The organism is Nonomuraea sp. B12E4, assembly GCF_039871825.1.
Lineage (GTDB): Bacteria > Actinomycetota > Actinomycetes > Streptosporangiales > Streptosporangiaceae > Nonomuraea.
Map to the genome: position 1 here is coordinate 53608 of NZ_JBDPME010000021.1, position 113778 is coordinate 167385.

General features: G+C 69.5%; 110 protein-coding genes, 1 tRNA gene, 8 pseudogenes and 1 riboswitch (2 of these 120 cut by a window edge). Of the genes and pseudogenes, 50 read left to right on the top strand and 69 right to left on the bottom strand.

Annotated elements, in window-relative coordinates:
* Positions 1–86: the beginning of an HAD family hydrolase gene (locus tag ABGB18_RS35065; protein ID WP_347699957.1), read on the bottom strand. 685 nt of this gene lie to the left of the window's left edge; 86 of the gene's 771 nt are visible here — the first part of the coding sequence; it begins with the start codon at positions 84–86; its stop codon lies off the left edge, out of view.
* A gap of 250 nt (positions 87–336) precedes the next feature.
* Between ABGB18_RS35065 and ABGB18_RS35070 the strand changes: the two genes are divergently transcribed.
* Both ABGB18_RS35070 and ABGB18_RS35075 read left to right on the top strand, forming a co-directional pair.
* Positions 337–540, top strand: a complete 204-nt coding sequence (locus ABGB18_RS35070; protein WP_043619750.1) for a cold-shock protein — start codon at positions 337–339, stop codon at positions 538–540.
* 111 nt (positions 541–651) lie between these two features.
* Positions 652–1611, top strand: a complete 960-nt coding sequence (locus ABGB18_RS35075; RefSeq protein WP_347699958.1) for a hypothetical protein — start codon at positions 652–654, stop codon at positions 1609–1611.
* A 134-nt stretch (positions 1612–1745) separates the two neighbouring features.
* On the opposite strand, the gene serS is transcribed toward ABGB18_RS35075, so the two are convergent.
* The 4 genes from serS to ABGB18_RS35095 all read right to left on the bottom strand — a co-directional run bounded on the left by serS (position 1746) and on the right by ABGB18_RS35095 (position 5831).
* The gene (gene serS, locus ABGB18_RS35080) at positions 1746–3008 is read right to left on the bottom strand and encodes a serine--tRNA ligase (protein WP_347699959.1); all 1263 of its coding nucleotides are present in this window, start codon (positions 3006–3008) and stop codon (positions 1746–1748) included.
* A gap of 103 nt (positions 3009–3111) precedes the next feature.
* A complete protein-coding gene (pheA, locus tag ABGB18_RS35085; protein WP_347699960.1) occupies positions 3112–4032 on the bottom strand; it encodes a prephenate dehydratase in 921 nt (306 codons plus the stop codon).
* Positions 4033–4198: 166 nt separating this feature from the next.
* Positions 4199–4624, bottom strand: coding sequence for a DUF4446 family protein (locus ABGB18_RS35090; protein ID WP_347699961.1), 426 nt, complete (start codon positions 4622–4624; stop codon positions 4199–4201).
* A gap of 22 nt (positions 4625–4646) precedes the next feature.
* On the bottom strand, positions 4647–5831 hold the full coding sequence (locus tag ABGB18_RS35095; protein WP_347699962.1) for a glycosyltransferase 87 family protein: 1185 nt from the start codon (positions 5829–5831) through the stop codon (positions 4647–4649).
* Between the two features lie 293 nt (positions 5832–6124).
* On the opposite strand from ABGB18_RS35095, the gene ABGB18_RS35100 reads away from it, so the two are divergent.
* On the top strand, positions 6125–8479 hold the full coding sequence (locus ABGB18_RS35100) for a hypothetical protein (protein ID WP_347699963.1): 2355 nt from the start codon (positions 6125–6127) through the stop codon (positions 8477–8479).
* 355 nt (positions 8480–8834) lie between these two features.
* Here ABGB18_RS35100 and mptB read toward each other — a convergent pair.
* The 3 genes and pseudogenes from mptB to ABGB18_RS35115 all read right to left on the bottom strand — a co-directional run.
* Positions 8835–9836: pseudogene (gene mptB, locus ABGB18_RS35105) on the bottom strand (polyprenol phosphomannose-dependent alpha 1,6 mannosyltransferase MptB); the annotation flags it as partial.
* Positions 9837–10142: 306 nt separating this feature from the next.
* Entirely contained in the window at positions 10143–10874 is a 732-nt protein-coding gene (locus ABGB18_RS35110; RefSeq protein ID WP_347699964.1) for a glycosyltransferase, read from the bottom strand.
* Positions 10875–10960: 86 nt separating this feature from the next.
* Entirely contained in the window at positions 10961–11308 is a 348-nt protein-coding gene (locus ABGB18_RS35115; RefSeq protein WP_347699965.1) for an STAS domain-containing protein, read from the bottom strand.
* Between the two features lie 310 nt (positions 11309–11618).
* On the opposite strand from ABGB18_RS35115, the gene ABGB18_RS35120 reads away from it, so the two are divergent.
* Complete coding sequence (locus ABGB18_RS35120; protein WP_347699966.1) at positions 11619–11906, top strand: hypothetical protein; 288 nt, start codon at positions 11619–11621, stop codon at positions 11904–11906.
* A 130-nt stretch (positions 11907–12036) separates the two neighbouring features.
* Here the strand turns inward: ABGB18_RS35120 and ABGB18_RS35125 are convergent, their stop codons facing one another.
* Together ABGB18_RS35125 and ABGB18_RS35130 are read right to left on the bottom strand one after the other, a co-directional pair.
* Positions 12037–13167, bottom strand: a complete 1131-nt coding sequence (locus tag ABGB18_RS35125; protein ID WP_347699967.1) for a HAMP domain-containing sensor histidine kinase — start codon at positions 13165–13167, stop codon at positions 12037–12039.
* Positions 13167–13865: a response regulator transcription factor gene (locus tag ABGB18_RS35130; protein ID WP_347699968.1), complete on the bottom strand. Its 699-nt coding sequence runs from the start codon at positions 13863–13865 to the stop codon at positions 13167–13169. The genes ABGB18_RS35125 and ABGB18_RS35130 overlap by 1 nt, the downstream gene beginning before the upstream one ends.
* A gap of 94 nt (positions 13866–13959) precedes the next feature.
* On the opposite strand from ABGB18_RS35130, the gene ABGB18_RS35135 reads away from it, so the two are divergent.
* The 3 genes from ABGB18_RS35135 to yidC all read left to right on the top strand — a co-directional run bounded on the left by ABGB18_RS35135 (position 13960) and on the right by yidC (position 15091).
* Positions 13960–14130 carry a hypothetical protein gene (locus tag ABGB18_RS35135; RefSeq protein ID WP_347699969.1) on the top strand — a complete coding sequence of 57 codons (171 nt, stop codon included), beginning with the start codon at positions 13960–13962 and terminating at the stop codon, positions 14128–14130.
* Positions 14127–14327 carry a DUF6412 domain-containing protein gene (locus tag ABGB18_RS35140; RefSeq protein WP_347699970.1) on the top strand — a complete coding sequence of 67 codons (201 nt, stop codon included), beginning with the start codon at positions 14127–14129 and terminating at the stop codon, positions 14325–14327. The genes ABGB18_RS35135 and ABGB18_RS35140 overlap by 4 nt, the downstream gene beginning before the upstream one ends.
* Before the next feature lie 110 nt (positions 14328–14437).
* Complete coding sequence (gene yidC, locus ABGB18_RS35145; RefSeq protein WP_347699971.1) at positions 14438–15091, top strand: membrane protein insertase YidC; 654 nt, start codon at positions 14438–14440, stop codon at positions 15089–15091.
* 6 nt (positions 15092–15097) lie between these two features.
* On the opposite strand, the gene ABGB18_RS35150 is transcribed toward yidC, so the two are convergent.
* Together ABGB18_RS35150 and ABGB18_RS35155 are read right to left on the bottom strand one after the other, a co-directional pair.
* The gene (locus tag ABGB18_RS35150; protein ID WP_347699972.1) at positions 15098–15529 is read right to left on the bottom strand and encodes an ATP-binding protein; all 432 of its coding nucleotides are present in this window, start codon (positions 15527–15529) and stop codon (positions 15098–15100) included.
* 142 nt (positions 15530–15671) lie between these two features.
* Positions 15672–17540: a PAS domain S-box protein gene (locus ABGB18_RS35155; RefSeq protein ID WP_347699973.1), complete on the bottom strand. Its 1869-nt coding sequence runs from the start codon at positions 17538–17540 to the stop codon at positions 15672–15674.
* Positions 17541–17720: 180 nt separating this feature from the next.
* Here ABGB18_RS35155 and ABGB18_RS35160 point away from each other — a divergent pair, with 180 nt between their 5' ends.
* Complete coding sequence (locus ABGB18_RS35160; RefSeq protein ID WP_347699974.1) at positions 17721–18287, top strand: methylated-DNA--[protein]-cysteine S-methyltransferase; 567 nt, start codon at positions 17721–17723, stop codon at positions 18285–18287.
* Here ABGB18_RS35160 and ABGB18_RS35165 read toward each other — a convergent pair.
* From ABGB18_RS35165 to ABGB18_RS35180, 4 genes are all read right to left on the bottom strand, one after another.
* Positions 18279–19655: a cytosine permease gene (locus ABGB18_RS35165; protein ID WP_347699975.1), complete on the bottom strand. Its 1377-nt coding sequence runs from the start codon at positions 19653–19655 to the stop codon at positions 18279–18281. The genes ABGB18_RS35160 and ABGB18_RS35165 overlap by 9 nt on opposite strands.
* Positions 19646–19759: riboswitch (TPP riboswitch) on the bottom strand. It overlaps the preceding gene by 10 nt.
* Positions 19760–19832: 73 nt before the next feature.
* Positions 19833–20156 carry a rhodanese-like domain-containing protein gene (locus ABGB18_RS35170; protein WP_347699976.1) on the bottom strand — a complete coding sequence of 108 codons (324 nt, stop codon included), beginning with the start codon at positions 20154–20156 and terminating at the stop codon, positions 19833–19835.
* 38 nt (positions 20157–20194) lie between these two features.
* A complete protein-coding gene (locus ABGB18_RS35175) occupies positions 20195–21073 on the bottom strand; it encodes a DNA-formamidopyrimidine glycosylase family protein (RefSeq protein WP_347699977.1) in 879 nt (292 codons plus the stop codon).
* Between the two features lie 66 nt (positions 21074–21139).
* Positions 21140–21745 carry a transcriptional regulator gene (locus ABGB18_RS35180; protein ID WP_347699978.1) on the bottom strand — a complete coding sequence of 202 codons (606 nt, stop codon included), beginning with the start codon at positions 21743–21745 and terminating at the stop codon, positions 21140–21142.
* Between the two features lie 29 nt (positions 21746–21774).
* Between ABGB18_RS35180 and ABGB18_RS35185 the strand changes: the two genes are divergently transcribed.
* The gene (locus tag ABGB18_RS35185) at positions 21775–22113 is read left to right on the top strand and encodes a GPP34 family phosphoprotein (RefSeq protein ID WP_347699979.1); all 339 of its coding nucleotides are present in this window, start codon (positions 21775–21777) and stop codon (positions 22111–22113) included.
* Here ABGB18_RS35185 and ABGB18_RS35190 read toward each other — a convergent pair.
* Positions 22067–23323 (bottom strand): LCP family protein, encoded by a 1257-nt coding sequence (locus ABGB18_RS35190; RefSeq protein WP_347699980.1) that lies wholly within the window; start codon positions 23321–23323, stop codon positions 22067–22069. The genes ABGB18_RS35185 and ABGB18_RS35190 overlap by 47 nt on opposite strands.
* 244 nt (positions 23324–23567) lie before the next feature.
* Here ABGB18_RS35190 and ABGB18_RS35195 point away from each other — a divergent pair, with 244 nt between their 5' ends.
* On the top strand, positions 23568–24914 hold the full coding sequence (locus tag ABGB18_RS35195; protein ID WP_347699981.1) for a hemolysin family protein: 1347 nt from the start codon (positions 23568–23570) through the stop codon (positions 24912–24914).
* Positions 24911–25918: a hemolysin family protein gene (locus ABGB18_RS35200; protein WP_347699982.1), complete on the top strand. Its 1008-nt coding sequence runs from the start codon at positions 24911–24913 to the stop codon at positions 25916–25918. The genes ABGB18_RS35195 and ABGB18_RS35200 overlap by 4 nt, the downstream gene beginning before the upstream one ends.
* 445 nt (positions 25919–26363) lie before the next feature.
* On the opposite strand, the gene ABGB18_RS35205 is transcribed toward ABGB18_RS35200, so the two are convergent.
* Positions 26364–26446, bottom strand: a tRNA-Leu gene (locus ABGB18_RS35205).
* A gap of 196 nt (positions 26447–26642) precedes the next feature.
* Between ABGB18_RS35205 and ABGB18_RS35210 the strand changes: the two genes are divergently transcribed.
* From ABGB18_RS35210 to pknB, 7 genes are all read left to right on the top strand, one after another.
* Entirely contained in the window at positions 26643–27383 is a 741-nt protein-coding gene (locus ABGB18_RS35210; RefSeq protein ID WP_043619792.1) for a DUF3662 and FHA domain-containing protein, read from the top strand.
* 17 nt (positions 27384–27400) lie between these two features.
* A complete protein-coding gene (locus ABGB18_RS35215) occupies positions 27401–27874 on the top strand; it encodes an FHA domain-containing protein (RefSeq protein WP_347699983.1) in 474 nt (157 codons plus the stop codon).
* On the top strand, positions 27871–29187 hold the full coding sequence (locus ABGB18_RS35220) for a Stp1/IreP family PP2C-type Ser/Thr phosphatase (RefSeq protein ID WP_347699984.1): 1317 nt from the start codon (positions 27871–27873) through the stop codon (positions 29185–29187). Before ABGB18_RS35215 ends, ABGB18_RS35220 begins: the two co-directional genes overlap by 4 nt.
* Entirely contained in the window at positions 29184–30599 is a 1416-nt protein-coding gene (locus tag ABGB18_RS35225) for an FtsW/RodA/SpoVE family cell cycle protein (protein ID WP_347699985.1), read from the top strand. Before ABGB18_RS35220 ends, ABGB18_RS35225 begins: the two co-directional genes overlap by 4 nt.
* On the top strand, positions 30596–32053 hold the full coding sequence (locus ABGB18_RS35230) for a penicillin-binding protein 2 (protein ID WP_347699986.1): 1458 nt from the start codon (positions 30596–30598) through the stop codon (positions 32051–32053). The genes ABGB18_RS35225 and ABGB18_RS35230 overlap by 4 nt, the downstream gene beginning before the upstream one ends.
* Before the next feature lie 21 nt (positions 32054–32074).
* Positions 32075–33448 (top strand): serine/threonine-protein kinase, encoded by a 1374-nt coding sequence (locus tag ABGB18_RS35235; RefSeq protein ID WP_347699987.1) that lies wholly within the window; start codon positions 32075–32077, stop codon positions 33446–33448.
* 83 nt (positions 33449–33531) lie between these two features.
* Complete coding sequence (gene pknB / locus ABGB18_RS35240) at positions 33532–35421, top strand: Stk1 family PASTA domain-containing Ser/Thr kinase (RefSeq protein WP_347699988.1); 1890 nt, start codon at positions 33532–33534, stop codon at positions 35419–35421.
* A gap of 182 nt (positions 35422–35603) precedes the next feature.
* Here pknB and ABGB18_RS35245 read toward each other — a convergent pair whose 3' ends face one another.
* Genes ABGB18_RS35245 through ABGB18_RS35255 form a run of 3 tightly spaced genes read right to left on the bottom strand, consistent with a single transcriptional unit; the run spans position 35604 to position 36951 of the window.
* The gene (locus tag ABGB18_RS35245; protein WP_347699989.1) at positions 35604–36176 is read right to left on the bottom strand and encodes a gamma-glutamyl-gamma-aminobutyrate hydrolase family protein; all 573 of its coding nucleotides are present in this window, start codon (positions 36174–36176) and stop codon (positions 35604–35606) included.
* Positions 36173–36331 (bottom strand): hypothetical protein, encoded by a 159-nt coding sequence (locus ABGB18_RS35250; RefSeq protein WP_347699990.1) that lies wholly within the window; start codon positions 36329–36331, stop codon positions 36173–36175. Before ABGB18_RS35250 ends, ABGB18_RS35245 begins: the two co-directional genes overlap by 4 nt.
* A 2-nt stretch (positions 36332–36333) precedes the next feature.
* The gene (locus tag ABGB18_RS35255) at positions 36334–36951 is read right to left on the bottom strand and encodes a class E sortase (RefSeq protein WP_347699991.1); all 618 of its coding nucleotides are present in this window, start codon (positions 36949–36951) and stop codon (positions 36334–36336) included.
* Between the two features lie 143 nt (positions 36952–37094).
* On the opposite strand from ABGB18_RS35255, the gene ABGB18_RS35260 reads away from it, so the two are divergent.
* Positions 37095–37340, top strand: coding sequence for a cell division protein CrgA (locus ABGB18_RS35260; protein ID WP_347699992.1), 246 nt, complete (start codon positions 37095–37097; stop codon positions 37338–37340).
* A gap of 35 nt (positions 37341–37375) precedes the next feature.
* Here ABGB18_RS35260 and ABGB18_RS35265 read toward each other — a convergent pair whose 3' ends face one another.
* Together ABGB18_RS35265 and ABGB18_RS35270 are read right to left on the bottom strand one after the other, a co-directional pair.
* Entirely contained in the window at positions 37376–38263 is an 888-nt protein-coding gene (locus ABGB18_RS35265; RefSeq protein WP_347699993.1) for a rhomboid family intramembrane serine protease, read from the bottom strand.
* Positions 38264–38596: 333 nt separating this feature from the next.
* Positions 38597–39133, bottom strand: a complete 537-nt coding sequence (locus ABGB18_RS35270) for a peptidylprolyl isomerase (protein WP_347699994.1) — start codon at positions 39131–39133, stop codon at positions 38597–38599.
* A gap of 260 nt (positions 39134–39393) precedes the next feature.
* Between ABGB18_RS35270 and ABGB18_RS35275 the strand changes: the two genes are divergently transcribed.
* The 4 genes from ABGB18_RS35275 (at position 39394) to ABGB18_RS35290 (ending at position 42137) form a co-directional block, all read left to right on the top strand.
* Positions 39394–39792 (top strand): YtxH domain-containing protein, encoded by a 399-nt coding sequence (locus ABGB18_RS35275; protein WP_347699995.1) that lies wholly within the window; start codon positions 39394–39396, stop codon positions 39790–39792.
* Between the two features lie 82 nt (positions 39793–39874).
* Complete coding sequence (locus ABGB18_RS35280; RefSeq protein ID WP_347699996.1) at positions 39875–40090, top strand: hypothetical protein; 216 nt, start codon at positions 39875–39877, stop codon at positions 40088–40090.
* A gap of 23 nt (positions 40091–40113) precedes the next feature.
* The gene (locus tag ABGB18_RS35285) at positions 40114–40785 is read left to right on the top strand and encodes a response regulator transcription factor (RefSeq protein WP_347699997.1); all 672 of its coding nucleotides are present in this window, start codon (positions 40114–40116) and stop codon (positions 40783–40785) included.
* Positions 40782–42137: an ATP-binding protein gene (locus tag ABGB18_RS35290; RefSeq protein WP_347699998.1), complete on the top strand. Its 1356-nt coding sequence runs from the start codon at positions 40782–40784 to the stop codon at positions 42135–42137. The genes ABGB18_RS35285 and ABGB18_RS35290 overlap by 4 nt, the downstream gene beginning before the upstream one ends.
* A gap of 47 nt (positions 42138–42184) precedes the next feature.
* On the opposite strand, the gene ABGB18_RS35295 is transcribed toward ABGB18_RS35290, so the two are convergent.
* Positions 42185–42976 (bottom strand): MBL fold metallo-hydrolase, encoded by a 792-nt coding sequence (locus ABGB18_RS35295; RefSeq protein WP_347699999.1) that lies wholly within the window; start codon positions 42974–42976, stop codon positions 42185–42187.
* A 30-nt stretch (positions 42977–43006) separates the two neighbouring features.
* Between ABGB18_RS35295 and ABGB18_RS35300 the strand changes: the two genes are divergently transcribed.
* A complete protein-coding gene (locus tag ABGB18_RS35300) occupies positions 43007–43279 on the top strand; it encodes a VOC family protein (RefSeq protein WP_347700000.1) in 273 nt (90 codons plus the stop codon).
* Here ABGB18_RS35300 and ABGB18_RS35305 read toward each other — a convergent pair whose 3' ends face one another.
* The 3 genes and pseudogenes from ABGB18_RS35305 to ABGB18_RS35315 all read right to left on the bottom strand — a co-directional run.
* The gene (locus tag ABGB18_RS35305; RefSeq protein WP_347700069.1) at positions 43280–43930 is read right to left on the bottom strand and encodes a response regulator transcription factor; all 651 of its coding nucleotides are present in this window, start codon (positions 43928–43930) and stop codon (positions 43280–43282) included.
* Positions 43912–44439 carry a histidine kinase gene (locus ABGB18_RS35310; protein ID WP_347700001.1) on the bottom strand — a complete coding sequence of 176 codons (528 nt, stop codon included), beginning with the start codon at positions 44437–44439 and terminating at the stop codon, positions 43912–43914. Before ABGB18_RS35310 ends, ABGB18_RS35305 begins: the two co-directional genes overlap by 19 nt.
* A 208-nt stretch (positions 44440–44647) precedes the next feature.
* Positions 44648–45100, bottom strand: a pseudogene (locus tag ABGB18_RS35315) (sensor domain-containing protein); the annotation flags it as partial.
* Between the two features lie 138 nt (positions 45101–45238).
* Here ABGB18_RS35315 and ABGB18_RS35320 point away from each other — a divergent pair.
* Together ABGB18_RS35320 and ABGB18_RS35325 are read left to right on the top strand one after the other, a co-directional pair.
* Positions 45239–45982 carry an ABC transporter ATP-binding protein gene (locus ABGB18_RS35320; protein WP_347700002.1) on the top strand — a complete coding sequence of 248 codons (744 nt, stop codon included), beginning with the start codon at positions 45239–45241 and terminating at the stop codon, positions 45980–45982.
* On the top strand, positions 45976–48357 hold the full coding sequence (locus ABGB18_RS35325; RefSeq protein WP_347700003.1) for an ABC transporter permease: 2382 nt from the start codon (positions 45976–45978) through the stop codon (positions 48355–48357). The genes ABGB18_RS35320 and ABGB18_RS35325 overlap by 7 nt, the downstream gene beginning before the upstream one ends.
* A 133-nt stretch (positions 48358–48490) precedes the next feature.
* Here ABGB18_RS35325 and ABGB18_RS35330 read toward each other — a convergent pair whose 3' ends face one another.
* Positions 48491–50305, bottom strand: a complete 1815-nt coding sequence (locus ABGB18_RS35330) for an NAD(P)/FAD-dependent oxidoreductase (protein ID WP_347700004.1) — start codon at positions 50303–50305, stop codon at positions 48491–48493.
* A 142-nt stretch (positions 50306–50447) separates the two neighbouring features.
* On the opposite strand from ABGB18_RS35330, the gene ABGB18_RS35335 reads away from it, so the two are divergent.
* On the top strand, positions 50448–51749 hold the full coding sequence (locus ABGB18_RS35335; RefSeq protein ID WP_347700005.1) for a hypothetical protein: 1302 nt from the start codon (positions 50448–50450) through the stop codon (positions 51747–51749).
* A gap of 314 nt (positions 51750–52063) precedes the next feature.
* Here ABGB18_RS35335 and ABGB18_RS35340 read toward each other — a convergent pair whose 3' ends face one another.
* Complete coding sequence (locus ABGB18_RS35340; RefSeq protein WP_347700006.1) at positions 52064–52786, bottom strand: phytanoyl-CoA dioxygenase family protein; 723 nt, start codon at positions 52784–52786, stop codon at positions 52064–52066.
* A 101-nt stretch (positions 52787–52887) separates the two neighbouring features.
* A complete protein-coding gene (locus tag ABGB18_RS35345) occupies positions 52888–53406 on the bottom strand; it encodes an alpha/beta hydrolase (protein WP_347700007.1) in 519 nt (172 codons plus the stop codon).
* A gap of 53 nt (positions 53407–53459) precedes the next feature.
* Between ABGB18_RS35345 and ABGB18_RS35350 the strand changes: the two genes are divergently transcribed.
* Positions 53460–53726, top strand: a complete 267-nt coding sequence (locus tag ABGB18_RS35350) for a hypothetical protein (RefSeq protein WP_347700008.1) — start codon at positions 53460–53462, stop codon at positions 53724–53726.
* A 345-nt stretch (positions 53727–54071) separates the two neighbouring features.
* On the opposite strand, the gene tgmC is transcribed toward ABGB18_RS35350, so the two are convergent.
* From tgmC to ABGB18_RS35370, 4 genes are all read right to left on the bottom strand, one after another.
* Positions 54072–55202 carry an ATP-grasp peptide maturase system methyltransferase gene (gene tgmC / locus ABGB18_RS35355; RefSeq protein WP_347700009.1) on the bottom strand — a complete coding sequence of 377 codons (1131 nt, stop codon included), beginning with the start codon at positions 55200–55202 and terminating at the stop codon, positions 54072–54074.
* Positions 55199–56170 (bottom strand): ATP-grasp ribosomal peptide maturase, encoded by a 972-nt coding sequence (gene tgmB / locus ABGB18_RS35360; protein WP_347700010.1) that lies wholly within the window; start codon positions 56168–56170, stop codon positions 55199–55201. The genes tgmC and tgmB overlap by 4 nt, the downstream gene beginning before the upstream one ends.
* A gap of 30 nt (positions 56171–56200) precedes the next feature.
* On the bottom strand, positions 56201–56449 hold the full coding sequence (tgmA, locus tag ABGB18_RS35365) for a putative ATP-grasp-modified RiPP (RefSeq protein WP_347700011.1): 249 nt from the start codon (positions 56447–56449) through the stop codon (positions 56201–56203).
* A 1061-nt stretch (positions 56450–57510) separates the two neighbouring features.
* Complete coding sequence (locus ABGB18_RS35370) at positions 57511–57936, bottom strand: ATP-binding protein (protein ID WP_347700012.1); 426 nt, start codon at positions 57934–57936, stop codon at positions 57511–57513.
* Between the two features lie 516 nt (positions 57937–58452).
* Here ABGB18_RS35370 and ABGB18_RS35375 point away from each other — a divergent pair.
* Together ABGB18_RS35375 and ABGB18_RS35380 are read left to right on the top strand one after the other, a co-directional pair.
* Positions 58453–59271, top strand: coding sequence for a helix-turn-helix transcriptional regulator (locus tag ABGB18_RS35375; RefSeq protein ID WP_347700013.1), 819 nt, complete (start codon positions 58453–58455; stop codon positions 59269–59271).
* The gene (locus ABGB18_RS35380; protein WP_347700014.1) at positions 59268–59489 is read left to right on the top strand and encodes a DUF397 domain-containing protein; all 222 of its coding nucleotides are present in this window, start codon (positions 59268–59270) and stop codon (positions 59487–59489) included. The genes ABGB18_RS35375 and ABGB18_RS35380 overlap by 4 nt, the downstream gene beginning before the upstream one ends.
* Positions 59490–59844: 355 nt before the next feature.
* On the opposite strand, the pseudogene ABGB18_RS35385 reads toward ABGB18_RS35380, so the two are convergent.
* Positions 59845–59964 (bottom strand): annotated as a pseudogene (locus ABGB18_RS35385) (ABC transporter ATP-binding protein); the annotation flags it as partial.
* A 257-nt stretch (positions 59965–60221) separates the two neighbouring features.
* Here ABGB18_RS35385 and ABGB18_RS35390 point away from each other — a divergent pair.
* Positions 60222–61448: an MFS transporter gene (locus tag ABGB18_RS35390; protein ID WP_347700015.1), complete on the top strand. Its 1227-nt coding sequence runs from the start codon at positions 60222–60224 to the stop codon at positions 61446–61448.
* A 37-nt stretch (positions 61449–61485) separates the two neighbouring features.
* On the opposite strand, the gene cpt is transcribed toward ABGB18_RS35390, so the two are convergent.
* The 5 genes from cpt to ABGB18_RS35415 all read right to left on the bottom strand — a co-directional run bounded on the left by cpt (position 61486) and on the right by ABGB18_RS35415 (position 66183).
* The gene (cpt, locus tag ABGB18_RS35395; RefSeq protein ID WP_347700070.1) at positions 61486–62016 is read right to left on the bottom strand and encodes a chloramphenicol phosphotransferase CPT; all 531 of its coding nucleotides are present in this window, start codon (positions 62014–62016) and stop codon (positions 61486–61488) included.
* Between the two features lie 322 nt (positions 62017–62338).
* The gene (locus ABGB18_RS35400; protein ID WP_347700016.1) at positions 62339–62908 is read right to left on the bottom strand and encodes an isochorismatase family cysteine hydrolase; all 570 of its coding nucleotides are present in this window, start codon (positions 62906–62908) and stop codon (positions 62339–62341) included.
* A complete protein-coding gene (locus tag ABGB18_RS35405; protein WP_347700017.1) occupies positions 62884–64626 on the bottom strand; it encodes an MFS transporter in 1743 nt (580 codons plus the stop codon). The genes ABGB18_RS35400 and ABGB18_RS35405 overlap by 25 nt, the downstream gene beginning before the upstream one ends.
* A gap of 34 nt (positions 64627–64660) precedes the next feature.
* Complete coding sequence (locus ABGB18_RS35410) at positions 64661–65146, bottom strand: MarR family transcriptional regulator (RefSeq protein WP_347700018.1); 486 nt, start codon at positions 65144–65146, stop codon at positions 64661–64663.
* Positions 65147–65235: 89 nt separating this feature from the next.
* Positions 65236–66183, bottom strand: coding sequence for a hypothetical protein (locus ABGB18_RS35415; RefSeq protein WP_347700019.1), 948 nt, complete (start codon positions 66181–66183; stop codon positions 65236–65238).
* Positions 66184–66464: 281 nt separating this feature from the next.
* Here ABGB18_RS35415 and ABGB18_RS35420 point away from each other — a divergent pair, with 281 nt between their 5' ends.
* The gene (locus tag ABGB18_RS35420) at positions 66465–68711 is read left to right on the top strand and encodes a penicillin acylase family protein (RefSeq protein ID WP_347700020.1); all 2247 of its coding nucleotides are present in this window, start codon (positions 66465–66467) and stop codon (positions 68709–68711) included.
* A gap of 51 nt (positions 68712–68762) precedes the next feature.
* Here ABGB18_RS35420 and ABGB18_RS35425 read toward each other — a convergent pair whose 3' ends face one another.
* Positions 68763–69404, bottom strand: a complete 642-nt coding sequence (locus tag ABGB18_RS35425) for a class I SAM-dependent methyltransferase (RefSeq protein ID WP_347700021.1) — start codon at positions 69402–69404, stop codon at positions 68763–68765.
* A 537-nt stretch (positions 69405–69941) separates the two neighbouring features.
* Between ABGB18_RS35425 and ABGB18_RS35430 the strand changes: the two genes are divergently transcribed.
* Entirely contained in the window at positions 69942–70193 is a 252-nt protein-coding gene (locus ABGB18_RS35430; protein WP_347700022.1) for a hypothetical protein, read from the top strand.
* A 159-nt stretch (positions 70194–70352) separates the two neighbouring features.
* On the opposite strand, the gene ABGB18_RS35435 is transcribed toward ABGB18_RS35430, so the two are convergent.
* The 3 genes from ABGB18_RS35435 to ABGB18_RS35445 all read right to left on the bottom strand — a co-directional run bounded on the left by ABGB18_RS35435 (position 70353) and on the right by ABGB18_RS35445 (position 72415).
* Positions 70353–71219 (bottom strand): PhzF family phenazine biosynthesis protein, encoded by an 867-nt coding sequence (locus ABGB18_RS35435; RefSeq protein WP_347700023.1) that lies wholly within the window; start codon positions 71217–71219, stop codon positions 70353–70355.
* Positions 71216–71824 (bottom strand): carboxymuconolactone decarboxylase family protein, encoded by a 609-nt coding sequence (locus tag ABGB18_RS35440; RefSeq protein ID WP_347700024.1) that lies wholly within the window; start codon positions 71822–71824, stop codon positions 71216–71218. Before ABGB18_RS35440 ends, ABGB18_RS35435 begins: the two co-directional genes overlap by 4 nt.
* Before the next feature lie 72 nt (positions 71825–71896).
* Positions 71897–72415 (bottom strand): MBL fold metallo-hydrolase, encoded by a 519-nt coding sequence (locus ABGB18_RS35445; protein WP_347700025.1) that lies wholly within the window; start codon positions 72413–72415, stop codon positions 71897–71899.
* A gap of 469 nt (positions 72416–72884) precedes the next feature.
* Between ABGB18_RS35445 and ABGB18_RS35450 the strand changes: the two genes are divergently transcribed.
* A complete protein-coding gene (locus ABGB18_RS35450; RefSeq protein ID WP_347700026.1) occupies positions 72885–73172 on the top strand; it encodes a helix-turn-helix domain-containing protein in 288 nt (95 codons plus the stop codon).
* A 56-nt stretch (positions 73173–73228) separates the two neighbouring features.
* On the opposite strand, the pseudogene ABGB18_RS35455 reads toward ABGB18_RS35450, so the two are convergent.
* Positions 73229–73450: pseudogene (locus ABGB18_RS35455) on the bottom strand (carboxymuconolactone decarboxylase family protein); the annotation flags it as partial.
* A 15-nt stretch (positions 73451–73465) separates the two neighbouring features.
* A complete protein-coding gene (locus tag ABGB18_RS35460) occupies positions 73466–74419 on the bottom strand; it encodes a LysR family transcriptional regulator (RefSeq protein WP_347700027.1) in 954 nt (317 codons plus the stop codon).
* A gap of 73 nt (positions 74420–74492) precedes the next feature.
* Between ABGB18_RS35460 and ABGB18_RS35465 the strand changes: the two genes are divergently transcribed.
* The 3 genes from ABGB18_RS35465 (at position 74493) to ABGB18_RS35475 (ending at position 77128) form a co-directional block, all read left to right on the top strand.
* Entirely contained in the window at positions 74493–75410 is a 918-nt protein-coding gene (locus ABGB18_RS35465) for a DMT family transporter (RefSeq protein WP_347700028.1), read from the top strand.
* Between the two features lie 244 nt (positions 75411–75654).
* Positions 75655–76485: an ammonia-dependent NAD(+) synthetase gene (gene nadE / locus ABGB18_RS35470; protein WP_347700029.1), complete on the top strand. Its 831-nt coding sequence runs from the start codon at positions 75655–75657 to the stop codon at positions 76483–76485.
* Positions 76486–76567: 82 nt separating this feature from the next.
* Positions 76568–77128: a GNAT family N-acetyltransferase gene (locus ABGB18_RS35475; RefSeq protein ID WP_347700030.1), complete on the top strand. Its 561-nt coding sequence runs from the start codon at positions 76568–76570 to the stop codon at positions 77126–77128.
* A gap of 11 nt (positions 77129–77139) precedes the next feature.
* On the opposite strand, the gene ABGB18_RS35480 is transcribed toward ABGB18_RS35475, so the two are convergent.
* A complete protein-coding gene (locus tag ABGB18_RS35480) occupies positions 77140–77781 on the bottom strand; it encodes a GNAT family N-acetyltransferase (protein WP_347700031.1) in 642 nt (213 codons plus the stop codon).
* 7 nt (positions 77782–77788) lie between these two features.
* On the bottom strand, positions 77789–77986 hold the full coding sequence (locus tag ABGB18_RS35485) for a hypothetical protein (RefSeq protein WP_347700032.1): 198 nt from the start codon (positions 77984–77986) through the stop codon (positions 77789–77791).
* 103 nt (positions 77987–78089) lie between these two features.
* Between ABGB18_RS35485 and ABGB18_RS35490 the strand changes: the two are divergent.
* Positions 78090–78329 (top strand): annotated as a pseudogene (locus ABGB18_RS35490) (isocitrate/isopropylmalate family dehydrogenase); the annotation flags it as partial.
* A gap of 2 nt (positions 78330–78331) precedes the next feature.
* On the opposite strand, the gene ABGB18_RS35495 reads toward ABGB18_RS35490, so the two are convergent.
* Genes ABGB18_RS35495 through ABGB18_RS35505 form a run of 3 tightly spaced genes read right to left on the bottom strand, consistent with a single transcriptional unit; the run spans position 78332 to position 81364 of the window.
* The gene (locus ABGB18_RS35495; RefSeq protein WP_347700033.1) at positions 78332–79840 is read right to left on the bottom strand and encodes a tripartite tricarboxylate transporter permease; all 1509 of its coding nucleotides are present in this window, start codon (positions 79838–79840) and stop codon (positions 78332–78334) included.
* Positions 79841–79860: 20 nt separating this feature from the next.
* Positions 79861–80322, bottom strand: a complete 462-nt coding sequence (locus tag ABGB18_RS35500) for a tripartite tricarboxylate transporter TctB family protein (RefSeq protein WP_347700034.1) — start codon at positions 80320–80322, stop codon at positions 79861–79863.
* Position 80323: 1 nt separating this feature from the next.
* A complete protein-coding gene (locus ABGB18_RS35505; RefSeq protein ID WP_347700035.1) occupies positions 80324–81364 on the bottom strand; it encodes a tripartite tricarboxylate transporter substrate-binding protein in 1041 nt (346 codons plus the stop codon).
* 173 nt (positions 81365–81537) lie between these two features.
* Between ABGB18_RS35505 and ABGB18_RS35510 the strand changes: the two genes are divergently transcribed.
* Both ABGB18_RS35510 and ABGB18_RS35515 read left to right on the top strand, forming a co-directional pair.
* Positions 81538–82209, top strand: a complete 672-nt coding sequence (locus ABGB18_RS35510; protein ID WP_347700036.1) for a response regulator transcription factor — start codon at positions 81538–81540, stop codon at positions 82207–82209.
* A 15-nt stretch (positions 82210–82224) separates the two neighbouring features.
* Positions 82225–83718: a HAMP domain-containing sensor histidine kinase gene (locus tag ABGB18_RS35515; protein WP_347700037.1), complete on the top strand. Its 1494-nt coding sequence runs from the start codon at positions 82225–82227 to the stop codon at positions 83716–83718.
* A gap of 48 nt (positions 83719–83766) precedes the next feature.
* Here ABGB18_RS35515 and ABGB18_RS35520 read toward each other — a convergent pair whose 3' ends face one another.
* Positions 83767–84726, bottom strand: coding sequence for a TAXI family TRAP transporter solute-binding subunit (locus ABGB18_RS35520; protein WP_347700038.1), 960 nt, complete (start codon positions 84724–84726; stop codon positions 83767–83769).
* Positions 84727–84783: 57 nt separating this feature from the next.
* Entirely contained in the window at positions 84784–86076 is a 1293-nt protein-coding gene (locus ABGB18_RS35525) for a transposase (protein WP_347700039.1), read from the bottom strand.
* Between the two features lie 22 nt (positions 86077–86098).
* Here ABGB18_RS35525 and tnpA point away from each other — a divergent pair, with 22 nt between their 5' ends.
* Positions 86099–86695, top strand: a complete 597-nt coding sequence (gene tnpA, locus ABGB18_RS35530) for an IS200/IS605 family transposase (RefSeq protein ID WP_347700040.1) — start codon at positions 86099–86101, stop codon at positions 86693–86695.
* Here the strand turns inward: tnpA and ABGB18_RS35535 are convergent.
* Positions 86680–87396 (bottom strand): GntR family transcriptional regulator, encoded by a 717-nt coding sequence (locus ABGB18_RS35535; protein ID WP_347700041.1) that lies wholly within the window; start codon positions 87394–87396, stop codon positions 86680–86682. The genes tnpA and ABGB18_RS35535 overlap by 16 nt on opposite strands.
* A gap of 18 nt (positions 87397–87414) precedes the next feature.
* Positions 87415–87957, bottom strand: a complete 543-nt coding sequence (locus tag ABGB18_RS35540) for a UTRA domain-containing protein (RefSeq protein ID WP_347700042.1) — start codon at positions 87955–87957, stop codon at positions 87415–87417.
* Positions 87958–88134: 177 nt separating this feature from the next.
* On the opposite strand from ABGB18_RS35540, the gene ABGB18_RS35545 reads away from it, so the two are divergent.
* On the top strand, positions 88135–88422 hold the full coding sequence (locus ABGB18_RS35545; protein ID WP_347700043.1) for a hypothetical protein: 288 nt from the start codon (positions 88135–88137) through the stop codon (positions 88420–88422).
* 317 nt (positions 88423–88739) lie between these two features.
* Here ABGB18_RS35545 and ABGB18_RS35550 read toward each other — a convergent pair whose 3' ends face one another.
* Complete coding sequence (locus tag ABGB18_RS35550) at positions 88740–89237, bottom strand: DUF402 domain-containing protein (protein ID WP_347700044.1); 498 nt, start codon at positions 89235–89237, stop codon at positions 88740–88742.
* A gap of 166 nt (positions 89238–89403) precedes the next feature.
* Here ABGB18_RS35550 and ABGB18_RS35555 point away from each other — a divergent pair, with 166 nt between their 5' ends.
* Positions 89404–90426, top strand: a complete 1023-nt coding sequence (locus ABGB18_RS35555) for an ATP-binding cassette domain-containing protein (protein ID WP_347700045.1) — start codon at positions 89404–89406, stop codon at positions 90424–90426.
* A complete protein-coding gene (locus ABGB18_RS35560; RefSeq protein WP_347700046.1) occupies positions 90423–91259 on the top strand; it encodes an ABC transporter permease in 837 nt (278 codons plus the stop codon). Before ABGB18_RS35555 ends, ABGB18_RS35560 begins: the two co-directional genes overlap by 4 nt.
* 1686 nt (positions 91260–92945) lie before the next feature.
* Here the strand turns inward: ABGB18_RS35560 and ABGB18_RS35565 are convergent.
* The 10 genes and pseudogenes from ABGB18_RS35565 to ABGB18_RS35610 all read right to left on the bottom strand — a co-directional run.
* Positions 92946–94316 (bottom strand): annotated as a pseudogene (locus ABGB18_RS35565) (BTAD domain-containing putative transcriptional regulator); the annotation flags it as partial.
* Between the two features lie 147 nt (positions 94317–94463).
* Entirely contained in the window at positions 94464–96290 is a 1827-nt protein-coding gene (locus ABGB18_RS35570; protein WP_347700071.1) for a peptidoglycan recognition family protein, read from the bottom strand.
* A gap of 93 nt (positions 96291–96383) precedes the next feature.
* Positions 96384–96545, bottom strand: a complete 162-nt coding sequence (locus ABGB18_RS35575) for a hypothetical protein (RefSeq protein WP_347700047.1) — start codon at positions 96543–96545, stop codon at positions 96384–96386.
* A gap of 45 nt (positions 96546–96590) precedes the next feature.
* Positions 96591–99767 (bottom strand): tetratricopeptide repeat protein, encoded by a 3177-nt coding sequence (locus tag ABGB18_RS35580; protein WP_347700048.1) that lies wholly within the window; start codon positions 99765–99767, stop codon positions 96591–96593.
* Between the two features lie 198 nt (positions 99768–99965).
* Positions 99966–100970, bottom strand: a complete 1005-nt coding sequence (locus ABGB18_RS35585; RefSeq protein WP_347700049.1) for a HEAT repeat domain-containing protein — start codon at positions 100968–100970, stop codon at positions 99966–99968.
* A gap of 6 nt (positions 100971–100976) precedes the next feature.
* Entirely contained in the window at positions 100977–101639 is a 663-nt protein-coding gene (locus tag ABGB18_RS35590) for a HEAT repeat domain-containing protein (protein WP_347700050.1), read from the bottom strand.
* Positions 101640–101788: 149 nt separating this feature from the next.
* Entirely contained in the window at positions 101789–104494 is a 2706-nt protein-coding gene (gene cphA, locus ABGB18_RS35595) for a cyanophycin synthetase (protein ID WP_347700051.1), read from the bottom strand.
* A gap of 35 nt (positions 104495–104529) precedes the next feature.
* Positions 104530–105357 (bottom strand): cyanophycinase, encoded by an 828-nt coding sequence (locus tag ABGB18_RS35600; RefSeq protein ID WP_347700052.1) that lies wholly within the window; start codon positions 105355–105357, stop codon positions 104530–104532.
* Between the two features lie 383 nt (positions 105358–105740).
* Positions 105741–107189, bottom strand: a complete 1449-nt coding sequence (locus tag ABGB18_RS35605; protein WP_347700053.1) for an MDR family MFS transporter — start codon at positions 107187–107189, stop codon at positions 105741–105743.
* Between the two features lie 322 nt (positions 107190–107511).
* Positions 107512–107961 (bottom strand): hypothetical protein, encoded by a 450-nt coding sequence (locus ABGB18_RS35610; RefSeq protein WP_347700074.1) that lies wholly within the window; start codon positions 107959–107961, stop codon positions 107512–107514.
* On the opposite strand from ABGB18_RS35610, the gene ABGB18_RS35615 reads away from it, so the two are divergent.
* Both ABGB18_RS35615 and ABGB18_RS35620 read left to right on the top strand, forming a co-directional pair.
* On the top strand, positions 107896–108126 hold the full coding sequence (locus ABGB18_RS35615) for a MerR family DNA-binding transcriptional regulator (RefSeq protein ID WP_347700054.1): 231 nt from the start codon (positions 107896–107898) through the stop codon (positions 108124–108126). The genes ABGB18_RS35610 and ABGB18_RS35615 overlap by 66 nt on opposite strands.
* A complete protein-coding gene (locus ABGB18_RS35620; RefSeq protein ID WP_347700055.1) occupies positions 108054–108314 on the top strand; it encodes a MerR family DNA-binding protein in 261 nt (86 codons plus the stop codon). Before ABGB18_RS35615 ends, ABGB18_RS35620 begins: the two co-directional genes overlap by 73 nt.
* 187 nt (positions 108315–108501) lie before the next feature.
* On the opposite strand, the pseudogene ABGB18_RS35625 reads toward ABGB18_RS35620, so the two are convergent.
* Positions 108502–108606: pseudogene (locus ABGB18_RS35625) on the bottom strand (IS5/IS1182 family transposase); the annotation flags it as partial.
* Positions 108607–108772: 166 nt separating this feature from the next.
* The gene (locus ABGB18_RS35630; protein WP_347700056.1) at positions 108773–109498 is read right to left on the bottom strand and encodes a TetR/AcrR family transcriptional regulator; all 726 of its coding nucleotides are present in this window, start codon (positions 109496–109498) and stop codon (positions 108773–108775) included.
* Between the two features lie 122 nt (positions 109499–109620).
* Between ABGB18_RS35630 and ABGB18_RS35635 the strand changes: the two genes are divergently transcribed.
* From ABGB18_RS35635 to ABGB18_RS35650, 4 genes and pseudogenes are all read left to right on the top strand, one after another.
* The gene (locus ABGB18_RS35635; RefSeq protein ID WP_347700057.1) at positions 109621–110862 is read left to right on the top strand and encodes a cytochrome P450; all 1242 of its coding nucleotides are present in this window, start codon (positions 109621–109623) and stop codon (positions 110860–110862) included.
* 706 nt (positions 110863–111568) lie between these two features.
* Positions 111569–111883, top strand: a pseudogene (locus tag ABGB18_RS35640) (transposase); the annotation flags it as partial.
* A gap of 41 nt (positions 111884–111924) precedes the next feature.
* The gene (locus tag ABGB18_RS35645; RefSeq protein ID WP_347700058.1) at positions 111925–112152 is read left to right on the top strand and encodes a MerR family DNA-binding protein; all 228 of its coding nucleotides are present in this window, start codon (positions 111925–111927) and stop codon (positions 112150–112152) included.
* A gap of 348 nt (positions 112153–112500) precedes the next feature.
* Positions 112501–113241: a DUF4253 domain-containing protein gene (locus ABGB18_RS35650; RefSeq protein WP_347700072.1), complete on the top strand. Its 741-nt coding sequence runs from the start codon at positions 112501–112503 to the stop codon at positions 113239–113241.
* Between the two features lie 337 nt (positions 113242–113578).
* Here ABGB18_RS35650 and ABGB18_RS35655 read toward each other — a convergent pair whose 3' ends face one another.
* Positions 113579–113778: the 3' portion of a hypothetical protein gene (locus ABGB18_RS35655; protein WP_347700059.1), read on the bottom strand. 40 nt of this gene lie beyond the right edge of the window; the window shows 200 of its 240 coding nt (coding positions 41–240); the start codon falls outside the window, past its right edge; the stop codon is at positions 113579–113581.

Genomic DNA, 113778 nt, shown 5'->3' on the forward strand with positions numbered 1-113778 from the left:
TCCTCGACTTTGGCGAAGGCCGAAGCCGTCCGGGGAGACACGGTTCCGTCCGACCGGAGCGCGGTTCCGTCGAGGTCGGTGGCCACAAGGCGAGGTGGGGGAAGGCTTCGCATAACAGGTTCCAGTTTGCCCGGTGATGCTGCCTGACAGAAATCTTCCTACCGACGGGAACACCAACGCGCCAGAATGGTGTTAGATGTGATGGCGTTGTATTAGCTGATCCCGTAGTGAAAACCAGCATGACTTTGTCTGAGCCACCCCGGGTGCTTGCTGTACGACACACCGGGACCCACGAGGTGTGGGTCCCATAGATTCACATCCTGAGGGAGAGCTTTTATGGCTCAGGGAACCGTCAAGTGGTTCAACGCCGAGAAGGGCTTCGGCTTCATCGCCCCGGACGGCGGTGCGCCGGACGTGTTCGTGCACTTCTCCGAGATCGTCGGCAACGGCTACCGCAGCCTTGAAGACGGCCAGCGGGTCGAGTTCGAGATCACGCAGGGCCAGAAGGGGCCGCAGGCCTCTCAGGTCCGAGCCATCTGACCTGTAGCAGCGAGACAGACCGGGGTTCGCTTCCAGCGGGCTCCGGTCTTTTGCTTGTTCCGGGTTGGTCACGGCGCGAACCTCCGCCCCCAGCCTCCCGTCGTTTCCTTCATGAGGTACGCCTGGTTATGCCACCCCGTGACGATCGCCGGGGTGGTCGTGCTCCTGGTCAACGACCACCTGCTCAAGCAGGCCTGGCCCGGGTTCGTCACGGGCAGGCTCAGCGACGCGGCCGGACTCGTCGTGGCGCCCGCCCTGCTGGCCCTGCTCTGCCTGCGGCGGGCGGACCTCGCCGCCACGGTGCTCACCGGTGTGCTCTTCACGCTCGCGAAAACGGCGCAGACGGGCGCTGAGGCCGCTTCCCATATCTGGACCTCAGTGGCGGGCCCGTCGGCCCTCCTGGCCGATCCCACGGCCCTCCTCGCCCTTCCCGCGCTCGCCCTGGCCTGGTGGGTACGCGGCCGTACCCTCGCCACGTCCCACAGCCGCACCCTTGCCGCGTCCCAGGGCCGGACCGGACCACGGTCCCGGCGGTGGGCCTGGGCGTCGCCCGGGAGTCGCAGGCGGATCATCCTCACCGTGCCGCTGGCCGTGCTGGCGGTCACCGCCGCCTCGGCCGCTGAACCGCCCGTGGCCCACTCCGTCGAGGCGGACGGAATCGGGGCGGGGCTGCGCCGGTTCCAGCAGGTCTACACCGGTTTCGCCGCTGCCGCCTGCCTGGGCTTCCTCGCCGGGACCGGCGATGCCGACTGGGAGTTTCTGGACATCGACGTCACCAGGGGGATGAATTTGCTCGGCGTGCTCGCGACCATGGCCGGCACCATGGTGTGCCTTGTGCTGGCGTTCGCGGGCCGGGCGCGGCCGGTGACGGTCACGGTCAGCGCCGGGGCCGCACTGCTCGTCTACGCGAGCGTCTATCTGCCCTTCCGCGCCTGGGCCGTGGGCATGCCCGACGCCTACGAGGCAGCCGGCGCGTTCGCCGTGCTGCTGACCGTCCTCGTACTGGCGGGAGCGGTCGCCCTCATCAAGCTCTCCCTCCCGCGCATCCATCCGGACGGCCCCACCCCGTAGATAGCGGCCTGTCCGAATCGACCGTGACCTTCCGAGCCGAAACGCGGTCCGAAAACGCGGCCCGAAACCGAAACCCTCACGCGCATGCCGACGCGGCGCAGAGGGCCGGTGCCCCCTGTGCCGCTCGGATCGACCTATTTGGCGGGCTCCAGCACGTCGAGCCCCACGAAGGGGCGCAGCGCCTTGGGGACGACCACGGAGCCGTCGGCCTGCTGGTGGTTCTCCAGGATCGCGACGATCCAGCGGGTCGTGGCCAGCGTGCCGTTGAGGGTGGCCAGGTGCCGCGGCTTGCCGTCCTTGTCGCGGAAGCGGGCGCCGAGCCTGCGGGCCTGGAACTCGGTGCAGTTGGAGGTCGAGGTCAGCTCGCGGTAATGCCCCTGCGTGGGGATCCACGCCTCGCAGTCGAACTTGCGCGCCGCCGACATGCCGAGGTCACCCGCCGCCGTGTCGATGATCCGGTAGGGGACCTCGATCTTGGCCATCATCTCCTTCTCCCACGCCAGCAGCCGCAGGTGCTCCTCGTGCGCGTCCTCCGGACGCACATAGGAGAACATCTCCACCTTGTCGAACTGGTGGACCCGGATGATGCCCCTGGTGTCCTTGCCGTAGGAGCCCGCCTCCCGCCGGAAGCACGACGACCAGCCCGCGTAGCGCAGCGGCAGGTCACCGCCGTCGAGGATCTCCTGGGCGTGGTATCCGGCCAGCGCCACCTCCGAGGTGCCGACCAGGTAGAGGTCGTCGTCGGGGAGCCGGTAGATCTCCTTGTCGTGGGCCACGTGGAAGCCCGTGCCCTGCATGGTCTCCGGCTTGACGAGCACCGGCGTGATCATCGGCGTGAACCCGGCCTCGATCGCCTGCTGCATCGCCATGTTGAGCAGGCCGAGCTGCAGCCGGGCGCCGACGCCCTTGAGGAAGTAGAACCGCGAGCCGGACACCTTGACGCCGCGCTCCATGTCGATGCAGTCGAGCGCCTCGCCCAGCTCCAGGTGGTCTTTGGGTTCGAAGTCGAACACCCGCGGCTCGCCGTGCGTCTCCAGCACCACGTAGTCGTCCTCGCCGCCGGCCGGCGCGCCCTCCTCGACGATGTTGGGCACCGTCTGGAGGACCTCGTCCAGCTCGACCGCCAGCTTCTCCGCCTCCGACTCGGCGGCCTTGACCTGGGTCGCGAGCTCCTTGGCCCGCTGCAGCAGCGCGGCCTTCTCCTCGCCCTGCGCCTTGGAGACCGACTTGCCCATGCTCTTCTGCTCGGCGCGCAGGGACTCGAACGAGGTCAGCGCGGATCGGCGGCGCTCGTCGAGGTCGAGCAGCGTGTCGACGACGGAGTCGTCCTCACCGCGGGCACGCTGCGACGCCCGTAGCCGGTCGGGATCCTCACGAAGGGTACGCAGGTCAATCACAAGGAAAAGGCTACCGGCGCGGAGCAGCGACCCGCCCCCCGATTATCCTTCCAGCGCCCGAACCCGTCCCGGCGCCTCAGATTTCGGCCCGCCCCTGCGGCGCTCAGACCTGGCCCGAGCGGATCCGCAAGAGCCAGTCGCCCGCCTCCGCGAACTCGGCGTCGCTCGTGCCCCGCTTGATCTGCGGCGCGACCCCGTCGGCCCGTGGATAGCTGCCGAGGAAGCGCACGTCGCCGCAGATGCGGTGCAGCCCCGAGAGGGCCTCCCCGACCCGGGCGTCCGCGACGTGCCCCTCGAAGTCGAAGTGGAAGAAGTAACGCCCGATGCCGTTACGGGTCGGCCGCGACTCGATCCGCGTCAGGTTGACCCCGCGCACGGAGAACTCCGTCAGCATCTCCAGCAACGCGCCCGGGTGGTCGTCGGCGAGGAAGACGACCAGCGTCGTGCGGTCGGAACCGGTCGGCTCCGGCAGCGACCCTGGGTGGGTCACCTTGACGAACCTGGTCACGGTGTCGGACCTGTCGCCGATGTTCCCCGCCAGCTCCACCAGCCCGTAGTGCTCGCCCGCGATGCGGGCGGCGATGGCGGCGTCGTACGGCGAGCCGGGCAGCGACACCTCCTGCGCCGCGGCCGCCGTCGAGGGCGCGGCCACCACGACGGCGTCGGGCAGCTCGCGCGAGATGAAGGCGCGGCACTGGGTGATGGCGGCCGGGTGGGTGTAGACCCGCTTGATGTGCGGGATCTCGGTGCCGGGCCGGGCCAGCAGGGAGAACTGGACGGGCAGCAGCAGCTCGGCGGTGATCAGCAACGGCTCGCCCCAGGCGAACTCGTCGAGCGTCGTGGTGATCGCGCCCTCGATGGAGTTTTCCAACGGCACCACGGCGCCGTCGGCCTCGCCGGTGCGGGCGGCGTTGAGCGCCGCGCTGACCGTGGCACACGGCATACGCTCGGCGGTTGGGTCAAGGAGCCGCAGGGCTTCTTCGGTGAAGGTCCCTTCCGGTCCGAGATAGGCGAGTCTGGGCATGTATTCAGGGTAACCGCAGGTTGAGGACACGCGTGTTGCTTTTCGGCCCGACCCATACGCCCGCCGGCGCCGCTCCCCACGATCACTCCCCCCACGGGGAAATCCGCACTCCCACCCCGACACGCCGAGACAGGACCCGGAGAAAGGACAGCGAGTGCGAGGCCGGCTACATCATCCCCATCCGCGGGGCCCGAGGCGCGATCATCGGCCCCAGCCCCAGCCTGGCCGCCCGTACGGCCTCTTCCTCCTCCGGCGAGAGCGGCTGCTGCCCCTTCCCGCCCACCACCGGCCGCACGTAGGTACGCGTCTCGCTCTGTCCGTTGATCGAGGTCAACACGATCCCGTCGCCCAGCCCGTTGATCATCGCGACCGAGAACGACAGCCGCCCGGTCATCTCCTCGAGCGCGTCGTACCGGCAGACGGCCACGTCCCTGATGGCCCTGAGGTCCCCGGCGCTCTCACTCGTCTGCCTGGCGAGCCTGCGCCGGCAGTCCTCCACTGTGGCTCTGGCCTGCCGGAGCGACAGATACCCGATCAAGACGCCGCTGACTCCCGCGACGACACCCACGATCACCCATGTGGTAATGAGCACGGCACAGAGGGTAATGGCTGGGTCACGCGAGCTCCCGCCGTTTCGGCAACCAGGACACCAACAACCACACCAGGGCGAGCGCCCCGAGCCCGAACCCGTTCTGCACGATCTTCCCCAGCACCACACTGACCCCGGGGATGTCGGCGGCCTTCAGCGAGACCCCCCACCACGGCACCGGCACCACGTAGAACAGCCACACCCCGGCCGCCACCCGCAGCCTGACCGGATCGCGCCCGTCCCCGGCGATCGCGCCGAGCACGACGACCACCCAGGCCAGATGGTGAATCCAGGCCACCGGCGAGAGCAGCACGGCCATCAGGCCGACGAGCGCGACCGCGGTGACCGAATCATTCGCCTTGTACGCGTCCCGTGCCCCGCGGAACCCGTACCAGCCGATCGCGGCCACGACCAGCAGCCAGATCACCGTCGTCAGCGTCTCGGGGAGGTAGAGGCGGATCAGCATGCCGCGGATCGACTGGTTGGTGGTGGCCGCGTTGCTGCCCAGCCGTTCGGGGTCGAGCAGCGCCGAGAACCAGAAGTCCGCGGCGTCGTGCGGGATCACCACGAACGGCAGCAACGTGAGCACCGCCGCCACGAACGCCGCCATGAACAACGTCCGCCACTGCCTGGTGACGAGCAGATAGATCAGGAAGACCCCGGGCGTCAGCTTGACCGCCGTGGCCAGCCCGACCAGGAACCCCCGGGGCCACCAGGGCCGCTTCACCAGGCAGTCGGCCACGCACAGTGCGACCAGCAGGATGTCCACCTGCCCGAACCGCACCTGGTCCCGGATCGGCATCAGGTACGTGCAGACCACCATGAGGAAGGCGAACACCCATGGCACGTACTTCCGCAGATTCCGCCTTCCGAGCACCTGCCGGAACGAATAACCCACGGCCACGGCCAGCGTCACGAAGATCCCGACCGTCCAGACCCACTGCGCCGTGCTCCACGACATCCCGGCCAGCAGCACGGCCATCATCGCCGCGATCGGCGGGTACGTGAACGGCAGCAACTGCGGCGCGGGCGTGTAGAACTCGTACACAGGCCGCCCGTCGAGCAACATCTGCCCGCCGGTCCGGTAGACATCCAGGTCGACCAGCCGCTGATCGTCCGGGTTGGTGAGCCACGTGTGCACCAACGGCGCCACGGCCGCCGCGACGAGGACCGCCCCGGCCACCCACATCCACCACTGCCGCCGGCTCATCGGCCCCCCACACCCTGGCGGTGTCGTCCCCCACATCCCGGCCCCCGCCGGCCGGCCCGCGGGCGGGCGTCGGACGGGAACGCGGGGGCGGCGTGGCCCACAGGGTGACTGCGCGGGGAGGCGACCGGATCTCCGAGCCCGCGGACCGCGAACCTCAACTCGACCTCTTCCTCATGGGATCGTGTTTGCCGTTCGAATCCCCCGCCTTCGGACGAGGGAGGATGTCAAGATGTGGCACGTTACCGTGTGGTGGCCTGGCTGTTGTTGATCGAGGGGATTCTGGGGGTCCGTACATGCCGAACGCCACACCGTACGAGCCTCCTGCCCGACCGGCTCACCCAGCCCCGCGGCCGACAGGCGCCCCACTCGTCAAGCGCGCCCTCACCATCCTCTTCCTCGGCCTGACCCTCGCCACCTCCCTCACTCCCACCCCAGCCGGCGCCGCAACGCCCCCAGGCGAACAAGGCCCCCTCATCCCCACCGTCACGAGCCGAGTCGCCCTCATCGGCGTCCCGGGCCTGGAATGGAGCGACCTGGACCAGTCACGCACCCCCAACCTGTGGCGTCTCGTCGGCCAGGGCTCCTCGGCCTCCCTCTCCACACGCGCCGTACCACCCCCGGATCGCGGCACCACCTGCCCCGCCGCAGGCTGGCTGACCATCTCAGCGGGCCAGCGAGCCGGTACGGCCGGCAAGGGCTGCCCAGCACCGACACCGCCCACCCGGCACCCCACCCCCGCGGGCCCCGCCACGATCCCGGACTGGTCGGCCCTGACCGCCTTCCAGTCGGAAACCGGCTACGACGCCCAACTCGGCACCCTGGGCCAGCTCGTAACCGACAACGGCGGCAAGGTCGCCGCCATCGGCCCAGGCGCCGCCCTCGGCGGAGCCGACAAGTCCGGAAATATCGCCACTTACGTCCCCGCTCCGGACGCCCTCGGCGACCTCACCCCGTACAACCTGATCGTCCTCGAAGCCGCAGACCTCGCCAACGCCTGGACCCGCCAACCCCTCGACGAGCACGCGGTCCCCACCCCGCTACCGGCCGCGGCACGCCAGGCGGCGGTCACCCGAGCGGACCAGCAGATCGGCACGCTCCTCGGCGAACTGCCACCCGACACGACCGTCCTCGTGGCAGGCATCTCCGACGTGACCCCGAACGCCCACCTCCACGTCGCCATCGCCACCGGCCCATCCCCAACCGGCCGGCCGTACCCGCACGGCTACCTCACCGCCACCTCCACCCGCCAGGACGCCCTGGTCACGATCACCGACCTCACCGCCACCACCCTCCAACTCCTCGGCGTGCCCACCCCACGCGAGGTGGTCGGCCGCCCCTGGCAAGCCAGCGGCCTCACCCCCGCCACCCCAGCGGACACGGTGGCGAACCTGGCGGACGGCGACCTGGCCAGCCAGGTCCTCCGCGAAGTACGCGGCCCGTTCTTCACCATCCTGGTAACCCTCCAACTCCTCTTCTACGCCTTCGCCGCCCTCACCCTCCGCCGCCGCTCCGCCCCTCACCCTCACCCCCCAACGACCGGCCCGCCCGGCCCAACCTCCGTCCCCCTGCTCGCCAGCGCCTCCAAGCTGCTCAAGGCCGTCCAGATCGTCGCGGTGGTCAGTGGGGCCATCGCCGTCTCCACCTTCCTGGCCCAGCTCGTGCCCTGGTGGACGCTGCCGGTGCCGATGGTGTCGGTGGTCGTGACGATCCTGGCCATCGCCGGGCTGATCACCGCCGTCGCCTTCGCCGGGCCATGGCGGGCTCACGTGCTCGGCCCGCTCACCGTGGTCGCCGCCGTCACCTCGCTCGCGCTCCTCATCGACGTCATGACCGGCTCCAAACTCCAGGTGAACGCCGTGTCCGGCTACGAGCCCGTGACCGGCGGCCGGTTCTACGGCTTCAGCAACATCGCCTTCGCCGTGTACGCCACCGGCACCATCCTGGGCCTGGCCGGGCTGGCGCAGTGGCTGCTGAACAGGGGTGTGGCCAGGAGCCTGACCGTGGCGGTGTGCGCTGTGTACGGGGGATTCGCGGTCTTCGCGGACGGCTGGCCATCGTGGGGTGCCGACTTCGGCGGCGTCCCGGCATTCGTGACCGGGCTGGCTGTCTTTCTCATCCTGCTCTCGGGCAAGCGCGTCTCGGTGCCGAGGCTCCTGATCGTCGGCCTGGTGGGGGCCGCACTGGTGGGCGCCATGTCGGTCTTCGACTGGCTGCGCCCGGAAACGCAGCGGACCCATCTGGGTAACTTCGCGCAGCAGGTCATCGACGGTCAGGCGTGGACCGTCATCGCCCGCAAGTTCACCGCGATGATCGGCGTAACCATCGGCAACTGGTCACTGACCCTCCTCTCGCTGGTGGCGCTGGCCTTCCTGTTCCTGGTGCTCGCCCGCCCCTCCCGCTGGGGCGCCTCTGCCCTCGGCCAGGCCTACCGCCTGGCCCCCACCCTCAGGGCGGGTCTGTTCGGCGCCCTCACGTGCGCCTTCATCGGCTTCCTCATGAACGACTCCGGCATCGCCATCCCCGCTATGGCTCTGACGGTTGCCGTACCGCTGACCCTGGCCGCCTCTGTACGCGCCCTGCAGCTCGGCACGCCCACACCACCAGCGCCACGGTCAGACCCAGCAGCACCCACGCAATCTGAGGCCTGACCACGTCCACCAGCCACCCGAGCCCCTCGGGCTGCCCCTCGACCCGCGCCGGCAGGTAGGCGAGCGACAGAACCAGCAGATGGGCGACCACGAACAAATCCACCGCCGACGCCGCCACCAGCGCCAGCAGCCCGAACGCAAGCCCTTCATACCAAGGCAGGAGATAGGGAGTAGCCAACAAGTACGCCACCACCAGCCCCGCCGCCACCACCGGCGCCGCCAACCCACCACGGTCGCCGGGCGGCTCCGGCGCGGTACGGTCGTCCGGCGTGGGCAACCCGCCGTGCTCACCCGGCTGCCCCGCGACTGGGCTCGTTGCGTTGGGGTGGCTCGCCCAGGAGGTGCGGGATGCCAGCCGGAGCAGGGACCAGGCGATCAGGGCGAGCAGCAGCAGGGAGCCGACCTGGATTTCACCCCGGTAGGCGCTTCCGGTGCCGACGATCGACTGGAGCCAGCCCTGGACCAGCTTCCAGGGTGAGGCGATTGAGATCGACTTGCTGGTGCGGGTCAGCGGTGCGATCGCCTCCGGGCCGACGATCGCATATCCGACCACCACCACGGCAAGGGCGCAGGCCGCCATGAGCGCCAGGCGGGCGGGACGGCGGCGGAGCTCCCAGGCCGGGCCGAGGGCCACCAGCCCAGCGTTGATCTTGACTGCCACGCCCAGCCCAAGCAGCGCCCCGGAGCCCACGGGACGGCCCCTGGCCAGCAGTGCCGCGACCATGCACGCGATGGCCAGCGTGTCCACATGCATGCCCGCGACCAACTGGTAGAGCAGCAGCGGGTTGGCCGTCCACAGCAGCGCCGCCCGCAGGCGCCTGGCCGGGTCGTCTCTGCTGAAACGGTCGATGAGCAGCCCTGTCACGACGAAGGCCGCGGCATTGAACAGGGCCAGCACGAATATCGTCAGCCGCATCGAATCGCCGCCGACCCAGCTCGCCGCCGCCTGCAGGGCCGTGGCCAGCGGCCCGTACACACTGGGCTCCTCACGCCACGGCTTCTCCACCGCGTCGGCGATGGGATCTCCGGCGAGGTCCACCGCCCCATGTGTGTACGGGCTCAGGCCCAGCGTCACCATGCGGCCGTACGCGGCGTAGTTGAGATGGTCACCCGAGCCCGACGGCGGGAGGAACGCGAGCACCCCGGCGGCCAGGCACCCCACGAGCACCAGATGCCGCGCGCTCGGCAGGAACCGATGCCCGGTGGCGGAGGATCGGATGATGATCAGAGCGGCCGGCAGGCCGAGGCCGCCGAGGACGATCGCCGCCGTGGCCAGGACGACGACCAGGTAGGGGTTGGGGTGGGCGTCCAGGGAATAGGGCGGGTGCCAGGCGGGACCGCCCAACGCGGGGACCATGGGCGACGGGCCCAGGAGACCGATGGTGATCGTCAGCAGGATCGAGGCGGCGATCGCCACCGTGGCCGGCCCCGCGAGCCGACCTCGTGCCTTTGCGTGCCGGCTCTCCGAAGTCACCGGGAAATTCCAGCACACTCCCGAGCCGCCTTCGGCCCACCCTCAACCACCTGTGGACAACTCGCTGAGGCCGAGCCCCGACCGCCGATGGCCCGTGGACCCCCCACCGGGGCCGAGCCCTGACCACCGATGGCCTGTGGACAGCCCACCGGGATCACTAACCGGCCGGCCCGAGCCCCGCGTTCGCGGTCAACGCCAGCGGCGGAGCCGGCGGAGGTAAAGGGCCACGAGAGGCTCCCGGCTCACCAGGGCCAGCCCCACATCCCGGAGTTGCCGGGCCCGATGCACCTGGGCCCGCCAGTCGGTGCCGGTGGCTCGATGCGCCATCTCGACCTCGACCTCCCTGACCCGGTATTTCCTCCGCAGCAGGTCGATCGTCAGCGCCGTCTCCACCCCGAACCCGAACGCCAGCGGCCGCGCCGCCTCGAAGGCCCGCCTGGTGAGGCAACGCTGCCCGTTGAGCGGCTGGGCCGCCTCGAACCCGGTCGCCCGGCGGATGCCCTCTTTCGACAGCCGCACCACTAAGCCGTGTCCTCCGAGGCGCACCCTCGTGCTGAAGACGGCGATCGTCATGTCGGCCTGTCCCGCGCGTACCGGCTCGATGAGCGGGGCGGCGGCGTGCGCCGTCTCGCCCAGGTCAGCGTCGAGAAAGAGCAGATGGCGAGGACTGTCCTCCTGGTCCAGGAGACGTACCGCCTCCGCGCCTGTCTCCATCGCGGCGGCCTTGCCCCTGTTGCGGCTGTGCCGCACCACCCGCGCGCCCGCCGCACGTGCCACCCTGCCGGTCTGGTCCGACGAGCCGTCGTCCACGACCACGACGAGATCCACACCGGGCAGCGCCGCGGCGGCCTTGACGGTGGCCGCGATGCGGTCGGCCTCGTTGACGGCCGGAATGATGACCGCCGTGTCGCCACCGCTCACGCAGCGTCACCCCAACCAGAAACAACGATGCTCACTGAGCGTCACCTCCGCAAGGAACACAACCTCCGCGCCACGTGCGGATCTTGTCATGACCCTTCGCTGATGAGGAACTCCGCGGGCACCTCATCATGCACGGTGAACACCGAGTCCAGCCCCGTGACCTGCAGAATCTTCCGTACGGCAGGACGCGGGGAGGCCACCTCCAGCGACCCTCCCTGCTCCTTCATGCGTTTGAGTGCCGACAGCAGCACATTCATCCCCGTGGAGTCGCAGAAATCCACGGCGGACATGTCGATGACCACCCGGCTAGGCCCCTGCTGCAGGAGCCGAGTGAACTCGGCCTGCAGGTGAGGCGCCGTGTACAGGTCGATTTCGCCGGTGATGGCAACGAGTGCGCACCCGGCATGTGATCGAGTCGAGACCTTGAGCTCCACATGGGCAGGCTAGCGGCGCGGAGGCTTCCGGTCACGTTGTCACGCCGATAGGGCAACCACAGGTTTTTGTCCTCCGTTTGGGCTCCATGAAAACGGAGAGTACGCGAAGCTTGACAGCGTGACACCACCACAACCGGCACCGCTTCATGGAGGAGGGGCTGGGGCACGGCAGACGGGTCCCGTAGCGATGAAGGCCGACAAACCTGAAGATCCCCAGCGCCAAGGACTCCGCGAACGCCTGGAGGCCATCCTCATCCGCACAGAGAAGGCGACGTCATGGCATGACGAAGCAGAGCGCCTCCGTAGCCTGGTGAACCACGACGGCTACGTCCCCATCCGCACCCGCCTGGCGGTCGAGGACCTCGATTTCCTCTCCGACGCCCGGACCGAGCTGCTCAGGTTCTCGGAGCTCGGGATCAGGCTGCTCGACCTCCATCAGCCGAGAGACGCGGGGGGCATCACCAGCGACACGGCCCATCCGATCCTGCGCTGCCGGAGCTGCATGTGGCGCTGGCCTTGCCCGACATTTCGGGCGATGTCGGAGTCTTTCGGCTCACCTCGCGACACATCCGACACGGCGCTCTCCGGGAGCGCCTGAATTCCACGAAGACCACGAAGCCGGGACGGGAGGCAGCCGGCCGTCAACCGCCGACCACCGGGCAACAGCCATCCACAGCCGGCCGGCGGTCGTCAACACCGCCGAGGAGAAAGGCGGCCGGAACGGGCCGTCAACCGCCGACCAGGGGAAGCCGGATCTCGAACCGGCATCCCGGCCCGTCGTTGACCACCCCGATCATCCCGTCATGCGCCTCCACGATCCCCTGCGCGATCGCCAGCCCGAGCCCCGCCCCGCCGTCGGCGGTTGGAGTGCGGGCGGTCTCCCCGCGGAAGGCCACCTCGAACACCCGAGGCAGATCCTCCTCAGGAATCCCCCCACAACAATCCGTAACCGACAAACACGCCATCCCCGAGTCGTCGACCCCGGCCCGCAGCACCACGGTCCGGTCCGACGGTGTGTGCCGGATGGCGTTGACCACGAGGTTGCCCAGAGCCCGGCCCAGCGCCCCGGCGTCCGCCTCCACCGGCACCGTCGCCGCCGCCTCCGCCGTCAGCATCACCCCCTTGGCCCGGGCGAGCGGCTCCACCCCGGCCATCGTGTCGGCGACGAGATCCGCCAGCCCGATCCTGGCCCTTGACAGCCGCAGCGCCCCCGCGTGGATCCGCGACAGCTCGAACAGGTCGTCCACCATCGCCGACAGCCGCTCCACCTCCAGCTTGATCTGCCCGTGATAACGCGCGACCGTCTCCGGGTCGGACACCACCCCGTCCTCCAGCGCCTCGGCCATCGCCCGCATCCCGGCCAGCGGCGTCCGCAGGTCGTGGCTCACCCAGGCCACCAGCTCCCGCCGCGCCCCCTCAAGGGCCCGCTCGCGCGCGTACGCCTCCTCCAGGGTGTTCGCGATCGTCTGCAACTCCGCGGGCAGCCCCTGCGGCGCCACGAACGGCACATCCCGTACGGCCGCCACCAGTCGCCGGCTCTCCCCCACCACCCGTTTCGACAGCACGAACGCGACGCCGAGCCCCACGATCCCGCCCACGGCCACCACGCTCAACACGAAGTCCTTGACCTCGCCCTCGATGATCATCTTCATGATGATCGCCACGACCCCGGCCAGCGTCGCCGCCACCGCGACCACCACGACCACGGCCAGCATCACCCCGATCGACCTGGTACGCAGCCACCACATCACCCCGATGCCCGCCAGCGCCACCAGCACCCCGCACCCGGCCGCCACGGCCACCACCATGGGCAGATCCCCCATGCCCACCGCGGCGGGCTGCACGACGGCCATCGGCATCAGGCCCCACCGTCCAACGGCTCGTACCGGTATCCGACCCCCCACACCGTCACGATTCGCCGCGGCTCCGTCGGGTCCGGCTCGATCTTCTCCCGCAGCCGCCGCACGTGCACCGTGACCGTCGAGGAGTCCCCGAACGACCACCCCCACACCTGGTTCAGCAGCGCCGACCGGCTGAACGCCTGCCGCGGATTGCGCATCAGGTAAGCCAGCAGGTCGAACTCCCGCGCCGTCAGCAGCACCTCGTCCCCGCGCAGCCGCACCTCATGGGCGCCCACGTCCACCACCAGGTCCCCGTCGCGCAGCACCCCCGTACCGCCGGTGATCGAGGCCCCCCGGGCCCGCCGCAGCACCGACTGCACCCGCAGCGCCAGCTCACGGGGGCTGAACGGCTTGGTCACGTAGTCGTCGGCCCCGGTCTCCAGGCCGACCACCCGGTCGATCTCCTCGCCCAGCGCGGTCAGCATGATGACCGGGACCGGCCAGCGCTCCCTGAGTTTTTTGCACACCTGCAAGCCATCGATCTTGGGCAGCATCAGGTCGAGCACCATGAGGTCGGGCGGATGCGCCAGCGCCCTGCGCAACGCCTCCGCACCGTCACCAACGCACTCCACCTCATGCCCGTCGCGCTCCAGATAGCGCGCCACGACCTCGGAAACGGTCGGATCGTCATCGACGACCAGGATGCGGGTGTTCACCCCTTCACGGTACGACCGAGCCCCCCACGGGCGACATGGACGTCATTGCTTCGTAAGCCTCGCGGATCATGCGCCGAGGACGTACGGTAACCCCATGGGTAGAGTCGTGATGCTCGTGATAGGGACCTTGCTGGGTCTCTTCGTGCTGTTCAACTTCCTGCTGCCGATGCTGGCGGGCCTGATCAAGATCGCCTTGATCATCGGTGTGGTCGCTCTGCTCGTCTTCATCACGGTCACCGTGATGGGCAAGTCCCGGTCACAGTGACGCTGTTCCTGCTCGATCCGTGGCTGGTGGGGATCACCATGATGGCGATCCTGCTGCTGGCCACGTGGGCGGCCACGCTGCTGCCCATCCTCAGCGGTGAGCCGCCGCGCTTTCCGCTGGCCTACGCGCGCCGCTCGGCCTTCCAGCGCCAGCGCGATCCCGACGCGGCCGGTCGCACGCGTTCCCGAGCCCCTTAAGGCGTCCCGCTTCCTCACAGGCGGGACGCGTCCGACGCGTCCCGCTTTTCCGAAGCGGGACTCCTCGACCCGAGTGAGCCCGCCATCCATCTCACCCGGAGTAGGGGCTCATGATCGATTCTCTCGTCACGTTCGTCATCACCGTGTCCGGGGGCCAGGCGGCGCTCGGCATCGTCCTGTTCACCCTGGCCGTACGCCTGCTGCTGCTGCCGCTCAACGTGCGCCAGGCCCGTACCGCCAAGATCCGGGAACGCCTCGCGCCCAAGGTGCTCCAACTACGCAAACGCTACGCGCGGAATCCTGAGCGGTTGAGCAAGGAGATGTCCGCCCTGTACGCCAAGGAGGGCAGCTCCCCGTTCGCCGGAATCATGCCCATGCTGGCGCAGTTGCCTTTCCTGTGGCTGATGTACCGGGTGGCCACGCATCCGACCGCGCTGGCCGGGCACGATCTGTTCGGGGCTCCGCTCGGTCAGCAGGTGGCGGGGGTCGTCGCCAATTACGGCCTGGTCAGTTGGCCGGTTTTGGTCTTCGTTGCGGTCATCGCGCTGGTCATGGTCGTGGCCTGGCTCACAGCCCGGCTGAACAAGAAACTGGCGACCCAGACAGGGGAGCAGCCGCCGCTGCTGCGGAAGATCATGCCGCTCCTCCCGTACGGGTCCGTGCTCGCCGCGCTGGTGCTGCCGCTGGCCGCCGGGCTGTACCTGCTCGTCTCCGCGGCGTGGGCCGTCTCCGAGCGGGCCGTGCTCGCCGCCCGGGCCGCCTGACAAGCGTCACCCGGCTTCTTTGAGGGCCGCGACCTGCCCGTTCACCGAGGCATGCGGGGCGGGCAGGATGGCCCACACCGTCGTCGTGTCCCCGTCGTGCCGAACGCCCCAGCTCTCCGCCACGTATTCGACGATCCCGAGCCCCCGGCCCCCGAGCGACGACAGGGTCGGGCGGCCCGCCCGCGGCTCCGTGGCCGAACCCCCATCGCTCACCGCCACCTCGATGTGATCATCGCTGCGCAGCCAGGCGACCCTGACCATGCCCGACGGCAGCGGATGGGCGTGCCGGAGAGCGTTGCTCAGCAACTCGCTCACCACCAGCACGGCATCGTCGATCGCGGCGGTGAAGACCCCACCTTCCTGCAGGTCAGTGCTCAGACGCTGGCGGGCAACGGCGACGCTGGACGGCGCGTACGGCAGCAGCACCACGCTTGACACACCCACCTCCCCGTTACCCGTGCCCCCCGCGGGAACACTCCCCGGTACGACCGAAATGCCCCGTTACCCAACCCCAGAAACCGCATCTCGATCACAGCTTGTACACATTGGACGATAGATCAGCGCAACCGTGACCACGTCGTTACCGCATCGGTGTGTCGGATCCGATAGGGGAAGCACACCGCAGGACAAGCCGCATCCTGGTGCCTCCGTCTGGTCGCGGATGAGCGCTCACGTCTCCCCCTTGTGCCCTCGCGAGACTCCGGACGATGTAGAGACCGAGCCCCACTCCACCAAACCTTCTCCGATCCCCGCTGTCCACCTGGACAAACCTCTCAAAGATACGCTCTCGGTCAGGCGGGGCGATACCGACCCCCTCGTCGTCCACCACAGCCACCACGTTGTCATCCTCGGGCCAGGCCTCGACCCTGATCAGCCCGCCCTTCGGCGAGTACTTGAAAGCGTTCTCCAGCAACTGCCCCAGCACGATGTCCGTGGCCAGCGCGTCCCCCAGCACGAACGGCAACCCGTCCGGGATGGCCACCTCCACCCGGTGCCGGTCCGACAGCACCGGCAGCCCCAGCGTGGCCGCGTTGATCCGCTCGGCCAGGTCGAACTTCTCGATCCGTACCTTGAGCTCGTCCGCCCCCGCCCTGGAGCCCAGCAGCAGGTGGTCCATGAGCTGCCCCAGCGACCGCGACCGCTCGGCGATGGTGCGCACGGCCGAGCGGCGTTCGAGGTCGCTCAGCTTGTCCCAGCGCGAGTCCAGCGTGCTGGCGAACCCGCGCACGATCGTGATCGGCGTACGCAGCTCGTGGCTGGTCGTGGCCAGGAACAGGTCCTTGGCCTCCTCCAGTTCCTTGGCCGTCGTCACGTCGCGGAAGTCGATGACCACCTCGCCCGTCTCCTCGATCCGTGCGCTCACCACGTCCAGCCACCGCCCGATCTCCATCTGGAACGTGAGCTTCCGCCCCGGCTCCGGCAGCGGGAACGGCGGCGGCCCGCCGATGACGGCCTCGGCGGAGAACGCGGTCAGCTCGGCGGCCGCCGGATTCCAGCGCACCACGCGCCCCGCCCCGTCGAGCACGGCGATCCCGTCGGCGCTCGCGTCGAACACGGCCCGCTCGTGCGCCCGCTGCCGCACCGCCTCCTGGTAGGCCACCGCGTTGCCCACGGCGATGCCCGCGTGCCCGGCCAGCAGTTCCAGCAGCTCCAGCTCCAGATGCCCCGGCGTGCGCCGGGAGAACAGCGCATAGAGAGCCCCGTACGGCCGCCCTCCGACCGCCGCCAGGCCCAGCGCGATCGTGTGCAGCCCCGGCAGCCGCGCCCACACCAGATTGCTCAGCCCCTGCGACTCCAGCAGGACGGTCTTCCCGGTGCGTAACAGTTTGTCCACCAGGCTCGTACGCAGGTCCGTGGTGGTCCCCCTGAGCGTCTCCGGCAGCCGGTACGTGCTCACCAGCCGCAGCCGATCCTCCTCGATCAGCACGAACCCGCCCGCGTCGGCCCCGGTGAGCTCCGTGAGGCTGGCCGAGATCCGGTCGAGCACGGCGGGCAGCTCCAGCTCGGAGTTGATGTCGCCGACCACGTCGGTCAGCCGCCGGACCAGCCTGGCCCGGCGCGCCATCCGGTTTCTGGCCATCTCGTCGGCCCTGGCCAGGTAGTGCACGCAGACGTAGCCGGCCACCGCGCTGCCCAGCCGCAACGCGCTGATGTCGACCCGCACGTCCAGGAGGGTCCCGTCGCTGCGGAAGCGTTTAGTACGCAGGGAGACCTGGCCTCCGGTGCGTACCCGCTCCAGCACGGCGTTGTGCTCGGCCACCAGCTCGCCCGGCACGATCGGCGCGCGCCGCCCGAGCATCTCCTCCGCCGTCCAGCCGAACAGCCGCTCGGCCTCGGCGTTCCAGACCAGCACGCCCTGATCCCGGTCGAGCGCCACGACGGCGTTGGGTGAGCTGGCGAGCACCGCGCGAGCGATCTCGTCGTCACTACCGGCCCATTCGTCCCCCACACCTCCATAGTGCCCGTGGCGCGGTGAGTCCGTCGGGCGATCCGTCCGATACGCTGCGAGCACCGCACAACACAGTTGCGGGCACCGCACCACACAGTGCGGGCACGGCACAACACAACGGCGGGCACGGCGATTCGCCCGCGGTGCGGGCATCGCGGCTACACGCGGGAGGGTGACGGAATGTCGAGCGGTGATCTCGATGCCCTGCTGCGGGTGACCTCCAGCACCTACCGAGGTGAGACTCCGCCCGACATCGCGTTCGGCACCTACGACGGTGCCGTGGGCAGGCTGGTGCTGGCCGTGACGGGCAAGGGCGTCGCGGCGTGCAGCTTCGAGCCGGAAAACAGCGTGTACGAGCTGGTCACCAGGCATGTGGGCACGTTCATCGGGCCCGAGCCGGGCCGGCTCGACCCGGTGCGCAGGGAGCTGGACGCCTACTTCTCCGGCCGGCTGCGCGCGTTCACCACCCCCGTGGACTGGGCGCTGGCCACCACCTTCGCGCGCACGGTGCTGCAGAAGACCATGGCCGTCCCCTACGGCACGACCACCACGTTCGAGGAGATCGGCCAGAGCATCGGCCGGCCGCGCGCGTTGCGGGCGATCGGCAACGCGCTGGCCTCCAACCCCGTCTGCGTGATCGTGCCCTGCCACCGGGTGGTGCGCGGGGACGGCACGCTCGGCGACTACGCGGGCGGTCCGGCCGCCAAGCAACACCTCCTCAACGTCGAGCAGCGCGCCTCAGCCTGACCGCCCTGCCCGCGCGGCCTCGGAGCCGGGCTCGGAGCCGGCCGCGCGGCGCCGCCGCGGCCAGCCGACGGCCAGCGTCACCAGCCCGGCCACCAGGGCCGCGCCCAGGGCGCCGTTCATCCACGGCTGCCGGGTGAACCCGATCGCCTCCCGTACCGAGGCCCACAGGGCGTCCCAGCCCTCCACAGTGAGGCTGGAGGTGGTCAGCCAGTACGCGAGGAAGCCGAGCCCCCACGGCACCAGCATCGACCAGCGCGACGGCGCGTCCTCGCCGGTGTTCCAGCGGGAGGCGCCGCCCAGCACGAAGTAGTCCACGGCGAGCACCGCGAACATCGGCACGAACACCGCCCCGATCACCGACAGGAACGCGCCGTACGAGGTGACGTCCACGACCAGCGCGATGGCGACGGTGAGCACGCCGATCGCGGCGGAGAACGCCCGCCGGTCCACCCTGGGCATCAGGTTCTGCAACGAGACCGTCGTGGAGTAGACGTTGGCGAAGGACTGGTCGGTCTCCCGCAGCACCAGGATGCCGAAGAACAGCGCGCCCACCGGCACCGCCACGAAGGGCCCGAACACCGACGTGCTGTCGGCTCCCACCGCCGCCGCCCCGGCGATGGCCACCGCGTACACGCCCAGCCCCAGGCAGGCCACCTGCGCCAGCGTGTAACCGCCGACCACCCCGGTGAACGCGGCCCTGCTCGACCTGGAGTGCCGGGCGAAGTCGGCCGCCATCGGCACCCACGACACCGACAGCGCGATCACGTAGTCCACGGCCGGGGCGAACGCGGTCCAGGATCCGCCCGCGTGCACGGGGGCGTCCGAAAGGAAGAACCAGGCGAACCAGAGCATCGACACGATCACCCCGACGGTGACGTAGCGGCGCAGCAGCCGGATCGAGCCGAGCGGCCAGATCGTGAGCGCGGTGGTGAGCACCCCCGCCACGATCACCCACACCTGGTAGGGCACCCCGCCGAAGATCGCGGAGGCGGCCTTGGCGATCACCCACAGCTCGAACGCCCCCCAGCCGAGCATCTGCACGACGTTCAGCACCGTGGGGACGTAGGAGATCCGGGCCCCGAACAGCCCGCGCAGCAGCACCATCGCCGGCTGCCCTGTCTGGGTGCCGGGGATGGCGGACAGACCCACCATGGCCGTGCCGATCAGGCTGCCGACCACGGCCGCCAGCAGCGCGGCGCCCAGGCTGAGCGGCGCGTTGCCGAGCGGGTCGAGCAGGAACATGGCCCCGGAGAAGCCGAGGAGGCTGACACCCAGGTTGGCCCAGAGCGCGCCCTGGTCGAGCACGCCCAGTGTCTTCGGCGGCCGTCCTTCGAGAGTCAGGGGAACTTCGTTGACGGCATGCGACATCGCACACTCCCTACGCCGGCATTATCCGGACAGGTTCAGGCGGTCGGCAGCGGATCAGTTGCTGCCCTCTCAGCCCGGCACCCCGAGCTCCCGCGACGATCTGTAATTGGCGCCCTCATCATGCCCTAATGACGGCGAAACCGCCATAGTGGGCGTTGTCTCACCGTACAAGCCGCCTCACGCGACGAAAGGCGGCTGCCCGGTCTCGCTGACCATCGGGCGCCGCGCCGACTCCCATGACTGCATGCCGCCGCCGACGTTGACCGCGTCTCGTCCGAGCTGGGTGAGCCAGGCCGCGACCTGCATCGATCGGCCGCCCACCCGGCACACGACGTAGACCGTCCGGTCGCTGGGCACCTCGTCCACCCGGCCCTGGATCTGCGTCATGGGGATGTGCACGGCCTCGGGGGCGTGCCCCGCCACCCACTCCTCCTGCTCCCGCACGTCGAGCAGGTAGGCGTCGGACGGAAGGGCACTGGGGTCGATCTCAGGAACGCTCATGACTCCATCATCTCGCGTCCGGCACGGGCCCCGACCACCTACTTGAGCAGCCGGGACAGGCGGCGGTCGGCCAGCGGTTTCCCGCCCGTCTGGCAGGTGGGGCAGTATTGCAGCGACGAGTCGGCGAACGACACCTCGCGGATCGTGTCGCCGCACACGTCGCACGGCTGCCCGGCCCTGTTGTGCACGCGGAGGCCGGACTTCTTCTCCGCCTTGAGATCCTTGGCCGCCAGCCCGTGCGCCCGCTCGACCGCCTCTCCCAGCGTGGTGACGATGGCCTCGTGCAGGTCGGCGATCTGCGCGTCGGTCAGCGTCGCCGCGATCTTGAACGGGGACATCCTGGCCGCGTGCAGCACCTCGTCCGAATAGGCGTTCCCGATGCCCGCGATCACCTTCTGGTCGCGCAGCAACCCCTTGATCTGCGTACGGTTGCCGCCCAGGATGCGCTTGAGCGCGGCCACGGTGAACGACTCGTCCAGGGGGTCGGGGCCGAGGGCGGCGACGCCCGGCACATCGTCTGGATTTTTCGTGACATAGACGGCCAGCCGCTTCTGCGTCCCCGCCTCCGTCAGCTCGAACCCCGGCGCCAGCCCTTCCTCATCGGGCGCCAGCCGGACCCGGACCGCGAGCGGGCCCTTGCCCGGGCGGACGGGCTTGGCCCCCGAGAGGTCCTCCCGCCAGCGCAGCCATCCCGCCCGGGCGAGGTGGATGATCAGGTGCAGCCCGTCGCAGTCGAGGTCGAGGAACTTGCCGTGCCGCGACACGCCGGTCACCGTGAGCCCGCCGAGCGCGGTGGCCGGCGGGTCGAACGTCTTGAGCGCCTGGAACGCGACCACGTCGACGCCCAGGATCGTACGGCCCACCGCCCGCTCGCGCAGGAAGTGGACCAGCGACTCCACTTCGGGAAGTTCCGGCATGCCACCAGAGTACGGTCCCCATGAGCCCCGGCCGTCCACAGCCTGTGGACAACCGGGCGCGAGGGGCTAGGGCACGCTCCAGAAGGCCAGCTCGTGCGCCATCCCCTCGGTGAACAGCGCCTCCGCCCGCGCCGGATCGGGGCCGGCCTCGTCGATCATCTGGGCGATCCGCACGGTGAGCGCCTCGAACCCCGGGTCCGCGTACGTGTCCACCCAAGCCCGATATCTCGGTTCAGCAGGCGGATTCTTAGCCAATATCCGCCCAAGGTTCGAATATCCCCACATACACGGATAAAGCGCAGCCAACCCCTCCCCGTAGGACGCCGCCGACTCCAGCAGGAACCTCGTGTACGCCTCACACGCCGGCCCCTTCACCGCCCCCTCCAGATCGGCCCCGAACTCCGCCGACATCGTCCGGTGCAGGCTCAGCTCGTCGTGGAAGGTCGTGTGCGCCAGGTCCACCAGGTCGCCCAGGTGCGCGGCGGGCGCCTGCCAGGCCAGCCGGGCGAACACCCGCACGTAGTCCAGCAGGAAGAGGTAGTCCTGCTCCAGCCACGACCTGAACACCGGCTCGGCCAGGTCACCCCGCCCGATCCCGGCCACGGTGGGATGGTCGAGCTGCTCCTGGAGCAGCGGCCGGCCGATCGCGTGCAAACGTTCCGAGACAGTCATGCCTGGGAGGTTAGTGTCGAAGGACCTGCGTGCGGATCGCCGGGAAGTTCCTCGCCCACTCCGACCACGACGGAAGGCGGCTCGTCAACCCCATGCAGCTCGACCCCGCACTCGCGGGCGCCCTGCCGGCCGAGCACGCCGTCGCCGGCCGCGTCGAGCTGTCGGACAAGAAGCCCCGGGTCACGGATCCCTCCCCGCTCGGCCACCCCGAGCTGGACGCCACGCCGGCCCGCATCGCACAAAGCCGGCCATCTCGCCCCGACAACACGAAGCCGGGCACCCGACGGTGCCCGGCCACGTTGTTTCGGCCGACCGACCGCCTCAGGCGGCGTCGAGGATGTCCTGCGGCACCGGCTTGTCCTCCTTGAGCGCGTTGAACAGCGCCAGCGCCTTCGCCCGGTCCCACTTGACGGCCGCGCCGCCGTCAGCCAGCTGCTCGTTCCCGCCGAACGGCACCACCGTCGTCACCGGGCTGTCACCCATGGCCAGCCCCAGCGACAGCATGTCGAACACGCCCGTGCCCGAGTCCACCTCGACCGCGTCCGTGGCGCTCATGGCCAGCGGGATCGACGTGAACGGGTTGATGAGCACCCCCGGGCTGGCCGCCTTCTTCACGACCGCCCCGAGGAACTGCCGCTGCCGCTTGGTCCGCTCGAAGTCGGGCAGCGCGCCGCCCTTGCGGGTGCGCACGTAGCCGAGCGCCTGGGCCCCGTTGAGCAGTTGGGTGCCCTTCTTCAGCTTGAGACCCGCCTTGGGGTCGTCCACGGCGGCCCGTACGTTGATCTCCACCCCGCCGACGGCGTCCACGATGTCCACGAAGCCGCCGAACCCGATCTCCATGTAGTTGTCCACGTGCACCCCGGTGACCGTCTCCACGGTCTGGACCAGCAGCTTCGGCCCACCGATCGAGTAGGCGGCGTTGAGCTTGTTGCGCCCCCTGCCCGGGATGCTGACGGCCGAGTCGCGCGGCAGGCTGACCAGGGTCGGCTTGTCTCCGCCGTCGGGGAGGTGCAGCAACATCATCGAGTCCGTACGCTGGCCGGCGGACCGCCCCGTGGCCAGCTCCTTCCGCTCGGCGGCCGTCAGGCCCTTGCGGCTGTCGGACCCGACGAGCAGCCAGTTGGTGCCCGGGGTGTCGGCGACGCGGCCGTCGTAATCGGCGAGCACGCCGTCGATCCCCGACAGCCGGGAGTCGATCCAGAACAGCATCCCCACCCCCGCCACCAGGAGCAGCACCAGCAGGCCGCCGACGATCTTCAGGATCGTCCCGCCGGACATCCGCCTGCGCGGCCCTCCTGGCCCCTGCTGGGACGGCTCCTCCCGCGACCGCAACGGCCTGACCGGGCTCTTGCCCGAGCGCACCTTGCCGTAGACCCGCCCCCCGGCCCTGGACGGCGGCTCCTCCCGAACCCGCGGTGGCGGCTCGGCGGGAAGCTTGTGAGTGGGTGCCCCCGGCCCTGCGGACGGCACGCGATAAGCGGGCGCGCCCCCAGAACGCTGGCCGTGGTCCGGCCGTGGTGGCAGCGGGCGGCCGTCGCCTGGCGAGCGCATGGCCCGCGTCCGGTCGTCCTCAGACACTTCGCCTTCTTCCCTTCGGTTTGTCATAAACGCTACGTCCAACCCCCAGGCAGTGAAGTCAATCCGCCAAGGTTTTCCCACGGAAAAGTACGCGGAACCAGCGAAGAGTCACTCCGGAAACATAGACGCCACCCGTTGTCGTTACCGTAAGAACGTCCTCTATCGAAGGGTTGATCGTGTCCGCTCAGGACCCGTGGAGTCCTCGCCCGTGCTCGGGCACGGGTTCCGCTAAGGGCTCACTCCGGTGAGCGCCTATCTCGGGCTACTGGCCCTCTTCCTCCTCACAGCCGCGACGGGCTATTTCGTCGCCCAGGAATTCGCCTTCGTGGCCGCGGACCGCGGCATCCTCCGCGAGCAGGCCGACGCCGGTGACACCTCCGCCGAGAAGGCGTTGCAGGTGACCTCGCGACTGTCCTTCATGCTTTCGGGCGCCCAGCTCGGCATCACGGTCACGGCGCTGCTCGTCGGTTTCCTGGCCGAGCCCGCGATCGCCACCCTCGTACGGCCGTGGCTGGCCGGCGCCGGACTGTCCGAAGCCGTGATCACCGGGCTGTCGGTAACCGCCGGCGTGTTCGTGGCGACCGTGGTCCAGATGGTGCTCGGCGAGCTGGCACCGAAGAACCTCGGCATCGCCAGGCCGGAGCCGGTGGCCAAGTTCCTGGCCGGTTCGACGCTCGTCTATCTGGCGGTGGCCGGGCCGGTGGTCCGGCTGTTCGACGCGGCCGCGACGGGGCTGCTCAGGCGGGTCGGCATCGAGCCGGTGGAAGAGGTCGAACACGGCGCGACCCCCGAGGAGTTGTCGCGCATCATCGCGGAGTCCACCCAGGCGGGCGAGCTGCCGGCCAGGCTGTCGGAGCTGCTCGAACGCGCGCTGGAGTTCGGCGACCGGACAGCCGAGGAGATCATGGTGCCGCGCCCCCGCGTGGTCGTGCTGCGCGCCGCTCAGCCTGTCTCCGACCTGGTCGAGGCCATACGCGAGTGCGGCCACTCCCGCTACCCGGTGCTCGGCGCCGACGGCGACGTGGTGGGCGTGACGGGCGTGCGCGAGCTGCTCTCGTCCGGTCTGGAGGAGGGCCGCATCGCCGAGATCTCCCGCCCGGCCCTGCTGGTGCCCGACTCGGTGCCGCTCCCGGCGGTGCTGGACAGGATGCGGGCCACCGGTGACGACATCGCCCTGGTGATCGACGAGTACGGCGGCCTGGCGGGCGTGATCACCGTGGAGGACCTGGCCGAGGAGCTGGTCGGCGAGCTGGTCGACGAGAACGACCCGGAGCCGCCCGGGGCTGTGGAGCAGCCCGACGGCATCTGGGAGATCCCCGGCCATCTGCGGCTGGACGAGGTGGAACGGGCCACGGGCATGTCCCTGCCGGAGAGCGACGACTACGACACCCTCGCCGGCCTGGTCCTGGCCCAGCTCGGCAGGATGCCCGAGCCGGGCGACTCGGTGACGGTCCCCGTCACCACCGACACCGACCCGTTCGCCGACGAGGCGGCGCAGGACCTGGCCGAGCTGACGGTCATGTCCCTCAACCGCAGGGTTCCCGAATGGGTCCGCCTGGCCCCGGTCAAGCACGCGGAGGCGACCCGATGATCCTGATCGTCGTCAGCCTCGCCCTGCTGGCCTTCAACGCGCTCTTCGTGGCGGCGGAGTTCGCCTTCGTCTCCTCCAGGCGCCATCGCCTGGAGGAGATGGCCACCGGCGGCAACCGCCTGACCAGGTTCGCCGCCAGGTCGGCCGCGGCCGGCGGCCGCCAGCTCTCTCTCATGCTGGCGGGCGCCCAGCTCGGCATCACGCTGTGCACGCTCGGCCTGGGCCAGGTGACCGAGCCCGCCATCGAGCACTTCCTGACCCCCGTCTTCGCCACGGCGGGCGTCCCCGAGCCGCTGCGCCTGCCCATCGCGCTGACCTTCGCCCTGGCCCTGGTCACGTTCCTGCACATGGTGGTGGGCGAGATGGCCCCCAAGTCCTGGGCGCTGACGCATCCGGAACGAGCCGCCCTGATCCTGACCGTCCCGTTCCGGGCGTTCACCTCGGCGATGCGCCCTCTCCTGTCGGCCCTGAACGCCCTGACCAACGCCATACTCAGGCTCTTCGGCGTGCAGCCGAGGGACGAGCTGGCCACCACCCGCACGCCCCGCCAGCTCGCCATGCTGGTGGGTGAGTCAGGCCGGATGGGCCTGCTGGACCGGGAGGAGCACGACCTGCTGACCCGGGCCCTGCGCCTGGACGACGAGGGCATCGAACGCCTGATGGTCCCCCTGGACCAGGCGGCCAAGGTCTCGCGTACGGCGACCACCGCGGAGATCAAGGAGGCGGCGGCGAAGAGCGGCCACCTCAGGCTCCTGGTCGAGGGCCCCGCCGGCGTGGACGCCGCCCTGCACGTCAGGGACGCCCTCCTGAGGCCCGCCGGCACGGCCGGGGAGCTGAGCCGTCCCCTGCCCAAGCTCCCCTGCACCACACAGGTCCCGGAAGCGGTCACCAGCCTCCAGGAGGCCAGGGCCCACCTGGCCCTCGTGACGGACCAGCAAGATTCGGTAATCGGAATGGTGAGCTTGACGGATCTGCTGGGCGAACTCCTGGACACGAGACTGTGACCTAAAACACACCGCAAGCGCCCAGAAAGTCCCCTGCAACCACCAAGGTCTATCTTCCGAAGGCGGCCCCAGCCGTTACCAACCGGTTCTCGAAAAGAAAGACCCACGACTCTTGCGATCCATGACGCACTTCGTCAATGTGGGTCTGCGCAACAGCACCCAACCCCACCAAGCCCAAAGGGGCCCAACAGCTCACGACGCCTCAGAAGCAGCGAGCCAAGGACCCCTTGAAAGCCTGGAAGTCCAACAACCAAGGGTGGACTTGGGGCCGGCACCCCCGAAGAACCCGGCGTTTCGTACGGCCTCTTAAAGGGGGGCACGGGGGGCAAAGCCCCCCGAAAACCCCTGGGGGTCCGGGGGGTATCCCCCGGGCAGACACGACGAAGGGGACCCACGGGAAGCGAGGCCGTAAGGCCAAGCGACCAAGGGTCCCCCAGTCACCGAGTGGGCGAGGAGGGATTTGAACCCTCACGTCCTTTCGGACACACGGACCTGAACCGTGCGCGTCTGCCGTTCCGCCACCCGCCCTTTTGGGTGCGGAAGAACATTAGCACGGAACAGCCACTGGTACTGAACCCGGATACGATCGCATAAGACACGGGAGCGGAGGAGCTGGGCGCGACAGCCGACGAGCGCCTGGCACCGTGACGTGGAACGAGCGGAAACCGGGCGTCGGAGGCGTCTGGGGGCCGCGATCATATGCACGGAGGAAGGGAGGTACCCGGTGGGAGTCCTTCAGCGCTTCGAGCGAAGGCTCGAAGGCTTGGTTGAGGGGGCCTTTGCGCGGGCGTTCAAATCTGACCTTCAGCCGGTCGAGGTCGCCAGCGCGGTTCAGCGGGAGATGGATGAGCGTGCGGCGATCGTCGCGCAAGGTCGCACGCTCGTGCCCAACGACTTCGTGGTTGAGCTGTCCACGACCGACAGCGAACGGCTTGAGGTCTACGCCGACAGCATCAGCCACGAGCTGGCCAACCTCGCCAGGGAGTATGCCAAGGAGCAGGGCTACTCCTTCGTGGGACCGGTCCGGGTCCGCTTCGAGACCGCCGGCGACCTGGCTGTGGGCCTGTTCCGCATCCGGTCGGGCGTCATCCGCGGCGCGACTGTGGAGCAGGACGAGATCCGCCAGCCGGCGAGCGACCTGCCCCCGTCACGACCGCACGCGTTCAACGGGCGGCCCCGGCTGCTCGTCTCCACTCAGGACGATCCGCAGGGCGACCGCTCCTACGAGCTCACCACTCCGGTGACCTTGCTCGGCAGGGGCACGGACTGCGATCTTCGTCTAGTCGATCCGGGAGTCTCGCGTCACCACGCGGAACTACGCGTCGAGGGCCAGCTCGTGGTGCTCGTCGATCTCGGGTCCACGAACGGCACTTTCGTCAATGGCCAGCCGGTACGCAGAATCGAGCTCCAGAACGGCACGCGAGTGACCCTGGGGCGTACGACTCTGGTGTTCCGGCGCGATTAGGGGTAGACAAACGGTCCATGTCCGAGCTCACGCTGCTGCTGATCCGGCTAGCCTTCCTGGCGGTGCTGTGGTTTTTCGTCATTGCCGCAGTCGGCGTGATCCGGACTGACTTGTTCGGTTCACGCACGGCTTCCGCGGGCGGCCCACGCAAACCTGGGAAGCTTGCCAAACCCGTGGCCAAGCCCAAGAGCAAGAAGGGCGAGCCACGCCAGCTCATCGTTACCGGTGGCCCCCTGCAGGGCACCACCATTAACCTCACGGAGACGCCCATCACCATTGGCCGGGCCAATGACGCCACGCTGGTAGTCACCGACGACTACGCTTCCAGCCGGCACGCCCGGCTCTTCCCCCAGGACGGTCAGTGGATCGTGGAAGATCTCGGTTCGACCAACGGCACGTATCTCGACCGCTCGAAAGTCACCCGTCCGACCCCGGTGCCGCTCGGTGTTCCGATCCGCGTCGGCAAGACAGTCATCGAATTGCGCAAATGACCATCGCACTCCGCTACGCCGCCCGCTCGGACGTCGGCCTCCTCCGCGAAGGAAACGAGGACTCGGCGTACGCTAGCGGTCGCCTGCTGGCCGTCGCAGACGGCATGGGCGGGCACGCACACGGCGAGGTGGCGAGCTCAGTCGCCATCGCCGCCATGGCCTCTCTGGAAGAGGCCCATCAGGAGGGTGACCTGCTCAACGCCATCGAGGCAGCGGTGCGCGACGCCAACCGCAGGCTGCACGAGATGGTGGGGCGGGATCCCAGCCTCAAAGGCATGGGCACGACTCTCACAGCCATGCTCTGGAACGGCACCCAGGTCGCCCTGGTGCACGTCGGCGACTCGCGCGCCTACCTGCTCAGGCGCGGGGAGCTCTACCAGATCACGCATGACCACACGCTGGTGCAGCAGCTCGTCGACGACGGGCGCATCACGCTGGAAGAAGCGGCCACGCATCCGCAGCGCTCGATCCTGCTGCGCGCGCTCGACGGCAGCGGCGAGGTCGATCCCGACCTGACGCTGCGCGAGGCGCAGGTGGGCGATCGCTACCTGCTGTGTTCCGACGGCCTGTCGGGGGTGGTGAGCGCGGAGACGCTGCACGCCACGCTCACCAACATCGACGACCCGGAAGAGGTCGTCCGCCAGCTCATCGATCTGGCGAACCGGGGCGGCGGGCCGGACAACATCACCTGCGTACTGGCCGACGTGGTCGAGATCACCGACGGGCAACAGGTGCCCGCCGAGGTCGCCGTCGTCGGTGCCGCGGGCATGAACCGGCTGCACGCGGGCCCTCTGACAGGTGAGCAGGATGCCCCGCCGGGGCGAGCCGACGCGGTGACCGCGCCCCAGCCGGTACTCGGCGACGACGACCCTGATGAGCCGGTCGCCAAGGCGTCCCGGCGCTCGGGCAGACGTCGTCGCCTGTGGCCCGTGCTGGTCACCGTGCTCGGCGTGGGCGTGGTCGTCGCCGCCGGCGGCGGTTACTTTGGATACCAGTGGACCCAGGACCAGTTCTTCGTCGGCGCAAGGGCCGGCGAGGTGGTCGTTTTCCAGGGGATCAAGAGGGAGGTTGGCCCGTTCTCCCTCTTCCACGTCTCCGAGTTCACCGGCAGGAAGCTCTCCCAGCTCTCGGAGGCCGACCAGGCGCTGATCAGGAGTGGCATACCCGTGACCACCGTGGATGAAGGCCTGACGAAGATCAACGGCTTGAAGTTCTCCCAGGACAAGCCGGACGACGAAGTCCAAGCGAAGACGACGGAGGCGCCCACGCCGACCATATCCCCGACCGCTACCAGGACGAAACAGCAGCAATGAGCGAAGTCGCCGCAGAACCGGTCCCGATGCCGGCCAAGCGCCGCGGGGCCCAGTTGATCATGCTTGCCCTCGCGGTGCTGATCGTCCTGGGCGCCTACGCCAATGTGGGCCTCGCGCTGGACGGGACGATCCCGGCGGGCATGCTGACATACGGCCTGGGCCTGGGCGGCCTGGTGCTGGCCGCCTACCTCGTGCTGGCCAAGTTCGCCCCCTGGGCGGACCCGCTGATCCTGCCACTGGTGACCCTGATCAACGGCCTGGGCCTGGTGATGATCTACCGGCTCGAGGCGGACATGGACGGTGCCTCGGCCGCCAACCAGCTCATGTGGACGGCGCTCGGCGTCGTCATGTTCGCGGTCACCCTGATCGTCCTGCGCGACCACCGCATGCTCCAGCGCCTCACCTACACCGCCGGCGCCGTCGGCCTGGTCCTGCTCGCGATCCCCGCGCTGCTGCCCGGCAGCCTCAGCGAGGTGCAGGGCGCCAAGATCTGGATCCGCATCGGCGGCTTCTCCATCCAGCCCGGCGAGTTCGCCAAGCTGGCGCTGGTCGTGTTCTTCGCCGGCTATCTGGTGGCCAAGCGCGACGTGCTGGCCCTGGCCGGGCGGCGGCTGCTCTTCATCGACCTGCCCCGGGCCAGGGACCTCGGCCCGGTCCTGGTCACGTGGGGGATGAGCCTGCTGGTCCTGGTCTTCGAGAAGGACCTGGGCACCTCCCTGCTGCTGTTCGGCACGTTCATCGCCATGCTCTACATCGCCACCCAGCGCACCTCGTGGGTGCTGATCGGCATCCTGCTCTTCGTCGGCGGCGCATTCGTCGCCGGGCAGCTCTTCGATCACGTGGCGGCGCGCTTCAACGTCTGGCTCGATCCGAGCAACCCGATTTATTACGGCAACGCTCCCGTCTGCCTGACGGACCCGCCGACCGACCCGATGTGCAGCAAGAGCTTCCAGATCATGCAGGGCCTGTTCGGGTTCGGCGCGGGCGGCATCCTCGGCACGGGACTCGGTCAGGGGCACCCCGACAAGATCCCCCTGTCGTTCTCCGACTTCATCTTCTCCGCCACGGGCGAGGAGCTGGGCCTGACCGGGCTGATGGCGCTGCTCATGCTCTACGCCCTGGTGGTGGAGCGCGGCCTGCGCACCGCGATCGCGGCCCGCGACCCGTTCTCCAAGCTGCTGGCGGGCGGCCTGGCGTTCATCCTGGCCTGGCAGGTGTTCATCATCGTCGGTGGCGTGACCAACCTCATCCCCCTGACCGGCCTGGTCACCCCGTTCATGTCACAGGGTGGCTCGGCGCTGCTGGCTAACTGGATCCTTATCGCGTTGTTGGTACGCATGTCAGATGCGGCGCGGCGGCCCCCGCCCCAGGCGATCCAGAACGAGGGAATGACGCAGGTGTTCCAACGATGAACAGCACTCTGAAGCGTGCGGCCGTGGCCTGCCTGGCCATGTTCGCGCTCCTGATGATCAACGTGAACTTCCTGCAGGCCGTCAAGGCGGACGAACTGCGCACCGACTCGCGTAACCAGCGCAACTACTACGACCGTTACGCGGTCGAGCGCGGCCGCATCACCGCCGGTGGCAAGGTGATCGCCCAGTCCGTCGAGACCGACGACAAGGACTTCCGGTTCATCCGAAAGTACCCCGACGGCAAGCTCTACGCACACGTCGTCGGCTTCTTCTCGCCCGAGAGCACGAGCGCGATCGAGTCGACCGAGAACAAACTGCTCGACGGCTCCAGCCCGGACCTGCTGCTGCGGCGGAGCATCGACCTGTTCACCGGCGAGCCGACCCGGGGCGCCAACGTCGACCTCACCATCAACCCCAAGGCCCAGAAGGCGGCCTACGACGGGCTGCGGCAGAGCGGCAAGCGGGGGGCCGTCATCGCGCTCGACCCGAAGACGGGCGCGATCCTGGCGATGGTCTCGCTGCCCACCTACGACCCCAACGAGCTGTCGGGCACCGACCGGACCAAGGTCTTCCCGCGCTACGACGAACTGGCCGAGGACAAGGGCCAGCCGCTGCTGAACCGTACGATCGCGCAGACCTACCCGCCGGGCTCCACGTTCAAGGTGGTGACCACGGCCGCCTACCTTGAGGACGACTCCTCGCGCGGGCCGCAGACCACCTTGCCCGCGCCGCAGCGGCTGCCGCTGCCCAACACCAACATCAGCCTGCCCAACTACGGCGGCTCGGCCTGCGGCAGCGGCCAGGTGACGCTGGTCTTCGCGCTGGAGCAGTCCTGCAACACGCCGTTCGCCAAGATCGGCATGGACCTGGGCTACGACAAGGTGCAGGAGCAGGCGGCCAGGTTCGGCATGGGCACGCAGATCGGCATTCCGATGAGCGTGGCCAAGAGCAGTTTCGGCCCCCGCGAGGACGACGCGGCGATGGCCATGTCCTCCATCGGGCAGCGCAGCAACCAGATGACGCCACTGCAGATGGCCATGATCGCCGCCGGCATCGCCAATGACGGCAAGGTGATGAAGCCGTACCTCGTCAACAAGATCACCGATGCCAACGGCGACGCGATGGAGGAGGCCTCGCCCGAAGAGCTGTCGGAAGCGGTCAGCTCCGAGACCGCGAGCAAGCTGCGCGAGATGATGGTGAGCGTCGTCCAGAACGGCACGGCGAACCTGGCGCAGGTTCCGGGCGTCCAAGTAGGCGGGAAGACCGGCACCGCGGAGACGGCCGACGGCCGGCCGCCGCACGCCTGGTTCATCTCCTTCGCACCGGCGGACAACCCGAAGGTGGCTCTGGCGATCATCGTGGAGTCCGGCGCCGCCAACGTAGGCGCGGAGGCCACCGGCGGGCACACCGCCGCGCCGATCGCGAAGGCCGTGCTGGAGGCGGTGCTGAAGTGAGTGACGGTAACCTGCTGAACCATGCGGCTCCGTAACCGCTACCTCCTGCTCTCCCGTATCGCCACCGGCGGTATGGGCGAGGTGTGGCGTGCCCAGGACGAGCTGCTCGGCCGCGAGGTCGCGGTGAAGATCCTGCGCAGCCACATCCACGCCGACCCCACGTTTCTGGAGCGGTTCCGCAACGAGGCCAGGCTCACCGCGGCGCTGGCCGATCCCGGGATCGCGCAGGTCTTCGACTACGGCGAGCAGAGCGACCTGGCCTATCTGGTGATGGAGCTGGTGCACGGCGAGCCGCTGTCGGCGATCCTGGCCCGCAACGGCTCGCTCGGGCCCGAGGTGGCGCTCGACGTGGTCTACCAGACGGCCAAGGCGCTGCACGTCGCCCACGCCGCCGGGATCATCCACCGCGACGTCAAGCCAGGCAACCTGCTGGTCACGCCCGAGGGCACGATCAAGGTGACGGACTTCGGCATCGCGCGGGCCCTGGAGGCGGCGCCGGTGACGCAGACCGGCACGGTGCTGGGCACGGCTCAATACGTCAGCCCCGAGCAGGCGCAGGGTTTCCAGCTCACGCCGTCGACCGACCTCTACTCGCTGGGCGTGGTGGCCTACGAGTGCCTGGCCGGGCGCACGCCGTTCCGGGGTGACAACCAGGTGGCGATCGCGCTGCAGCACCTCAACCAGGTGCCGCCGCCGCTCGGCGTGGACGTGCCCGCGCCGGTGCGTGACCTGGTCATGGCGCTGCTGGCCAAGGAGGCCGCGCAGCGGCCCGCGACGGCGCTGGAGGTGGCCGACCGGGCCTATGTGCTGCGCGAGTCGCTGACCGGTGCCGAGCACGTCGCCGAGCTCAGCATGTTCACCGACCCCGGCGGCTTCCGCGTACGCGAGCCGTCACTGGAGGACCAGCGGACCACCGACAACCTCGCCCCGGACACCGCGCTGCAGGTCAGGCCGGCGCGGGGCCGGCGGGGCGCCAGGACACTGGCCCTGGTCGCCACGGCCGGCTGTGTCGCCGCGGTGGGGTTGAGCGCGGTGACGTTCGCCAATCGCGAGCAGCGGCCCACACCGACCCCCGAGGTGACCGAGTCGGCCGAGTCGGCCGAGTCGACCGGGCCCAGGACGCCTACGCCTGAGCAGCTCAGGCCGTCGAAGACGCGGACGGGCACCCGGCGGCCATCGGTGGTTCCCGTCAAGTCACCGAAGCCAACACCCTCGCGGTCGGCTACGGTAAGCAAGTCGGCAACTCCTACCAAGAAGCCGACACCGAAACCGACCCCGACCACCCGAACCCCAACACCCACATTCACCCCAACGCCCACAGATACACCTACAACTCCGACACCAACCGCCTCGCCGGAACCGGGAGAGACAAACCCGCCGAAGGGGGAGACGTGATGCGCTACGGGGTCGATGATGGACACCGGCGGCCCCCCGAGCAGGCCGGTACCCAAGATGAACGGTAAGGGACAGTGCAGGAAATGACTCAGCCTCGGCTACTCGGCGGTCGCTACCAGCTCGACGGTGTCGCCGGGCGTGGCGGCATGGCCGAGGTGTATCGTGCCCGAGACATCCGGCTGGACCGCGTAGTCGCGATCAAGACCCTCCGGTCCGACCTGGCGCGTGACCACACCTTCCAGGCCAGGTTCCGCCGTGAGGCGCAATCGGCGGCCTCCCTGAACCACCCGGCGATCGTCGCTGTCTACGACACCGGCGAGGATGTCACCGACGGCGTCCCCGTGCCGTACATCGTGATGGAATATGTCGACGGCAGGACCCTGCGCGACCTGCTGCGGCAGGATCGGCGGCTGCTGCCCGAGCGCGCGGTCGAGCTGGTGGACGGCATCTTGCGGGCCCTCGACTACAGCCATCGCGGCGGCATCGTGCACCGCGACATCAAGCCGGCCAACGTGATGATCACGCGGGCCGGCGACGTCAAGGTGATGGACTTCGGCATCGCGCGCGCGATGGCCGGCTCCGAGGCCACGATGACGCAGACGGCCCAGGTGATCGGCACCGCCCAGTACCTGTCGCCGGAGCAGGCGCGGGGCGAGCGGGTGGACGCGCGCAGCGACATCTACTCCACCGGTTGCCTCCTGTACGAACTGCTGACCGGCCAACCGCCGTTCACCGGCGACTCCCCCGTCGCCATCGCCTACCAGCACGTCCGCGAGGACCCGATCCCGCCGTCGCAGATCGACCGGGAGATCCCGGCGTGGGCCGACGCGATCGTGCTCAAGGCCATGGCCAAGGACCCCGCCCACCGCTACCAGAGCGCGGGCGAGATGCGGGCCGACATCCAGCGGGCGATGTCCGGCATGCCGGTCGACGCCCAGACGATGGCGATGACCGGCAACTACAGCCAGGGCACGCGCATGATGACGTCCACCCAGGCGGCGCAGGGCCCGGCCACGCAGCGCGGCAACATCCCGCCCTACGACTACGGCGACGGGGACGGCGGTGGCCGCGGCGGGCGGCGCAGGGCCAACAGCGGCGGTGGCGGCAACGCCGTCAAGACCGCGCTGTGGATCATCATCCCGCTGCTGATCATCGGCGCGTTCGTGACGGTCGGCTACGTGGTCTTCGGCTCCAAGGGCGCCACGACCGACACGCAGATCGAGGTCCCGTCCCTGGAGACGCAGGAGCGGGCATACGCGGAGGATCAGCTCAAGGCGCTCGGACTCGCCGTCCAGGTGGTGGAGGAGCCCAGCTCCGACGTCAAGAAGGGCATCGTCGTCAGGACGGAGCCGGACGCGGGCACCAAGGTGAACAAGGGCGATCCCGTCAAGCTGGTCGTGTCCAAGGGCCCGGAGAAGATCTCGGTGCCTGACGGTCTCATCGGCCTCTCGCAGGCGGAGGCGATGCAGGCGCTCGACAAGGCCGGCTTGCAGGCCTCGGTCAAGACCCGCAACTCCACCAAGGAGCAGGGCACGGTCATCGCCACCGACCCCAAGGCCGGCGAGACGATCGAGAAGGGCGGCACTGTCACCATCTTCGTGCCCAAGGATCTGGGCGAGGTGCCCAGTGTGATCGGGCTCACCCAGGAGGACGCCACCTCGCAGATCAAGGCCGCCGGTTTCAAGGTCAAGGTCTCCGAGATGCCCAACGAGCAACCGGCCGGCACGGTCATCCAGCAGAACCCGCCGGAGGGTGCCAGGCAGCCGGCCAACACGACCATCACGATCACGGTGTCCACCGGCCCCGAGCAGTCGTTCCCGACGCCGAGCGAGGAATTCCCGTCGGAGGACGTGCCGACGGACCAGCAGCCGGACTTCCCGTCCGACGATCCGACGCAGGACGACCAGGGCAACCAGGACAATCCGCTCGACGGCGGGTCCGACCGCGGCGACGACGGCTCCTTCGGGGGCTGACGACACACGGTTGACGAACACGGCGAAGGGCCGCCCGCCGGGCGGCCCTTCCGCACGTGTGGCGACAGCCGGCAGGTGTGGCGACAGCCCGCCGCACGCATGGCCACGACGAAGAACGCCCCCGCCGCTCGGGGGCAACGGCGGGGACGCTCACATGTAAGTCGCCGTACGCGAGATGTTCGTTACACGATTCCGCGCAGCCAGTTCCGCAGCAACCGGTGGCCGTGCTCCGACAGGACGGACTCGGGGTGGAACTGGATGCCCTCGACGGGCGCCAGGCGGTGGCGCAGGCCCATGATGACGCCGTCCTCGGTGCGGGCGGTCACGTCGAGGACCTCGGGCACGGTCTCCGGCAGCACGGCGAGCGAGTGGTAGCGGGTCATCCGCACCGGTGACGGCAGCGCCTCGAACACGCCCCTGCCGTCGTGGCGGACGGCACTGGTCATGCCGTGTACGAGCTCCGGCGCGCGGGCCACAGCGGCGCCACAGGCGACGGCGATGGCCTGGTGGCCCAGGCAGACGCCGAGCAGCGGCCGGTGGTGCTCGACCGCGTGGCGGACCAGGGGCACGCTCACACCGGCCGCCTCCGGGGTGCCGGGCCCCGGGCTGACGAGCACGGCGTCGAAGCCGTCGGCGTCGCGCACCCGCACGTCGTCGCGTGACCGCACGTCGCAGTCGGCGCCCAGCCGGCGCAGGTACTGGACGATGGTGTGGACGAAGCTGTCATGGTTGTCCACCACCAGCACGCGGCTCATTTCCTTACGGTCACCTCGTCCACCGTCACCATGGGCTCGAAGAGCGGGAACACGGCATACCAGAGTACGGCCACCACGGCGGCGACCAGCACGGCGGCCGTCAGCACCCTGGTGCCCAGGCTGCCGGGCAGCTTGCGCCAGAGCCAGACGTACATGCTCAGGTCTCCCTCGACTCGGGCTCTTTCGGCTCGGTCTCCTTGAGGACGCCGTAGACGATGAGGCGCTCGGCGGCCGAGTATTCCGGGTGGCAGGTCGACAGCGTGATGAAGGCGCGGATGGGCCGGATGTCTGGTTTGCCGGGCACCGGGGCCAGCACGTCCACCTCGTCGGGCTCGACGACGTCCTGGGAGGTCACGCGGTAGGTGTAGCGGGCCTCGCGGGCCTCCACGATGATCTCGTCGTCGCGTTCGAGCTCGTCGATCTCGTTGAACGGGGCCGCGTACGTGGTCCGGTGGCCGGAGAGCACGAAGTTGCCGAGCTGGCCGGGCAGGGCGGTGCCGGGGTAGTGGCCGGGGCCCTTCTTCAGGTGCTCGGCGTCGACGCCTTCGACCACGACGTACTGGTAGTCGCGGCCCAGCCTGGGGATGCGCAGCAGGGCGAGGGCCTGGCCGGGCCGGGCCCCGCGCGGTTTCTCGACCGCCAACTGGCGCTGGAGCAGCCGTTGCTGGCTCTGGGTGTAGGAGCCCGTGCCCCAGAGCAGGTAGGCGCAGAACAGCATGAGGATCAGGCCCGCGGTGATGCTGGTCTCCCCCACGGTCCGGAGCGTGGCCCGCATGCGATCAGCGTATTCGGCAGAGAAGCGGCATCTGGGGATCGCCATGACATGCGCGTGGCGACTATCCTTGGCAAGCTTCAACTACGCTTATCGAAGAGCCTGTGGACGATCCGGAAGCCCAGGCCCTCAGCAGGAGTTACCCAGTGCCCAAGTCGAAGGCTCGCAAGAAGGCGGTTTACACCCCGCCGCAGAGGTCCCAGCAGGTCAAGATCAGCCCGCGCTGGCTGGCGCCCACGATGGTCGTCGCGTGGATCATCGGCATCCTGTGGATCGCGATCTATTACGTCGCCCCGCAGGCGCCCTTCTTCAGCGACCTCCAAAACTGGAACCTGCTGATCGGGTTCGTTTTCATCATCTTCGGTGTGGTGCTTTCCACCCGCTGGCGTTAGTTCTTTCCACAGTCTTTTCCACAGCCTGGGGAAGCTCAGCTCAGCATGCTGACGATCGCTGGGACGCGGACCAGCACGAGCGCCACCAGCACGACCAGCGTTCCAGCGATGGCCAGCGCGTGCCACACCATCCTGTTCTTCGTGGGCGCGTATGCCAGCGCCGCGGCCAGCAGCGTGCCTGTGATCAGGCCGCCGACGTGGCCGGTCCAGCTGATGCGCGCGTTGCTGATCAGCGGGAACACGAAGGTGATCGCCAGGTTGAGCGCGATGATCACGGTGATGCCGCGTACGTCCAGGTTGAGCTTGCGGCCCACCACGAACACGGCGCCGAACAGCCCGAAGACGGCTCCCGAGGCGCCGACCGTCGGGGTGTCCACAGGATCGAGCCACATGCCGAGCACCGAGCCGCCGAGCGCGCTCAGCAGGTAGAGGGCCGCGAAGCGGGTGTGCCCGAACGCCCGCTCCAGGTACGGGCCGATCACGAAGATGGCCCAGCCGTTGAAGAGGATGTGCAGCGGGCTGCTGACGGAGTGGACGAAGGCCACGGTGATCAGCCGGTAGAACTCGCCGAGGGCGACTCCGATCGGCCACATCGCCAGCGTCCCGGTGATCGTGGCGCCGCCCAGGAGCTGGCCGACGAAGACCAGCCCGGTGAGGCCCATGAGCGCCCAGGTGACGAAGGGGGTGCGGACGACGTTACCGCCGAAGGTGGACTTGGCCTTGCGGATGCCTTTGTTGCCTTCGGCCACGCACTCGGGGCACTGGAAGCCGACGGCGGCGTCGCGCATGCAGTCGGGGCAGATGGGCCGCTCGCAACGCTGGCAGCGGACCCAGGTCTCCCTGCCGGGATGCCGGTAGCACGTGGGGACCGCCTCAGCGGGCTGCTCGGGCTGAGGGGGCGGGCTGGGCGGCTGGCTGGTCATGACCGAAGCCTATGGCGTGGGCGACGGTGCCGCGTCGGGCGTGCCGACTGCCGTTCCCGCGACGCCCACCCCACCATCCCGTGACCCCACTCCGCGACGCCTGCCCCCACCCCACCGGCGTGCGGGGATGGGGCCCACATGACGACCGCGCCGCACGCACGCACGCACTCGTGAGCGTGCCTGCAGCGCCTGTGTGGCGTTTCTGATGGCTTGCGGGTGATGTGTGGTGCCCCGGGGGGTTCGCGGTTGCTACGCGCGCTTGGTGACGCCGAGCGCGAGCCCGGGGCGGTCCGCACCGTCCGGGAGGGACGGTCTTCGATCCGTCCCCCCGGCTCAGGACTCGACGCGGTCGATGGTGACCGACTCCAGGACGACGTCCTGCGTCGGGCGGTCACGGCGGTCGGTGCTCGTCTTGGCGATGGCGTCCACCACGTCCTGGCCCTCGACCACCTCACCGAAGATCGTGTGCTTGCCGTTGAGGTGCGGCGTCGGCACGACCGTGATGAAGAACTGCGACCCGTTGGTGCCCTTGCCGGCGCGGATGCCCGCGTTGGCCATGGCCAGCAGGTACGGGCGGTTGAAGTAGAGCTCCGGGTGGATCTCGTCGTCGAACTCGTATCCGGGGCCGCCGATGCCCTGGCCCAGGGGGTCGCCGCCCTGGATCATGAAGCCGGAGATGACCCGGTGGAAGATCGTGCCGTCGTAGTAGCGACCGGTGCTCTTCTCGCCGGTGCCCGGATGCTTCCATTCGCGGCCGCCTTCGGCGAGCTCGACGAAGTTTCTCACGGTCTTGGGAGCTCGGTTGGGAAAGAGCTCGACCTTGATATTTCCGCGGTTGGTCTTCAGATTCGCGATCAGCTTCTCAGCCACGAGACAGCTGCCCCCCTCTATGTGCAGGGTTGATTTGTGATGTTTTGAGAACTATGGCCGTTCGGCCTTCAGAGACATCCTCCCACGGTGGCCATGATTGAGCCGCCTTGTCCAGGGAAGGTCAGGCTCGGGTCCCAACGACAGGGGAGGTTGTCGTGTCCCTGACACTGAGAAAACGCCGTGTGGCCATGCGATACCCGGCCACATGGATGGACCGGGCAAGGGCCCGGGCCATGAGGACCAGCCATCGGATGGCGCCAATGGCGGACCAGGCCAAGGTGGCCGCCGCCCAGCGCATCGAAGACGCCCGTTACTGGGCGGCGCCGCGGCTGGAGTCCGCGGCTCAAGGGTTCGAAGCACAGGTCGCGCCCATGGTCAGCTCGATGCTGTCCGCGGCGGCCAGGCGGATCGACCCCACGCCGCCGCCGTCACGGCGGGGGTGGCCGATGCTCATGCTGCTGACCGGCGTCGCGGTGGGCGCCATCGGATACCTGTTCTATCGCCGCAATGCCCAGCAGTGGACCGAGCACATGAAGGACTCCGCCTCTGATGCGTCACGCTGGGTCGGCGAGAAGGCCGACAGGACTGCCGAGTCGGCCAATCGGATGGCGACCAACGCATCGAACAGCGCGGAAGACACGTCACGCAAGATGTCGTGATTCCGTCGGAGGTCGATCGAGGGAAGGCGCGCCCCCGTCCGATACGGGGGCGCGCCTTCCTGTTCGCCAGGGGTGCGTGCCGTTGACACACCAAGCGCTTGCTACAAGCGAGGGCATGGAGCCGGTGGTGCAGGGCGCGACGTACCGGCTGCCCGACGATGCCGGCCGGATGTGGGGCATGGTGGACGCCGTCGGGCGCTTCGAGTACGACGGGCTCGTCGGCCACGGGCTCCTCGAGTACTGGGCGCTGGGGCCGCACCCGTCGTTCCCGGAGCGACGCTCTTCAGGTCGGCTTTAGGCGGCTTGGGGCACGCTGGCGACGTGCGAGTGTTACTGGTGGAGGACGAGGAGCGGCTGGCCGGCCTGGTCAAGGGCGGGCTGGCCGGCGAGGGCTTCGCGGTGGACGTGGCACACGACGGCCGTGACGGGCTGTGGATGGCCACCGAGAACGCGTACGACGTGATCGTCCTGGACGTGATGCTGCCCAGGATGAACGGGTACGCGATCTGCTCCCGGCTGCGCGAGTCGGGCAACTGGACGCCGATCATGATGCTCACCGCCAAGGACGGCATCTACGACGAGGCCGAGGCGCTCGACAACGGCGCCGACGACTACCTGGCCAAGCCGTTCTCTTACGTGGTGCTGCTGGCCAGGTTGCGGGCGCTGGTGCGGCGGGGCGGGCGGGAGCGGCCGGTGACGATCACCGTGGGAGACCTGGTGATCGACCCGGCGGGGCTGAAGTGCCGCCGGGGCGAGGTGGGGATCGGGCTGACGCCGAAGGAGTTCGCGGTGCTGCACGCGCTGGCACGCCGGCCCGGCGAGGTGGTCTCCAAGAGCGAGCTGCTGGCCCAGGCGTGGGACTTCTCCTACGACGGCGACCCGAACATCGTCGAGGTCTACATCAGCGCGTTACGCCGCAAGATCGACGTGCCCTTCGGCAGGACCACGCTCCTGACGGTCCGCGGGGCGGGCTACCGGCTGGAGGCGACATGACGGGCCGGTCACGGGTGCTGGCGGTCCTGTCCTCCGTGCGGTTGCGGGCCACCGCGGCGGCCACGCTCGTGGTGGCCCTGGCCCTGGGGGGTGTGGCCGTGGTGCTGGTGATGGCGCTGCGCGGCACCCTGGAGAGCAACGCGGACGCCGAGGCGGTCAAGAAGGCGGCGGCCGCGGTGCCGTACGCGGAGACCTTGAAGGTGGGGCCGGGGCAGGTCAAGCCTCCGGGCGGCGAGGCGGGTGTGATCACGCAGCGCGGCAAGATCGCCGATCCGGACGTGCTGCTGATCGAGGACAAGGCCGCCGCGACCGGCGAATGGGCAGGGCCGAAGAAGTACGCCGCGGCCGGCGAATGGGCGGAGCCGAAGAAGTACGCCGTGGCCGCGCGCGAGGTGCGCACCCCGGGCGGCCCCGCCGTGTTGTGGTCCCGGGTCTCGCTGGAGGGCGCGGCGCTGGCGCTGCGGACGCTGTACGGCGCGCTGCTGCCCGGTGTGCCCGCCGTGCTGCTCGTGGTGGCGGGGATGACCTGGCTCTCGATGGGCCGGGCGCTGGCTCCGGTGGCCGCGATCAGGACCAAGCTCGCCCACATCACCGCGCGCGACCTGCACCAGCGGGTGCCCGTACCGGACTCGAAGGACGAGATCGCCGCGCTGGCCACCACCGTGAACGGCACGCTCGACCGGCTGGAGACGGCCGTGGAGCGGCACAAGAGGTTCGTCGCGGACGCGGCGCACGAGCTGCGCAGCCCCATCGCCACCCTGCGCGCCCGGCTGGAGCTGGCCGAGCCCAGCGAGCTCACCCGGGAGGCGCTGGCCGACGTCGAGCGCCTGCAGCACCTGGCCGCCGACCTCCTCCTGCTGGCCAAGCTGGACGCGGGCGAGCCGCTGCGGGCCACCGAGCTGGACCTGGGCCAGGTGGCGGCCGAGGAGGCGCTGCGCCGGAGCTCGGCCCGGCGCCGGCCCGAGGTGCGGGTGGAGCTGGACATCGAGCCCGACGTGGTGATGCTGGGTTCGCGCGCGCACCTCGACCGGCTGGTGACGAACCTGACCGACAACGCGGTCCGGCACGCCGACTCGACCGTACGCGTACGCGTGCGCGCCGAGCACGACCAGGCGGTGCTGGAGGTGCTCGACGACGGCCCCGGCATCCCGCCCGAGCAGCGCGAGGCGGTGTTCGACCGCTTCACCCGACTCGACGAGGCCCGCGCCAGGGACGCGGGCGGCGCGGGCCTCGGGCTGCCGATCGCGCGGGACATCGCGGTCCTGCACGAGGGCTCGCTGGTATACGACAAATCAGGATTTGTCGCGAAATTTCCGCTTAAGCTCGCTGAGGCCGGAATCGTGATCGCCTGAGCCCTCGGCTACCGCGGCCGGGGTCGGGACGGCCGTCGACCACTGGGCTAGCCGTCGAGTTGCATGAACGCCCTGGCGACCGCCTGCCTGGTCACGTCCTCCACGTAGGGGAAGAGCTTGATCACGTCGCGCAGCCCCTCCACATGGGCCCGCTTGGCCAGCTCCGCCACCAGGGCCAGCTCGTCGTGCTGCGCCCGGGCGAACTCCCGGTCCACCACCGCGCCGTGCCCCGGCACGATCACCTGCCCGGGCAGCTCGTCGAGCATCGCCGCCGTCGTGACCGGCCAGTCCAGCGGGTACGAGTCCCCGAACGCCGGCGGCGCCCCCTCCTCCACCAGGTCACCGGCGAACACCACCCCGGCGTCGGGAACGTACGCGACCACGTCGTTGCTGCTGTGCCCGAGCCCGAAATGCCGCAGGCGCACGACGCGGCCGCCGATGTCGAGGTCGGCCGCGGCGGTGAACGTGTGATCCGGCGGCGCGATCGTCACTTCCTCGAACTCCACGCGCCGCTCCGGCCGTGCCTCGATCATGCCGGCGCGATGCGGCTCACCCCACTCTTCGATCACCTCGGCGCACCTGACGTGGCCCCAGATCTCGGCGGGACGGAAGAGGGCGTTGCCGAAGTAGTGGTCGAAGTGGGAGTGGCTGTTGACGACCGTCCACGGGCTGGGGGTGATCCGCCTGATGGCCTCGATCAGGTCGGCCGCCTCCCGGTGCGAGCCACGCGTGTCCACCACGAGGCAGTGTCCGTCGCCCACGACCAGGCCCACGTTGAGGTCGAACGATTGATGGCGCCGGACATAGACCCGGTCGCCGACTTCCTGCCACTCGTTCATGCCAACGAACCCTACTTTCAGGATCAGGCTATGGCATATGACTTCCAGGTCGTCATCGACACCGGCGATCCCCATTCGCCGGCGGACTGGTGGGCCGACGCTCTCGGATGGCAGGTGGAGCCCGAGCAGAAGACGGTCAAGAACCGCGTGCACCTCGACATCCGGGTGGGCGCCAACAACATCGAGCCCGTGGTCGAGCGGCTCACCGCCAAGGGCGCGAAGGTGCTGCACCGCGGCCGTCAGGGGCCGCTCTGGTGGATCACCATCGCCGACCCCGAGGGCAACGAGCTGTGCATCACCTGATCAGCCCCGCAGGTAGGCCAGCACCGCCAGCACCCGGCGATGCCCGTCCGCCGCCGGCGGGAGGTCCAGCTTGGCGAAGATGTTCGCGATGTGCTTGGCCACCGCCGCCTCGGTGACGAACAGCACGCGGGCGATGGTGGCGTTGGAGTGGCCCTCCGCGACCAGGCCGAGGACCTCCCGCTCGCGCGGGGTCAGCCGGGACAGCGGTCCGCGGCGGCGGCTGAGCAGTTGTCGCACCACCTCCGGGTCCACGACCGTGTGGCCCTCGGCGACCCGCTCCACCGCGTCCACGAACTCCCGTACGTCGCCGATCCGGTCCTTCAGCAGGTAGCCGATCCCCGCACCGCCGTCGGAGTCGAGCAGCTCGGCCGCGTAGGTCTGCTCGACGTACTGGCTGAGCACCAGGATGGCGAGCCCCGGGTGGGCGGCACGTAGCGCGAGCGCGGCACGCAGGCCCTCGTCGGTGAAGCCGGGCGGCATGCGCACGTCGGCGATGACGATGTCGGGTCCGTGCTCGGCCACGGCGGCGACCAGCGCCTCGCCGTCGCCGACCGAGGCGACGACCGCGTGGCCGAACCGGTCGAGGAGGCCGGCGAGCCCCTCGCGGAGCAGCACGCCGTCCTCGGCGAGGGCTATTCGGAGACGGGACACGGGATCTCCACACGCAGTGACGTCGGCCCGCCGGGCGGGCTGGACAGGGTCATCACGCCGTCCGTCACGGCGACCCGATCGGCGAGCCCGGCCAGCCCGGACCCGGCCGCCGGGTCGGCGCCGCCCACCCCGTCGTCGCCGACCTCCAGCACCAGCGTGCCGTCGTGGAGCCGGCCGTGGACGAACCCGCGCCGCGCCCGGCTGTGCTTGGCGATGTTCGCCATCGCCTCCGACACGACGTAGTAGGCGGTCACCTCGATCGGGGACGGCAACCGGCCGGGCAGCCAGACGTCGACGTGGACGGGGACGGGAGACCGGCCCGCCACGTCCTGCACGGCCGCGCCGAGCCCCCGGTCGGTGAGCACCTGGGGATGGACGCCCCGGATCAGCTCCCGCAACTCGGCCAGCGCGCGCCTGGCCTCTTCGTGCGCCTCGGCGACCTGCGTCTCGGCGGGCGACCCCGGCGGCAGGTCGAGCCGGGCCAGCCCGAGCTTCATGCTGAGGGACACCAGCCGCTGCTGCGCGCCGTCGTGCAGGTCGCGCTCGATCCGGCGGCGTTCGGCCTCGAACGCGTCGACCAGCCGGGCGCGGGAGCGGATGATCTCCGCCTCGCCGGGCGCGAGGACGGCCCGTACGATCAGCGCCCGGCGAGGCGGAGCCCGCCCACCCGGCCACCAGGTAGGCGTAGAGCGGCAACAGCAGCAGCCCGGCGGCGAACAGCGGCAGGCCCTCCACCGGGTCCATGCCCGGCTGGAACGGCCCCGACATCAACAGCAGCGGCAGCCAGAACGCGGAGAAGGCCAGCCCGAGGTCCATCAACCACATCGCGAACACCGCGACGACCGTGAACCCGAGCTCCCGCCAGGTCGCCTGCTCGCGCAGGCGGGTGGCGAGCCAGGCGCGCGGGCCCGGCCGCGGCGGCTTCACGTGCGGGTCGCCCGCGGGCGCGCGGTCCACCAGCCGGAGCCGCCACCGCTCGAACGCCGCCGCCGGGAGAGTGAGCACCGCCACGACGAGCAGCCCGGCCAGGCTCGCGACCCCGATGCCGTAGGCGTAGGCGGCGTAGATCAGCACAATCGCCACCACCGCGTGGACCGCACTGCACAGCAGGTAGGCCAGCGAGCGCCAGGGCCAGGACGAGCGCAGGAACGCCGACGGCCTGCGGGTCATCGCCACCAAGGCGGTACGGGCGAGCACCCTCCGACGTTAACCGATCCACCTGCGGGGGCGCGGTAGTGCTGGGTCTACCTCGGAGGCTCGCCCCAGCGCCAATGCGCCGGCCCGGCACAGGCGGCTTTCCTGGACGGCATGGATCACAAGGAGACCGTGCGACTGGAGGCGGTGCGCCGGCTGTACGGCACGGCCGCCCACACGGTGAAGGCGCTCGACGGGGTGACGGCGAGCTTCCACGCGGGCACGCTCACGGCGATCATGGGCCCGTCGGGGTCCGGCAAGTCCACCCTGCTGCACTGCGCGGCGGGCCTGGACCGGCCGACCGACGGCACGGTCGTCATCGACGGCACCGACCTCGGCTCGCTGAGCGAGAACGGCCTGACCCTGCTGCGCCGCGAGCGGGTGGGGTTCGTCTTCCAGGCGTTCAACCTGGTGTCCGCGCTCACCGCCGAGCAGAACGTGGCCCTGCCGCTGCGCCTGGCCGGTCGCGCGGCTCCCCCCGGCCTGGTCCGGGCGGCGCTGGCGGAGGTCGGCCTCGCGGACCGCGAGGGGCACCGGCCCAGCGGCCTGTCCGGCGGTGAGCAACAGCGGGTGGCCATCGCGCGGGCGCTGATCACCAGGCCCGCCGTGGTGTTCGCCGACGAGCCGACCGGCCAGCTCGACACCAAGGTGTCGCGCCAGGTCCTCGGCCTGCTGCGCGGGCTGGTCGACGACCACGGACAAACCATGATCATGGTGACGCACGACCCGGTGACGGCCTCCTACGCCGACCGCGTGCTCTTCCTGGCCGACGGGCGTGTGGTGGACGAGTACGCAGGCACCGTCACCGCCGACCTCGTGGCCGCCCGGATGGCCGCCCTGGAGGCCGCGCCATGCTGACCTTCGCGACGTTGCGTGAGCGGTGGCCCTCCTTCGCCGGGGGGTTCGTCGTGCTGTTCCTCGGCATGGCGATGGTGTCGATGAGCGTCCTCGCGCTGACCTCGGCCGGGGCGAAGGTGCCCGACCGGCTGGCGGGGACGCCCGTGTTCGTCTCGGTGCCGATGATCGAGCGGGGCGACGGCAACTTCGCCCCGGACCGCCCGTGGTCGCCGGAGGCGGTCGCGGCGCTGCGGGGGCGGCTGGGCGCGATCCCCGGGGTGGCGCATGCCGTACCGGATCGGGGGTTCTACGCGCAGCCGGTCATCGGGGGCCGGCCGGTGGCCGGTGACCGGGGGTACGCGTGGTCGGCGGCGATGCTGGCGCCGTACGCGCTGGCGGCCGGGGTCGCGCCCCGGGAGGGCGAGGTGGCGCTGGACCGGTCGCTGGGGCTCGCGCCGGGGGCGCGGGTGTCCGTGCTGACCGTGCACGGGCCGGTGACGTACACGGTGTCCGGCACCGTGGACGGGCCCGGGGTCTACCTGAACGACGTGGAGGCGGCCCGCATCTCGGCGGGGGTCCGCGCGATCGGCCTGGTCATCGAGCCGGGGGCGGACATCGGCGAGGTCGCCGCGGCCGCACGGGCGGCGGTGGCCGGCGTGGTGCGCACCGGGGACGGGCGCAGCGTCCTGGAGGCACGGGAGCACGAGCGGACCCGCTGGCTCGGCCTGCAGGTGCTCACCGCCATGGCCGTGCTGTCCGCGTTCGTGTCGATCCTGGTGGTGGGTTCGACGTTCGCGGTGGGGGTGGCGCAGCGGCGCCGCGAGTTCGGCCTGCTGCGCGCGGTCGGCGCGACACCGCGCCAGGTACGGCGGATGGTGTACGGCGAGGCGCTGGCGGTCGGTGTCACCGCGACGGCGGCAGGGGTGGTGGCCGGCGCGTTGCTCGGTCCTGTGCTGGGGGACGTGCTGATCACGGTCGGGTTCGAGCCGCCGGGCTTCGCGGTGCGGTTGTCGCCGCTGCCGCTCGCGGGCTCGTTCGCGGTGGGTGTGGCCGTCACGCTGGCGGGTGTGTGGGCGGCGTCCCGGCGGGCCGCGCGGGTGCGCCCGCTGGAGGCGCTGCGCGAGGCCGAGGTGGACGACCGTCCGATGCCGCGCCTGCGCTGGATCGCCGGGGCGGTGTGCTGCGCGCTGGGCCTGGCGGCCGCGGCCGACGCGGCCGGTTCGGACGGCTCGGACGCGTTCGTGATGTCGGGCCTGGTCGCGGCGATGGGAGTGATCGCGGGGCTGGCGGTGCTGTCTCCGGCGGTCGTGCCGCCGGTGGCGCGGCTGGTGTCGTGGCCGTTCGCCCGGGGCCGCGGCGCGATCGGGATGCTGGTGAGGGAGAGCGCGCTGGCCGCGGTCCGCCGCACGGCCGCCACGGCCACGCCGGTGCTGATCACGGTGGGGTGCGCGGTGCTGATCACGGGGATGGTGCAGACGACCGCGGCGGCGTTCGCCGCGGTGCGCGCCACCACGATCCGGGCGGACGCGGTGATCGTGCCGGACGGCACTCCGGGGCTGACGGACGCGGCGGCGTCGGCGGCGGGTGCGCGGTCGTCCCTGTTCGGCGCCCTGTACGAGCCGGACGGCGACCCCCTGAGCGCCATCGGCGCCACCCCGGCGTTGCTGGAGCGGGCGGGCGACGTCCAGCTGGTGTCCGGCTCGCTCGACGCGCTCCGGAGCGAGGACCAGGTGCTCCTGGCGGACTGGCTGGCCGAGGATCGCGGGCTGAGACCGGGCTCGAAACTGCCGGTGTCCTTCGAGGACGGCACCTCGGCGTCGCTGACGGTGGCCGGCGTGGTCCGGGAGGCGGACGCGGACGTGCTGCTCTCCCGCGACTTGTTCAGGAGGCACGACCCGGTGGCCCTCGCCAAGGAGGCGTACGTCGCCGGTGCTCCCGCGCCGCCCGGCCCGGGGGCACGGGTGGTGGACGTCCCCACCTACTCGGCGGAGGCGGACGACGGGGAGGACCGGCTGGTGTGGATCGCCACCGTGCTCCTCGTCGTGGTGTCGACGGCCTACGCGGGCGTGGCGATCGTGAACACGATGGTGATGTCGGCGGCCGGGCGCGTCCGTGACCTCGCGGTGCTGCGCCTGTCCGGCGCGACGGCCCGGCAGGTGCTCTTGACCGTGGCCGCCGAGTCGGTGCTCGTGGTGCTGCTCGGCACCGGGCTGGGGCTGGTGGTGGCGTTGCCCGCGCTGCTGGGCATGCGAGGCGCCTTCGCCACGGCCATGCACGCGGACGTCCCCCTCGTGGTGCCGTGGCCGCTCATCCTGGGAGTGATCGCCGCCTGCCTGGCCCTCGCCGCCTGCGCCGCCGTGCTCGCCGCGCGGGGTGGGGCCCGGCGCGCCGGGTGAGGTGGACGCCTTGGCGTGCTGAGGGCTTATGGCCAGGTTTGTCCAGCGCCGGGGCCCTCAGCGGCGGCCGAACCGGTCGGCCGCCGCGTTGAGCACCTCCACCGTGGCTTTCGCTGGGCCCCTTGTTCGGCTTTCACTGGGTCGCGCGGCGGAACTCCAGCCCCTCGAACTCGTTCGACGCGCGCCACCCGTCGAGATAGGCGAAATACGCCATCGCGCCCTGCGGGTAGCCCGCGTTGAGCCGCCAGCGCAGCCCGAGCTCCTGGCCCTCGTTGTTGTAGTAGCCCGGGGTGCAGTCCGGCGAGCCCAGCAGCATGCCCGCACCCGACAGCAGCAGCTCGATCCAGGCGTCCTCGGCCTCCTTGGTGACCTCGATCTCGTCGTACCCGTGGTCGAGCGCGTGCCTGACCATCATGGCGATCGTCCTGCCCGCCTCGGTCAGGTTGTGCGGGATGTTGGAGATGAGGTTCGCGCCCTGCGTCGGCTGTACGAAGAAGGCGTTCGGGAAGCCGTGCACGTGGATGCCGTGCAGCGTACGCATGCCCTCCGCCCAGCGCTCCGACAGCCTGACGCCGCCGCGGCCCGTCAGGTCGTAGTTCGCCCGGCGGGTGTAGTCGGTGCCCACCTCGAAGCCGGAGGCGTAGATGACGCAGTCGACCTCGTATTCCCGGCCGGCCACGACCACTCCCCGCTCCGTGATCCGCTCCACGCCGCGGCCGTCGGTGTCGACGAGGTGCGTGCCGGGCACGTTGAAGGACTGCAGGTATTCGTCGTGGAAGCAGGGACGTTTGCACAACTGGCGATACCAGGCCTTGAGGTTTCGCGCGGTCTCGGGGTCCGAGACGATGGTGTCGACGCGGGCGCGGATCTCCTCCATCTTCTCGTGGTCCGACTCCTCGTAGGCGGCCTGCATGTTGGCGAGGGTGCGCTCCTCGGGCGGGAGTGCGCCGATCCTGGCCCGCACCCGGCGGGCGATGTCCGTCCAGCCGTCCATGACCAGGTCCTCGTCGGCCTGGCCGCCGCTCTGGTTGGCGGTGAAGTTCTCCAGCCAGCGCTGCTGCCAGCCCGGTGTCGCGATCCGCGCGAACCAGCCGGGGTCGGTGGGCCGGTTGTCCCGTACGTCCACCGACGAGGGCGTGCGCTGGAACACGTACAGCTCGGCGCATGCGGGCGCCAGGTGCGGAACGCACTGGACGGCCGTCGCGCCCGTCCCGATGATGGCCACCCGCTTGCCGGCCAGCCGGTCCATGGGCGCGCCCGAGGGGTCGCCGCCCGTGTAGGCGTAGTCCCAGCGGCTCGTGTGGAACGAATGTCCCCCGAACGACTCGATGCCCGGGATGCCGGGAAGCTTCGGCACGTGCAGCGGGCCGATGCCCATGGCGACGAACTGGGCGGTGAAGTGGTCGCCGCGGTTGGTGCGGATGTGCCAGCGGGACCGAGATTCGTCCCATTCGAGGCTTCGCACCTCGGTGTGGAAGAGCGCGTTGTCGTACAGGCCGAACTGCTTGCCGATGCGGCGGCAGTGCTCCAGGATCTCGGGCGCGTGCGCGTACTTCTCGGTGGGCATGTGGCCGGTCTCTTCGAGCAGCGGCATGTAGACGAACGACGCGGTGTCGCACTGGGCGCCCGGATAGCGGTTCCAGTACCAGGTGCCGCCGAAGTCGCCGCCCTTCTCGATGACGCGTACGTCCTCGACGCCGGCCTCCTTCAGGCGCGCGCCGGTGACCAGCCCGGCGAAGCCGCCGCCGACGACCGCGACCGTCACGTGGTCGGTCCTGGGCTCGCGCTCGGTCATCGGGGTGTAGGGGTCGTCGAGATAGTACGCGAAACGGCCGGTCAGGCGCTGGTACTGGTCATTGCCGTCCGGCCGCAGCCGCTTGTCGCGCTCTTCGCGATATTTCTGGCGAAGGGCCTCGATGTCGATGGCGGGGCGGTCGGCGATGGTCATGCATCCTCCGAGGTGCCGGGACGCTGTGTTCCTGAGCTCAATTTCAGAATGTCATTCGGTCTCGGCATCGGGCAAGTACCACTGCCGGGCGCCTGGATAGCCACTATGGTGGGATTTCGGACACACAGGAAGCGGATCCACCTTGGCTCATCGCGCGCTGGTCATCGCCATGCTGCCGGCGATCGCGCTGCGGGTGCTCGCCGTCCTCGGGTTCCCGCCCGCCCTGCTCTTCTACGGCGACTCCTTCGCCTTCCTGCGCGAGGAGCTGGCGCCCGGCACCGCCCGGCCTTCCGGATACTCCCTGCTGCTGGCCCTGCTGCGGCCGGCGCACAGCCTCACGCTGGTGACCGTCCTGCAGCACCTGCTGATGCTGGCGCTCGCGGTGGCGGTCTACGCACTGCTGCGGCGCCGCGGGTTGCCCGGTTGGGGCGCGGCCCTGCTGGTCACGCCGATCCTGTACGACGAGTTCAACCTGCTCCTGGAGCACATGATCATGGCGGACGCCGTGTTCATCGTGCTGGTCGGGGCCGCGGTCGTGCTCATCGTGTGGCGGGTCACGCCGACCACCGCGGCCGTGGGCGGGCTACTGCTCGGGCTCGCCGGGATCACCCGGACGGTCGGCCTGCCGCTGCTGATCCTGACGGCCGCGTACCTGCTGGTCAGGAGGTACGGCTGGCGCCCGCTGGTGGCGTTGCTGGTGGCCGGGGCGATCCCGCTGGGCGCGTACGCCACCTGGATGAAGGTGGACAAGGGCAAGTTCGGGCTGACCGAGGCCGACGGGAACTTCCTGTGGTCCAGGACCATGAGCTTCGCCGACTGCGGGGTGATCAAACCGCCGGAGCGGCTGGCCGTGCTCTGCCCCACGATGCCGGTCGAGCAGCGGCCCTACCCGCCGCACTGGTTGTGGGAGAGCTTCTCGCCGCTGCTCAAGGTGCCGGGGACCGCCCACCGCAACGAGCTCGCCGGGGAGTTCGCCCAGCGGGCCATCCTGGCCCAGCCGGGTGACTATCTGGCGGCCGTGGCGACCGATCTCACGCAGTTGCTGCGCTGGGAGCGTACGGCGGTGGACGAGAAGACGCCGTACAAGCTGCCCACGTCCGAGCGCCCGATCAGCGAGTCCGTGCGCGGTGTCGCCGAGTCGTACGAGGCGGGGCCGGCCGCCACCCAGGTTGTGGAGCCGTTCGCCGGCTGGCTGCGCGCCTACCAGCGCTTCGGCTACGTGCCGTTCCCGCTGCTCGTGCTGGCCCTGGTCGGCGCGCTGGGGGCGGCGCTGGTGCGGCGGCGCTGGGATGCGCTGCTGCCCGGGCTCACGGCGCTCGCGCTGGTCGCCTCGCCGCCGTTCCTGGCCGCCTACGACGTGCGGTACGTGATCCCGGCGATTCCCCTGGTCTGCCTGGCGGTGGGGCTGGTGCTCGACGGCCGTTCCACAGCTTCTCGCCGTTGATGCCCCTGGCCGTCCAGCTTTCCGGCCGCTCGATCGCGGGGAAGACGTGCGGGTTAACCGCCAGCCAGACGACGACCAGACCCACCGGGACCAGCGCCCACCAGCCGATCCACTCCCGCGGCTGACCGACCACACTCCGCCGGATGGAAGAGGCGCCGGTGCCCTGCCACCACCCGAAGCAACGCCCACCCCGGCCAAATGCAGGCGCCCGCCACCGGCCCGGCTACCGACGGCTTCCCGCGGCCGGGGTGCAGGCACTCATCCCCGGACGCCCGCCACAAGCCTGGGCAGACGCTCGCCAACGGGTCGCCTTGCTAGAGGAGGGCTCGTGCCAGGGCGGTGTCCTCGCCGGGTGTGACCGGTGCGGTCAGGAATACCGGCCCCTGGGACATGAAACGGGGTCGCGTGCCCCGGTGCTCGTCGGCTGCGTGCACGGTCAGCGGGTGCACCAGGTACATGTCACCCGGCTGACCGGTCGCGTGGGCCACCGGCCGGTCCTTGGAGGCCGCGTCCAGCAGCGGCCCGGCCTCGAAGGCATCCAGCACCCGCTCGCCCAGCACCTCAAGGGCGTCCCGCTGGGAGCCCACCCTGATGCGGGTCGGCGCGTCGCTCTCCCCCACGTCCGACAGCAACACGAGCAGCAGCATCGTCTCCGGCCGCCCCGACACGGCCCACGAGCCGTCGGGCCGGGTCACTGAGCTGTCGACGTGCCAGCCTCGATCGTCGGCCGGCTCCACACCGGGGAAGCGGATCGGCATGTTGCCGAGAGACCCGCGCGGCGCCCACCCACCGGGTCCGGCGACCTCGTCCAACGCCTGATGCAGTCGCGGGCTGCTCATGAGCTCCCCGAAGGGTCCGTGGCCCGTCAGGTCGGCGGCCCACACCACGGGCTGCCGCCAGCCGGCGGGATCGTCAGGCGACAGACCGATCTGCTGCCACACCAGCGCCCTGGCCGCGTCTCCGACCTCCCGGGGCACGGCCGCCTCCAGCTTGACGAAGCCTTCGGCAACGAAGCGGTCAACGTCTACAACGGACATACGAGCACCATAACGACGCCGTCCACCGATTTTCCGGACGCCGGCCCAGCAGCCACCTCCGTCTCGTCCTCCCATCGACGTGAGGTGGGTCTCGGGTGAGGTCATCCTGTGGCCTGGCAGGTGGTGCCTGGGGGTGGGAGGCGCAGGGTCGTGAAATAGCGGTTGACGTGGGCGGCTATGCAGTTGCCTGGGCCGTAGAGGTAGAGGGTGTGGCCATGCCCGTCGTACCGGACGATGGTTGAGCCTGGGACGTGGCGGATGATGCTGGTGACCTCGTCGGAGTCGATCCAGCTACCGACTCCCAGGAACGGCACCAGCCCCTTGGCCGGAAGCGGCGACGGCGGGTTGGTCGGTGGGGCGGGCCAGCCGACGCAGGCCAGCGCCCACCACGCCCGTTGCCCCGCGAAGTTCGGCGACAGCTCTTCCGATCTTCTCAGCGCCTCGCGGTAGGCCGCGTAGGTCGGGTATCCCCTGCCGTCGAGGCAGTGGGTCATGTTCTGTCCGGCGAGCGAGGGGACCTTGGGGCTGCCCGTGGCCCGCCTGACGTAGTCGGCGAACCCGGCGGCATCGCCCCCGACGGCCTTCTTGATCGCGTCGGCGAGCTCGACCCAGCGTGGCACGTGCCTTAACTACGGAAGCTCGCCCGTGATCACACAACGAGACGGAGGAACAAATGGCTTCACTCGCACGCGCAGCACTCGCGGTAGCTGCCGGTCTGGCCCTCAGCGCCACCACACCCGCAGTCGCCGACGCCAGCACACCGACCACAGCGCAGACATGGACCCACACGACCCACGAATCGGCAGCAGCGTGCTGCAAAATCAAGATCATCGGCACCCGGGTCGGCGTTCGCGACCTCCCGTTCACTAACGCGACCATCTCCGCGCCAGCTTACGTGATCAAGCTATTTCACCGCGGACTGGTGTTCTTGATCATTTAGGTACCCTGGTGAGCAGCGCGCGGAGTTCCACAACGCTGGTTCTCCCTCGACTTATGGGAGTGATCTCCGCACGCCTCTAGACGTAGCGCGTGCAGGTGGCGGGTATATAGCCGGTCCTGTCCCGAGGTGACCTTGTGCCAGTCATATCCGGCGCGCGCATTTGTGTTCGTAGCCGGAGCCGTTGGGGTGCTCGACGGCGCAGCTCGTGAGGATGGTCCCGTTCGACACGGTGTGCATGACGCTGGCGGAACTCGCTCGCGCTCGCCCAAGGGTGACCTACGGCCATTCCGCCGGCCTCTCCACTCCCACCGTCCCCGGGTGGGGTGTCTGTCGCTGGTCCCTGGACTAGGCGGGAAGCTGCCAACCAGGCCCATCGGGTTCCCCCAGCCATACACGCTGGCTGTCCCGGCTGATGGTGAGACCAAAGCCCGACTGATGAGGGCTTCCCGCGCCCTGCCACGTCAGAATGGCCTCTTCCACCGCGTCCCAGAGCCGGAGTGGACCGTGTTGGTACACCGTCCAGCCGCCAGCGGAATCCGGCCTGGTGTCAGCCCGTGATCCCGTGCTCACGTCCAAAAGGATCGTTGTGTCCTCACCCCAGGAACATTGCGCCTGAGGCGCGGCAAGTTGGGCAACCCACAGGGCCGTATCGTTGCGGAGGATAGTCGGATCAATTTCCGACGGGCGGGCTTGGCCGATGCCCGTGATGATCGGCGGGCGCGGCGGTGCCAGGTGCGCACGGGCGGTCATGAAGCACAAGTCCTCCCTCATGAACCGGCCACTGGCGGTGCCGTCATCGGCCACGGTGAGATGCGCGAAGGCAACCCCGCCCATCCAGCCCCACATGGGGGTGGTGATGGTTCCACCGCTCCGGATCTGCCACAGCCACGGCAGCGGGATTACTCGTACCGAGCAGGTAGAGATCACCTTGTCGTAGGTGGCGTTCGCGGCGTAGCCGTTGAGGCCGTCTTCCACCACACACGTGGGGCTGTATCCGGCAGCAGAGATCGCCGTCTCAGCCCTGGCAGCAACCTCGGGATCGTATTCGATCGAGGTCACCGCCTTATCGCCGAGCCGCGCGCACATCAGCGCCGTCGAGTAACCGGTGCCGGTGCCGATCTCCAGCACCTTGTCACCCTCACTGATGCCAGCCGCCTCCAGCATCAGCACGACCAGGCTCGGAAGCGTGGAGGAAGAACTAGGCTGCCCGATCACGACATCAGGCGCGTCTTCCGCGAGGACCCCGCCAACCTGCGTGACCCATGTCTGGTCGGCATAGGCCAGGCTCAGCCAGTCGTCCCGGCTCATCTCCGACTGCCGGAGGGGAACCCATCGATCAGCACGAGCCCCATCAGTTCGATACACGACCTTGCCGAGGAACAGTTCGCGGGGCACCTTCATCAGTGCCTCGCGCCAACCTGTGGACCCTAGGCTGTCGGCCAGGGCGAGCCGTAGTCCCGTGGCCATGTCAGTCATCGCCACCATCCTTCCGTAAGCACGTCGGCGAAGGCATGCGCTATCGCATCGGAGTCAGGCAACCAGCCCCATTGTCCGTTCGGGTTGCACTCGATGAACGTCCACGCTTCCGCTACGGGATCGCTCGTGTCGGGCTCCAGAGCGAAATCGAAACATCCGAACGCCAGCCCGAAGCCGTCGAGATAGGCGTGCAATGCCCTCGTGACTGCATCAGGAACGGCGACGGGTTCGTGAATCAGTTCATCCCAATCCCCGCGCCGCCAATCAAGAGCCTCATCAGGTGTGGTGATCCGGCTTGCGAATACTGATCGCCCGACCACGGTCACCCTAGCATCCGCCGTCTTGTTCACTTCCCGTTGGAACATGTGGGCGGTCACCGTAACCGACTCATCAAGATCTGCTTCTTTGATGCGCTGCGTCCATATGGCAGCCGTATTGCCATCGGCCGGACGGGGTGCGCCCCGAAACGATTTGTAGATGACAGGGCCGTATTCCGCGGCGAACTTCCGCGCCTCCTTCGGGTCATTTGTGATCAGGGTGATAGGAATGGGAAGACCGTGTTGCGCGGCCATTTGGAGCTGTGCAGGCTTGTAATCCGCCCGGGTGACGGATATCGGGTGATTGACATACGTAGCGTTGAGAAGATTGTTCAAAATCCCGCCGAGCCCATATCGAGCCTCCGTGGCGGCGAATTCCCGCGCCTGCTGGGGCAGATGGGAGAAGCGGGCGAGGTATGGGGTGGGGCGGCGGAAGTACACCGCCCCGATCTCGTCCAAGGCGACGTTCCGGCTCGGCGTTTGAAGACGACCCGTCCATTGCGTCCGGCCATCGCACAGGCATGCGCCGAACATCAGACCAGCGCCGATGCTGGCCGGATCAACACGCACGATGCATGCCTGCCGCTCGTTCAATGCTTCGATGACCAGGTTCGCGGTGACGTCTTCCGGCGATGTAACTACCAAGACCACGCTGGGCGAGTTACCCATTTGCTCGTCCGATCAGTTGTCGTTCTCGGTGTCGTCGGCGACCTCGGCAGCCCCGCCCGAGCCGTCCCCACCGCCACCCTTGGACTTGGTAATGGTCTTGCCCATCTGCATCGGGAGAACTTCCCCGCTCGCGTTGTAGAACCGAGTGATCTGGGTTGCGGGATCGAGACATGCGCTCTCGTACCACGACTCTTCTTCGGAACCGCTTACCGTCATCCGCCCCAAACCCCAAGGCGTACGAAGATCTTCGCATGTGCTCACTCAACTACCTCCGTTTAACGATTTTCGCACGTACGTGCACGCGATTTTCCGTTCGATTACACCTTGATCGGTGCTTCGCGGTACGCCAACAAACCCTAGCGTTGCAACGCCGATACCGCCACGCATTCACTTCTTTCCCTAGGGTAATATTCCTTGCGCAACATTCGCCATTTAGGCGCACGCCAATATTCCTCGGAGATGCGCGGCAATCTTTCTTTGCCGCGCGCCCCGAAGGATGGCATTTGGACATGTTTAGCAATTTGAGTTCAATCCTCTTCGATCACCTCGCAGCGATTCCACCTCCTTGAAGACTCGACTCTTATCCATTTGGCTATGGCCCGAACCAGGGATGGAATGGGCGGCAACGCGGGCGCTCAACTCGCCTGGTCAGAGGAGCGTCAACCGCGTTGCCGCCGTCCGGGATGAAGCGTCCCAAGGGCAGCCTTGGCGGAAGGAGCTGCCCTGCTTCACCCCAGCTCAGGAGCCCCTAGTTCGGCTTGACTCAGGCTTCGGCCCCCGGGGCCGACAGAGGTCAGGTCATCGAGGGACACCGACCAGCGCCGCACCCCGCAAGGCCACTCCTCGCCCACGTCGAGCATCACCATCGCGACGCCACCAACCCGCAGCACCGCCGCGATAACCCCGCACCTGCCAACCAGCGCAGGGCAACTCCGAGTCGCGGCAGGACTGTGCACCAACTGCGCGATCACGACGTGGCTCCACCGCACCTTGAGCCCGCTAATCGAAGGTGGCCCATCAACAAGGCCGTCCACTGAGCCACACCGACGTGGGGGGACCACCGCTCTGTCTCCATGACAACACCGGCCCGCCTGGTCCTGCGGATCCAGCGCAAGGGCGTCGAGCCCTCCGCCTGTCGAAGCTCGTAGGAGGTCCGCATACAGTCGCACGTCCGCCACAAGACACGCCCCTCAGGCCGCAGGGTCTCGGGAACGATCCATCGCAACCGCTCGCAATGCGACGCGGGCGACATGACATGAGCACCGGAACACCGAGGCGGCATCCGCCCCAGCCTGCCGAACTGCCCGAGGGAGCCCATCGCGTCACCGGACAACGTTCTCCTCCTTCATGTCCACCAACACGTGCGCCCAGACAGCGGACTGTTCCTCGCCGAACCGGCGCACTCCCCATGTCTCTGACAGGGCATCGACCAGCCCCAGCCCTCGCCCGGACTCCCAGCACTCCAGCGGCTTACGGGGATAGGGCACGGTGGGGGCCCCGAAATCGACCACCTCGATACCGATCAGCCCATCCGTGACCCGTTGGATCTTGATGCAGATCCGGCCGCCTGGAATTCCCGACCGCGTGTGCTCGACGGCGTTCGCAACCAACTCGGTGACCACCAGCAGCACATCCCCGACCTGGCAGCCCGCCCCCGCCAGGACTGCTCTCACGCAGTGACGCGCCACCGGCACCGACGCTGTTACGCCCGGCAGCAAGATGTCGGCTAGCGCTGTGCCCGTATCCATTACGGCCTCACCCGGCGAAGGATCGTGTGCGCTGCATCCGGGTGTTGGACTCCGACCCGGTTCCAGGGCCACCGTCCCCAGGTGAAGCGGTACGTGCCGCGAGCCTTCGCTACGCTGACTCGGACCTCTCGGGAACCGGAACGCACCAGCAGGTCAGGGCAGATCCCCTTGACCGAAACGTCCGCGTCCACATCCGCGCCCAGAACCATGAGGTCTTCGGCCAATTGCGCGGCGTATGCCATTTGACGCAGTACGTGTTCATCGAACGACATGGACATGGTGTGCCTCTGTCCCTTTGATGTGGGTATGGCGCTCTCTGGAGTTAATTTGGTTTGTCGTGCCTTTGTGCTTGCCGCATATGACGCTTGCACCGCTCGTTTCTGACCGTCATCATCTGCTCACATTCTGCATCGTGTCAATGCACTGTGCAGATCCAAAGTCATGTGGGCAATATTTCGTCATCATGAGCAGGGATCTGACACACTGAGCCACATGTCTTCAACGCACAGTCCCACCGTGAGACTTCGACGGCTTGCGCGTGAATTGCGCAAAATGCGAGAAGACAGCGGGCTGCTACCCGAAGCCGCCGCAGCTCAACTCGGGTGGAGCAGAAGCAAAGTCAGCAGGATCGAGACTGGGCGAACCATGGCCAGCCGTGCCGATGTGGCAGCGGTCTGCGACCTCTATGGGATCGGCTCAGGCGACCGAGCCCGTCTGATCCAGTTGGCAGGCGAGGCGCGCCAGCGTGGATGGTGGACTGCCTACGCCGACGTGTTTACGGGCTCCTACATCGGCCTGGAGGACGACGCTTCCTTGATCTCGCAGTGGGAGGTGCAGCTCATTCCGGGTCTCCTCCAGACCGAGGACTACGCCCGTGCAGTGATCTCCCAGCTTCGCCCTCAAGAGGAAGTGCAGCGCCGCGTCATGGCTCGAATGGCTCGACGCACGCTGTTGAGCCGTCCCGACGCCCCAAGGCTGGACGCGATCTTTGACGAAGCCGTCCTTCGTCGCCCCATCGGCAGCCAACAGATCATGGATGAGCAGCTTGGGGCACTCCTCATCTCAGCCAGGCGGCCAAACGTCTCAATCAGGGTACTTCCATTCAGAGCGGGCCTCCATGCCGGACTGGAAGGAGCGTTCACCATCCTCAGCTTCGCCGACAACATGGACCCCGACGTTGTCTACGTGGAGGGAGTAGCAGGTGACGTCTACGTGGAAAGTACCGACCAAGTCGAGCGCTGTAAGGTGACCATGGAGCAGATCTCCGAGGCTGCCCTACCCCCAGAGGATTCGATGAGGCTGATCACGGAAGTCAAGGACGAATACATCTCATGATCGATCTCTCTCAAGCCGAGTTCCGCAAGAGCAGCTACAGCGGCGGCGGCAACAACTGCGTTGAAGTTGCGACCAACATCCCCGGCAAGGTCGTCGTACGCGACAGCAAAGACCCCCACGGCCCTTGGCTGGTCTTCACTCCGGCCGAGTGGGACGCCTTCACTCACGGAATGATGGACGGGGAGTTCCCGGCCGAAGGCCACCCTAGGGTCGGCTGAAAGCTTTTTGGGAACCCCCTCGGGCTGAGCGCCGCAACGCGTGCCGTTGGCCCGCTGGACCCGCCGTAATGTCGCTGGTCTCGAGGTTCAGGGCTTACCGAATCGTTTCGGAGCCAAACACACGGGGACCCCTCCAAGATCACAAAAAGGGGGCGGAGGGACCAATCTCGCGGGCAGGGGCGCTGCCCCTCCCATTACCTTGACCAGCGTAATGCCCCCTTTTTGTGATCTTGCCCCGCGTGTTCAGCGCCACCGCAACGATTCGTCAAAGCCCTACAGCATGCGGGTCCAATGCCGCATGAGCCCCCTCAGATGGACGCGCACTGTATCGGAAGCGTCACAATCAGGTGTTCGGCTTTCCCGCGCCGTTCGGGCCCAGGAATCCGGTCACCAATCCTGGTTTCACCGTGAAGGTCAGGTCGTCCACAGCGAGCGTGCGACCGTATCGCACGGTCAGCCCTCTCACTTCGATCACTCGTCCCCCTCGTTCGTTGGGCAGGTCCGATCGGCGGATCCAGCCTTTCGGTACGGGGGCCTGGCTTCCATGGGCGTCGGCCCACCTGGCGGGGTGGGGAATCGCCACCATGGGGGTAGGTCTGGCCCCACCGCTCTCCGGCCGCAGTTCCTCCCGCTCGCCGGACGCGACCGAATTCCCGGGCAGAGGCACGGGGAGTCATTCCTCAGGGCCCCGGATGATGATCGAATGTCAGGCGGCGGGGCATCGGAAGAAGCGTGAACTCGGGGGTGGCCATGACGGCGATGTCATTAGGGCCGGCGTACAACCGTCTGTGGTTGGCGACGGCGCTGTCCAATCTCGGGGACGGGATCCGGGCGGCGGCACTGCCCATGCTGGCGACCTCCATCACCTCGGACCCGGTCCTGGTCAGTGGGGTGATCGTCGCCGGGCAGAGTCCGTGGTTGCTGTTCGGACTGTTCGCGGGGGCCGTCGTCGACCGGCACGACCAGCGCCGGCTGACGATCGTCGTCGACGTGGCACGCGTCCTGCTGCTGCTCGTCCTGATCGCCGGCCTCGCTCTCGACGTGGCCGGCATCGCCCTGGTGTACGCGGTGGCGTTCGCGTGCGGTGTCGGCGAGACCCTGCGCGACAGTGCGACGGCCACCCTCCTTCCGCCCCTGGTCAGCGAGGCCGACCTGGATCGGGCCAACGGCGGGCTGGTCAACGCCGAGGTCGCGGGCAACGAGTTGGTGGGACCGCAGATCGGCACGTTCCTGTTCGGCGTGGCGATGGTGCTGCCGTTCGCGGTCAACGGCGGCACGCTGGCGGTGGCGGCGGCCCTGATCTTCAGCCTGCCGAACGTGTTCGCGCCGAAGGCCCCTCCCAGCGGCGGCAAGCGGCAGATCTGGGCCGACACGCGCGCGGGCCTGCGGTGGCTGGTACGTCATCGGCGGTTGCGTGCCCTGGCCGCCCTCGGTGGCACGTTCGCCCTGGTGGACAGCGCCTGGTTCGCCATTCTCGTGCTCTACGTCGACGAGGTGCTCGGGCTGCCCTACTGGGCCTACGGCACGTTGCTGACGGCCGGCTCCGTCGGCGGTCTGGCCGGCGGCTTCTTCGCCGCGCGCGTCACCCGCCTGGTCGGCTCCACGGCGGTGCTGGCCGGCTGTCTGGTGAGTGCCGCGGCGGGGCAACTGATGCTGGCGCTCACGACCTCGGTCCCCGTCGCGGCCGCCGGCTTGGTGATCACGAGCGGCGCGTTCGGGGTGTGGGCGGTCGCGGCCCGGACGCTCCGCCAGCGGCTCACCCCGCCGGAGCTGCTGGGCCGGGTCAGCAGCGCGTGGCTGACCATCGTGATGGGCGCGGTGCCCCTGGGGGCGGGCATCGGCGGGTTGGTCGGACGCGGCTGGGGGGTGACCGCGCCCATCCTCGTCGGGGTGCCCGTACTCGCGATGTGCGCGCTTGTCTGCTTCCGCACGTTCCGCGGGCACGACGACCCGGCGTGACAGCACGACCGTGACGTGGCTGCCGGGCCGCCGGTCATCACTTGAGCTGGGCGGCGATGGCCCGCGCGCACTCGATGGCCTCGGCGTGCGTCGTGTCCACCTCCAGGTCGTAGTGCACGCCCCGGTGGACCACGTCCGCCTGGGACTCGGCCATCCCGGCCACCCGGTCGCCCCGTGCGGTCTCGCGGCCCGCGGCGACCGCGCCCTCGCAGTGGACGCCGACCCACACGACGTTCAGCCCGTCCAGGGCCCGCTCCCAGCGTTGCTGGGACGACGCCCCGCCGAGGAAGACCTCGTCCACGATGATCCGGGCGCCCGCGCGGGCCATCGCGGCGACCCCTTCGGTCCACGCCCTGTCCAGGGTCATGAACTCCGGCCCGACGATCACCTCGCCGTTCGGGCCGAAGGTGATCCCGGTGTCCGAACTCCGCATCGCCGCGGGCATCGCCTCGACCATGGTGTCCACTCCCAGGGTCAACCACGGATCGGGCAGGATCGCCTGCAGGCATCGCGCGATCCCGGACTTCCCCGAGCTGGAACCACCATTGAGCACGATCAGCCGAGTCATCACCGCGCCACACTACGGGCACCACGGCGACGACCGGAAACGGATATCCGCGGACGCATCCCGCCTACCGCGGTCGCATCAGGTCGAGGTCCTCTCCCCACGCGTCGGGCCTCGTCGGCCTCCAGCCGTGCCTTGGCGGCCACCATCTGGGCGATGCCTCCGTCGAGCCGGTCGGCCCCGCGGCCGTGCCCGCTCGCGCCGGATGCGGCCGCGAGCGGGCACGACCAGGCCGTCAGGCCCAGGTCGTCGCGAAGGTGGTCCTGCCGTGTGGCAGAGCCGGCCAGGTCGTGGGGCCCGGGTCGTGGCGGAGGCGGCCGGGGCGTCAGGCTGTGACGGACTTGGTCCAGGCGTCGATCGTGACGACGTCCGCCTGCCGCGGAAACACCTTCTCCATGAGCACCCGGTGCACCTCGGCGTCACCGTCCAGGCAGCCGTCCGCCAGCACCGTCAGGCCGAAGTCGAGGTCGGCGGCCTGCCGCAGGGTGGACAGCACGACACCGCTGGTCGCGATCCCGGTCAGCACCAGCGAGTCGATCTCGGCGGCACGCAGCACCATGTCGAGGTCGCTGCCCGCGAAGGCGCTGACGCGCTTCTTCGTGACGATCAGGTCGTCGGGGCCCGGTGCCACGTCGGGGTGTACCTCGGTGGCCCGGTCGTCGGCGAACCCGCCACCGGCCGAGGCGCTGGCCGCGATCTGGCCGAACGCCTTGTTGCGCGGGCTGATCTCCGGATATCCCTTGCGGAAGCCGACGACCACGTAGATCACCGGGATCCCCGCGCCGCGGGCCGCGTCGATCGCCCGGCTCAGCCTCGGCAGGTAGTCAGGGTCGTCGCCGAACCGCTCGACGATGACCCGCTGCACGTCCATCACGAGGAGGGCGCTTTTCGCCATTCTTGCTTTCCTTTCGAGGTGGGGAGGGGCGGCTCGCCCGCCCGCTGGTGCCGGCCCCGCAGCGCCGAGGCCAGCGCGGAGACCAGGGCCATGCCCGCGGCCACGCTGAAGACGATCACCAGCCCGTGGTGGAACGGGCCGGAGACCAGGTTGGGGAAGAAGCCGAAGCCGGTCAGCGTGTCGCGCTGCGCCGCCGACAACCGGTCCAGCGTCGGGCCGCCGAGCAGGTGCTCGATGGGGTTGTTACCGAGGAATGTGGCGAACAGCGTGCTCACCGGTGGCAGCGAGGCGAGCTGCCGCGCGGTGTCCGCCGGCACGCCGTTCGCCTGGAGTCCGGTGCTCAGCGTCGGCGGCAGCGACGACGCGAGTCCGGAGATCATCAGGGAGAAGAACACGCCGATGGACAGGGCCGTACCGGAGTTCTGGAAGGTGGAGCGCATGCCCGAGGCCGCCCCACGGTATCGCGCCGGCACGCTGCCCATGATCGACGAGGTGTTGGGCGAGGAGAACATCCCCTGCCCGAGACCGCTGAACAGCAGCAACAGCGCGAACACCGGGTAGGAGAAGTTCACCGGCAGCAGGAGCAGGCCGACGAACGCCCCCGCCATCACGACCAGCCCGGAGGTGGAGAACAGCCGGGCGCCGAACCGGTCGGACATGTACCCGGAGACCGGCCCGGCGACGAGGAACCCGAGGGTCAGCGGCAGCATGTAGATGCCGGCCCACAGGGGCGTGTCCTCGAAGTCGTAGCCGTGCAGGGGCAGCCAGACGCCCTGCAACCAGATGATCAGCATGAACTGCAGGCCGCCACGCGCGATCGCGGTCAGCAGGGCCGCGATGTTGCCGGCCGCGAACGCCTGGATCCGGAAGAGCGAGAGCCGGAACATCGGCTCCTTGACCCTGGTCTCGATCAGGCAGAACAGCACCAGCAGGACGACGCCGCCGATGAGCCCGCCGAGCACCATGGGGTTGCCCCAGCCGGTGGCGCTGCCACCGTGGGGCTGGATGCCGTGCGTGATGCCCGCCAGCAGGATGCCGGCGCCGGCCGCGAACGTGAGGTTGCCCAGCCAGTCGATCTTGCCGCGCCCGCCGGACGCGGTCTCCCGCAGGCTGCGATAGGACCAGATCGTGCCCGCCACGCTGATCGGCACGCTCACCCAGAAGACCGCGCGCCAGTCGATGACGGCCAGCAGGCCGCCCGCGAGCAGGCCGAGGAACTGCCCGGCGAGCGCGGTGATCTGGTTGATGCCGAGTGCCATGCCGCGCTGGCGGACCGGGAACGCGTCGGTGAGGATGGCGGCCGAGTTGGCGGTGAGCATGGAGCCGCCGAACGCCTGGACGATCCGCCACAGGATCAGCCAGAGCGCTCCCCCACCGCCGCTGAACGGGTCGAGCGACAGCGCGACCGACGCGCAGGCGAAGATGAGGAAGCCCAGGTTGTAGATCCTGACCCGGCCGAACATGTCGCCGAGCCGGCCGAGGACGACGACGAGCACGGCCGAGACCAGCAGGTAGCCGAGGATCATCCAGAGCAGGTAGCCGATGTTGCCGGGCGCGAGCGGGTCGAGCCCGATGCCGCGGAAGATGGCGGGCAGCGAGATGATCACGATGGAGGCGTCCATCGTGGCGATCAGCACGCCGAGGGTGGTGTTGGACAGCGCGATCCACTTGTAGTGCGGACCGACGGGGGTGTTCTTCATGCGCTCGGCGCGGGTCACCCGGTGACCTCCGCCTCGCGGCCGGCGGGGCGGTTCACAGCCGGTCCGCCAGCCGGTCGAGCAGGGGCATGACGGAGGCCAGCGTACGCCGCTCCGCGGGGGTGAACTCCTGGTCGAGCACGTCGGCGAGGCGCCGGGCCGACTCCGACCGGCGTTCGAGCACGACCTGGCGGCCTTCCTCGGTGATCGTCATGACGACCCGGCGGCCGTCGGCCGCGTCCTGGCCGCGCCGGACGAGCCCGCGTTCCTCCAGCGCGGCGAGGGTGGCTCCCATGGCCTGTGGCCGTACGCGCTCCATCTCGGCCAGCGATCCCGGCGAGTCGGGGCCGTCGTTGGCGAGCCGGGCGAGCACCGATGTGCCCGAGACCGTCACATCGCCGACGGCGTGCGTCTGCCGCAACCGCCGCGCGATGCGGGCGACGGCGAGCCGCAGGGCGGAGCCGAGCCGGGCCGGGTCGCCGGGAAGGCCAGGGGGTCCCTGTACGGGGACGCCCCTGGACGTTTCAACCGGTTTGTCCACTTGCATGGATAGTAACAATAGACTTATTAGTTGACCTAACTAACGACCGGGGGTCCCCTGCGCGGCGTCCGCCGCTGGCAGGCGGCGTGTCAGCGGGTCTTCGACAGGCTGCCGACGCTGAGCAGGAAGCTCCCGCCGCGTTCGTCGGCACCGGCCATCACGGTCGCCTGGCGCCGGCCGTCGTTGGCGATCGCCCAGAACGTGAGCGTCGCGGTGCCCTGCGCGGTCCGGCAGGTCTGGACGGGCGGGTCGAGCTCGGCGGTGTTGCCGCGGGCGGTCAGCGTCCAGGCGCAGCCGTTCTCGGTCCGAGCCGTCACGGTGTCGCCGCGGCCGCTCGTGAACGTGACGAGGCCCTGCTGCGGAGTCTGGACGGACCGGACCTGGCCGTCCGGGTCGGTGTAGCGGGTGGTGAGCACGTTCACGCGGGACTGCGGGTCGGACGCGTCGTAGCGCCAGGTTCCGGGGAAGACCTTGCGTGCCTGGGCTCCGGCGCCGGCCGTCACCTTGGTGCGACTGCCCCTGTCGAGGCGGAACTCGTACTCGCCGGTCGGCTGGTGGCTGATGGCCACGATGCTCTCCCGCTCGCGATTCCCGGACACGGTGACCGACCATTTCGTGATGGTGTACGCCGAGCCGATGACGTGGTTGAAGCAGTACTGGTCCGGCGAGTCCAGCTCCAGCGAGGTGGCGCGCACCGCGAACGTCCATGTACAACCCTGGTCCGTGTGCCCCACGATCCGCCCGCCGGCCGCCCTGGAGAACACGATGGTGCCGATCTGCGGAACGTGGAGCTCCGGGCCGGGAGTACAGCTCGACCCGAGCTCGGGGCACCTGATGACCGCCACGTTCCGCATGCTCGCGCGTTCGGGCTGGTCGTAGTTCCACGTGCCCAGGTACTCGTGCCCGCCCGGCCCGCCGGCCCGCGCCATGGCGTGCCCCGGCCCGGCCAGGCCGAGGGCGATCCAGGCCACCAGGCCCAGGGAGAGAATGACGATCAGTGGCGCTCGGCGCCGGGTCAGGGCATGCGTGTCCAGCATGGAAGGCCTCCTGTACGGGGTGTCGCGATCACCAGCACAGTACGAACGGGCCGGACGTCCGCACATCCACGCCATGTCCCATTTCAGGGCTACATCCCGCGTCGTAGATCGGCCGATCCTCGCCCCGGCGCGGTAGAGACGGCCTACCCCGGGCGACGACCCGGCCGCCAAGGTCCGCTGATCTCTATTGCCGCGAACCAGAGCGAGTGATACTCCTTTTGTAACAAGTTGATCAGTAAGCGACTTTCGTCCCTTTTACCCCCAGAAGGGCGGATCACCTCATGAACCACGCGTACAACGCGCAGAACTTAGGGCTGAGCAGGCGCCACGTCCTGGGCGGAGCGGCCGGGCTGGCCGCCGCCGTCGCCGTGGGGCTGCCGCCCGGCACCGCGACCGCCGCCACCGTACAGACCGAGCCCGATCTCGTTCGCTGGCGCAAGCAGGCGGCACACGTGACGATCACCCGCGACGACTGGGGCATTCCCCACGTGGTGGGCGAGACCGACGCCGACGCGGTCTTCGGGATGATCTACGCCCAGGCCGAGGACGACTTCAACCGGATCGAGAACAACTACCTGGTCGCCCTCGGCCGCCTCGCCGAGGCCGACGGCGAGACCGCGATCTGGCAGGACCTGCGCCAGCGGCTGTTCATCGACCCCGAGGAGCTGAAGCGCGACTACGCGAAGTGCCCGGGCTGGCTGCGCAAGCTCATGCAGGCGTGGGCGGACGGCCTGAACTACTACCTGGCGACGCACCCCGACGTGCGCCCGCGCGTGCTCAGGCGCTTCGAGCCGTGGATGCCCCTGAGCTTCTCCGAGGGCAGCATCGGCGGCGACATCGAACGGGTGCCGCTCAGCCAGCTCGAATCCTTCTACGGCGACCGTACGGTGGCCATGAGCGACGAGGAGGTGGCGCGGCTGTCCGAGGAGCCCAAGGGCTCCAACGGCATGGCGATCGCGCCGAGCCACACGAAGAACGGCCACGCGCTGCTGCTGATCAACCCGCACACCAGCTTCTTCTTCCGCTCCGAGCAGCACGTGACCAGCGAGGAAGGGCTCAACGTCTACGGCGCGGCCACCTGGGGCCAGTTCTTCATCTACCAGGGCTTCAACGCGAACACGGGCTGGATGCACACCTCCAGCGGCGTCGACAACGTCGACGAGTTCTCCGAGACGATCGTGACCGGGGCGAACGGCAGGCGCTTCTACCGCTACGGCGACAAGCTGCGGCCGGTGACGACCAAGCGGATCACGCTGTCCTACCGGACCGCTGACGGCGGCCGGGCGAAGCGCACCTTCAACACCTTCGCCACCCACCACGGCCCGATCGTGCGCGAGGCGGACGGCAGGTGGATCGCGTTCGCGCTGATGAACAAGCCCGTCGAGGCGCTGCAGCAGAGCTACCTGCGGACCAAGACGCGCGACTACGACGGATACCTGAAGGTGGCCGCGTTCAAGGCCAACAGCTCGAACAACACGCTGTTCGCCGACTCGAAGGGCGACATCGCCTTCCTGGTGCCGCAGTTCATGCCGGTCCGCGACAATCGCTTCGACTACCGCAGGCCCGTCGACGGCAGCGACCCGGCGACCGACTGGCGCGGGCTGCACAGCCTCGCCAGCCTGCCGCAGGTGGTGAACCCGGACAACGGCTGGACGTTCAACACCAACAACTGGCCCTGGACCGCGGCCGGCGCGGACAGCCCCAAGGCCGGCGACTATCCACGCTATTTCGACCAGGCCGGGGAGAACCCGCGCGGGCCGCAGGCGATCCGGGTGCTGAGCGCGCGGCGCGACTTCACCCCGGAGACGCTGATCGCGGCCGCCTTCGATCCCTTCCTCACCGCCTTCGAACGGCTCCTGCCCGGGCTGGTCGCGTCGTGGGACGACCTGCCCGCCGACGACGCGCGCAAGGAACGGCTCAGCGACCCGATCGGCCTGCTGCGCGGCTGGGACTGTCGCTGGAGCGCGGATTCGAAGGCGACGTCGCTGGCCGTGTTCTGGGGCGAGGCGTTGTGGACGGCCACGGCCCCGGCGGCGAGCGCGGCGGGCCTGTCGACGTGGGACTACATGGCCGAGCGCGCCACCGACGCGCAGCGGCTCACGGCGCTCGTGGAGGCGACGGACCGGCTGACGCGGGATTTCGGCGGCTGGGAGGTGCCCTGGGGCGAGATCAACCGTTTCCAGCGCAACGACGGCGCGATCGTCCAGCAGTTCGACGACGCCAAGCCGAGCATCCCCGTGCCGTTCGCCTCCTCGCGCTGGGGCTCCCTCGCCTCGTTCGGGGCGCGGCAGTACCCGGGAACCAAGCGCTGGTACGGCACCAGCGGCAACAGTTTCGTGGCCGTCGTGGAGTTCGGGCCGAGGCTGCGCGCCTGGGCGGTGACGGCCGGGGGCGCCAGCGGGCATCCCGACTCACCGCACTTCAACGACCAGGCCGAACGGTACGCCAGCGGCGACCTCCGGCCCGTCTACTTCTACCCCGATGACCTCAAGGGCCACGTCGAGCGGAGCTACCGCCCGGGCACGTGATCGGTCGTCGAGCGGGGAGCGCGCCCGTGCCGGCGCGCTCCCCGCTCTCCGCTACCCGCGCATCAGCAGATGGCCCCGGCGGAACCGCTCTCCCTCCTGGGGCTCACGCAACATCCTGCCGACCTCGTCGAACCCGGCCGCGCGCACCAGCGCGCCCAACTCGTCGATCGGCCAGCGATAGGCGGGCGTCACCTTGTGGTCGAACTCCTGCACCGCCTCACCATCGGACTCGAAGAAGCCGAGCAGCAGGTGCCCGCCAGGGGCCAGCACCCGGCGGAACTCGGCGAAATACGGCGGCAGCTCCCGCGGCGGGACGTGAATGATCGAGTACCAGGACACGATGCCGCCCAGCTCGCCGTCGGCCAGGTCGAGGGCGTCCATCGAACCGACTTCGAACCGCAGATCGGGATAGGCCTCCCGGGCAAGGTCGATCATCACCGGCGACAGGTCGACGCCGAAGGTGTCCAGCCCGAGGTCTCGCAGAAGCGCGGTGGTCTGCCCGGGACCACAGCCGAGCTCGGCGACCGGTCCGGTGACGGCATCGGCGGCGCGTACGTAGTCGGCGAACGCGGCGAGGACCGCGCGGTCCAGCGGCAGGTCGTCGAACGAGTCCCGGGCGAAGTCGGCGTAGACGACGGCGATGGCGTCGTACGCTCCGGCGGTCACAGTGAGGTAGGAGGGCGATTCGGTCATAGCGGGGAATGCTAGTGGCAAGCCGCGGAGGTGCCTCATCGCGACGGTGGTGGGGGACGCGCGGGAGCGCCCACCTTCTCGCCCAGGACAATGATCTTCGTGTCCGGCGGGAGTCAACCGGTCGGATTGCTCAAAACGGGGAACGATCAGCGGTAAGTGATCGGCGACTCGCAATGGGTTCATGATCTCGGGGGGCCGAAGATGTGTGACTATCCACCGTCCGCGTTCATCCGCAGGGCACCGTGCCGGCCGAGGCGCGCCCGGGGGCCGCTTTGTGTCGCACTCGGATTCGCTGTCGCCGTGGGGTTCAGTGGGGGGCTCGGCTATTCCGTGGGCCATGCCGTCCAAGGCGATCGCTCAATCCCTGCCCGGGCGGCAGTGGCCGGGCCGGGTTACAGTGGGCAGCCCGTCGTCGCGGTGACGAGCCCTGTGCCACGGGTTTCGTCCACTCCTGCGCCGGTTCGGAAATCCGTCGCCGGGCCGAAAGCCGCACCGGCACGGCAACCGAAGCGGCCCAGGGGCCACGAGGACAGTCGTGTGCGGCACATCACCGTACCGGAGCCCGTGGTCCGCGAGAACAGACGCACGCGACCCATCACGGTGCCGAAGCACGTGGTCCACGAGAACAGGGCCGCGCGGTACGTCACCGTGCGTAAGCCCGTGGTCGTCAAGAAACGCGTGCGCGTCGAGCGGCCGCGGCGCCTCGGCATCGGCGAGGTGCGGGAACGCATCCGCAGGAACATCTACGCGGAGGTGCTGAAACACCTGCGCGACTTGCCCGGCGATTAGGCCGTGTTTCGCGCGGCCGAGGCGGCGGGCGCAACCATCGTGTGCCCCGACCTCACCGACAGCGCCGCCCTGATCGGGGCGATCACTCACTGACGAGCGCGTGACCACGACATGGGCCTCCCCGATGGGCCGCGGCCGCGTGAAGCGCGCCCCGGCTGGTTACGGCAGGCGAAGGACGCGCGCGATTCGTGCGGCGCCGCCCACGCGGACGAGGCCACTCGGAGTGCCTGGCTGTGCCGCGGCGGTGATCGTGGAGGGGTGGTCGAGAGAGTCGCCCATGTCCACGGTGATGCCGGTGACGCCCTGATCGGCCAGGTGGGCGGCGAGGCAGGCGGTGCTGTTGGCGTTGGCGACGTCCTCGGGGACGCCGATCGACGGGGCGAACATGCGAGCCGCGGCCCGGCCGGAGCGCTCCGGGACGGAGTAAACGTAGCAGCCGAGGAGGCCGAGGCTGTCGCAGGCGGCGCGGAGCCGGTCGAGGTTCGGAGCGAGCCCGGCCAGGACCGACCGGGTGGAGACGGGGACCAGCAACCGCGGCCGCCCTACCGCGGCGACCTGGATGCCGGGTACGGACAGGTCCGGGGTGATGCCGAGGGCGGGCAGGACGAGGTCACACTCGGTCGTGGTCGGCTCGCGCAGGACGACAGGACCGGTGTCGAAGGAGGCTGTGACGTGCTGCCCCTCCCATCCGGCCCAGCCGTCGAGGACACCCCCCAGGGTGTGCAGCGTTGTCCGATGCTCGCCGCTCCCGGCGCGATCCGCGAGGAAGGCCAGGGCCGCGACCGTCCCGTGACCGCATGCGGGCAGTTCCTCCTCGGCAGTGAAGAAGCGGACAGCAGCCACGGGGCCGCCGGACTCTTCGTGTACGGAGACGAAGACCGCGTGCGAGGTTCCCGTCAGGACCGGCACGCGGTGGCGCTCGCCGTCAGTCATCGACGTCTCCTCCACCACCGCGGTCGCGCTGCCACCTTGGCCGTCCCGCAGGCAGGCGTGGACGATCGTGACCTGCGGGCCGTCCGCGCTCATCGGATGTCCTCGCCGCCGGTCGGCTCGGACCCGGACAGCTGAGGCGGATCCGGTGGTCCGGGGAACGCCAGGCCCCAGGGCTCCTCCTCCAGCAGGAGTCCGTTCGCCAGATAGCTGATGGTCCGGTACCAGCCGGCCAGGACGAGGAATTCGAGCAGCTGCTCGTCCTGGTAGTGGACGCGCAGAGCGTCCCAGGCGGGCTGCGACAGGTGCGCAGTCTCGTGCAGCTCGTCGACCGCGGTCAGCAGTGCCGCATGGCGGGGTGACCAGGAGCCGTCCACGCCCGGGGCGGCGGCGGCCCGAAGTTGCGAAGGTGTGAGCCCGGCCTGCTGGGCAAGGGCCGCGGCGTGGACGCCCCACTCGTAGCCACAGCCGGCGCGGGCGGTCGCCCGGGCGATGACGATCTCCCGGTCGATGGCGGGCAGGAGCCCGTGGCCCAGCAGCCCGGCACCGAGTGCGAACATCCGCGAGGCCAGCTCCGGGTTGCGGTGCAGCACCCGGAACAACGTGAGGGGCTCGTGCTGCGCGCCGGGTGGCATCCAGCGACGAAGCGCCTGCTCGACAGAGGGGGAATAGGGCGGGTTGAGCGGTTCGATGCGAGGCATTGAGCACTCCTTCTTCGATTCTTCGATTGCCGAATGGAAGCGCGCGGCCCGCGTCATGCCAGCCTTTGCGCGTCATGCCAGCCTTTGCGCGTTGAGCCAGACGGTCCCGGGGTTGAGCCGGTCCGGGTTGTGCCGGGTCATCTCATCGAAGAACGTATGAGGTGTGGGCTTTTCGGCGAGTACGCGGCGCGCCGTGCGCAAGTATTCGGCGGTCTCGTCGAGGATGGCCGGATCGTCGGTGCGGGTGGGGTCCTTGTGCCCGGCTATCACGGCAGAGGGCTGCAACGCCCGTACGGTGTCGATGGCGCGGAGCCAGGCGTCGATGCCGCCGTCGAGACCGCCGTCGGCGAGGTACTGGTGCACGTTGTTGTAGGCGACGTCGCCGGCGATGACCAGTCCGAGCGCCGGCACGTGCAGCACCGTGGAGTCGTCGCAATCGCTGTGCCCGACCTCGATCGGTCGCAGCTGGTGCCCTTCCAGGGTGAGGCCCCCGGCCGGGAGCAGTTCGGCGGATACCTGGACGTCGGGAATCTGCCCCGGGAACAGATTGGTCCAGAACGTCTTTCGCCGGCCGGACGTCGAGTCGTGCATGAGCCGGATGGTGCCCTCGGTGGCGTGAACCACTGCCTGGGGAACCGTTCGACCAGCAGCGGCGCCCCGAACCAGTGATCGCCATGGCCGTGGGTGATGTAGATGTGGGTCAGTCGCTTGCCTGAGCGTGCAACCCAGTCGCCGACCCGGCGGGTCTGTTCGACCGTGAACGGTGGGTCGACCAGAACCGCGTCGGTGGCACCGGAGATGAGGGTCGTCGAAATCGGCGACCACTGCTGCGGCGCGCCTGTGGGCAAGGTGCCGCTGGTGGGAATCGGCTCGGACACGAACACCTCGAACGACAACGCTGTCGTGGTCGGCGGGGTCATACATCACTCCTTGAACAACCTTCTTGTATCTTTAACATAGAAGGTATCTTTATGAAGGCGCGAGAGAAGGGTGGGGAATGTCACATCGCCCACTGGACGTCGACCATCTCCGGCCGTACTGCCCCTACTACGCCGCGGCGATGGACACGATCGGCCGCCGCTGGGCCGCGACTGTGCTGCGTGCGCTGCTCGGCGGCGCCACCCGGTTCAGCGACATCGCGGCAGCCGTTCCCGACATGACCCACAAACTGCTGTCGCAACGGTTGAAGGACCTCGAAGGCGACGGGCTCGTCGAGCGCAGCGTGCAGCCCACCACTCCGGTGCGCATCGAGTACCGGCTGACCGAAAAAGGCACCGCGCTGGGCAGGGTTCTGCTAGACCTCAACCGGTGGGCGCTGGAATGGATCGACCTTCCCACCGAATCCTGACATTCCTTCACCTCAGTGGTCCGCCAGGCACGGCGGATGTCAAGCAGGCAAGTGCCTCAGCTTCGCAGGAGCGAGTGCGATGAATACCTGCCCCACGCACCTGCTCGTGTCGTACTGGAAGAGGTAGACGACCCGCCGAACCTGGTCACGGCGTCCGTCAGAGCCAGCGCGGCCTGCTCGCGCTCGGTGAACAGGTGTGGCGCCTCGTTCCAGCCGCCGACCACCGCCAAGCGCTGCGGCGTCTCACCGTGCTCGGCGGCCTCGGCGGAATGCACGTCGAGACAGAACGCCCCTCACGCCCTCCCCTCGCCCGCTGTGCGATCCGCTGGTTCCGTCACGTCCGCTGCGGCGCTGCGGATCGCCTCCAGTACGAGCCCGACCCGCGGCAGGCGGGCGTCGCCGGTCCAGGTGTAGGCCGTCACCGTGCGGTCGACGCGTTCCGCCAGCGGGTGCAGGCTGATCCCCTTGGTGTCGGCGGGCAGTGCCATGCGGGGGATGAGCGCCACCCCGGCCTCCGCGGCCACCAGCGCGCTCATCACGGAGAAGTCGTTGGCGGTCACGATCGGACGGGGCACGAAACCGGCGGCGCCACAGGCACGGCGGGTCATCTCGTGACAGGACGTCTCGGTACCCGGCATCAGCCAGTGCTCGTGCGCGAAGTCGGCCAGGTGCACCGACTGCCCGAGGCTCAGCCCGCGACGGAAGGCCAGGGCGATGGGCATGGCCAGCAACACAGGCTCGTCCATGAGGTGGTGCTGCCGGCACCCGGGTGGTAGTTCACGCGGCAGCAGGTTGTAGGCGTGGACGATCGCGATGTCGACCTCCCGGCGGCGCAGCGCCTCGGTCGCCGGCTCGGGCTCGCACTCGGTGATGCGCAGCTCCGGCGTGGGTGCGCGGTCAGCGGACATCCGGCGCCACAGGCGGGGCATCAGCACCCGGGCGGCCGAGGAGAACACCGCCAGCCGGACCAGGCCCTGGCCGCCCTCCCGGAACGCACGCAGGTCGGCTTCGACGGTGGCGATCTGCCCGAGGATGACCTCGGCGTGCTCGGCCAGCAGGCTGCCCGCCGGGGTGAGCCGCAACCGCCGCCCCTGTTTTTCCAGCAGTGGCAGCCCAGCCTCGCGCTCCAGCGCGGCCAGTTGCTGTGACACCGCCGGTCCGCTGAGGTGCCGGGCCTCGGCCGTCGCTGTCACAGTGCCGTAAATCTGCAGGTCACGCAGCAGACGCAGGCGACGGAGATCCAACACGTAAGCGCACCTTCTTGATTTAAGAGGAAACTGTAACTAGACCTTTCGGATTCTAGGCTGAATGCTGCGGGGAGTGAAGCAACCGATCTCGCTGCGCCTGACGGCCCTGGTCTCGACTGTCGTGCTCTGGGCGTCTGCCTTCCCTGCCATCCGGGTCGGCGTCGACGGCCTGGGCGTCGGCGGGCTGTCGTTCTGGCGGCTGGCCGTCGCCTCCGTCGCGCTGGCCGTGGTCAGCCCGATCCTGCGGGTCCGGCTGCCGGACCGGCGCGACCTTCCGCTGATCGCGCTGTGCGCATTCACCGGGATGAGCGCCTACCAGGTGCTGCTCAACTGGGGCGAGGTGCACGTCCCGGCCGGAACCGCCAGCCTGCTCATCGCCACCGCGCCGGTGTTCAGCGTGCTGCTGGCCTCGATCTTCCTCAGCGAACGCCTGTCGGCGACCATCGTGGCCGGCACCGTCACGGCCCTGGCCGGCGCGGCGCTCATCGCCTACGCCGGCGGCTCGGCGAAGGTCACCACCAGCGCGCTGGTGATCCTCGTGGCGGCTGTCGTCCAAGGCGTCTACCATTTCGCCACCAAGCCGCTACTGAAGCGGTACACCGGTCTGGAGGTCGCCTGTTACGCGATGTGGGCGGGCACGCTGTTTCTGGCCCCTGTGGCGCCCGGCGCCGTGCGCGACCTGCTCCAGGCTCCCACCGACGCCGCCGTGTCCACCCTCTACCTCGGCCTGCTGCCATCCGCGCTCGGCTTCGTCACCTGGGGATACGCGGTCGCCCGGTACACCATCGCGCAGTCCACGGCAGCCCTGTACCTGGTCCCGCCGCTCGCCATCGGGGTAGCGTTCGTGTGGCTGGGAGAGATACCGGGCCCGGTCGAACTCGCCGGCGGACTGATCAGCATGGCCGGCGTCATCCTGATCCACCGGCACACGGCACCTCCGGCCGCTGCACCAGAGCCACCCTCCCCTCTCCTCGACAAGGCCGAGAAGTAATCGGCGGCGTGCTCGCCGAGCAGCTCCAGGGCCCGCCATTCGCGCTCCGGCTGGTCATGGTCCGACGACTGATAGTGCTTGACCACCACGTCGGACCGCATCTCGATCGTGTGCTTTCCCACGGACCTCCGATCTCCGCCGAAGATCATGACCTTACAAGGCACGCGGCCGGCCGGAGGCCGTGATCAGGGCTTCGCTAGAGTGCTGCCATCCCCCACCCGCGGAGCCGACCCGAGGAGCCCCCGTGACCGACCTGGCGTCCACGTCCCTGCAGCAGGAGATCGCCCAGGATCTCCAGGTGAGCGCGTCCTTCGACGTACAGCAGGAGATCGAGCGCCGGGTGGCCTTCCTCACCGACCAGCTCACTTCCACGGGCATGCGCTCGCTGGTGCTGGGCATCAGCGGCGGCGTCGACTCCATGACCGCGGGCCGGTTGTGCCAGCTCGCGGTCGAGCGGGTCCGGGCCGCCGGGCGGGAGGCGACGTTCTTCGCGATGCGGCTGCCGTACGGCACCCAGTCGGACGAGCGGGACGCGCAGCTCGCGCTGGAGTTCATCCGGCCCGACCAGATCCTGACCGTCGACGTGCGGCCCGCCAGCGACGCCGCGCTGGAGGCGGTGCTGGCCGCCGGTGCGGCCTTCCGCGACGCGCACCACCAGGACTTCGTGCACGGCAACATCAAGGCCAGGCAGCGCATGATCGTCCAGTACGCGGTGGCGAACGCACACGCGGGCCTGGTGGTGGGCACCGACCACGCGGCCGAGGCGGTCTCCGGCTTCTTCACCAAGTACGGCGACGGCGCGGCCGACGTGGTCCCGCTCACCGGCCTCACCAAGCGGCGCGTACGGGCCGTCGCGCAGGCCCTGGACGCGCCGGCCGCGCTGGTTCGCAAGACCCCGACCGCGGACCTGGAGACGCTGAGCCCGGGCCGGCCCGACGAGGAGGCGCTCGGCGTCACCTACGACGACATCGACGACCTCCTGGAGGGCAGGCCGGTCGACGAGGCCGCCTTCGAGGCCATCGTCCGCCGCTACCGGCTCACCGAGCACAAGCGACAGCCGCCGATCGCCCCCTGAGCATTCCGCGTTTCACGTGGAACGCTGTTCCGGCCGCCGATTCCGCGTGGCCAGGCAGGAACGCCGCCTCCAGGACGGATCCATGACGCAGTTGCCCACACTGTCCGCGACGGAAATCGCCTCGGATCGGCTCCTGCTGCGCAAGGCGCTGGACATCGACCGCGAAGGGCTCATCGAGCTCGCCACCGACCCCGACGTCAGGGCATATCTCGGTGGCCCGAGGCCGCGCGGTGACGTCGAGCGGCACATTGACGCGGTCGGCGCCGCCGGCCTGACCTCCGCGCCCGGGAGTTTCGTCATCGCGGACCTCGCGACCAACCGGCTCGTCGGCCTGCTGGCCCTCGACCGGCGCTCAGCCGACCGGCCCGGTCACGTCACCGATGGCGGCGAGGAGCTGGAGCTGTCCTATGTGTTGCGGCGCGGCGCCTGGGGCACGGGGCTCGCGTTCGAGGCCGCGACCACCCTGTTGCGGGCCGCCGCCGGCGAGCTCCCCGACCAGCCGGTCGTGGTGATGACCCAGACGGCCAACCTGCGTTCGCTGAGGCTCGCCGCCCGTCTCGGATTCCGCCAGGTCAGCACATTCGAGGAGTTCGGCGCCCAGCAGGCTCTCGGCACCGCCGGCCTGCACTCGTTCGGCACCTGACGGCGAGCACCTCAGAGGCCGAACATCGGGCGGCAGGCCGTCATCCCGTCCACCCTTGCCGGGGGCCGGTTCTGCTCGTTCCACTTCTGCCTGGTGAGCCGTAGCCGGTCGGACACCATCGCCTCGTCGCCGCGGGCGTCGACCGAGATGCCGTCGTGCTCGTAGCCGAGCTTGCGGGACACTCCCTGGGAGGCGTGGTTGTCCTGGAACACCTCGGTACGGGCGGCACGCGCGCCGAGGTAGTCGAAGGCCAGGCTGAGCAGCCCGATCCGGGCCTCGGTCCCGTGGCCCTGGCCCTGGTGTTCGAGGCCCAGCCACGAGGACGTCGTGACCTCGCGTACGACCGGGAAATCGCGTGCCCGCAGGGTGACCATGCCCAGCGGCCGACCGGCGTGAAAGACCGCGAGCCCGAGTGTCCACGCCTCCACGCTCCACTCGGCCAGGTCGCTCCAGTGCCCCTGGAGCACGGCCCGGGCCCGGTCCCGGGGACCGCCGTCGGTCCACGGGGTCAGGAACGGGCGCTCGTCGGCCCGGTGCACGCCCTTGCCGGCGAGGGTCGCGAGCGCCGCCAGCTCGTCCTCGCGCGGCAGGCGAAGTTCGAGGCGTGGGGTGAAGACGGTCAGGCCGTACTGGGGCCACAGATCGCTCAGCACACGCGGATCATGGCGACCCGCCCCCCGGCGACGCAACCGAATTACCGCCCGTACGCAGCCGCTCGAAGGCCGGAACCGCCGGCGGCTCCGCCTGCAGCGCCTTGGCCACCGTCGTCTTGCCCGCACTCGGGGTCCCGTTGAGGAAGACCAGCCGCCCGACTCGTCGGGGAGCGACGCCGAAGAGGGTGTCCGGGTGGAATTCCATGGCTCACGGTAGAACGGCGACGCGTTCGTGATCCACCCGGTTACCGGCCCGCCTGTGCGAACACCGCCTCGACGGTGGCGCGGTCGTGCCCGCCGGACCCGAGGTGGCGGCGAACTACCCGGACGTGTCCTGGCGCGTCATGCACATCGACGCGCTGGCCGCCAAGTTCGTCCTCGACCCGGGATCGCTGGACGTCGTCGTCGCCTCCAACCTGTTCGGTGACATCCTCAGCGACCTGGGCGCGGCACTCGCCGGAAGCATCGGCATCGCGCCGTCCGGCAACGGTGGCACGGCGAAGACCGCCGACGTCACCGCGGCGGTGCTGGGCCACCTCTCCGGCTGACGCTACTCATCCTCGGTGAAGACGGTCTCGCGGCGCTTGCGGATCGCCGGCAGCACGGCGACGGCGAGCGCCGCCAAGGCCAGGACCAGCAGCACCGCTGAGATCGGCCGGGTCAGGAACACCGACGCGTCACCACGCGAGATGATCATCGCCCGCCGCAGGTTCTCCTCCAGCAAAGGCCCGAGGACGAAGCCGAGCAGCAGTGGCGCCGGCTCGCAGCCGCACTTGATCAGGACGTAGCCGAGGATCCCGAAGAACACGATCGCGTAGACGTCGTACGCGTTGAACGACAGCGAGTACGTGCCGATCGACGCGAACAGGATGATCATCGGAAACAGCACCTGGTACGGAATGCGCAGCATGCGCACCCACATGCCGATCAGCGGCAGGTTCAGCAGCACGAGCAGCACGTTGCCGATCCACATCGACGCGATCAGGCCCCAGAACAGCTCCGGCTCGTCGGTGATGACGTTCGGGCCCGGGGTGATGCCGTGGACGATGAACGCGCCCACCATCAGCGCCATCACCGGATGGGCGGGCAGGCCCAGGGTGAGCAGCGGGATGAACGACGTCTGCGCGGCGGCGTTGTTGGCCGACTCGGGGCCCGCCACGCCCTCGATCGCGCCGCGCCCGAACTCCTGCTGCCGCTTCGAGATCCGCTTCTCGACGGCGTACGAGGTGAACGAGGCCAGCACGTGGCCACCGCCGGGCAGGATGCCGAGCGCGGCGCCGAGCCCGGTGCCCCGCGCGATCGGGCCGACCATCCGGCGCCGGTCCTCGCGGGTCGGCCAGAGGTTCTTCACCTTGCTGATGACCGCCCCGGTGCGGGTCTGCTCGTTCTCCAGGTTGCGCAGGATCTCGGCCACCCCGAACATGCCGACGGCGACCGACACGAAGTCGATGCCGCCGTACAGCTCGCGCTGGTCGAACACGAACCTGGGGGTGCCGGTGTAGATGTCCTGGCCGATCGTGCCGAGCAGGACGCCGAGCGCGATCATCGCCAGGGCCTTGAGCGCCGTGCCGCGCGCCAGCGCGATCGACACGATCAGGCCGAGCAGCACCAGCGAGAAGTATTCGGCCGGGCCGAACTGCAACGCCACGCGGGCCAGCGGCGGGGCCGCGACGGCCAGCGCGACGGTGGCCACCGTACCGGCGATGAAGGAACCGATCGCGGCGGCCGCGAGCGCCGCGCCCGCCCGGCCCTGGCGGGCCATCTCGTGGCCGTCCAGCGCCGTGACCGCCGCCGACGACTCGCCGGGCAGGTTGATCAGGATGGCGGTGGTCGAGCCGCCGTACTGTGCGCCGTAATAGATGCCGGCCAGCATGATCAACGCTGTCACCGGCTCGAAGTTGAAGGTGATCGGCAGCAGCATCGCCACCGTCGCCGTCGGCCCGATGCCGGGCAGCACGCCGACCGCCGTCCCGAGCAGGACTCCGATGAAGCAGTAGAGGACGTTCTGGATCAGCAGGGCGGTGGAGAAACCCAGCGCGAGGTTGTCGAGAAGTTCCATACCTCAATCCGGATGCCGCGTCAGAACCCCAGCCACGGCCCGAACAACGGGATCCGCAGTTGAAGTCCGACGACGAAGATGAGCGTGCTGACCACGGTCAGCCCGGCGGCCACGGCCACGGCCATGAGCGGCCGGACGCGGGAGCTGGCCAGCGTGGTGAGCAGGGCGGTCACCGCCGACGTCGGGACGAATCCGAGGCCCCGGACGGTGAACCCGAAGAACAGGACGGCGAGCACGATGACGACGACCGCCCGCCAGGGGATCGAACCGAACGAGATCTCCTCGCCGGCGATGAGCCCCTTGACCACGATCGCCAGGCCCAGGGCGGCCACGATCGCGCCGACCAGCAGCGGAAAGGCGCCGGGACCCATCCGCAGCGGGGTGCCCAGGTCGTAGCCGAGCGACCCCACCGCGAACGCGCCACCGATCAGGACGAAGATTCCCCCGGCGAGTACGTCCGGGAACGACCTGCGGGTCTTCACCTCAGGAGGCCTTGACCCCGGCGTCGGCGATCACCTTCGACCAGGTGCCGATCTGCTCCTGCAGCTTGGCCCGGTGCGCCTGCGGGGTCGCGTCCTCTGCCGGGACCGGCGCGGTGCCGAGCTTGGCCATCTGGTCGATGACCTTCTGGTCGGTCAGCGCCACCTTCAGCGCCTCGGTCAGCTTCTGGATGACGTCCTGCGGCGTGCCCTTCGGGACGTAGAGCCCGTGCCAGACGCTGACCTGGAGCTGGGGCAGCCCGGCCTCGGTCGTGGTGGGCAGGTCGGGCAGGCTCTTCACCCGCTCCGGCGTGGTCACCGCGTACGCCTTCACCTCTCCGGCGGAGATCTGGCCGCTGGTGTTGGTCGTCTGGTCGCACATGAAGTCCACCTGGCCGCCGACGAGGTCGGTCAGCGCGGGGCCGGTGCCCTCGTACGGGACCTCCTGCAGTTTGACCCCGGCGGCCGTCTGGAACAGCAGGCCGCACAGGTGGGAGGCGGCGCCGATGCCGGCGTTGGCCAGCGTGACCTTGTCGGCGTTGGCCTTCACGTAGGTCACGAGGTCCTTGAGCGTCGCGGGCTGGAAGTCCTTGCGGGCGACGACCGTCATCGGCACCTCGGTGACGAGGCCGATCATCTCGAAGTCCTCAAGCGGCTTGTAGCCCAGGTTCTGGTACAGGGCGGGGGCCGTGGACATGCCGATGTGGTGCATGAGCACGGTGTAGCCGTCGGGCTCGGCCCGGGCGACCTCGCCGGCGCCGACCGTGCCGCCCGCGCCCTCGACGTTCTGGACGACGATCTTGCCGCCGAGCTTGGCGGCCATCGGCTCCGCGATCAGGCGGGTGACGGTGTCCGTCGGGCCGCCCGCGCTGAACGGCACGATGAAGGTGATGTTCTGCTCCGGGTAGCTCGCTCCGCCGCCTGCGCTGGTGGTGCCCCCGCCACCTGGGGTGCCTCCGTTGCCGGAACAGGCGGCGACGAGCGTAACGACGCCGATCGCGGCGATCATCCGCGCGGCGGCTCGGTACCTGCTGGTCGTTCTCATGTCGCGGCCTCCTCGTCAGCGCATGCGCATTTGTCGGTGAGTGCGCGGCCTCAGTCTTCGCTCGTAAGGACGCGGATGGTGTCAGAGGAATCCCAAGGAATGCGGCAAATGTCAGAGGAATCCCAAGAACTGCGGGGCTAACGCGAGCGGGGATTCGGGCCGTACAATCCGGTATGCGGATCACCATCATCGAGGATGACGACCGCGTGGCGCGCGGCCTGGTGACCGTCCTGGCCCAGGCGGGCTTCGAGGTCCACCGCATCGCCACCGCCGCGGAGGCCGTACGCGCCGCCCCGGCCGATGTGGTCCTCGTCGACCTGGGCCTGCCCGACGGCGACGGGCTCGACGTGATCCGCAAGCTGCGTGACCGCCCCGAGACCGCCGTCATCGCCGTGACGGCCCGCTCCGAGGAGCACGAGCGGGTCCGCGGCCTACGCGCCGGCGCCGACGACTACATCGTCAAACCGTTCGGCATCCCGGAGTTGCTCGCCCGGATCGACGCCGTCCTGCGGCGCACCCGGGTGGCCCGGGCGCTCAGCCAGCCGGACGAGACGCTGGTCCTCGGCCCGATGCGGATCGGCGTCGGCACCCGCGAGGTGACCGTGGACGGCACGGCGGTGACGCTGACCCGCAAGGAGTTCGAGCTGCTCCTGCTGCTGGCCCGGCGGGCACCCAACGTGGTGAGCCGCGACGTCATCCTCGACCAGATCTGGGGCGCCACCTGGGAGTCCTCCAGCCGCACCCTGGACACCCACATCGCCGCGTTACGGCACAAGCTCGGGCCGGCCGTGGTCATCCGTACGATCCACGGAGTCGGCTACCGGCTCCTGGCCGACCAGCCGTAACCGATCGGCCGACTCGTGCACCGCCGCCTGCTCGTCGTCCTGGTGCCCCTCGCGGTGCTGCTCGTCGCGGCGCTCGGGGTGCCGCTCAGCATCACCGTGGCCGAGCGGGAGATGCAGGAGACGTACGTCGACCGGCTCAACGACGTCGGCCGGTTCGCGTCGCTGGCCGACACCGCGCTCTCGACCGGGCGGACCGAGGCACTCCAGCAGGAGCTGGCCCGCTACCACGAGCTCTACGGCATCCCGGTCGCGGTGATCGACACCTCGGGCACGGTGCTGCTCGGACCCGCCGCCGCCTACCAGCGGGCGGCGCGGGCCGAACCGGCTTTACCCGGCATCGTGACCGCGGCGCTGGCCGGAGCCAGGTCCGAGCCGTCCGGCGAGTGGGCGCCGTGGGACGACTCCGCCCTCGTGGTCGCCGAACCGGTCGGCCGGGACAGCGAGGTCGTCGGCGCCGTCGTGACGGTCTCCGACCTGGCCAGGACGCGCAACCGCATCCTCGTACGCTGGGCCCAGCTCGCCCTGCTCGGGCTGCTGCCGCTGGTCGCGCTGGTGGCCGTCGCCTGGCCGGTGTCGGCGTGGGTGCTGCGGCCGGTGCGGGAGCTGGACGCGGCGAGCTCACGGATCTCCCAGGGCGACCTCACCATCCGCGCGGACGCCGAGGCCGGCCCGGTCGAGCTGCGGCGGCTGGCGGAGTCGTTCAACACCATGATGGACGCGGTCGAGAACGCCGTGCAGCGGCAGCGGGCGTTCGTGTCCGACGCCTCCCACCAGCTCCGCAATCCGCTGACCAGCCTCCGGCTCGCCGTGGAGAGCCTGGAGCCGCACCTGCGCACGACCGGCGGCGGGCATCAGGTGTACGAGGTCGCGGTGGACGAGCTGAAGGCGATGCAGCGGATGCTGAACTCGCTGCAGGCCAGCGCGCGGATGGAGAGCATGCGTACGGCCTCGCCGGTGGATCTCGACGCGGTGCTGGAGACCCGGGTGGACCGGTGGCGGGCGTTGACGGCGACGGCCGGGCAGACGCTGACGGTGGACGTGCCGCCGGGGCTGCGGCTGCTGGAACCGCCGGGCGGGCTGGGCAGCATCCTGGACGAGCTGATCAGCAACGCGTTGCGGCTGTCGGACGCGCGGGTGATCGAGGTGAGCGCCCGAGCCGCCCCCGGCGACGCGGGCACCACCGGTCGGGCGGGCACCGTCACCGATTCCGCGGCCGGAGGTGTGGTCACGATCGCCGTCCGTGACGACGGACAGGGGATCGACGCGTCCGAGCGGGCCCAGGCGCTGCGGCGGTTCTGGCGGTCCCCGCGGCACCAGAACGTGTCCGGGACCGGCCTGGGCCTGGCGATCTGCGCCGACCTGGTGGGGGCGGCCGGGGGTGAGGTGCGGCTGGAGGAGGGCCTGCCGCGACCGGACGGCTCCGGACACGGATTCGCCGCTGTCATCGCACTGCCACTCGACCCACGGGTGACGTCATCACCCGACGCCCCGACCCCGTCCCCCGTCTGAGACCCCGGACCCCAACCCCGGACCCCGCCCCTCGTCCCTCGTCCCTGCTCAGCGTTTGCGGTCGCGGAACCAGGCGGCCGCGCCCGGGTGCAGCGGGATCGACGAGGTGGAGATCCCGGTACGCACGTTGAGCTGCCACGTGTCGAGGACGGCTTCGGCTGCGTCCTGGCCGGCGGAGGGGATCGTACCGGTGTGGTTGAAGATCGTTCCGGTGATGGCGTGGACCAGGTCGTCGGGCAGGTCGTTGCGTACGAGCAGCACGTTCGGCACGGCGACGGTGCCGGTGGCGGGGACGCCGACGTAGGCGGTCGCGGGGATCATGGCCGGCGTGTAGGGACCCGGGAACGCGGTGATGAGCGCGTCGGCCTGCGCCTCCAGCGGGATCAGCCGGACCGGGTGCCGCTGCGCCAGATCCGCGACGGCGGGGGTCGGCACGCCGGTCAGGGAGAACATCGCGTCGATCTCGCCGTCGCGCATCGCCGCCGCCGACTCGGCCTGGCTGATGTACCGGCCGTCGGCGTTCACCCGGCCGAGCTCCAGAACCCGCAGCGACGTGAACTCCGTACCCGAGTCGCGGGCACCGAGTGAGATGCGCTTCCCCTCCAGATCCCGGAACTCGTCGATCTCGGACGCCGCCATGACCGCGAGATGCAGATGACTGTCGTAGAGCCGGCATATGGCCGAGAGCCCCTCGGGCACGCTGCCGTCGGTCGTGATCAGCGCGTCCAGGCTGGTCAGCCCCAGGTGCACCTCACCGGCCCGCAACATCCGGATGTTGTCGGTGGAGGCCCCGCTCGGCACGGTGTCCACGGTGGCCCCCGGCACCTGCGCGGAGATACGTGCGGCCAGCGCTCCGCCGATGCGCCGGTACACCGCCCCCGCCGGCCCGGTGGCCAGCCGCAGGTTGACCCTGTCGACCTCAGGCTGTCGGGAGCAACCGACGAGCAGTCCCCCACCGACCAGGAACACCGCCCGCCGGCTGAGCCGTAACTCCGGGATCAGCACCATGCCGAGATGATATGGACCACAACGGTCAGTTGTAGTTGTGTTGACATCCACTCCGCCCTAAAGGACGGAGATTCCGGTCTGCCGCGCGTGCGGCTCCCGGCGGGTTACCGCTTCTTCGCGCGGTGCCGGAACAGGTCCCGGTCTTACCCGCGCTCCACAGTCGTTTCGTCTCTCCGCCAGCCCGGCGGCGAGAATGTTGACCGCTGCGTTGATGTCCCGGTCGTGGGTGATACCACATCCGCACGTCCACGACCGGACGTTCAACGGCATCGACTCGGCGATGGCGCCGCACGACGAGCACAGCTTCGAGCTGGGGAACCAGCGGTCGATCTTCCCGAAGTGCCTGCCATACCGAGCGGCCTTGTACTCCAGCATGCTCACGAACTGCGACCAGCCCGCGTCGTGCACGGACTTGGCCAGCCTGGTACGCGCCAGGCCGGACACGGCAAGGTCTTCCACGTACACCGCTTGGTTGTCGCGGATGATCCGTGTGGAGAGCTTGTGCGCCCAGTCTCGGCGTGTGCCGGTCACCTTGGCGTACGCCTTGGCGACCACCTGCTCGGCCTTCTTGCGGTTGGCGGAGCCTTTCTCCTTGCGGCTCAGCGCTTTCTGCGCCTTGCGGAGCTTCTTGGCCGCCCGGCGCAGGATACGCGGGTTGTCGATCTTCGTCCCGTTCGACAAGGTCGCGAAGTGCGTCAACCCCAGGTCGATCCCGACCACGGAGTCCGTCTCGGAGTCCGTCTCGGAGTCCGTCTCGGAGTCCGTCTCGGAGTCCGTCTCGGAGTCCGTCTCGGGCAACGGCTCGTCCGAGGTCTCGACCACGAACGACGCGACATACCTGCCCGCCGAATCCTTGATCACCGTCACCGACGATGGATCGGACGGCAGCGACCGCGACCAGCGGACCGGCACGTCCCCGATCTTCGGCAACCGCAGGCGGCCCGACTCGGTGACCTTGAATCGGGCGTTCTTCGTGAACCGGACCGCCTGCCGCGAGTCCTTCCGCGACCGGAACCGGGGCGGGGCGGCCTTACGGCCCTTCCGGCTCTTCCGCTTCCCCGACAGGGAGGAGAAGAAGTCGCGGCAGGCGGTGTTCAGATCGGCGAGCGCCTGCTGCAGCACCACGGCCGAGACCTCGCCCAGCCAGGAGCGTTCCGGCGATGCCTTGGCCTGCGTGATGACCCGCTTGGACAGGTCCCCATCCGAGATGTACGGCAAGCCTCGCATCGGGGCTTCCTGCCTCATGCGCAGCCCATCGTTGAACACCACGCGGGCGCACCCGAACGCCCGCGCCAGCGCGGCCCGCTGGCCGGCGTCGGGATACACCCGGTAGTTGTAACGAAGCCGCACCCACCGGCCATATCATTGGTTTATGGCCGGGCATGAAGGCATCAGAACCGGCAGGCACTGCGTTTCCGCCCTGCACGCGCATTTGGTCTTCGTGACCAGGTTCCGGCACAAGGTGTTCACCGACACCCACCTGAACCGGATGGAGGAGATCATGCGGGACGTGTGCGCCGACTTCGAGACCGAGCCGCGCGAGTTCAACGGCGAGAACAATTCACGTCCACCTGCCGGTGAACTCTCCCCCAAGATCGCCCCGTCCACACTCGTCAACTCGTTGAAGGGCGTGTCCTCACGCAGGATGCGTCAGGAGTTCCCCGAGCCGGCCCGCCACTACTACCGGGCGGAACAAGCTGTGGCCGGGCTCCTCCTTCACCGGGCCGGTGGGCGGCGCACCGCTCAACGTCCCGCGCCAGTACATCGAGCAGCAAAACCATCCCGGTCAGGACACGCTCAGGCCCCAGAGGGCCTTCCCGCGTGGGCCTCCACCCCCGGACTGAAGGCCGGAGCACTGGCCCACATTCTGGTAGCCGATACGGCCGTGGCCGCCGCCCACGTTGACGTACTTCCAGCCGCTCGATGCGGTCTGGGAGACAGCGCTGCTGCCGCCTATCTGATGCGCTGACGGTATTCCAAGGCATAGAGGTGACCGCCCTTGACGAGAATCGAGACTTCAACAGGGCGCATGTCGTCGGAATAGATCACTCTGAACTGCCTTATGACGGGCACTCCCTCCGGCAACTCCAGGCGCTCAGCTTCTTGCACCGTCGGCGGGCGAGTGGACAACAGGTCAGTGAACTCACGCTCGGGATAGCCCAGGTCTGCCAGGACTTGAGGCGCTCCGCCCCTGATTTTCGTGCGGCCGGCCAAGGGAGTGCCGCGTGCGAGGCTTGCCGGATAGTACGACCAGGACAGTTCAACCGGCTCGCCATCGTGACGCAACAGACGGTGACGCAATACGGCGCTGTCATCGCTGTCCAGACCGAGGGCTTCCGCGACGTCCGACGGCGGGGCCTCCTCCCTGACATCAAGGACTTCGTAGGTGTAGCGCTGCGGCGACGGCTCGAAGTAGGCCGAAACCTCCACAGGAAACAACTGCTTGGCTCGAACGTAGACACCCTTGCCGGGGCGGCCTTCCAGGAAGCCCTCGTCCTTGAGCAACGAAAGGGCCCGTTGGACTGTGGCGTTCGCGGTCGCGTACCGGTCAACCAGTTGCTGTGTCGATGGAAGCTGGGCTCCTGGAGGCAGCCTGCCCGCCATGATGTCGGCTCGAATGTCGGCGGCGATCTGCTGATGCCGCGGACGTCCGTCGTGATATCTGACCACAGGGGAGATCCTTCCTGCTCAGACAGAGAGGTGGTATCGAAGGTGACGACCGTACGGAGCCATCGCCATCACACTCACCTCAACCGGGGCGTTGTCACGCGCTCGCGACAGCCGGAAGAGAACCAGCACCCAGTCATGTTCCCGGAGTTGGAGAAGCTGTCGTTCTTCCTCGGAGGCGGGCCGGGCGGATACGTCCTCCTCGATGTGGGCAGGCGGGTAGCCGAGTTCGGCAAGCAGCGTCGGGGCTCCTCCACGGATCTTGCGCGGCTCGGCGAGGGGCGTGTCGCGAGCTATGGCCAGGGAATAGTACGAGTCGGCCAGCTCAACGGGACGCTCATCGAGGAGCACGGTTCTACGCCTCGCGACCACGGTTTCGTGCCCTTGTACGCCGAGAGCGGCAGCGACGTCGCGGGGAGGGCGTACCTCCGCTACTTCACGAAGGATGTGACGCCCCGCATGGCCGTGTTGCGCTGCTTCTTCTGCCCAGGCGTCAGGTTGACCCGCGCCTCGAGGTAGCACGTAAGGCATCGAGACGCTGTGCCAGCTTGGACCGTCCGTCATAGCTCCCTGCTCCTCTTGCCTCTGCCATGGACAGTTGCCACCTAGCCACCTTACTGGCAAGGCGATAAGGATCCTCGGTCAACTGCGGAACCCCTAGGTGCGTTATCGAAATAGCAGTATGGTTGCGCGCGTTGGAGCGTTCGAATGTTGCGGTTCCGGAAGAAAGCGAGCTGCGCAGTGGAGATCATCACGGACTGCATCAGTCCGCACGTGAAAGAGGCACGGGAGGGGCACATGCAGTTGGTCTGGCGACCGCCCTCCAAGGAGCAGCACCGAACTCGCGTCGTGGCCTGGACCTGCCGCTGCCGAGAGATCAGCTACGAACTGTGCCGCGCGGCCGGCCAGTCATTCATTCGCCGGAGCCGTCACGGCGAGGAGGAAAGAACGATCCACGAGACCTACCGGTGGCCCGCGCATAAGGCAGACGAGGTCTGGAAGGCCCTGCTGGAGGGCGAGGTCGTCTGAGGGAAGGACGGCGGTGCGGTTGATGAGAACATCCCGCACCGCCGCCGCCCAGCCAATCCAGCAACCCTGGGGTTGAATTCAGGTTCGCCCTTGCCTGCGGCCAGGGCCGCAGCAGGATCTGGCCTTCAACCAGCGATCCGTCGCCACGGGCTGAAGAGCCGCCGCCGACGAGAATCGTGCGGCCGTCCCGGGCTGAGCGCCACCGGATGCCGGGTCTCGTCCCGGATGGACGACCAGAAGAGGTCGCAGGACAGCACGCCATGCCAGTCAACGAATACGACCTTCCCTGCGAGCGGCACCTGCTTCATCGCCACCAGCTAGGCCACCATCGCGAGCCATGCCAGATGCGCACCCCCGAACGGGCCTTTCCTCTCCCCGACGGCATCGAGCAACCACTTCGCGGTGCCCTCCGCCTGTGCGATCAACTCGGGCGGATATCCGAGCAGGACCTGGTGCTCGGCGAACTCGTCCACGTCATCGAGAATGAGCCGCCCGTCCCGCATCCGCAGGACGTCGAGATCGAGATCCAACATCGTCACCTCACCGTCCCGCCATTCCGGAACGGTGGTGACATCGACGTAGATCTCACACTTGTGCGGCGGCGCGTTGAACGACGCCGTCCACCAGGCGTCCCTGGGAAACAGCATGATCGCGGCCGCCTCCCAGGTGACCGGCGGCGCATCCCCCTTGCGGGCCACCGTCCCGCCTGGCACCCCCGCCCAGACCCCGTGTTCGTCCTCGCCGAGCACCTGGCCCGGATGGTTCCAGTGCAACGTCCCGCCGTACTTGCGATACACGATCCGCACGTCACTCACACAGGGCACCTTATCCACGCCAGAGGCCCCGCAGGCCCTCGACCAGGCCGTGTTGCTCAAGAAGATCGTGCTCAGCCGCTGTGCGGGGTCGCTCGGGCCGCCTGCCCGTAACCCCGTGAAACCCGGTCGAGGGTGGCGTGAAACCCGGGGCGCCGACAGTGAAGGCATGAGCATTACAGAACTCGGACGTACCGGGGGTGGCCCGGCTCCCGGCGGGGGCGTCGAGCCGGCCGTACGTGCGCAAGGGCTGGTCAAGACGTTCGGTGAGCACCGGGCCGTTGACGGGATCGACCTTGAGGTGCGTACCGGCGAGATTTTCGGCGTCCTCGGCCCGAACGGCGCCGGCAAGACCACCACGCTACGGATGTTGGCCACCCTGTTGAAGATCGACGCGGGCCGGGCCGAGATCTTCGGGGTCGATGTGGCCGGCAATCCGCACGTGATCCGCCAGTTGGTCGGTGTCACCGGACAGTACGCGTCGGTCGACGAGAACCTGACCGCCCGCGAGAACCTCTGGCTTTTCAGCCGCCTGCAGGGCATCGCCGCGCCGCGTGCCCGGCGTATCGCCATCGAGTTGCTGGGCCAGTTCGGCCTGGAGGAGGCGGCCGACAAGCCGATCGCGCAGTTCTCCGGCGGCATGCGCCGGCGCCTCGACCTCGCGGCCAGCCTGATCACCAGGCCGCCGCTGATCTTCCTTGACGAGCCGACCACGGGGCTCGATCCGCGTACGCGCGGCCAGATGTGGGACACCATCCGCGGCCTGGTCGCCGACGGCTGCACGGTGCTGCTGACCACGCAGTATCTGGACGAGGCCGACCAGCTCGCCGACCGCGTCGCCGTCATCGACCACGGCCGCAAGGTCGCCGAGGGCACCCCCGACGAGCTGAAGACCGCGGTCGGCAACTCCACCCTCCAACTGCTGCTCGCCGAGCCGGCCGAGGTGCCCGCCGCCGTGACGGTGGTCCGGCGGGTCCTCGGCTCCGACCCGGTCCTCAGCCCGGAGCAGGGCCGCCTCAACGTCGCGCTCGACCAGGCCGACCTGGCCGCGGACGTGCTGATCGCGCTGCGTACCGCCGGGGTGTCGATCTCCTCGGTGAGCGTGGCCAAGCCCAGCCTGGACGAGGTGTTCCTGGCCCTGACCGGCCACGAGACGGACGGCGACGAGAACGGCACCGAGGAGAGGCGATGAGCACCACGATCGCACCCGCCCGCGAGGCGGTCCGGGCCGCCGACCGCGTGGCGGCCGCCCGGCGGCGCGGCTCCATGGGGGAGGCGTTCGCCCAGACCCTGACGATGGCGTGGCGGGCTGTGAAGAAGATGCGCCGCAACCCGGAGCAGTTCTTCGACGTGGCGCTGCAGCCCATCCTGTTCACCGCGATGTTCGCCTACGTCTTCGGCGGCGCCATCGCCGGCGACGTGCAGAGTTACCTGCCCCTGATGATCCCTGGCATCATCGCCCAGACCGTGCTGACGACGTGCATGGTCACGGGCACGCAACTGCGCGAGGACATGGAGAAGGGCGTTTTCGACCGGTTCAAGTCGCTGCCGATCGCCCGGATCGCGCCACTCGCCGGCCCGATGGTGGCCGACCTGCTGCGCTACACGATCGCGGCCACGCTGACCTTCGCGATGGGCCTGGTGATGGGCTACCGCCCGGGCGGCGGGGTGGGCGGCGTGCTCGCCGCGATCCTGCTGGCGATCTTCACGGGCTGGTCGCTGGCGTGGATCTTCACCTGGATCGGTACGATCGCCCGCAGCGCCCAGGCCGTGCAGGGCATCTCCATGATGATCTTGTTCCCGCTGACGTTCCTGTCGAACGCGTTCGTCCCGGTCGACAGCCTGCCCGGCTGGCTGGCCGCGTTCGTCCGGATCAACCCGGTCTCACACCTGGTCACGGCCGCCCGCGACCTCGCCAACAGCGCCCTCGTCAGCGGCGAGGTGGGCTGGACGATCCTGGCCTGCCTGGTCGTCATCGCGGTCTTCGCGCCGCTGTCGGTACGCAGCTACAAGCGGCACATGTGACTCCCCGTCGCGGCCGGCGATCTGCTCGACGAGACTCCGCGCCTCGTCGAGCAGGTCGGCGCCGCGCCGATCGCCGTACTTCGCCCGCACGGCCGCGATCATCCCGGGCGCGACCCGCTCCGCGTACGGTTCGATCCGCTCGAAGGCCATGCTGGGCATGCGGCTGTTGTACGAGAACCGCTCGGCCAGCACCAGCAACCCGATCGCGTCCCGGGGATCGACGGCCTCCCGCAGCAGCCCCCAGGCACCGAGCCCGAAGAGCATCGAACCACACAGCGGGTAGTCCAGAGCGGGATTTTCCGGGCCCAGCAGGTCATAGCCCAGGACGGCGGAGAACAACTCCGCACCGTAGTGAACGTCCTCCGGCGGGGCATGGTACGCGTACGCCGTCAGGGTGGCCGACTCCGCGACGATCGTCCACGGCGTGAACTTCGCGGGCGGCATCCCGGGCAGGCGCAGGTCGCGCGCCCTCTGGACGGCCAGGCGGCATTCCGCGAGCGCGGCGGCCGTCTCGCCACGGGCCAGGGCGATCTCGGCCACGCACAATGAAACTATCGCCATCCCGGCGAGCACCGCCTCGCTGTCGTTGACCCGGATGATCTCGGCGAGCTCGGCCTCCGCGGCGTCGAGGTCACCGTCGTCCAACGCGGAGATCAACAGCACCGAGCGGAGCTGGGTCTCGTCGTCGGTGGCGCCGAGCCGGCTCATCACCGGGACGGCGGTCCGCGCGTGTCCGACCGCCCGCCGGCGGTCACCGAGCTGCATGACCAGGTGGGCCAGCACGGCGTGCATGATCGCGGCGAACCACGGCCCCTCGTCCCTGCGAAGCATCGACAGGGTCCGTTCGGCGGCCTCGACCGCCCCTGTCACGTCTCCCGCGTTCTCCAGGACGTGGACGCTCATCTGCGTCGCCGCCAGCGCCAGGTCATGGTCGTTGCTCCGGCTCAGCTCCGCCAGCCGGCGGCTCAGCTCGGCACCGTCGGCCATGTCGCTCGCGAGCGCCACCGTGGTCATCGCCGCCACGCGGGGATCCGTCTCGTCGCTGATGGGCAGCGCACGGAGCAGGTCGCGCAGCGCATCGCCGCGGTGGTCGGTCACGATGACGATGTTCATGAGCGTGATCAGGAGGGCGGCCCTGGTCGCCTCGACGAGGTCCGGCGGCGGCATCCAGCCGCCGACCACCTGGGTGATCGCCTCCCAGTGCACGAGGAACCGGGGGTGGTCGCCCCGAACCACCCACAGCGAGCCGACGCCGGCCAGCAACTGGACCGTCGTGGCCGGATCGGGCTCGCCGAGCGCCTGCCGGAGCAGATCGGCGAGATTGCTCTCCTCGGCGCGCAACGCGTCGACCGCCGCGTACTGCGCCGGGCTGAACAGCTTGTTCGCGTGTTCCAGGGCGTAGGCCGTCGCCCAGGCCCGCTGCGCCGCCCGGGCGGACTCCTCCTCGCCGGCCTCCCTCAGCCGCAACCGCCCGAACTCCCTGACGGTCTCCAGCATCCGGTAGCGCAGGCCGTACGCGGTCTCGCGGACGGCCAGCATCGACTGCTCGGTCAGCGCGTCCATGACCTGCAGGGCGTCCGGACCCAGTACGTGCTCGGCGGCGGCCAGCGTGAACCCGTCGCCGAACAGCGACAACCACCGCAACGCCCGACGTTCGGGCTCGTCCAGCAGGTTCCACGACCAGTCGATGACCGCGAGCAGCGTCTGGTGCCGGTCGGGAGCCGTACGGTTGCCGCCGCGCAGCAGGGCGAACCGGTCCGCCAGGCGCCGCGCGATCTCCTCCACCGACATCACCCGCACCTTGGCCGCGGCCAGCTCGATCGCCAGCGGCAGCCCGTCGAGGCGGGCGACGATCTCTTCGGCCGCTCCCTCGTCGATCCGCACCCGCGGGCGGGCGGCCGTGGCGCGCTGGCGGAACAGCTCCACCGCGTCGCCCGTGGGCAGCTCGCCGAGCAGGTAGACGCGTTCGGCGGGGATCGACAAGGGGGCGCGCGAGGTGATCAGCACCCGCAGGTCGCGGGTCGTCACGCTCAGGAACGCCACCAGGTCGGCGACGGCCTCGATCACGTGCTCGCAGTTGTCCAGGATCAGCAGCGCCGGGGCCTGGTCGAGATGCTGGGCGATCCGGGCGCGGATGTCGGAGCGCTGCTCGACGGTCCTGGCACGGCGCCCGCGGACCGAGTCACGGACCCCGAGCGCCGAGCCCACCTCGCCCACCACGCCCTCCGGCGAGGAGACGCCGACGAGCTCGACGAAGTGGGCGACGGGCTGCGCGGCGTTCCTGCCGACGACGTGGGCCAGCCGCGTCTTGCCGAGCCCGCCAGGGCCGACGATGGAGACCACCCGGTTGGTCTGCAGCAGGGCGTGCAGGGCGCGGATGTCGCCCTCGCGGCCGAGCAGGGAGGAACCGTCGTACAGGATGCCCGCACGCACCGGCCGGTCGGCGGCTAGGAGTTCGGCGTACACGCGGGCGAGCTCGGGTCCCGGTTCGGTGCCGAGCCGCGCGACCAGGCCCGCGCGGTAGCGCTCGTAACGTTCCAGCGCGGCACCGGCCCCGCGGACGGCGGCCTCGCTGCGCAGCAGGCAGGCGAGCAGCTCCTCGTCGTGCGGCCGATCGGCCGCGACCTCCTCCAGCAGCGTCAGCGCGCCCTCGTGCGCCCCGCTCCGGCCCCACGCGACCGCGGCCACGCGCCGCGCCTCGGCCACCGACGCCGCCGCGGCCCCCCTCAGCTCGCCGAGCGCGCCCGTGGCCTCCTCCAGGCCGCCGTCCACGAGACCCATGGCCTGTTCGGCGTGGCGACGGGCGAGCACCGTGTCGTCCTCGCCCAGTGCGGCCCGCGCCTGCTCCACCAGCCTGCCGAGCAGCAACGCGTCCACCTCGCCCGCGGCGAGCCCGAGCCGGTAACCATGCGGGATCCGCTCCACGACGTCGGCCCCGGTCGCCGCCCTGGTCCGTGAGACGACCACCTGCAGCGCCTTGGTCGGATTGGCCGGCGCCTCCTCGGGCCACAGCTCCTCGACCAGGCGCTCGTCGCTGACCCCCGCACGCCCGTGCATGGCGAGCACGGCCAGCAGGGTCTGCGCGCGACCACCGACCACGCGCACACCCTGCCAGCGGACGCCGTCGAGCAGGACCAGTGAGGGGGACACACCCACAGCTTACGGACGAGTCACACGTGAGGAGCGTGGACCGCGATCACGTCTTCACGATTCGGTCACCACGACGTCCTGGCTCCTGACGAACATGACGCGGTGGCCGAACTGGATCTGGTGGTATTCCTGGGTGCCGCGAACCACGCGATGTCCGCTCACGTCGAAGGTCTTGGCGTGGTAGTGCTCTCCGATGGTGGTCAGGCCGACCGTGTACGACTGTTCAGCCGGGAACTTGTACTGCAGCGGGATCAGGGGCTCCATCATCACCCCCGATGGTGCCGCCTCCGGCTCCGGGTGGGCGCGGCCGTACACGGGGACCGATGCGAGGCCCGGCCGGGGCGTCGCGATCCGGGTACGGCTGGGGACGGCCACGGGAAGGGACTCCGGGTTGTGGAACCACGCCTTCTGTCCCAGGTACCAGATGGCCGTCCAGTCGCCCTGCCGCTCGGCGACGACGTAGCGCTGGCCGGTGACGGCGCGGGCGGCGTGGTCGTACACGCTGTAGGTGGATTCGCCCCTCGGGTGCTTCCCGATGTCCTTCACAAGGGGCGCGTCCTCGCGCGGTTCGGTGTGCAGCCAGATGGAGGCCGAGCCGTGCGGGCGGCAGTCATCGCCGGGATTCGCCTCGTCGCAGCCGGTGTATTTCGGACGGTTGCGGTCGTAGTCGGGCAGGATCATGACCGTGGCCGTGGTGGCGTCGCCGTCGGGACGCAGGGGCGCGCCCATCAGCTCGAAGAAGTGGGCCCAGTCCCAGTACGGACCCGGGTCCTCGTGCATCGTCTCCACCTTGTCCGGCAGCAGGCCGGGCACGTTGTCATGGCCGATGATGTGGGCGCGGTCCAGCGGGATGTCGTATTTGTCGGCCAGGAAACGCACGAGCTTGGCGGACGTGCGGTACATCGCCTCGGTGTACCAGAAGCCGCCGGCGGCGAGGAAGCCCTCGTGTTCCAGGCCGATGGCCTTGGTGTTGACGTACCAGTTGCCGGCGTGCCAGGCCACGTCCTTGGTGCGTACGTGCTGGGCGAGGTGGCCGTCGTACGCGCGCAGCGTGTAGTGCCAGCTCGCCTTGCCGGTCGGGTTGTGCACGATGCAGATCGACGGGTCGTACTCGACCTCGGTGTCGTGGATGACGATGTAGTGGATCGTCTGGCTGTTGGGACGGTCGGCGAGGTCGTGGTTGCCGTACTTGCCGTTGCCCAGGTCCTGGTACGGCGCCGGGATCCACTCACAGGCGATCGAGTCGGGGCACTCCACGGCGTCGGCGCGGGCCAGGCGGGGCAGGTTCAGCCTGGTCAGCCAGAAGCGGGTCGGGCTCACCTCGGGAGAGGGGGCCAGCGTCATCTTGGTGCCGTTGTCGGGCACCCGGGTGACGCCCTCGCGGATGACCTCGTACACCTCGTCGGCGAAGGCCGCCGCGGCCTCCTCGGTCGAGGCACCCGAGTAGCGCGCCACCGCGCCGTACCAGTCGGCGGGGTCGGCGCTCGCCGGGGCGCCCAGGGCCCGCTGGTAGTCGGCGAGCAGCGCCGCGCCGCCGGCGATGTTGGCCGCCGGGTCCTTGCGCAGGCGGTCGCGGCTCGTCCCGGTCAGCTCGGCGGCGTGCTCCAGAGTGTGCTGCGACGCGTGCCGGCCGCCCCGCCGCCCCATGGAGGACTTCGGCGGGAGCGAGCCGTCCCCGCGCAGGTCCCCATCCCCGTCGGGGTGGTGCCGGCGCGACCTGCCCAGCGCGGCACCGTCGGTGAGGTGCATGGGGCCGAACCCCGCGGCCGTGCTGGGCCCGCCGCCGTTGCAGTCCCAACGCGACTGCAGGTACGACACGGCGAGCAGGACGCGTTCCGGTACGCCGTGCCTCTTCGCGGCCTTCGCGAACGCCTTGGGCATCCTGGTCACTGAAACCACCTCCGCATGCACGTTCGCAAGGAGGCACCCGAACCGGCGGGCGACATGACCTGACTTTCCGCTTTCTTGTGGCAACTATTCGGAACGGACGGCGTCGTACCTGGTGACGCGGTCGATCAGGCGGCGGCCCGCCGCGACCTCCGCCTCCGAGACGTCGAACCCTCGCTCCTTGAGGGCGACGCTCAGCTCGCCCGCGGTTCGCGGGGCCCGCTGGAGCTCGCTCAGCAGCGCGGCCACCCGTCCGTCGGGATCGCTGAGGAATCGAGCACGACCACCGCGAGCTCAGGACCGGCCTGAGACACTTTGGTTGAGCAAGGCGAACGTCTCATGCTGTTCCGGTGCGCCGGCTCTCGTCGCGATGGCGTGCGCGTGTCGCCAAGCCGACCGGGCCGCGCTCTCCCGCCCCGTACGCTGAAGCACACGTCCCAGCGTGATCAGCGTTCTGGCCTGGGCGAGCCGCTGCCCGGTTCGCCGGAAGACCCGTAGCGCCTCCTCACAGTGCTCCTCGCAGAAGGCCAGCTCGCCCAGGCCGAGGCGCGCGGCCGAGATGGCGTTGTGTGTCTTGCCCAGTGCCAAGGGGTACCCATTGTCCGCCAGATGCCGGGCATGGTCGGCGTGGGCCAGCGCCTCGGTGTGAAGCCCTCGGAAGCGGGCCAGCTCCGACCGCGCCAGCAGCAGCTCCACCTGGTTCGGCACGTTGCTGGTGTGTTCGGCGACGGCCGCGGCCGCGGCGAGGTGGCCGGCGGCGTCTCCGGCATCCCCGCGCCGGACGCTCGCCAGCGCCAGCCCGATCAGCGCGCGCACCTCGATTTCGTGGTTCTCGACGCTCTTGGCCACGGGTACCGCCTCCGCCAGGACGCGCAGCGCGGAGTCATAGCGACCGGCCTCCAGATGCACGCCACCGAGGGATTCCAGCGCCATGGCCTCCGCGTACGAGGATCCGATCTCGCGCCCGACGGACCATGATTTGCTGAGTGTGGCGAAGGCGTCCTCAAGCCGGCCCATCTCCCGCTGAATCACTCCGAGGTTGGTAAGGACGACGGCCTCGAGTCGGCGCGTGCCGATCTGGATGGCCGCGGCGAGCGCCTGGCGGTGGCGCGCTTCCGAGTCGTGCAAGCGACCGAGGTCGAGATAGAGCGAGGCCAGATTGCCGAGACTGGACGCCTCGCCCGCGCGGTTGCCGAGCTCGCGATCGATCGCCAGGGCTCGCCGGAACCGGCCGATGGCCTGCTCGGGCGCCCCGGCCTGGGCGAGAGCCACCCCGCTGGCGCGCAGCACGGCCGATTCTCCCGTACGCCAGCCCACGCGGCGCAGGAATGGCAGCGCCTGGCGGTAGGCGTCTATGGCGGCGTCCAGGTCGGCGATCCGCCACTGTGCATAGCCGATGCACAGCAGCATCGCGCCCTGTCCCATGCTGTCCTGCTCGATGCGGGCGGCCTTGAGGCCAAGCTCGGCGATGCGCAGCGACTCGGGGACGGGCCAGTTCCAGGGCAGGACGTCTCTCAGGGCATCGGCCAGCCGCCACGCCATGAAGTACGGGCCGCGCTCCGCCGCGCGGGCGATCAGCGCGGCGATGGTGTTCCACTCCCGGTAGAGCCAGTCCTTCGCGTCGGCCATGCTGCCGAAGGTGAGCGGCATCACCTCCGTGACCGGTCCGTCCGGCGCCGGTTTGACCGCGCACGCATCGACGTGCTCACCCACGGCGACGATCGTCCGCAGGTAGAAGTCGAAGTACCGGTTGATGGCGGCCTCGCGCTCGGCGGGCGGGTCCTCCTCCTCGGCCCGCTCCGCGGCGTACGTGACCAGCAGGTCGTGGCAGGTGTAGCGGTCCGGTCCCGCGTTCATCAGATGGACCCGCGCCAGGTCGTCCAGGAGCTTGGCCGTGTCCGCCGGGGAGTAGCCCGACAGTGCCGCCGCGCCCGCGACGGTGACCCCGGTGTTCGGCACCAGCCCGATCAGCCGGAACAGCCGCCGCCCCGCCGGGGCCAGCGCCTCATGCGATCGGCCGACCGCGCCGCGCACCGCCGTACGCCGATCGCCCTCGACCTCCAGGTGGGAGAGAAGATCGTGATCGCCGAGCTCGGCCACGTACTGGGCGAGCGTCTTGTGCGGGCTGCCCGCCACCTTGGCGCCCGCCACCCGCAGGGCCAGCGGCAGGCGCGCGCAGAGTTCGGCCAGGCGCGCGGCGGTCTGCGGCTCACTGCGGACTCTGTCCTTTCCGATGGTTTCGGCGAGCAGATCGATGGCTTCGTCCTGGTCCAGCACGTCCAGCGTGACCGACCCGGCCGACTCCAGCGCCACCAGGCCGCTCAGCCGGTCGCGGCTGGTGACCAGCATCCGGGATCCGGCTTCGGGGGGTATCAGCGAACGGATCTGGTCCGGCTCGGCGGCGTTGTCCAGCACCACGAGAACACGCTGTCCGGCCAGGATCGACCGGTACAGGCCGATCTGGGCCTCCAGCTCCACGGGGATGTCCTGCACGGGCCAGCCGAGCGCCCGGATCAGACGCGGCAGCGCCTCGGCCGTGGTCATCGGCGGCGCCTGGTCGAACCCCCGCAGGTCGAGGAAGAGCTGCCCGTCGGGGAACCGCTCCGCCACGCGATGAGCCCAGTGGACGGCGAGCGTGGTCTTGCCGACTCCGGCGCCCCCGACCACGAGGATCACCTGCGCGGCCGAAACCTCGTCCAGTCGTTCGAGCTCCGCCTGCCTGCCGACCAGCCGGCCCACCGCCGGCGGGAGCTGCCGGGGAACGATGCGGCGAACGGTCTCGCCTACGGGCAGGGTGAGCGCCTCGTCGTTCCCCAGGATCGCCGCGTGCAGGCTCTGGAGCTCGGTGCCCGGTTCGACGCCCAGCTCGCCCGCCAGCACCGTCCGGACCCGGCCGTACATCTCCAGGGCCTCGGCCCGCCTGCCGGACCGGTGGAGCGCCAGGATGAGCTGCCGCCAGACGCGTTCGTTGAGCGAGTTGGCCTCGGCGAGCGCCCGTAGCTCGCCGATCAGCTCCTCGTGCAGGCCCAGCCTCAGGCGGATATCGGTCCAGTCGGATCGGGCGGAAAGCGCCAGTTCCTCCAGATCGGCGACGCGAGGCGCCACGGAGGACGTGAGCAGCGCGTCCTCAGCGGGTCGGCCACGCCACAGCGACAGGGCGGTCCGGTAACCGTCGTTGGCCGCGGCCAGCTCTCCGGCGTCCGCGTGGCGGCGGGCCTTGCTCAGTGTGTCCTCGAAGACGAGCAGGTCGAGCTGGGTCCGCTCAAGACTGAGGAGATAGCCGTGGTCCTGGGTGATGAGCTGGGGGGCGACCGTTCGGCGGAGGCGGGTGACGTAGCTGTGGATGTTCGATACGGCCGACGCGGGCGGCTCATCCCACAGGCAGTCGATCAGGCGCTCCAGGGAGATCGGCGTATTGGGGTAGAGCAGCAACACGCCGAGGACGGACCGCTGCTTTCCCGAGAGATGCACGGGCCCGTCCGCGGAGTGGGCCTGAACAGCACCGAGAATCCCGAACACGGTCACAAGCGACCTTTGATCATCATCGAGACACGTTCTACACCGGCCACCGAGGCCACGCAAGGCGATCCGCGGGAGATGGGACCGTCCGTGCGGCTGTAAGGCTGCTTCACGTGGTGTGAGCTGCGCGAACGCACTCCGGAAGATCCGTTATCGTGCGTTCCGCATCGTGAGAATGTATCTCGCGGTAAGCGCGACGGCACGGTCCGCGTCATGGGACAGATCCGCGAGGGCACGTGATGTCGTGGTTCCCGGGATGTCCGCGAGCGCCTGTGTCAGCCGTCGGCGCGCGGACGATTCGTCGGTGCCGTGGGCGAGGCAGTCAACGAGCCTCGTGCCGATCTGATCCGCCAATGCTGAGTCACTCGCCAGCGTGCTCAGCGCATCGGCTGCGTCGGCGTCGTTCGCCCCCTCGACGATCATGTCGATGAGCGTCGGAACCGCGCCGGCCACCCCACGTGCCCCGAGCGCCAGCGCCGCCCACCTGCGGACCACGATGTCGGAGTTCGTGAGGGCGTCCTGCAGCAGGGCGGTCGCCCCACCGTTCGGAATCTCGGCGATGGACTGGACGGCACGCTTCCGCACCTCGGGTGCCGGTGAGCCGAGGCCCTCGGCCAGCAGGGCCAATGCGTCCTCGCCCGATTGCGCCAGAGCCCATCGAAGGGCTCCGGCGACGTTCGGGTCCGTCTCGCTCAGCGCTGCCTCGACCAGCGCTTCCACCGGCACCGGAACCTCATCGACCGAGGACAGGGCCGCGCGCTGGCGCTTCCCGGCGCTCTCCGACCCCAGGGCCTGGAGGAGTGCGACGATCTGGAGGACTTCGTCCCAGCCGGCGGGTTCCGCGGCACCGATCCGACGGAGTCGAGTGAGCAGCTCCGTCTCGTTGGCGATGCGTTCTCGCGTCTGGCGGATGAGGTCGTCGACGAGTTCCGAGGGCGTGAAGCCGGGATCATCGAGCGCGCGCCCGACTTCACGCAGCGACAGCCCCAATGACCGCAGACTCTCGATATGGAAGATCCGCCGGATGTCCTCGCTGGAGTACTCTCGATAACCGGCCCGGGTACGACCCGTCGGCCGCACCAGGCCGAGCGAGTCGTAATGCCTGAGCATGCGGGCGCTGACCCCGGACCGTCGTGCCACATCACCGATCAACACTGCCTGTCACCCCTCCTGGCCGGTCGTGCCGAGGGCCACGACGCGCTTCGCCTCCTCGATCGCGAACTCGAATCCGGCATCCGGGTCGCGCAACAGCCGTTCCGTGGCGATCGCGTGCTGTCGCACGCGCGGGTCGGGATCCGTCATCGCGGCGCGCAGGGTCGGCATGATCACCTCGCCGAGCGCGATCAGCGCCCGGCTGAGGCTCATATGTGTCTCACGCTCGCCGCGCCCGAGCTGCGTCGCCAGCACTGCGGCCAACTCTGATTCTTCCCCTTCGGGTACGAGTACGACCGCTGCTCGCCAGGCGCTGCGCGCCACCTCGTCGTCGGCGTCGGTCAGAAGTGCCCGGGTGATCGCCGGCCACGCCTGCCGATCCCCGATCTTGGACAGGGTGTGCAACGCCTGGCTTCGTGCCTGCGCACGCTCCGAGCGAAGCTCGTCGATGAGCTTGGGGACCGTCATGGATGCCGGGTGGCGGGTGAGTGCCCACGTAAGCATGTCACGCACGTAAAAATCGGGCTCGATCGCGCATCGTTCGATGAGCTTGCCGATGAACCGCGGGTCTGGGGTCGTACCGAGCGCCAGCACTGCCTGCAGCCGCGCCGACGAGCCACCCTCCAGCCCCTGGAGGGCTCGCGTCGTATTCGTGTCCTCTTCCGGGGTCATCAGGACCACCTCCCTCGGCCACAGTGAAGAGGTTGTCACTGTGTCAAGGTCAAACGAGGTCACGCGAGTGGGTGCTGTGGTCGGTCATCAGTGCTCACGCTCCGTGGGAGCTGGACCACTACCGTTGACCCCGGGTGGCGCGCCTGCGGTCAGCGAGATTGCGGCCCGGCCGGCGCCGCGGGTACGGGCGGGACCGTGCCGGCGGGCCAGGGGCGGGCGTTCAGGGCATCGAGGGCCTGACGGGCCGTGGCCAGCTTCTCGTAGAGGAACAGAACCGGGTGGCCCGCGGCCATCGTGACCGCGACACGCAGGGCGGCCTGCGGTCCTTCGGCGGTGGCGAGGTCGATGCCGGGCCGGACCCGGCGCATGGCCGCGCTGATCAGGCCGGTCATCTCACCGGGCCGGCGGCCGCGCTTGTCGGCGTCCTCGTAGACGACCACCCGGCCGAACCACGCGGTGACGGCCTCGGCCGAGCGGGCCACCAGGTCGTCGCGGCGGTCACCGGGCAGCGTGATCGCGGCCACGGGCTCGCCACCCCAGACATCACTGATCATGCGGCCGGTCGCGTCGAGCGCGGCGGCGTTGTGCCCGTAGTCCAAGATCACCGGGCCGCCGCCGGCCAGGTAGACGTGGCCGCGTCCCGGGTTCGACTCCTCCGGCGTGAACGTACCCAGCGCACGCCGGATGTCCTTCGCGCTGACCCCGAGCCCGCGGCAGGCCGCCACCGCGGCCAGCGCGTTGGCGATCACGTGCGGGGCGAGCCCGCCGAACGCGCCGGGCAGCTCGGCCACGCTGAGCAGCGCCCGCTCCCGGTCCCCGTCGGCCTCGACCAGCTCGCCGTCGCGAAGCTCGTAGGCCAGGCCGCCCGCGTGCCGGTGCCGTTCGATGATCGGGTTGCCGTTCACCAAGCTGAAATACCTGATCACGGGCGCCTGCCTGCGCACCCGCGGCCGGTCGGCGAGCGCCGCGACCATCGGGTCGTCGGCGTTCAGCACCACGGTCCCGCCCTCGCGAACCTCCTCCGCGACCAGCGCCTTCACCCCGACCAGCCCGTCGAGATCGTCCACGCCGTCCGCGCCCAGGTGGTCGGCGGTGATGTTGGTGACCACGGCCACGTCGGCCCGGTCGTAGCCGAGCCCGCCGCGGATGATCCCGCCGCGTGCCGTCTCCAGCACCGCGGCCTCGATGCTGGTGTCGTCGAGCACCATGTCCGCGGACCGCGGGCCCGAGGCATCGGCGTCGTAGATCAGCCGACCGCCGGAATAGACCCCGTCCGTGGTGGCCATCCCCACCCGCATTCCGGCCTGGCTCAGGATGTGGCCGATCATGCGGACCGTCGTGGTCTTCCCGTTGGTCCCGGTGACCGCGACGACCGGGATCCGGGACGGGGCGCCCGGCGGGTAAAGGCTGTCGATCACCGCGCGGGCCACGTCCCGCGGCGTGCCCTCGGCCGGGGACAGGTGCATCCGCAGCCCCGGGCAGGCGTTGATCTCGATCACGGCTCCGGGCTCGGCACCGCCGTGACCGGCCCCGCCGCACCGCATCGGTGCCGCGATGTCGGCCAGCCGTACGTCGATGCCGCAGACGTCCAGGCCGGCCACGGCCGCGACCCGGCGGCACACGTCCGCCACGTCCTCGTGCACCAGGTCGGTCACGTCACGGCTGGTTCCGCCGGTGGACAGGTTCGCGTTGCGGCGCAGCGTCACGAGCCGGCCGCGGGCCGGGACCGACGCCGGGTCCAGACCCTGGGCCTCCAGGTGGGCAAGCGCGTGCTCGTCCAGCTTGATCTTGGTCAGCTCCCTGGAATGGCCCTCGCCCCGGCGCGGGTCGGCATTCACCACGTCGACGAGTTGGGCGATGTCGGAGGCGCCATCGCCGGTCACCGAGGCCGGCCGCAGCTCGGCCGCGGCCACCACCTGGCCGTCGACCACCAGCACCCGGTAGTCGGTGCCGGGCACGTACTTCTCCACGATCGCGCCGTCGCCGCCGGCCGCCGCCTGGGCGTAGGCCGCGGCTGCCGCGGCGGCGGTGGTCACGCCGACGGTCACGTTGGCACCGTGGTTGCCGTGGCGCGGCTTGATCACGACGGGCTCACCGAGCCGGTCCAGCGCCTCGGCGGCGTCGGCCGCGCTCCAGACCACCACCCCTTCGGGCACCGGGATGCCCGCGCCGGTCAGCAACTGCTTGGCCAGCATCTTGTCGGCCGCGATGTCCACGCCGATCGCCGACGTCTGCTCGGTCAGCGCGGCGCACACCAGCCGGCGACAGCGCCCGTAGCCGAGCCGCAGCAGGCTCAGCCGGCCGACCCGGCGTACCGGTATCCCCCGGCGGCGGGCCGCGCCCGCGAGCGCGGCCGTACTCACACCGAGGCGCTCCCGCTCCACGACCCGAGCGATCCTGGCCAGCTCCAGCGGCAGGTCGGGAACGCGTCCAAGAAGAACGTGCTTGACCGTGGTGATGGCCAGTCCCAGCAGTTCGGCCGGCACCGAGGACTGCGCGGGCTCGTCCTGCGGGCACTCGGTCATCACGTCGTAGCGGCCGTCGGCACCGGCCCACGTGGTACGGCCCAGGTACACGTCACGGCCCACCAGGCTGGACAGCTCCAGCGTCACGTGCTCGGTGACGTGGCCGAAATAGGTGCCCTGGGCCATCGCCTCCAGGAACCCGCCTGGACGCCCGGCCGCGCAGTGGTGCTCGGCCAGCCCGGGCAGGGCCGCGGTCAGCCGGTCGGCGAAGCCTGGGCACTCGGTGGTCTCCCGGCCGGTCAACTCCTCGAGTTCGAGCCGTGCGACGATGACCGGCCGGCTGCTGAATGAGTTGGGTCCGCTCAGGTGACGCAGGTCGTCGAGGCGCACGGGACGCTCCCTAAGGGTTGGGCGGATGGGCGTGATCAGTACCGGTCGTGCGCAGGCCCGATGGCGGCCTCGCGGGTCACGATGTCGAAGACGCACCCGGCGGGCAGCAGGTGCAGCCGGACACCGAACAGGGTGATCGGGTCCTCGTCCCCGGCGGCGTGGATGACCGTGGCGTTCTGCCCGTCAGCGACCGTGGCCACGCCGGTGCCGAGCACCTCGAAGCGGGTGCCGTCGACCAGGATCCCGGTGTTCTCGCCGATGCCGACGCCCAGTTGCTCCGGGTCGAGCGCCATGGCGCTGAGCAGCCGGGGAAGCCGGCCGCGCTCGCTGAAGTGCATGTCGATGATGAGCGCCTTCGGGAGCAGGCCGAGCCCGGGACCGGTACGGACCGTGGCGGCGGACACGCCGGGACCCTCGCCGCCCAGGATCATCGTGCGGCCCATGGCGGTGGCCCCGGCGCTGGTCCCGGCGATGACCACGCCGCCCGTGCGCAGCCGGTCGCGCAGGATCTCGTTGGCCCGCGAGCCGACCAGGGCGCGTAGCCGCGACTGGTCGCCGCCGGAGAAGAACACGCCTGTGGCGTCGTCGAGGAGCTTGGCCGTGTCGTCGTCGTCGGCGTCGGAGCGTCCGCGCAGCCGCAGTTCCTTGGTGTGGTCCACGCCGAGCTTGCGGAACACCCGCTCGTAGTCGGCGCGCACCTCCTCGGGCACCCCGGTGGCCGTGGTGACCAGTACGATCCGGGCCGCCTCGCCACCACACAGCTCCACGAACCGCTCAAGCAGCCCGGAGCCGCGGCACTCGGCGCCCCCGATGACAAGCAGGCGGCCCGGATCATCGGGCTTATCCTCTTCTTCCGCGTCCATGTCCCCTCCTCGACCAACTGTTACCCTTCGTGTTCGATATCAACCGAGAGCAACCATTTTGGCCCGTATGGGACGATCTGGGGGGCAGGATCGGAGCGCAGAGCGCCGTACTTCGTCCTCGTACGGCAAGGTCCGTGATGGCGTGCCCGTCGAGCGACGTCCGGACCCGTGGGAGCGGGAGGAAAATATGAGCCGGTGTTTCCAGGTTGGCGATCAGGTCCTCTGGAACCCCTCGAACGGAGTCGCCGGCCTGTTCATGCGATCAGCGGAGGCGCTCGCACCCGAGACGGGATTGCCGACGGGACTCGGCCCCATGGAGAGCGACGAATGCCAGATCGACCTGACCGCTGGATCCGCAGCCTCATGCTCCACCGCCGTTGGCATCATCGGCTGGTCGCCTCGGGCCGGCCGGCGTTGTCCGTCCGGGCAGGTAGGAGGAGGGCGGTGATGACCACGGCCACCGACAGCACCGCGCCGATCACGAAGGCCAGCCGCATGCCGTCGAGGTTGGCGAGGACCTCCGTGGCTCCCGCGGACTTCAGGACATCGGCTCGCGCGCTCATCACGGTGATCACGAGCGCGGTGCCGATGGCCGCGGCGACCTGCTGCAGCGTGCTGAGGATCGAGCTGCCGTGGGAGTAGAGCCGCGGGGGAACCGCTCCGAGCCCGAGGGTGAACACCGGGGTGAAGGTCGCGGCCAGACTCACCATCAGCAGCGCGTGCAGGCCAAGGAGCTGCCAGTACGGCATGGTCATCGTGACCTGGGTGAAACCGGCGAGCGCGAGCATGATCCCGATCGAGCCGGGGATGGTCAGGACCCGGCCACCGAACTGGTCGAACAAGCGGCCGACGGTCGGACCGAGCAGACCCATCGCCAGGCCGCCCGGCATGACGAGGAGCCCGGTCTGCAGGGGGCTGAGTTCGCGGACGTTCTGCAGGTACAGCGGCAGCAGGACCATCGAGCCGAGCATCGCCAGGAACGCCACCGACATCAGGATCAGCGCGACCGTGAAGGTGCGGTGGCGCAGGGTACGCAGGTCCACCAGCGGCACGCCGCGCTTCTGCAACGAAAGCTGGCGGACGACGAAGACGGCGATGGTGACCAGCCCGGCCGCCACGATCGCGGCGGCAACGCGGACGTCACTGCCCTCGAACCGGCTGAGCCCGTACACCAGGCCGCCGAAGCCGGCCGCGGCGGTTACCACACTGAACCAGTCGATGGTGCTGACCTGGGGCTCGCCGATGTTCTTGAGGTGCTTCAGGCCGCGCCACGTGACCACGGCGGCGATGGGGAGCACCACGGCGAACAGCAGGCGCCAGGACCCGAAATGGAGGATAGCCCCCGAGATCGTCGGACCCATGGCGGGCGCGACCGAGATGGCCAGGGTGACGTTGCCCATCACCCGGCCCCGGTTGGCCTCGGGCACCACCTGCATCAGCGTGGTCATCAGCAGCGGCATCATCACGGCCGTTCCGGACGCTTGGATGATGCGGGCGCCGAGCAGCACCTCGAACGACGGCGCGACGGCGGCCACCGCGGTGCCGAGCAGGAACAGACCCATCGCGGTGGCGTACGCGCGGCGGGTGGACACCCGCTGCAGGAACCACCCGGTGATCGGGATGACCGCGGCCATGGTCAGCATGAAGGCGGTCGAGAGCCACTGCGCGGTCTGCTCGGTGATGTGCAGGGCACTCATCAACCGCGGGATCGCATTGATCATGATCGTCTCGTTGAGGATGACCACGAATGTGGCGAGCACCAGCAGCCTGATCACGGCCGGGGTGCGGCCGGAAACGGCAGCCGCGGTCTTGGTGGGTTGCGGGCTGGACACGATGCCTCGCTCATCTGGGTTGTCGGGCATAACGTGCCCAGGGCTGGTATCGCGGCCTTTGGTCTCACGAACAATCATCGTCATACACATACTGACTGGCGCCACGGACAAGACTCACCGATCGAGCCCCAACAATGTGGCAAGTGATGCGAGATGTCACCTGGATTTCACCGGCGGCGGGATTCAGATCGTATGAGGAACCGGTGGATGCGGCCTGCTCGGTGCTGACCGGCAGCATGGCAGGCCGGTTCTGGCGAGGTGGCCCGTACGTTTGGTGTCGGAGCCTGACGAACCCTGAGGAAAGCGGCCGTGAGCGGAAGGCTCAGAGATTGCACTCCTCCAGCTCGTCCAACAGGTCAGCGATGATCGAATCCTCGTCGTCGAAGGTCAGCCACCAGTCAGCGAACGCTCGCCCGTACTCGACGAGCGCGGCTTGGTAGATGGCGGCGGGGTCCTCGACGGGCGTCAGCCCCAAGGTGCGCCTGAGCCACGCGACGTAGGCCCCATGGGCGGGCTCGCCCTCGTCCTCGGCCGCGAGCAGGCGGAGCAGCTCGGGTAGATCGCGCGCCGCGATGTACAGCTCCCCGTCGTCGCCGCAGAAGATCACCGGCAACCTGGCGAGATCCGTGCCGCTGTCATGCTTCCACAGGGCATAGAAAGAGCCGGAGGCTGTGGCCGGCTCCAGATCAAGCCCTAACCTTGACCCATGCCAGAAACGAACCCAGGCCTGAGCATCGGGCAGGTCGCCGAACGCACCGGCCTGAGCGTCCACGCGCTGCGCTTCTACGAACGCGAGGGCATCCTGGTCGCACCCGTACGGCGTGGCCCAGGTGGCCGGCGCCTCTACAGCGACAGGGACGTGGAGTGGCTGTCTGCGTCAACCTGCGCGCCTCCGGCATGTCACTGCCCGCCATCCGCCAGTACGCTGACCTCGTGAGGCAGGGCGTGGGCAACGAAGAGCACCTGCTGACCCTCCTGCGGCAACACCGGGACCAGGTCACCGCGCAGATCGAACAGCTCACCGAGTCCCTCGGCACGGTCACCCACAAGATCAGCGCCTACAGTCGGCAACTGGCCGAAGGCGCCACCGGCCCGATTACGTGCACCGCTCCGCAGAGCAGCTGACAGCATCCCGCAGGCAGCCGATGCCGAGGTTCCGGCTACGAGCATGCGATCCGCCCCCGAGCGGAGCAAGGACCGCTCGGGGGCAGGGTCCCGACAGCCGCGTGATCGGGCAACGGCTGGGTGAGCGGTCGTCTTCGCCCATACACGAGCCCCCCGGTAAGTAGCGCTGTCAACAGATCGGGTGGTCCCGCCGACGTCCACCGCCTTGCGGGCACGCCGACGCCGGCGGGACCACCCGAAGGAACAACTCCCACAACTCATCCGGCACCAGCCGCTGAAGGAACGCATCCACGAATGAGCTAACGATCAACCCCCAAATGAGTCACGGTCTAAGAAGGGTCCTCCCTGGAGGCCTTCCTGCGCGGCTGCCTCGCCGGCCTGGATTCACAGACGGACCTGATCGCGGTCGTAGTGGCGGGTAGGGATGCTCACCGGTCCCTCCTTGAGGACGGGATCGATCAGGCCAGGGACGTCGGTTCAGGCCGGTGGGGCCAGAGCCGACGACGCGGACGGGCCCCGGGCACCCCCAGCAGCGGTAGCCACACCTCGTCCACGATCTCGACGATCGACTCGTCCGGCACCGCGCGCATCGTCGTAAGCATGTCGTGGCGCAACAGGTCGAACGGCAGGTTCACCACGCGGGACGAGCGTGGCACTTCGGGCAGCTCGCCGCGCTCGATCGCGCGGGCGATGATCGCCTCAAAGGGGGTCGCCTGGCCCGGTGGGAGGAGAGTTTCGCGTAGCTCGCTGAAGCTGGTACCGGTGTCGCGGAAGTAGTCCGCCAGCTGCACGCTCATCAACGTGATCGTAGGCGCGCGGTCAGCGTTGGCGTTGCGCAGGAAGCCGATCGCGTCGTCGCGGAGGCTGCCGGTGTCAGGCACCGCGACCGGCAGCCAGAACTTGGTGAGGGTGGCCAGCAGCAGGTCGTCGCGCTGCGGCCAGCGCCGGTAGAGCACAGGACGGCTCGTGCCGGCGCGGGCGGCGACTGCTTCGTAGGTAAAGCCGTGGTATCCGTGCTCGACCAGCACGTCCCACGCGGCGTCGAGGATCGCGTCCTCGAGTTTGCGGCCGCGTCGACGGGATGCGCTGTTGTCGCGGGTAGTGCCGCCGTCGGCACAACGTTCCGCCGCCTGCGCCCCGATCCCCTCGCGCTCATCCGCGATCCGCTTGTGCTTACGATCCACTTGCGTATCTTATCGCGGCGACTTACGGTGTCCACCGTTAGATGCGGTCGCGTACTCTAAGGCCCCTTCGAGAACAGGACGTGCTGATGGCCGACAACAGCTTGACCGAGAAGTCTCCAAGCGTGAGCACCACGGCGATGCGGCGGATCCTGCCGGTGGACATGGTGGAGCGAGGGCGTAACCCGTTCGATCCGCCGCCGGGGCTGCGGGGGGAGGGCGCGGTCCGGCCGTTGGATCTGCTGAATGGCGCGCGGGCGTGGCTGGTGACGGGGTTCGAGGAGGCCCGCACGGTGTTGTCGGACGCGCGTTTCAGCGCCGACAAGGTGCGCCATCGGGACGCGACGTCGTTGCAGCCGCACGAGGTGGCCGAGATGGATGCGGCGGAGCCGCTGAAGGCGGAGGTGGCGGAGCGGGAGGATGGGCTCTTCGTCTTCATGGACCCGCCGGAGCACACCCGGTTGCGGCGGTTGCTCACGGGTCAGTTCACGGTGCGGCGGATGCGGGAGCTGGAGTCGCGAGTGAGGGAGATCGCGGTCGAGCACATCGAGGCGATGAAGGCAGCGGGCACGGAGGCCGATCTGGTGTCGGCGTTCGCGTTGCCGCTGCCGTCACTGGTCATCTGCGAGTTGCTGGGCGTGGACTACGCCGACCGTGCGGAGTTCCAGGAACGTACGGCGGTCGGGCTGAGCGCGAACTCGACCCCGGAGGAACTGGCCAGGGCACGTGCCGGGCTGTATGCGTTCATGCGGCGGCTGGTGGCAGGCAAGCGCTCGAACCCTGCCGATGACCTGCTGTCCGGGCTCATTCACGACGTCGAGTCGCCCCTGACGGACGCGCAGCTGGTCGATGTCGCGCTCGTCCTTCTCAACGCGGGCCATGAGACCACGGCGAACATGCTGGGTCTGGGGACGTTTGCGCTGCTGGAGCATCCCGACCAGCTCGCGGTGCTGCGTGCCGATCCGGGCCTGATCGACAACGCAGTGGAGGAGCTGCTGCGGTTCCTGTCGATCATCCAGCTCGGGGTCAGCCGGGTCACCACGGAGCCGGTGACGGTGGGTGGTGTGGACATCCCAGCCGGTACGACCGTCGTGATCGCCACGCCCGAGGTCAACCGGGATCCGCGGCATTGGCCCGCTCCCGACGCACTCGACCTGCGCCGCTCGCGTACTCCGCACCTGGCCTTCGGGCATGGGGTTCACCAGTGCCTGGGTCAGCAGCTGGCCCGGATCGAGATGCGGATAGGGCTGGGCGAACTGATCTCCCGTCTGCCGGATTTGCGCCTGGCGGTACCCGCCGCGCAGGTGCCGGTACGCAACGAGATGCTCATCTTCGGCGTGCATTCGCTGCCGGTCACCTGGTCCTGAGACGGCCGGGGAAGGGCACCCACGAGCGACAGCAGGAGCCGGTGGCGATGGCCGCGACCCCTCGATGTGCCCACGGCAAGACCACCCTGGGACCACTTTAGACCGTGACTCATTTGGCGAGTCGGCGGTAGCAAATGAGGGCCGCAGCGAGGGCAACGAAGGACGCGAATGGCGACGGTGCCCGATCAGCGCTCGTCCTGTGGGCTGCGGCATCCGCTGGTGGTCATCTTGACGTTGACCGCGTGCGCCACGCTGGTGGTCGGCAGTGACAGCGTGGCGGCGATCTGGCAGTGGGCCGCCCGGGCCTCTCAACAGGTGCTCCAGCGGCTGGGCGCCTACCGCGATCCGTTCACCGGGCTGTTCACCGTCCCGAGCGAACGAACCTTCCGCCGGGTCCTGGCCGAGCTGGACACCGACACGCTGGACACCGCGATCAGCGGCTACGTCGCCGATGTCGTCTGCCATCAGGCGCCCGTACCGCAGATCCCCGACACCCCTGGCCCCGCCGAGCGGGAACAGCGCCGAGCGGGAACAGCGCCGCGCGGCAGCGCGGAAGCTCACCCATCCTGCCCCGCCCGGACTGCTGCCCGCGGCGGCGCTGGACGGCAAGGCGCTGCGCGGAGCACGCACCGCCGAGGGGCCCTCCCCCCGAAGTGTGGACACCTTGAGTGCCGGATGATGGAAATCCGGAGACAAGGAGTTCCACGTGGCGATGAAGTCGTATCCGCCGGAGTTCAAGGCGGACGCCGTCGCGTTGTACCTGCCTGACCCGGCGCGGACGTACGCGTCGGTGGCCCGGGACCTGGGCATCAACCGCGAGACCCTGCGGCTGTGGGTGAAGGAGGCCCGCGCGGACGGCACCGCGGGGACGAAGTAGGCGGGCCCGGTCACGAAGCCGACCGGCGGCCCGCTATCGTCCGACGACGTGCTGGAAGAGGAGAACAAGCAGCTCAAGGCCCGGGTCCGGGAGCTGGAGCTGGAGCGCGACATTCTGCGCCGGGCGGCCAAGTATTTCGCGGGAGAGAGTGGCTGCACCTCTGCGTCAACCTGCGCGCCTCCGGCATGTCACTGCCCGCCATCCGCCAGTACGCTGACCTCGTGAGGCGGGGCGTGGGCAACGAAGAGCACCTGCTGACCCTCCTGCGGCAACACCGGGACCAGGTCACCGCGCAGATCGAACAGCTCACCGAGTCCCTCGGCACGGTCACCCACAAGATCAGCGCCTACAGTCGGCAACTGGCCGAAGGCGCCACCGGCCCGATTACGTGCACCGCTCCGCAGAGCAGCTGACAGCATCCCGCAGGCAGCCGATGCCGAGGTTCCGGCTACGAGCATGCGATCCGCCCCCGAGCGGAGCAAGGACCGCTCGGGGGCAGGGTCCCGACAGCCGCGTAATCGGGCAACGGGTGGGTGAGCCGCGGCCTACCTACCCGAACCCTTCGATGGTGGACCCTGTCCTGTGACATCCAACCTTGAGCTTGTGCCATCGCAACTTGAGCGGGGTCAGGGTTGAGGGGGTTCCGGAATACGACTCGGGGGGCCCTCGGTCAGGTAGACGGGTCAGCTCAGCCCGCCAATACCGACGCCATCCCGAAGATCACCAAGACGGATCATCTGCACTGTTGTAGGTTGCCCGGCATGGCTGATGGTCCCGGGTTTTCCATGCTTCCTGATGATCTGCCGCCTGGGCGGCTGATCACCGGCTACTACACGGATGCTCGCTGGGGCGACCGTCCCCTCTTGTGGGTCACCGACGAACCGATCTACGACCTCGGCAAGCTCTGGGAACGATCGTTCGATACGCGCGAGGAGACCGGGCTCTACCCGCTGCTTCTCGCGACAATGGACGGTGACCCCGATCGCCCCTGGCACGCCGCGGAACTGGCCTACGTGCCGGTCGAAGCGGTCGATGCCATCGACGTCGCATCGTATCTGAGCAGATGGACGGAGCATCGGCCGTGGAACGGACTCGCCGCCCCCGGCGCCCAGCAGAGGGAGCCCGACAAGGCCGCGGCTGCCATGGTCGAGGAGGTGACCGAGTTCAGGCCCTGGCTGGTGGGTCTGGTCCCGGCTAGCCGTGGCGCGGACGCTTTGGCGCTGTCCGGTTGGACGGGGCCCACCAATCACAGCCCCACAGCGCCGATATCCGCCGTTGTCCGGTCCTGGGAGGAGCGATTCGGGGCGCGGGTGGTGTGGGTCGGGTTCGACGAGCTCGCCCTGTCGGTGGCGGCCCCGCCGTTGTCCATCGAGCATGCGCAGCAGGTCGCCGCCGAGCACTACGCCTTCTGCCCGGACAACATCAACCAGTCGCACCACAATTTCGAGGGATACGCGGCGTCGCTGGTCGAGGCCAAGGAATGGAGGTTCTGGTGGGACTGAGGTCAGCCGAGCCGATCGTCTTGATCGTTCGTCATTTCCCCGCTCAAGCTTCGCTGTCATAGCTCAGGGTTCCCTGTCACAGGACAGACCCCAGGAGATTCGAACTCCTGACTTCTTGCCAATAAAACCGAACACATGTTCCCATTAATCGGCCACACCACAGTCCAGGGGCAGGCATTCACAGGAGTACGCACACGTCCGCCCCCGTCCACAGCGATTGCCACCCAGTTAGTCAGCCAAGGCTGGACACAGATGATCTGATCTATAATCGATTCAGCCGCAGCGCCAGCGAGGCAATGACGCCACCCCCGGTCACCGACGACAACTACACCGGGATTTATTGTGTATGCATAAGGCTCGCATACCTGAGTGGGATAGATGTCGCCAGCCGCATGATGTCATTGATGGCGTTGAAAGTATCCGGGTCGTCCCAGTCCAGGTCTACGAAATAAACCAGACCACCCGCGCTTTCGCCACTGCTCATCCCCAAATTTGTAAAGGTTTCCACCTGCCGTGTGATCAATTCCCCGCTTACGT

Bases quoted from the DNA above. Each gene is read 5' to 3' on its own strand.
- ABGB18_RS35070 (WP_043619750.1), top strand. From the start codon at position 337: ATGGCTCAGGGAACCGTCAAGTGGTTCAACGCCGAGAAGGGCTTCGGC.
- ABGB18_RS35075 (WP_347699958.1), top strand. From the start codon at position 652: ATGAGGTACGCCTGGTTATGCCACCCCGTGACGATCGCCGGGGTGGTC.
- pheA (WP_347699960.1), bottom strand. From the start codon at position 4,032: ATGCCCAGACTCGCCTATCTCGGACCGGAAGGGACCTTCACCGAAGAA.
- ABGB18_RS35095 (WP_347699962.1), bottom strand. From the start codon at position 5,831: ATGAGCCGGCGGCAGTGGTGGATGTGGGTGGCCGGGGCGGTCCTCGTC.
- ABGB18_RS35100 (WP_347699963.1), top strand. From the start codon at position 6,125: ATGCCGAACGCCACACCGTACGAGCCTCCTGCCCGACCGGCTCACCCA.
- ABGB18_RS35125 (WP_347699967.1), bottom strand. From the start codon at position 13,167: ATGCCGATGGCCGTCGTGCAGCCCGCCGCGGTGGGCATGGGGGATCTG.
- ABGB18_RS35135 (WP_347699969.1), top strand. From the start codon at position 13,960: ATGGGTAGAGTCGTGATGCTCGTGATAGGGACCTTGCTGGGTCTCTTC.
- yidC (WP_347699971.1), top strand. From the start codon at position 14,438: ATGATCGATTCTCTCGTCACGTTCGTCATCACCGTGTCCGGGGGCCAG.
- ABGB18_RS35160 (WP_347699974.1), top strand. From the start codon at position 17,721: ATGTCGAGCGGTGATCTCGATGCCCTGCTGCGGGTGACCTCCAGCACC.
- ABGB18_RS35165 (WP_347699975.1), bottom strand. From the start codon at position 19,655: ATGTCGCATGCCGTCAACGAAGTTCCCCTGACTCTCGAAGGACGGCCG.
- ABGB18_RS35170 (WP_347699976.1), bottom strand. From the start codon at position 20,156: ATGAGCGTTCCTGAGATCGACCCCAGTGCCCTTCCGTCCGACGCCTAC.
- ABGB18_RS35175 (WP_347699977.1), bottom strand. From the start codon at position 21,073: ATGCCGGAACTTCCCGAAGTGGAGTCGCTGGTCCACTTCCTGCGCGAG.
- ABGB18_RS35180 (WP_347699978.1), bottom strand. From the start codon at position 21,745: ATGACTGTCTCGGAACGTTTGCACGCGATCGGCCGGCCGCTGCTCCAG.
- ABGB18_RS35200 (WP_347699982.1), top strand. From the start codon at position 24,911: ATGATCCTGATCGTCGTCAGCCTCGCCCTGCTGGCCTTCAACGCGCTC.
- ABGB18_RS35215 (WP_347699983.1), top strand. From the start codon at position 27,401: ATGTCCGAGCTCACGCTGCTGCTGATCCGGCTAGCCTTCCTGGCGGTG.
- ABGB18_RS35220 (WP_347699984.1), top strand. From the start codon at position 27,871: ATGACCATCGCACTCCGCTACGCCGCCCGCTCGGACGTCGGCCTCCTC.
- ABGB18_RS35225 (WP_347699985.1), top strand. From the start codon at position 29,184: ATGAGCGAAGTCGCCGCAGAACCGGTCCCGATGCCGGCCAAGCGCCGC.
- ABGB18_RS35230 (WP_347699986.1), top strand. From the start codon at position 30,596: ATGAACAGCACTCTGAAGCGTGCGGCCGTGGCCTGCCTGGCCATGTTC.
- ABGB18_RS35235 (WP_347699987.1), top strand. From the start codon at position 32,075: ATGCGGCTCCGTAACCGCTACCTCCTGCTCTCCCGTATCGCCACCGGC.
- pknB (WP_347699988.1), top strand. From the start codon at position 33,532: ATGACTCAGCCTCGGCTACTCGGCGGTCGCTACCAGCTCGACGGTGTC.
- ABGB18_RS35245 (WP_347699989.1), bottom strand. From the start codon at position 36,176: ATGAGCCGCGTGCTGGTGGTGGACAACCATGACAGCTTCGTCCACACC.
- ABGB18_RS35250 (WP_347699990.1), bottom strand. From the start codon at position 36,331: ATGTACGTCTGGCTCTGGCGCAAGCTGCCCGGCAGCCTGGGCACCAGG.
- ABGB18_RS35255 (WP_347699991.1), bottom strand. From the start codon at position 36,951: ATGCGGGCCACGCTCCGGACCGTGGGGGAGACCAGCATCACCGCGGGC.
- ABGB18_RS35265 (WP_347699993.1), bottom strand. From the start codon at position 38,263: ATGACCAGCCAGCCGCCCAGCCCGCCCCCTCAGCCCGAGCAGCCCGCT.
- ABGB18_RS35275 (WP_347699995.1), top strand. From the start codon at position 39,394: ATGGCGGACCAGGCCAAGGTGGCCGCCGCCCAGCGCATCGAAGACGCC.
- ABGB18_RS35290 (WP_347699998.1), top strand. From the start codon at position 40,782: ATGACGGGCCGGTCACGGGTGCTGGCGGTCCTGTCCTCCGTGCGGTTG.
- ABGB18_RS35295 (WP_347699999.1), bottom strand. From the start codon at position 42,976: ATGAACGAGTGGCAGGAAGTCGGCGACCGGGTCTATGTCCGGCGCCAT.
- ABGB18_RS35300 (WP_347700000.1), top strand. From the start codon at position 43,007: ATGGCATATGACTTCCAGGTCGTCATCGACACCGGCGATCCCCATTCG.
- ABGB18_RS35320 (WP_347700002.1), top strand. From the start codon at position 45,239: ATGGATCACAAGGAGACCGTGCGACTGGAGGCGGTGCGCCGGCTGTAC.
- ABGB18_RS35325 (WP_347700003.1), top strand. From the start codon at position 45,976: ATGCTGACCTTCGCGACGTTGCGTGAGCGGTGGCCCTCCTTCGCCGGG.
- ABGB18_RS35330 (WP_347700004.1), bottom strand. From the start codon at position 50,305: ATGACCATCGCCGACCGCCCCGCCATCGACATCGAGGCCCTTCGCCAG.
- ABGB18_RS35340 (WP_347700006.1), bottom strand. From the start codon at position 52,786: ATGTCCGTTGTAGACGTTGACCGCTTCGTTGCCGAAGGCTTCGTCAAG.
- ABGB18_RS35350 (WP_347700008.1), top strand. From the start codon at position 53,460: ATGGCTTCACTCGCACGCGCAGCACTCGCGGTAGCTGCCGGTCTGGCC.
- tgmC (WP_347700009.1), bottom strand. From the start codon at position 55,202: ATGACTGACATGGCCACGGGACTACGGCTCGCCCTGGCCGACAGCCTA.
- ABGB18_RS35370 (WP_347700012.1), bottom strand. From the start codon at position 57,936: ATGGATACGGGCACAGCGCTAGCCGACATCTTGCTGCCGGGCGTAACA.
- ABGB18_RS35380 (WP_347700014.1), top strand. From the start codon at position 59,268: ATGATCGATCTCTCTCAAGCCGAGTTCCGCAAGAGCAGCTACAGCGGC.
- cpt (WP_347700070.1), bottom strand. From the start codon at position 62,016: ATGACTCGGCTGATCGTGCTCAATGGTGGTTCCAGCTCGGGGAAGTCC.
- ABGB18_RS35400 (WP_347700016.1), bottom strand. From the start codon at position 62,908: ATGGCGAAAAGCGCCCTCCTCGTGATGGACGTGCAGCGGGTCATCGTC.
- ABGB18_RS35415 (WP_347700019.1), bottom strand. From the start codon at position 66,183: ATGCTGGACACGCATGCCCTGACCCGGCGCCGAGCGCCACTGATCGTC.
- ABGB18_RS35420 (WP_347700020.1), top strand. From the start codon at position 66,465: ATGAACCACGCGTACAACGCGCAGAACTTAGGGCTGAGCAGGCGCCAC.
- ABGB18_RS35425 (WP_347700021.1), bottom strand. From the start codon at position 69,404: ATGACCGAATCGCCCTCCTACCTCACTGTGACCGCCGGAGCGTACGAC.
- ABGB18_RS35435 (WP_347700023.1), bottom strand. From the start codon at position 71,219: ATGAGCGCGGACGGCCCGCAGGTCACGATCGTCCACGCCTGCCTGCGG.
- ABGB18_RS35440 (WP_347700024.1), bottom strand. From the start codon at position 71,824: ATGCCTCGCATCGAACCGCTCAACCCGCCCTATTCCCCCTCTGTCGAG.
- ABGB18_RS35445 (WP_347700025.1), bottom strand. From the start codon at position 72,415: ATGCACGACTCGACGTCCGGCCGGCGAAAGACGTTCTGGACCAATCTG.
- ABGB18_RS35450 (WP_347700026.1), top strand. From the start codon at position 72,885: ATGGACACGATCGGCCGCCGCTGGGCCGCGACTGTGCTGCGTGCGCTG.
- ABGB18_RS35475 (WP_347700030.1), top strand. From the start codon at position 76,568: ATGACGCAGTTGCCCACACTGTCCGCGACGGAAATCGCCTCGGATCGG.
- ABGB18_RS35485 (WP_347700032.1), bottom strand. From the start codon at position 77,986: ATGGAATTCCACCCGGACACCCTCTTCGGCGTCGCTCCCCGACGAGTC.
- ABGB18_RS35495 (WP_347700033.1), bottom strand. From the start codon at position 79,840: ATGGAACTTCTCGACAACCTCGCGCTGGGTTTCTCCACCGCCCTGCTG.
- ABGB18_RS35505 (WP_347700035.1), bottom strand. From the start codon at position 81,364: ATGAGAACGACCAGCAGGTACCGAGCCGCCGCGCGGATGATCGCCGCG.
- ABGB18_RS35510 (WP_347700036.1), top strand. From the start codon at position 81,538: ATGCGGATCACCATCATCGAGGATGACGACCGCGTGGCGCGCGGCCTG.
- ABGB18_RS35520 (WP_347700038.1), bottom strand. From the start codon at position 84,726: ATGGTGCTGATCCCGGAGTTACGGCTCAGCCGGCGGGCGGTGTTCCTG.
- tnpA (WP_347700040.1), top strand. From the start codon at position 86,099: ATGGCCGGGCATGAAGGCATCAGAACCGGCAGGCACTGCGTTTCCGCC.
- ABGB18_RS35540 (WP_347700042.1), bottom strand. From the start codon at position 87,957: ATGACGGACGGTCCAAGCTGGCACAGCGTCTCGATGCCTTACGTGCTA.
- ABGB18_RS35555 (WP_347700045.1), top strand. From the start codon at position 89,404: ATGAGCATTACAGAACTCGGACGTACCGGGGGTGGCCCGGCTCCCGGC.
- ABGB18_RS35560 (WP_347700046.1), top strand. From the start codon at position 90,423: ATGAGCACCACGATCGCACCCGCCCGCGAGGCGGTCCGGGCCGCCGAC.
- ABGB18_RS35570 (WP_347700071.1), bottom strand. From the start codon at position 96,290: ATGCCCAAGGCGTTCGCGAAGGCCGCGAAGAGGCACGGCGTACCGGAA.
- ABGB18_RS35590 (WP_347700050.1), bottom strand. From the start codon at position 101,639: ATGACCCCGGAAGAGGACACGAATACGACGCGAGCCCTCCAGGGGCTG.
- ABGB18_RS35600 (WP_347700052.1), bottom strand. From the start codon at position 105,357: ATGGACGCGGAAGAAGAGGATAAGCCCGATGATCCGGGCCGCCTGCTT.
- ABGB18_RS35615 (WP_347700054.1), top strand. From the start codon at position 107,896: ATGCCAGAAACGAACCCAGGCCTGAGCATCGGGCAGGTCGCCGAACGC.
- ABGB18_RS35645 (WP_347700058.1), top strand. From the start codon at position 111,925: ATGTCACTGCCCGCCATCCGCCAGTACGCTGACCTCGTGAGGCGGGGC.
- ABGB18_RS35650 (WP_347700072.1), top strand. From the start codon at position 112,501: ATGGCTGATGGTCCCGGGTTTTCCATGCTTCCTGATGATCTGCCGCCT.